The 113,321-nt window shown below is 51.1% G+C and carries 112 protein-coding genes, 1 pseudogene, 1 CRISPR repeat array and 1 riboswitch (2 of these 115 running past the window's edge); of the genes and pseudogenes, 69 read left to right on the top strand and 44 right to left on the bottom strand.

Annotated features, from left to right (window positions below):
* Together amaB and IEX02_RS07395 are read left to right on the top strand one after the other, a co-directional pair.
* A protein-coding gene (gene amaB, locus IEX02_RS07400; RefSeq protein WP_229702136.1) for an L-piperidine-6-carboxylate dehydrogenase crosses the window boundary here: on the top strand, nt 1-59 show its final stretch. It extends 1,477 nt beyond the left edge of the window; 59 of the gene's 1,536 nt are visible here — the last part of the coding sequence; its start codon lies off the left edge, out of view; the stop codon is at nt 57-59.
* Between the two features lie 271 nt (nt 60-330).
* Nucleotides 331-1,587, top strand: a complete 1,257-nt coding sequence (locus tag IEX02_RS07395; protein WP_188692555.1) for a hypothetical protein — start codon at nt 331-333, stop codon at nt 1,585-1,587.
* Between the two features lie 80 nt (nt 1,588-1,667).
* Here IEX02_RS07395 and IEX02_RS07390 read toward each other — a convergent pair whose 3' ends face one another.
* Nucleotides 1,668-3,050: a hypothetical protein gene (locus IEX02_RS07390; protein ID WP_188692552.1), complete on the bottom strand. Its 1,383-nt coding sequence runs from the start codon at nt 3,048-3,050 to the stop codon at nt 1,668-1,670.
* A gap of 286 nt (nt 3,051-3,336) precedes the next feature.
* On the opposite strand from IEX02_RS07390, the gene IEX02_RS07385 reads away from it, so the two are divergent.
* Together IEX02_RS07385 and IEX02_RS07380 are read left to right on the top strand one after the other, a co-directional pair.
* Entirely contained in the window at nt 3,337-4,098 is a 762-nt protein-coding gene (locus tag IEX02_RS07385; protein WP_188692549.1) for a hypothetical protein, read from the top strand.
* A gap of 228 nt (nt 4,099-4,326) precedes the next feature.
* The gene (locus tag IEX02_RS07380; protein WP_188692546.1) at nt 4,327-4,842 is read left to right on the top strand and encodes a hypothetical protein; all 516 of its coding nucleotides are present in this window, start codon (nt 4,327-4,329) and stop codon (nt 4,840-4,842) included.
* A gap of 689 nt (nt 4,843-5,531) precedes the next feature.
* Here the strand turns inward: IEX02_RS07380 and IEX02_RS07375 are convergent.
* Nucleotides 5,532-6,821, bottom strand: coding sequence for an NAD(P)/FAD-dependent oxidoreductase (locus tag IEX02_RS07375; protein ID WP_188692544.1), 1,290 nt, complete (start codon nt 6,819-6,821; stop codon nt 5,532-5,534).
* Between the two features lie 357 nt (nt 6,822-7,178).
* Here IEX02_RS07375 and IEX02_RS07370 point away from each other — a divergent pair, with 357 nt between their 5' ends.
* The 3 genes from IEX02_RS07370 (at nt 7,179) to IEX02_RS07360 (ending at nt 10,398) form a co-directional block, all read left to right on the top strand.
* Nucleotides 7,179-8,963, top strand: coding sequence for an alkaline phosphatase D family protein (locus IEX02_RS07370; protein ID WP_229702135.1), 1,785 nt, complete (start codon nt 7,179-7,181; stop codon nt 8,961-8,963).
* 497 nt (nt 8,964-9,460) lie between these two features.
* Complete coding sequence (locus tag IEX02_RS07365) at nt 9,461-10,096, top strand: thioesterase domain-containing protein (protein WP_188692541.1); 636 nt, start codon at nt 9,461-9,463, stop codon at nt 10,094-10,096.
* The gene (locus tag IEX02_RS07360) at nt 10,096-10,398 is read left to right on the top strand and encodes a hypothetical protein (RefSeq protein WP_188692538.1); all 303 of its coding nucleotides are present in this window, start codon (nt 10,096-10,098) and stop codon (nt 10,396-10,398) included. Before IEX02_RS07365 ends, IEX02_RS07360 begins: the two co-directional genes overlap by 1 nt.
* A 241-nt stretch (nt 10,399-10,639) precedes the next feature.
* Here the strand turns inward: IEX02_RS07360 and secD are convergent, their stop codons facing one another.
* The 3 genes from secD to IEX02_RS07345 form a co-directional block, all read right to left on the bottom strand.
* Entirely contained in the window at nt 10,640-13,147 is a 2,508-nt protein-coding gene (gene secD / locus IEX02_RS07355) for a protein translocase subunit SecD (RefSeq protein WP_188692535.1), read from the bottom strand.
* A 75-nt stretch (nt 13,148-13,222) separates the two neighbouring features.
* Nucleotides 13,223-13,591, bottom strand: a complete 369-nt coding sequence (locus IEX02_RS07350) for a hypothetical protein (RefSeq protein ID WP_188692532.1) — start codon at nt 13,589-13,591, stop codon at nt 13,223-13,225.
* 207 nt (nt 13,592-13,798) lie between these two features.
* A complete protein-coding gene (locus tag IEX02_RS07345) occupies nt 13,799-14,329 on the bottom strand; it encodes a PEP-CTERM sorting domain-containing protein (RefSeq protein ID WP_188692529.1) in 531 nt (176 codons plus the stop codon).
* 371 nt (nt 14,330-14,700) lie between these two features.
* Between IEX02_RS07345 and IEX02_RS07340 the strand changes: the two genes are divergently transcribed.
* Entirely contained in the window at nt 14,701-14,883 is a 183-nt protein-coding gene (locus IEX02_RS07340) for a hypothetical protein (RefSeq protein WP_188692526.1), read from the top strand.
* A gap of 209 nt (nt 14,884-15,092) precedes the next feature.
* Here IEX02_RS07340 and efpL read toward each other — a convergent pair whose 3' ends face one another.
* The 11 genes from efpL to thiC all read right to left on the bottom strand — a co-directional run bounded on the left by efpL (nt 15,093) and on the right by thiC (nt 23,639).
* Nucleotides 15,093-15,665, bottom strand: coding sequence for an elongation factor P-like protein EfpL (gene efpL, locus IEX02_RS07335; protein WP_188692524.1), 573 nt, complete (start codon nt 15,663-15,665; stop codon nt 15,093-15,095).
* A 114-nt stretch (nt 15,666-15,779) separates the two neighbouring features.
* Nucleotides 15,780-16,238: an energy transducer TonB gene (locus IEX02_RS07330; RefSeq protein WP_188692521.1), complete on the bottom strand. Its 459-nt coding sequence runs from the start codon at nt 16,236-16,238 to the stop codon at nt 15,780-15,782.
* A 199-nt stretch (nt 16,239-16,437) separates the two neighbouring features.
* On the bottom strand, nt 16,438-16,806 hold the full coding sequence (locus IEX02_RS07325) for a hypothetical protein (protein WP_188692518.1): 369 nt from the start codon (nt 16,804-16,806) through the stop codon (nt 16,438-16,440).
* Nucleotides 16,787-17,137, bottom strand: a complete 351-nt coding sequence (locus tag IEX02_RS07320; protein WP_188692486.1) for a VOC family protein — start codon at nt 17,135-17,137, stop codon at nt 16,787-16,789. The genes IEX02_RS07325 and IEX02_RS07320 overlap by 20 nt, the downstream gene beginning before the upstream one ends.
* A gap of 16 nt (nt 17,138-17,153) precedes the next feature.
* Nucleotides 17,154-17,327 carry a hypothetical protein gene (locus IEX02_RS07315; RefSeq protein ID WP_188692483.1) on the bottom strand — a complete coding sequence of 58 codons (174 nt, stop codon included), beginning with the start codon at nt 17,325-17,327 and terminating at the stop codon, nt 17,154-17,156.
* A 71-nt stretch (nt 17,328-17,398) separates the two neighbouring features.
* Nucleotides 17,399-18,517 carry a 2-iminoacetate synthase ThiH gene (gene thiH, locus IEX02_RS07310; RefSeq protein WP_188692480.1) on the bottom strand — a complete coding sequence of 373 codons (1,119 nt, stop codon included), beginning with the start codon at nt 18,515-18,517 and terminating at the stop codon, nt 17,399-17,401.
* The gene (locus IEX02_RS07305; protein WP_188692477.1) at nt 18,514-19,281 is read right to left on the bottom strand and encodes a thiazole synthase; all 768 of its coding nucleotides are present in this window, start codon (nt 19,279-19,281) and stop codon (nt 18,514-18,516) included. Before IEX02_RS07305 ends, thiH begins: the two co-directional genes overlap by 4 nt.
* A gap of 1 nt (nt 19,282) precedes the next feature.
* Nucleotides 19,283-19,483, bottom strand: coding sequence for a sulfur carrier protein ThiS (gene thiS / locus IEX02_RS07300; RefSeq protein ID WP_188692472.1), 201 nt, complete (start codon nt 19,481-19,483; stop codon nt 19,283-19,285).
* Entirely contained in the window at nt 19,474-20,229 is a 756-nt protein-coding gene (locus IEX02_RS07295; protein WP_188692471.1) for a HesA/MoeB/ThiF family protein, read from the bottom strand. Before IEX02_RS07295 ends, thiS begins: the two co-directional genes overlap by 10 nt.
* A complete protein-coding gene (gene thiE / locus IEX02_RS07290) occupies nt 20,222-21,700 on the bottom strand; it encodes a thiamine phosphate synthase (protein WP_188692468.1) in 1,479 nt (492 codons plus the stop codon). The genes IEX02_RS07295 and thiE overlap by 8 nt, the downstream gene beginning before the upstream one ends.
* Before the next feature lies 1 nt (nt 21,701).
* Nucleotides 21,702-23,639, bottom strand: a complete 1,938-nt coding sequence (gene thiC / locus IEX02_RS07285) for a phosphomethylpyrimidine synthase ThiC (RefSeq protein ID WP_188692467.1) — start codon at nt 23,637-23,639, stop codon at nt 21,702-21,704.
* Between the two features lie 110 nt (nt 23,640-23,749).
* Nucleotides 23,750-23,863: riboswitch (TPP riboswitch) on the bottom strand.
* Nucleotides 23,864-24,015: 152 nt separating this feature from the next.
* Here thiC and IEX02_RS07280 point away from each other — a divergent pair.
* Complete coding sequence (locus IEX02_RS07280; protein ID WP_188692464.1) at nt 24,016-24,504, top strand: hypothetical protein; 489 nt, start codon at nt 24,016-24,018, stop codon at nt 24,502-24,504.
* A gap of 171 nt (nt 24,505-24,675) precedes the next feature.
* Here the strand turns inward: IEX02_RS07280 and IEX02_RS07275 are convergent, their stop codons facing one another.
* From IEX02_RS07275 to IEX02_RS07265, 3 genes are all read right to left on the bottom strand, one after another.
* Nucleotides 24,676-25,203 (bottom strand): YbhB/YbcL family Raf kinase inhibitor-like protein, encoded by a 528-nt coding sequence (locus tag IEX02_RS07275; RefSeq protein ID WP_188692461.1) that lies wholly within the window; start codon nt 25,201-25,203, stop codon nt 24,676-24,678.
* 93 nt (nt 25,204-25,296) lie between these two features.
* Nucleotides 25,297-25,608, bottom strand: coding sequence for a hypothetical protein (locus IEX02_RS07270; RefSeq protein WP_188692458.1), 312 nt, complete (start codon nt 25,606-25,608; stop codon nt 25,297-25,299).
* A gap of 401 nt (nt 25,609-26,009) precedes the next feature.
* Nucleotides 26,010-27,260, bottom strand: a complete 1,251-nt coding sequence (locus tag IEX02_RS07265) for a Zn-dependent hydrolase (RefSeq protein WP_229702133.1) — start codon at nt 27,258-27,260, stop codon at nt 26,010-26,012.
* Between the two features lie 104 nt (nt 27,261-27,364).
* Between IEX02_RS07265 and IEX02_RS07260 the strand changes: the two genes are divergently transcribed.
* The 5 genes from IEX02_RS07260 (at nt 27,365) to asnB (ending at nt 32,507) form a co-directional block, all read left to right on the top strand.
* Nucleotides 27,365-27,793 carry a hypothetical protein gene (locus tag IEX02_RS07260; protein WP_188692455.1) on the top strand — a complete coding sequence of 143 codons (429 nt, stop codon included), beginning with the start codon at nt 27,365-27,367 and terminating at the stop codon, nt 27,791-27,793.
* Nucleotides 27,786-29,216, top strand: a complete 1,431-nt coding sequence (locus IEX02_RS07255; RefSeq protein ID WP_188692453.1) for a sodium:solute symporter family transporter — start codon at nt 27,786-27,788, stop codon at nt 29,214-29,216. Before IEX02_RS07260 ends, IEX02_RS07255 begins: the two co-directional genes overlap by 8 nt.
* Nucleotides 29,203-29,325 carry a hypothetical protein gene (locus IEX02_RS20465; RefSeq protein ID WP_268237399.1) on the top strand — a complete coding sequence of 41 codons (123 nt, stop codon included), beginning with the start codon at nt 29,203-29,205 and terminating at the stop codon, nt 29,323-29,325. The genes IEX02_RS07255 and IEX02_RS20465 overlap by 14 nt, the downstream gene beginning before the upstream one ends.
* Nucleotides 29,319-30,392: an aspartate/ornithine carbamoyltransferase family protein gene (locus IEX02_RS07250; RefSeq protein ID WP_188692451.1), complete on the top strand. Its 1,074-nt coding sequence runs from the start codon at nt 29,319-29,321 to the stop codon at nt 30,390-30,392. Before IEX02_RS20465 ends, IEX02_RS07250 begins: the two co-directional genes overlap by 7 nt.
* 105 nt (nt 30,393-30,497) lie before the next feature.
* Nucleotides 30,498-32,507 (top strand): asparagine synthase (glutamine-hydrolyzing), encoded by a 2,010-nt coding sequence (gene asnB, locus IEX02_RS07245; RefSeq protein ID WP_188692446.1) that lies wholly within the window; start codon nt 30,498-30,500, stop codon nt 32,505-32,507.
* A gap of 50 nt (nt 32,508-32,557) precedes the next feature.
* Here asnB and hemW read toward each other — a convergent pair whose 3' ends face one another.
* Together hemW and rdgB are read right to left on the bottom strand one after the other, a co-directional pair.
* Complete coding sequence (hemW, locus tag IEX02_RS07240; protein WP_188694047.1) at nt 32,558-33,700, bottom strand: radical SAM family heme chaperone HemW; 1,143 nt, start codon at nt 33,698-33,700, stop codon at nt 32,558-32,560.
* 7 nt (nt 33,701-33,707) lie between these two features.
* Nucleotides 33,708-34,310, bottom strand: coding sequence for an RdgB/HAM1 family non-canonical purine NTP pyrophosphatase (rdgB, locus tag IEX02_RS07235; RefSeq protein ID WP_188692443.1), 603 nt, complete (start codon nt 34,308-34,310; stop codon nt 33,708-33,710).
* A gap of 89 nt (nt 34,311-34,399) precedes the next feature.
* Here rdgB and IEX02_RS07230 point away from each other — a divergent pair, with 89 nt between their 5' ends.
* Together IEX02_RS07230 and IEX02_RS07225 are read left to right on the top strand one after the other, a co-directional pair.
* On the top strand, nt 34,400-35,470 hold the full coding sequence (locus IEX02_RS07230) for an energy transducer TonB (RefSeq protein WP_188692441.1): 1,071 nt from the start codon (nt 34,400-34,402) through the stop codon (nt 35,468-35,470).
* 21 nt (nt 35,471-35,491) lie between these two features.
* Nucleotides 35,492-36,388, top strand: coding sequence for a histone deacetylase family protein (locus IEX02_RS07225; protein ID WP_188692439.1), 897 nt, complete (start codon nt 35,492-35,494; stop codon nt 36,386-36,388).
* A 21-nt stretch (nt 36,389-36,409) separates the two neighbouring features.
* Here the strand turns inward: IEX02_RS07225 and srmB are convergent, their stop codons facing one another.
* The 3 genes from srmB to IEX02_RS07210 form a co-directional block, all read right to left on the bottom strand.
* Nucleotides 36,410-37,627: an ATP-dependent RNA helicase SrmB gene (srmB, locus tag IEX02_RS07220; RefSeq protein ID WP_188694045.1), complete on the bottom strand. Its 1,218-nt coding sequence runs from the start codon at nt 37,625-37,627 to the stop codon at nt 36,410-36,412.
* 74 nt (nt 37,628-37,701) lie between these two features.
* On the bottom strand, nt 37,702-38,427 hold the full coding sequence (locus tag IEX02_RS07215) for a sulfite exporter TauE/SafE family protein (RefSeq protein ID WP_188692435.1): 726 nt from the start codon (nt 38,425-38,427) through the stop codon (nt 37,702-37,704).
* Nucleotides 38,424-39,269 carry a LytR/AlgR family response regulator transcription factor gene (locus IEX02_RS07210; RefSeq protein ID WP_188692432.1) on the bottom strand — a complete coding sequence of 282 codons (846 nt, stop codon included), beginning with the start codon at nt 39,267-39,269 and terminating at the stop codon, nt 38,424-38,426. Before IEX02_RS07210 ends, IEX02_RS07215 begins: the two co-directional genes overlap by 4 nt.
* Before the next feature lie 132 nt (nt 39,270-39,401).
* Here IEX02_RS07210 and IEX02_RS07205 point away from each other — a divergent pair, with 132 nt between their 5' ends.
* From IEX02_RS07205 to cas2e, 13 genes are all read left to right on the top strand, one after another.
* Nucleotides 39,402-40,613: an acyltransferase family protein gene (locus tag IEX02_RS07205; RefSeq protein ID WP_188692428.1), complete on the top strand. Its 1,212-nt coding sequence runs from the start codon at nt 39,402-39,404 to the stop codon at nt 40,611-40,613.
* Between the two features lie 34 nt (nt 40,614-40,647).
* Nucleotides 40,648-41,823: a winged helix-turn-helix domain-containing protein gene (locus IEX02_RS07200; protein WP_188692425.1), complete on the top strand. Its 1,176-nt coding sequence runs from the start codon at nt 40,648-40,650 to the stop codon at nt 41,821-41,823.
* Between the two features lie 167 nt (nt 41,824-41,990).
* Nucleotides 41,991-42,869 carry a WYL domain-containing protein gene (locus tag IEX02_RS07195; RefSeq protein WP_188692422.1) on the top strand — a complete coding sequence of 293 codons (879 nt, stop codon included), beginning with the start codon at nt 41,991-41,993 and terminating at the stop codon, nt 42,867-42,869.
* Between the two features lie 126 nt (nt 42,870-42,995).
* Nucleotides 42,996-43,307 (top strand): 50S ribosome-binding protein YggL, encoded by a 312-nt coding sequence (locus IEX02_RS07190; RefSeq protein WP_308422491.1) that lies wholly within the window; start codon nt 42,996-42,998, stop codon nt 43,305-43,307.
* A gap of 12 nt (nt 43,308-43,319) precedes the next feature.
* On the top strand, nt 43,320-43,607 hold the full coding sequence (locus IEX02_RS07185) for a hypothetical protein (RefSeq protein ID WP_188692416.1): 288 nt from the start codon (nt 43,320-43,322) through the stop codon (nt 43,605-43,607).
* On the top strand, nt 43,604-46,375 hold the full coding sequence (gene cas3, locus IEX02_RS07180; protein WP_188692413.1) for a CRISPR-associated helicase Cas3': 2,772 nt from the start codon (nt 43,604-43,606) through the stop codon (nt 46,373-46,375). Before IEX02_RS07185 ends, cas3 begins: the two co-directional genes overlap by 4 nt.
* Nucleotides 46,372-47,979 carry a type I-E CRISPR-associated protein Cse1/CasA gene (gene casA / locus IEX02_RS07175; RefSeq protein ID WP_188692411.1) on the top strand — a complete coding sequence of 536 codons (1,608 nt, stop codon included), beginning with the start codon at nt 46,372-46,374 and terminating at the stop codon, nt 47,977-47,979. The genes cas3 and casA overlap by 4 nt, the downstream gene beginning before the upstream one ends.
* Nucleotides 47,976-48,575: a type I-E CRISPR-associated protein Cse2/CasB gene (casB, locus tag IEX02_RS07170; RefSeq protein WP_188692408.1), complete on the top strand. Its 600-nt coding sequence runs from the start codon at nt 47,976-47,978 to the stop codon at nt 48,573-48,575. Before casA ends, casB begins: the two co-directional genes overlap by 4 nt.
* Nucleotides 48,576-48,591: 16 nt before the next feature.
* Complete coding sequence (cas7e, locus tag IEX02_RS07165) at nt 48,592-49,626, top strand: type I-E CRISPR-associated protein Cas7/Cse4/CasC (protein ID WP_188692406.1); 1,035 nt, start codon at nt 48,592-48,594, stop codon at nt 49,624-49,626.
* 10 nt (nt 49,627-49,636) lie between these two features.
* Entirely contained in the window at nt 49,637-50,371 is a 735-nt protein-coding gene (gene cas5e, locus IEX02_RS07160; RefSeq protein WP_188692403.1) for a type I-E CRISPR-associated protein Cas5/CasD, read from the top strand.
* On the top strand, nt 50,372-51,052 hold the full coding sequence (cas6e, locus tag IEX02_RS07155; RefSeq protein ID WP_188692400.1) for a type I-E CRISPR-associated protein Cas6/Cse3/CasE: 681 nt from the start codon (nt 50,372-50,374) through the stop codon (nt 51,050-51,052). It begins immediately after the preceding gene.
* Between the two features lie 24 nt (nt 51,053-51,076).
* Nucleotides 51,077-51,997, top strand: a complete 921-nt coding sequence (cas1e, locus tag IEX02_RS07150; protein WP_188692397.1) for a type I-E CRISPR-associated endonuclease Cas1e — start codon at nt 51,077-51,079, stop codon at nt 51,995-51,997.
* Nucleotides 51,997-52,296, top strand: coding sequence for a type I-E CRISPR-associated endoribonuclease Cas2e (cas2e, locus tag IEX02_RS07145; protein ID WP_188692395.1), 300 nt, complete (start codon nt 51,997-51,999; stop codon nt 52,294-52,296). Before cas1e ends, cas2e begins: the two co-directional genes overlap by 1 nt.
* A gap of 90 nt (nt 52,297-52,386) precedes the next feature.
* Nucleotides 52,387-53,819: a CRISPR direct-repeat array (repeat unit 29 nt; unit sequence GTGTTCCCCGCAGTCGCGGGGCTAAACCG).
* A gap of 495 nt (nt 53,820-54,314) precedes the next feature.
* Here cas2e and IEX02_RS07140 read toward each other — a convergent pair.
* Complete coding sequence (locus IEX02_RS07140) at nt 54,315-54,608, bottom strand: hypothetical protein (protein ID WP_188692392.1); 294 nt, start codon at nt 54,606-54,608, stop codon at nt 54,315-54,317.
* A gap of 120 nt (nt 54,609-54,728) precedes the next feature.
* Nucleotides 54,729-55,286, bottom strand: coding sequence for a dihydrofolate reductase family protein (locus IEX02_RS07135; RefSeq protein WP_188692389.1), 558 nt, complete (start codon nt 55,284-55,286; stop codon nt 54,729-54,731).
* A 177-nt stretch (nt 55,287-55,463) separates the two neighbouring features.
* Here IEX02_RS07135 and IEX02_RS07130 point away from each other — a divergent pair, with 177 nt between their 5' ends.
* Together IEX02_RS07130 and IEX02_RS07125 are read left to right on the top strand one after the other, a co-directional pair.
* On the top strand, nt 55,464-55,799 hold the full coding sequence (locus IEX02_RS07130) for a hypothetical protein (RefSeq protein ID WP_229702132.1): 336 nt from the start codon (nt 55,464-55,466) through the stop codon (nt 55,797-55,799).
* A 49-nt stretch (nt 55,800-55,848) separates the two neighbouring features.
* Complete coding sequence (locus tag IEX02_RS07125) at nt 55,849-56,067, top strand: DUF6500 family protein (RefSeq protein ID WP_188692387.1); 219 nt, start codon at nt 55,849-55,851, stop codon at nt 56,065-56,067.
* A 27-nt stretch (nt 56,068-56,094) separates the two neighbouring features.
* Here the strand turns inward: IEX02_RS07125 and IEX02_RS07120 are convergent, their stop codons facing one another.
* Nucleotides 56,095-56,994 carry a dienelactone hydrolase family protein gene (locus IEX02_RS07120; RefSeq protein WP_188692384.1) on the bottom strand — a complete coding sequence of 300 codons (900 nt, stop codon included), beginning with the start codon at nt 56,992-56,994 and terminating at the stop codon, nt 56,095-56,097.
* 152 nt (nt 56,995-57,146) lie between these two features.
* Between IEX02_RS07120 and yghU the strand changes: the two genes are divergently transcribed.
* Nucleotides 57,147-57,989, top strand: coding sequence for a glutathione-dependent disulfide-bond oxidoreductase (gene yghU / locus IEX02_RS07115; protein ID WP_188692381.1), 843 nt, complete (start codon nt 57,147-57,149; stop codon nt 57,987-57,989).
* A gap of 273 nt (nt 57,990-58,262) precedes the next feature.
* Here yghU and IEX02_RS07110 read toward each other — a convergent pair whose 3' ends face one another.
* From IEX02_RS07110 to IEX02_RS07100, 3 genes are all read right to left on the bottom strand, one after another.
* The gene (locus tag IEX02_RS07110) at nt 58,263-58,742 is read right to left on the bottom strand and encodes a hypothetical protein (protein WP_188692378.1); all 480 of its coding nucleotides are present in this window, start codon (nt 58,740-58,742) and stop codon (nt 58,263-58,265) included.
* Nucleotide 58,743: 1 nt separating this feature from the next.
* Nucleotides 58,744-59,274, bottom strand: coding sequence for a TIGR02594 family protein (locus tag IEX02_RS07105; protein WP_188692374.1), 531 nt, complete (start codon nt 59,272-59,274; stop codon nt 58,744-58,746).
* A gap of 286 nt (nt 59,275-59,560) precedes the next feature.
* Nucleotides 59,561-60,799 carry a multifunctional CCA addition/repair protein gene (locus IEX02_RS07100; protein WP_188692372.1) on the bottom strand — a complete coding sequence of 413 codons (1,239 nt, stop codon included), beginning with the start codon at nt 60,797-60,799 and terminating at the stop codon, nt 59,561-59,563.
* Nucleotides 60,800-60,958: 159 nt separating this feature from the next.
* Here IEX02_RS07100 and IEX02_RS07095 point away from each other — a divergent pair, with 159 nt between their 5' ends.
* The 7 genes from IEX02_RS07095 to IEX02_RS07065 all read left to right on the top strand — a co-directional run bounded on the left by IEX02_RS07095 (nt 60,959) and on the right by IEX02_RS07065 (nt 65,765).
* On the top strand, nt 60,959-61,963 hold the full coding sequence (locus IEX02_RS07095; protein ID WP_229702131.1) for a hypothetical protein: 1,005 nt from the start codon (nt 60,959-60,961) through the stop codon (nt 61,961-61,963).
* A gap of 24 nt (nt 61,964-61,987) precedes the next feature.
* Nucleotides 61,988-62,347 carry a hypothetical protein gene (locus IEX02_RS07090; protein WP_188692369.1) on the top strand — a complete coding sequence of 120 codons (360 nt, stop codon included), beginning with the start codon at nt 61,988-61,990 and terminating at the stop codon, nt 62,345-62,347.
* A 54-nt stretch (nt 62,348-62,401) separates the two neighbouring features.
* Nucleotides 62,402-62,614, top strand: coding sequence for a hypothetical protein (locus tag IEX02_RS07085; RefSeq protein ID WP_188692366.1), 213 nt, complete (start codon nt 62,402-62,404; stop codon nt 62,612-62,614).
* Nucleotides 62,615-62,870: 256 nt separating this feature from the next.
* Nucleotides 62,871-63,230 carry a hypothetical protein gene (locus IEX02_RS07080; RefSeq protein ID WP_188692363.1) on the top strand — a complete coding sequence of 120 codons (360 nt, stop codon included), beginning with the start codon at nt 62,871-62,873 and terminating at the stop codon, nt 63,228-63,230.
* A gap of 171 nt (nt 63,231-63,401) precedes the next feature.
* Nucleotides 63,402-64,313 carry an ExeA family protein gene (locus tag IEX02_RS07075; protein WP_188692361.1) on the top strand — a complete coding sequence of 304 codons (912 nt, stop codon included), beginning with the start codon at nt 63,402-63,404 and terminating at the stop codon, nt 64,311-64,313.
* The gene (locus tag IEX02_RS07070) at nt 64,306-65,298 is read left to right on the top strand and encodes a general secretion pathway protein GspB (protein ID WP_188692357.1); all 993 of its coding nucleotides are present in this window, start codon (nt 64,306-64,308) and stop codon (nt 65,296-65,298) included. Before IEX02_RS07075 ends, IEX02_RS07070 begins: the two co-directional genes overlap by 8 nt.
* Before the next feature lie 62 nt (nt 65,299-65,360).
* Complete coding sequence (locus IEX02_RS07065) at nt 65,361-65,765, top strand: GFA family protein (RefSeq protein WP_188692354.1); 405 nt, start codon at nt 65,361-65,363, stop codon at nt 65,763-65,765.
* 19 nt (nt 65,766-65,784) lie between these two features.
* Here IEX02_RS07065 and IEX02_RS07060 read toward each other — a convergent pair whose 3' ends face one another.
* The 5 genes from IEX02_RS07060 to leuA form a co-directional block, all read right to left on the bottom strand.
* Nucleotides 65,785-66,996, bottom strand: coding sequence for an HD-GYP domain-containing protein (locus tag IEX02_RS07060; RefSeq protein WP_188692352.1), 1,212 nt, complete (start codon nt 66,994-66,996; stop codon nt 65,785-65,787).
* A 226-nt stretch (nt 66,997-67,222) separates the two neighbouring features.
* A complete protein-coding gene (leuD, locus tag IEX02_RS07055) occupies nt 67,223-67,822 on the bottom strand; it encodes a 3-isopropylmalate dehydratase small subunit (protein ID WP_188692349.1) in 600 nt (199 codons plus the stop codon).
* Complete coding sequence (leuC, locus tag IEX02_RS07050; RefSeq protein ID WP_188692346.1) at nt 67,819-69,219, bottom strand: 3-isopropylmalate dehydratase large subunit; 1,401 nt, start codon at nt 69,217-69,219, stop codon at nt 67,819-67,821. The genes leuD and leuC overlap by 4 nt, the downstream gene beginning before the upstream one ends.
* Nucleotides 69,219-70,316, bottom strand: coding sequence for a 3-isopropylmalate dehydrogenase (gene leuB, locus IEX02_RS07045; RefSeq protein ID WP_188692343.1), 1,098 nt, complete (start codon nt 70,314-70,316; stop codon nt 69,219-69,221). Before leuB ends, leuC begins: the two co-directional genes overlap by 1 nt.
* Nucleotides 70,317-71,870, bottom strand: coding sequence for a 2-isopropylmalate synthase (gene leuA / locus IEX02_RS07040; RefSeq protein ID WP_188692341.1), 1,554 nt, complete (start codon nt 71,868-71,870; stop codon nt 70,317-70,319).
* A gap of 517 nt (nt 71,871-72,387) precedes the next feature.
* On the opposite strand from leuA, the gene flhA reads away from it, so the two are divergent.
* From flhA to IEX02_RS06980, 12 genes are all read left to right on the top strand, one after another.
* Entirely contained in the window at nt 72,388-74,487 is a 2,100-nt protein-coding gene (gene flhA / locus IEX02_RS07035; RefSeq protein WP_188692338.1) for a flagellar biosynthesis protein FlhA, read from the top strand.
* A 19-nt stretch (nt 74,488-74,506) separates the two neighbouring features.
* Nucleotides 74,507-75,811 carry a flagellar biosynthesis GTPase FlhF gene (gene flhF, locus IEX02_RS07030; RefSeq protein ID WP_188692335.1) on the top strand — a complete coding sequence of 435 codons (1,305 nt, stop codon included), beginning with the start codon at nt 74,507-74,509 and terminating at the stop codon, nt 75,809-75,811.
* The gene (locus tag IEX02_RS07025; protein ID WP_188692333.1) at nt 75,808-76,680 is read left to right on the top strand and encodes a MinD/ParA family protein; all 873 of its coding nucleotides are present in this window, start codon (nt 75,808-75,810) and stop codon (nt 76,678-76,680) included. The genes flhF and IEX02_RS07025 overlap by 4 nt, the downstream gene beginning before the upstream one ends.
* On the top strand, nt 76,677-77,402 hold the full coding sequence (locus IEX02_RS07020) for an RNA polymerase sigma factor FliA (protein ID WP_188692330.1): 726 nt from the start codon (nt 76,677-76,679) through the stop codon (nt 77,400-77,402). The genes IEX02_RS07025 and IEX02_RS07020 overlap by 4 nt, the downstream gene beginning before the upstream one ends.
* Nucleotides 77,403-77,448: 46 nt before the next feature.
* On the top strand, nt 77,449-77,832 hold the full coding sequence (cheY, locus tag IEX02_RS07015; RefSeq protein ID WP_188692327.1) for a chemotaxis response regulator CheY: 384 nt from the start codon (nt 77,449-77,451) through the stop codon (nt 77,830-77,832).
* A 35-nt stretch (nt 77,833-77,867) separates the two neighbouring features.
* Nucleotides 77,868-78,614: a protein phosphatase CheZ gene (locus IEX02_RS07010; protein ID WP_188692325.1), complete on the top strand. Its 747-nt coding sequence runs from the start codon at nt 77,868-77,870 to the stop codon at nt 78,612-78,614.
* A 13-nt stretch (nt 78,615-78,627) separates the two neighbouring features.
* Nucleotides 78,628-80,802 carry a chemotaxis protein CheA gene (locus IEX02_RS07005; RefSeq protein ID WP_188692323.1) on the top strand — a complete coding sequence of 725 codons (2,175 nt, stop codon included), beginning with the start codon at nt 78,628-78,630 and terminating at the stop codon, nt 80,800-80,802.
* The gene (locus tag IEX02_RS07000; protein ID WP_188692320.1) at nt 80,802-81,908 is read left to right on the top strand and encodes a protein-glutamate methylesterase/protein-glutamine glutaminase; all 1,107 of its coding nucleotides are present in this window, start codon (nt 80,802-80,804) and stop codon (nt 81,906-81,908) included. Before IEX02_RS07005 ends, IEX02_RS07000 begins: the two co-directional genes overlap by 1 nt.
* 35 nt (nt 81,909-81,943) lie before the next feature.
* The gene (locus IEX02_RS06995) at nt 81,944-82,723 is read left to right on the top strand and encodes a ParA family protein (RefSeq protein ID WP_188692317.1); all 780 of its coding nucleotides are present in this window, start codon (nt 81,944-81,946) and stop codon (nt 82,721-82,723) included.
* The gene (locus IEX02_RS06990) at nt 82,720-83,388 is read left to right on the top strand and encodes a chemotaxis protein CheW (RefSeq protein ID WP_188692315.1); all 669 of its coding nucleotides are present in this window, start codon (nt 82,720-82,722) and stop codon (nt 83,386-83,388) included. Before IEX02_RS06995 ends, IEX02_RS06990 begins: the two co-directional genes overlap by 4 nt.
* 23 nt (nt 83,389-83,411) lie before the next feature.
* Nucleotides 83,412-83,900 carry a chemotaxis protein CheW gene (locus tag IEX02_RS06985; protein WP_188692313.1) on the top strand — a complete coding sequence of 163 codons (489 nt, stop codon included), beginning with the start codon at nt 83,412-83,414 and terminating at the stop codon, nt 83,898-83,900.
* A 63-nt stretch (nt 83,901-83,963) separates the two neighbouring features.
* Complete coding sequence (locus IEX02_RS06980) at nt 83,964-84,395, top strand: DUF2802 domain-containing protein (protein WP_188692310.1); 432 nt, start codon at nt 83,964-83,966, stop codon at nt 84,393-84,395.
* 101 nt (nt 84,396-84,496) lie between these two features.
* Here the strand turns inward: IEX02_RS06980 and IEX02_RS06975 are convergent, their stop codons facing one another.
* Both IEX02_RS06975 and IEX02_RS06970 read right to left on the bottom strand, forming a co-directional pair.
* Entirely contained in the window at nt 84,497-84,808 is a 312-nt protein-coding gene (locus IEX02_RS06975) for an EscU/YscU/HrcU family type III secretion system export apparatus switch protein (protein ID WP_188692307.1), read from the bottom strand.
* A 3-nt stretch (nt 84,809-84,811) separates the two neighbouring features.
* A complete protein-coding gene (locus IEX02_RS06970) occupies nt 84,812-86,962 on the bottom strand; it encodes a flagellar hook-length control protein FliK (RefSeq protein WP_188692305.1) in 2,151 nt (716 codons plus the stop codon).
* A 158-nt stretch (nt 86,963-87,120) separates the two neighbouring features.
* Between IEX02_RS06970 and ccmA the strand changes: the two genes are divergently transcribed.
* The 12 genes from ccmA to IEX02_RS06910 all read left to right on the top strand — a co-directional run bounded on the left by ccmA (nt 87,121) and on the right by IEX02_RS06910 (nt 97,482).
* Nucleotides 87,121-87,774, top strand: a complete 654-nt coding sequence (gene ccmA / locus IEX02_RS06965; RefSeq protein ID WP_308422482.1) for a cytochrome c biogenesis heme-transporting ATPase CcmA — start codon at nt 87,121-87,123, stop codon at nt 87,772-87,774.
* Nucleotides 87,774-88,439, top strand: coding sequence for a heme exporter protein CcmB (ccmB, locus tag IEX02_RS06960; RefSeq protein ID WP_188694037.1), 666 nt, complete (start codon nt 87,774-87,776; stop codon nt 88,437-88,439). The genes ccmA and ccmB overlap by 1 nt, the downstream gene beginning before the upstream one ends.
* 23 nt (nt 88,440-88,462) lie before the next feature.
* Nucleotides 88,463-89,209 carry a heme ABC transporter permease gene (locus tag IEX02_RS06955; RefSeq protein WP_188692300.1) on the top strand — a complete coding sequence of 249 codons (747 nt, stop codon included), beginning with the start codon at nt 88,463-88,465 and terminating at the stop codon, nt 89,207-89,209.
* Nucleotide 89,210: 1 nt separating this feature from the next.
* Nucleotides 89,211-89,441, top strand: coding sequence for a heme exporter protein CcmD (gene ccmD / locus IEX02_RS06950; protein WP_188692296.1), 231 nt, complete (start codon nt 89,211-89,213; stop codon nt 89,439-89,441).
* Entirely contained in the window at nt 89,441-89,917 is a 477-nt protein-coding gene (ccmE, locus tag IEX02_RS06945; protein WP_188692293.1) for a cytochrome c maturation protein CcmE, read from the top strand. Before ccmD ends, ccmE begins: the two co-directional genes overlap by 1 nt.
* Before the next feature lie 3 nt (nt 89,918-89,920).
* Nucleotides 89,921-91,900, top strand: a complete 1,980-nt coding sequence (locus IEX02_RS06940; RefSeq protein ID WP_188692291.1) for a heme lyase CcmF/NrfE family subunit — start codon at nt 89,921-89,923, stop codon at nt 91,898-91,900.
* A complete protein-coding gene (locus IEX02_RS06935) occupies nt 91,897-92,466 on the top strand; it encodes a DsbE family thiol:disulfide interchange protein (RefSeq protein ID WP_188692288.1) in 570 nt (189 codons plus the stop codon). The genes IEX02_RS06940 and IEX02_RS06935 overlap by 4 nt, the downstream gene beginning before the upstream one ends.
* Nucleotides 92,463-92,921 (top strand): cytochrome c-type biogenesis protein, encoded by a 459-nt coding sequence (locus IEX02_RS06930; protein ID WP_188692286.1) that lies wholly within the window; start codon nt 92,463-92,465, stop codon nt 92,919-92,921. Before IEX02_RS06935 ends, IEX02_RS06930 begins: the two co-directional genes overlap by 4 nt.
* Nucleotides 92,922-92,923: 2 nt before the next feature.
* Nucleotides 92,924-94,135 (top strand): c-type cytochrome biogenesis protein CcmI, encoded by a 1,212-nt coding sequence (ccmI, locus tag IEX02_RS06925; RefSeq protein WP_229702173.1) that lies wholly within the window; start codon nt 92,924-92,926, stop codon nt 94,133-94,135.
* A gap of 5 nt (nt 94,136-94,140) precedes the next feature.
* Entirely contained in the window at nt 94,141-94,941 is an 801-nt protein-coding gene (locus IEX02_RS06920) for an MlaA family lipoprotein (RefSeq protein ID WP_188694034.1), read from the top strand.
* Between the two features lie 228 nt (nt 94,942-95,169).
* Nucleotides 95,170-96,459: a Vi polysaccharide biosynthesis UDP-N-acetylglucosamine C-6 dehydrogenase TviB gene (gene tviB, locus IEX02_RS06915; protein ID WP_188692281.1), complete on the top strand. Its 1,290-nt coding sequence runs from the start codon at nt 95,170-95,172 to the stop codon at nt 96,457-96,459.
* A 3-nt stretch (nt 96,460-96,462) separates the two neighbouring features.
* Complete coding sequence (locus tag IEX02_RS06910; RefSeq protein ID WP_188692279.1) at nt 96,463-97,482, top strand: SDR family oxidoreductase; 1,020 nt, start codon at nt 96,463-96,465, stop codon at nt 97,480-97,482.
* 50 nt (nt 97,483-97,532) lie between these two features.
* Here the strand turns inward: IEX02_RS06910 and IEX02_RS06905 are convergent, their stop codons facing one another.
* Nucleotides 97,533-98,267 carry a L,D-transpeptidase family protein gene (locus tag IEX02_RS06905; RefSeq protein WP_188692277.1) on the bottom strand — a complete coding sequence of 245 codons (735 nt, stop codon included), beginning with the start codon at nt 98,265-98,267 and terminating at the stop codon, nt 97,533-97,535.
* A gap of 129 nt (nt 98,268-98,396) precedes the next feature.
* Between IEX02_RS06905 and alr the strand changes: the two genes are divergently transcribed.
* Nucleotides 98,397-99,479, top strand: coding sequence for an alanine racemase (gene alr, locus IEX02_RS06900; RefSeq protein WP_188692274.1), 1,083 nt, complete (start codon nt 98,397-98,399; stop codon nt 99,477-99,479).
* Here the strand turns inward: alr and IEX02_RS06895 are convergent.
* Nucleotides 99,476-100,849, bottom strand: a complete 1,374-nt coding sequence (locus tag IEX02_RS06895) for an MATE family efflux transporter (protein WP_188692271.1) — start codon at nt 100,847-100,849, stop codon at nt 99,476-99,478. The two genes, alr and IEX02_RS06895, sit on opposite strands and share 4 nt — an antisense overlap.
* 260 nt (nt 100,850-101,109) lie before the next feature.
* On the opposite strand from IEX02_RS06895, the gene IEX02_RS06890 reads away from it, so the two are divergent.
* The 3 genes from IEX02_RS06890 (at nt 101,110) to IEX02_RS06880 (ending at nt 102,898) form a co-directional block, all read left to right on the top strand.
* Nucleotides 101,110-101,766, top strand: coding sequence for an epoxyqueuosine reductase QueH (locus IEX02_RS06890; protein ID WP_188692268.1), 657 nt, complete (start codon nt 101,110-101,112; stop codon nt 101,764-101,766).
* Between the two features lie 33 nt (nt 101,767-101,799).
* Nucleotides 101,800-102,159 (top strand): hypothetical protein, encoded by a 360-nt coding sequence (locus IEX02_RS06885; RefSeq protein ID WP_188692265.1) that lies wholly within the window; start codon nt 101,800-101,802, stop codon nt 102,157-102,159.
* A 196-nt stretch (nt 102,160-102,355) separates the two neighbouring features.
* A complete protein-coding gene (locus IEX02_RS06880; RefSeq protein WP_188692262.1) occupies nt 102,356-102,898 on the top strand; it encodes a CIA30 family protein in 543 nt (180 codons plus the stop codon).
* A gap of 75 nt (nt 102,899-102,973) precedes the next feature.
* Here the strand turns inward: IEX02_RS06880 and IEX02_RS06875 are convergent, their stop codons facing one another.
* From IEX02_RS06875 to IEX02_RS06860, 4 genes and pseudogenes are all read right to left on the bottom strand, one after another.
* A complete protein-coding gene (locus IEX02_RS06875) occupies nt 102,974-104,425 on the bottom strand; it encodes a DUF3300 domain-containing protein (RefSeq protein ID WP_188692259.1) in 1,452 nt (483 codons plus the stop codon).
* 190 nt (nt 104,426-104,615) lie between these two features.
* A complete protein-coding gene (locus IEX02_RS06870) occupies nt 104,616-106,028 on the bottom strand; it encodes an efflux transporter outer membrane subunit (RefSeq protein ID WP_188692256.1) in 1,413 nt (470 codons plus the stop codon).
* On the bottom strand, nt 106,021-109,194 hold the full coding sequence (locus IEX02_RS06865; RefSeq protein ID WP_188692253.1) for an efflux RND transporter permease subunit: 3,174 nt from the start codon (nt 109,192-109,194) through the stop codon (nt 106,021-106,023). The genes IEX02_RS06870 and IEX02_RS06865 overlap by 8 nt, the downstream gene beginning before the upstream one ends.
* A 1-nt stretch (nt 109,195) precedes the next feature.
* Nucleotides 109,196-110,437, bottom strand: a pseudogene (locus IEX02_RS06860) (efflux RND transporter periplasmic adaptor subunit).
* A gap of 134 nt (nt 110,438-110,571) precedes the next feature.
* Here IEX02_RS06860 and IEX02_RS06855 point away from each other — a divergent pair.
* Both IEX02_RS06855 and IEX02_RS20345 read left to right on the top strand, forming a co-directional pair.
* Nucleotides 110,572-111,585 carry a LysR family transcriptional regulator gene (locus tag IEX02_RS06855; RefSeq protein WP_188692250.1) on the top strand — a complete coding sequence of 338 codons (1,014 nt, stop codon included), beginning with the start codon at nt 110,572-110,574 and terminating at the stop codon, nt 111,583-111,585.
* Nucleotides 111,586-111,737: 152 nt separating this feature from the next.
* Nucleotides 111,738-112,556 carry a hypothetical protein gene (locus tag IEX02_RS20345; protein WP_229702129.1) on the top strand — a complete coding sequence of 273 codons (819 nt, stop codon included), beginning with the start codon at nt 111,738-111,740 and terminating at the stop codon, nt 112,554-112,556.
* Here IEX02_RS20345 and IEX02_RS06845 read toward each other — a convergent pair.
* Nucleotides 112,528-113,321: the 3' portion of a sensor domain-containing diguanylate cyclase gene (locus IEX02_RS06845; protein ID WP_188692247.1), read on the bottom strand. The gene runs 118 nt beyond the window's last position; only the last 794 of its 912 coding nucleotides appear in the window; the start codon falls outside the window, past its right edge — the gene reads right to left on this strand; its stop codon occupies nt 112,528-112,530. The two genes, IEX02_RS20345 and IEX02_RS06845, sit on opposite strands and share 29 nt — an antisense overlap.

Below are 113,321 nucleotides of genomic sequence, written 5' to 3'. Positions count from 1 at the left end.
ATACCATCAACTACTCCACTGCGCTGCCGTTGGCACAGGGGATTAAGTTCGACTTGTAATAAGTTGAATGGTTAAGTTGGAAGCCGGGCACTGCCCGGCTTTTTGTTTTATTGGCCAAAAATAGGGTTCAGTGGTGGGGGGATTTTAAGGGGGAAAGCGTCCATGCCTTCGTGGTGAAATATTGGCAGTTGAATGTCCAGTAGATGGCACCTCTGCACTCCACTACTTTAGCTATGCAGTAACAAGATATGTCTATTCTTAATCGTCAGTTGAACTGTTCTCGCAGATACCTTTACACTCCAAAAATACTATAAAAATCAAGTGGGTTGGGTGAAATTAATCAATAGCCTCAAACTTCATATTTATGCCGTGCTCACTTTAGTGGCCGGTGATAGTTTAGCAACGCAACACATTATCTTGGCGGAGGATAGCAAGGCCGAAGATTATTTTGGCTACAGTGCGGATATCGATGGCACAACGCTGCTGGTGGGCGCCCATAAAGTGGATGTCGATGGTGTCGAAGATGCCGGGGTCGCGTATGTCTATGTGTTAGGTGCCAAAGGTTGGCACCAACAAGCCAAACTCATTGCTGATCCTATTTTCTCTGATGACACACTGGGCGGCAAAGTGGCATTGAAAAACAATGTGGCTATGCTCGGTGTGATGGGAAGGGATGACAAAGGCAAAGACTCGGGCGCGGTTGTCTCTTTTGAACGCGCAGCCAATACCTGGACACAGAAGCAGATTTTTACCGCACCTGATGCCATGCCTGGGGATGCGTTTGGCCAGAGTGTTGCGCTTACTGATAACTACCTCGTTATTGGTGCCCCGCGTAACAACGTCCTGGGTGTGGACTCCGGCGCGGCGTATATTTACCAGCGGGAAGGCGGCAAATGGCGCTATCAAACCAAAATCACCGCCAGTGATGGCGCAGCAGGGGATTTGTTTGGCATCAGTGTGGCCATAGACGGCAATACCATTCTGGTGGGCGCGGACTTACATGATGAAAAAGCCGAAAACGCCGGGGCCGTGTACGTTTATGTTGTGCAAAATAATCAGTGGCAACAACAAGCTAAGCTGGTGGCCTCTGATGGGGGGAAAACCGATATTTTTGGCGTCAGGGTCGCGATTTCAGGCGACACGGCATTGGTCTCTGCAAGACGAGACGATATTGAAGAGTTAGGGATAGATGCCGGCTCAGCCTATCTCTTTGTGCGAGAGGGGGATGCCTGGATGCAAGAGGTTAAATTGATCTCCCCAGACGGCGCGGCAGACGACAGATTTGGCCGCGGTGTGGCGTTAACTGGCGATACTGCCATCATCAGTGCCATGAATCATGATGCCAATGGTACCGATACGGGCGCATTGTACGTATATAAAAAAGGCCCTGAAGGCTGGCGTTATACCAGCAAGGTTGTTGCTGAAAATGCTAAGCCTGGCGACCAATTTGGCTGGAATGTTGCCCTTTCAAAGGACATTGCCGTAATTGCTACCCCCCACCATGATGCTAATGGTCAGCAGTCCGGCGCGGTCTATGTACAAGACTTAAATGATGATATTGCGATCAATACGCAAAATACTCACTGAAGACAGGTGGAACTATCAGACAATACTACGCCATAGGGCACCTGTTGGGCTTAACGCAAAATAGCGTCTATTGCCCAACATCAATCAAATTTTTTCGCCCACTTCGCATATTCCTTTGATTTCAAAAAATCTTCAAAGATTAGCTGGCCCTTCATATCTGCCGGTGTCAGCGGGATCTTGTCCTTGTTGTTATCGAGCAACGTTACAAAGGCCCTGAAGTCCTTGCTGGTTAATGTCAGCACCATATCAATTTGCAATGCTTCTAAGCCATATTCATCAAGTAACAGTTTGCGAAACTGACTGACCTGTTTTTTGTTTCCCAGCAGTGAATGCACTGTTGTTAAGAAGACCGCGCTATCCTGGCTTTTGTATTCGTTGTAATACTGCTTGGCATACACTAAGGCTTGCTCGTAATCTTTGGCGCCAATGAGTATTTCCACTAAACCCGAGTAGGTTCTTTCATTGGGGGCGTTTTCTAGCCGTATTTGAGCGTATCGTACAGCGGATTTGTAATCACCTGTCCTTGCGTAAGATTTGACCTGATGGCGAATAATAGCTTCTGTCAGACCAAAATGATTTTCGACTACAGACAATGCCTGGCTCATCTTCTGGTATTGGTCTTCCTCCCAATACCAGGGCAAGAGGCGTAATGCGCTGTAAATACTCTTTCCATAGACTTGTTCAACTACCTTGGCGGTATTCTTGTAGTGATGCTGTTGAATGGCAAAATTAGCCGCACCTACTCTGGGTTTATCAATCTCAAGTTGTGCCAGGAGTTTATATTTAAGCCCAAGCATAAGTGGCGATACTCTGACCCTGGGAGACAACATATCGAAGCCAGCCATGACTTCTTTCCACTCCTCGCGGTCACGGTGTTCCCAAATACTTTGGAAAATCGCCCAATCCTGATCGGATAGCTCTGCCGAAGATATAAATCGTTGCAGCAATGCCTTACTGGGATGTCTGGAAAAATACAAATCGTAGGCTATCCAGGTTGAATAGCTGAGGGCGTCGTTTGCATATATAACATCAACCACGCGAGGGGCATCTTTATCTTGCGATAATTCAAGTAAGTAGAAATTACCAATAGGTTTACGGTCCCCACCCGTTCTATCCTCTACGACAAATGCCGGTCCCTTAACATTACCCAAGGTAGCGTTGCCCAAGGCTCTATAATTAATATCGTATTGGGTCGCCTTTTTTACCTCAACGGCGATACCGGGATATTGCTCAAACCATTGAGAAAAATGATTCGCGACTTTTTGTCGATTTTCTGGGTCGTCGGTGACTAGCATGGCGACTTTTGCACTTAAGGCGGGCAGGTCTACTTTGTCCTTGGGCACGCCCCAGGCCGTATAATTTAGAAAATCCACTAAGCCTTCAGCGGATTTATCATTGGCAAAGGCTGTGTGGGGCAACAGAACCAGAACAAATAAAAGCGCGCGGCCAATTGAAGGGGGCATACTTAAACTCCGTTAATACGATCAATTTCCATTGATTCGACGGTAATGCAAAATATCATCCTAAAGTACAAGGGCGTTAAATTCCATCGCCTGTGTATTGCACTGCGGCCTTGAATTCGTGCTTAACGCTATATTTCGCTGCAGGCGGCTTTTCTTGTGAATATGACTCTGTTGCGGTTTGTGGGACATTAACAAGCCTGATAGGCTTAACTGGCTGTTGCTGCATTTATCTGTCTTGATGGCTGCATCAACAACCCTGTTAACGCCATTTTGCTGTGACCATTCTATGAGCGCTTATCAATCAGACACAATCAAGTTTCGAGACCGTTGGTACAGGTTAACTGACGGTGGCGCGTTTTCCCCCAGAGAGCATGGAATTGGCCCCTACGACACAGATAGCTATACCCCTTTGGGCTATAGCGCGTCCTTTGGCGTTATCGACAAGCATCTGTATTTACTAAGCCTGTATACCAATCACGATGCTGATGATTTTCTTCTGTTACAACAGGCGCAAGCTGATCAAGCGCCAGGCTCACCATTGTCTCCTGAATGGGATGAGCCCCTGGACGGACTGTTAAGCCCCAATCGGCGTACTCAGCCCCCTGCACTGAATGGCGTTCAGGCTAGCCCGATGTCTGATCGTTTTTGGTTTTACGCTGAGGTAAACCTGCCTCTCAACTATAGCGGTACGCTGATTATTGACAGTATGCCGCTGATAACCGGCGATGAAAGCGAGCACGCTATACGCGAAGCAATTAAGGATATTGTTGAAAGCGGCAGCCATATCACCCGTTGGACGTTGCAGTTTGCAAAGGGAAAGCTAATTGCCGAAACAGCCCATGAACCTGATGAGCAATTAGCTGAGCTGATTGAGTGCTACGGTGCGCAGAATTCCTTAGAACCTTATGCGCCCGCCCCGTTATCGCTAGAAAATAAGTCGGGCGTGAATATGGATTTTTCACCAGCAGCCCCTTCGACAGAATTTGCCGTTAAAGGTGAAGCATTGTTTGAAGATTTTGATATTGAACCGCCCCCAAAAAAGCAATAGATGGGGTTTGTTAAACCTAGGATCTGCTTGCTGTAGATCGTCATTCTAGTTCCTTGAGCTTTGGTAAGTTACTGAATTTATTGGATAGCTGGGTTTAAGGTGGAAGATCGCAGTGCTAGACTGTCATGAACCGGATGATTATTTGTTACGTCTGACACGAGGTGTATTGTGCTTGTTCGATTACTTTTCGTTTTTTTCGTAAGCTGCCTGTTGTTGCCAGCCAGGGGGATGGCCGATCCAACAATCGAACGGCAATTGCTGAGTTTTAGCTACCCGGGGAATTGTACTCAAGTCCCCGAGGTACCCGCTTACGACGATAGAAATATCGACTGGGATGCGTATGAAGTTAAAGAGACTGCGTGGCGTACTTGCTTAATCAATGCCAAAGGAACGGATGCTCGCGCCTTGAAAGCACTTTTTATGCAAATAGGCGGAGATCTAACCCAAAGTCCTATTAACCGCAAACTTTATCCCAAATATCCGCGCAACTGTCAGTGCGAGCCGTTGATGGATCAACTGCTAGGGCAGTTATCTGTTCGTGAGCAACAGCGATTTGCCCGTTTTACGCAGTATATCGCAGAGCACGAAGAACGTAATCGCAGAATTGAACAGCATAATAAAGATGTTGCTAAAGCGAATCAGCGTCATCTGGAGCGCCAGTTGCGACTGGAGCAAAAACGAGAGCGGCAAGCAACCTATGAGGCGATTTGGCGTGGGATGCAAAACGCTGGCAACCTGAACTGAATGGCTCTGGTTTCCTATGAATCGTGCACTTACATTAGTGATGCGTCCCATTGTGAGTGCCTTGCTGTTGGCTCTTCTATACAATTTTGGGCATATCGCAGCAGAAGCTTTAGGTAGGAATTAACGCGGTGGAACCGCATGGGGAATTAGCCTCATATACATGACCTTTATATTTGCTGTTATCTGCTTTATCCAAGTACTGTTGCTTTCGTACAGCAGGATGCGAAAAGGGGCGGTTTATATATTTACAAGCTTATTCTTCCTGCTGCTATGTATGATGTTTTTTATGTCATCGACTCACCCATATCGTTTTGCATACTATCAAATTTGCGCGTTAGTGATTTTGGCGGGCCCTTTAATAGCTCTGGGAATAATAGAGTGGAAGTGCAAATTAAAGGGATGATTGGAGTGGATAAAGGATTAGCTATTTTATCAAGATACACTCAACGCGGTGAGCGCAGCTTTCTTTTGCTGATTAGCTAACGGCGTTCCACGGCAACTTGAAACTCAGCATGTCTTTATAAATTGAATACTATTCCCCTCTAAGAAAACCAAAGCCAGGAAGAAAGGCTTGTCATTCCTAGCCTTTCTTCCAGGTCTCTATGTACTTCCTGGTGAGATATTGGCATTGAATGCTGCTATCTTTTCGCCACTCGCAGCTCGTTGAGTCTCAGCAGTAAGCGGCGGTACTAATGCAGTTTAAGCTTAGGCCGCACCGCGCGGTTAATTTTCTCTACCAATATCATCAGCATACCTTTAAGCCAGCCGTGAATAGCCACCTGGTGCATACGGTACAAACTGATATACACAAAGCGGGCAATGCGGCCTTCAATAAACAGGCTGTTGCCGGTGAGGTTACCCATCAGGTTGCCCACAGTGCTGTAACGACTTAAGTTCACCAGCGACCCATGGTCTTTATAGTGGTAAGCCTTCATGGCTTTACCGGCACGGCGGCGCAGAATATTAGCGGCGATAAGCGAGGCCATCTGGTGCGCCGATTGTGCCCGTGGCGGCACCCAACTGCCGTCTTCCTGCTGACAACCGCAGCAATCTCCCAGTACAAACACATCATCCACGCCCTTGGCCTGTAGCTCGGGGGTGACCAGAATCTGCTGCATTCTATTTAACTCAAAAATATCTAATTGCTTGATAAAGTCTGGGGCTTTAACTCCAGCCGCCCACACCATCAAATCGGCGCGAATGGTTTTATCCTCGGCGGTAAAAAAGCCGTTTTCCACCGCAGCAGCAACCTTGGTGTTTTCCAACACTTCAACCCCAAGTTTGACCAGTTCGGTGCGTACTGCATTGGAAATGCGTTTAGGTAAGGCGGGCAATATACTGGGCCCGGCTTCAATTAAACTGATGCGTAGCCGATGGGCGTTAATCTGCGCCAGGCCATAACGCTGGGCCAGCGCCGCCACATGATATAGCTCGGCAGACAGCTCCACGCCGGTAGCACCGCCGCCAACAATGGCGATATTCAGATACTCTCTGGCATCGGCTTGGTTAACCCGCACAAAGGCATTGATCAGTGAGCGATGAAATTTATCCGCCTGTTTGGGGGAGTCGAGAAAATAGCAGTGCTCAGCCACACCCGGTGTGCCAAAGTCGTTAGATACGCTACCAATAGCCATAATCAGGGTGTCATAAGCCAGCTCGCGCTCTGGCACCACCACACGGCCTTCTTCATCGAACATGGCGGCCAGGCGCACACTTTTGCTCTGGGCATTTAGCCCAATCATTTCACCGTGCTGAAACTGGTAATAATGCTTTGCCCCATGGGCACTATAAGCCACGCCGTCGGTGCTGGTGTCCAACGAACCGCTGGCCACTTCGTGCAGTAACGGCTTCCAGATATGGCTGGTGTTTTTATCCACCAGAATAATCTGCGCCTGCTTTTTCTTGCCCAGTTTATGCCCAAGCTGGGTTGCCAGTTCTAAGCCTCCGGCACCTCCTCCGACAATAAGGATGGTTTCCATAAATGCACTCCAAAGTTAGGGATCTGTTTATCTTTGCCATCGGAGAGCTGATTAGCTGGGGCTTTATGCCGGGCTGATACTGGGTAACTGATGGGCTGCTGGCCAAAGGCAAAGATAAACCGTCTCGCGGGTGGCGAGAACCTGATGTGTCCGGTGAGTGGACGGGCAGGGGGAGGTGTGTCGTGCATAGCCATATAATAGGGGCGAGCAGGGGGAAAACCCATGGCTTGCCACCTATAAATGAAAAAAATATGTAACTAAATTTTGGTAAAAACCTCGGGCTTACGCCGTTACTTTCAAAAGACTGTCATAAAGCTTGGTTACCCTGCGCGCAGATTTTCGACTGGAATTTGCATAATGAAGTTGACCCGCAGAAGTTTCCTGAAAGCCTCAGCAGCCGGATTTGGCGCGGCAGTATTGTCTTATGGGCTGACAGGCTGTGGCAGCAGTTCAGACAGTAGCAGCAACAAGGTGGATGTTTCTTTTGATTATGGTGTAGCCAGTGGTGACCCACTGCACAATGCCGTGGTGATTTGGACCCGCGTTACCCCAAAACTGGCCGCCGCCGACTCGGTACAAGTACGCTGGGAAGTGGCGCTGGATAAAGCCTTTAAGGAGCTGGTACATGACGGTATGGTGCAGGTGGGAAGCGACACCGACTTTACCCTGAAGGTCGACTTACAAAATTTGGAAGCCGGTACCCGTTATTACTATCGTTTTGCCTCCAACGAGCGTTTATCGCCGGTTGGTACTACCCGTACCTTGCCTGAGGGGGAGCTGGATCAGGTAAAACTGGCGGTGATGTCCTGCTCTAACTACCCGGCCGGTTACTTCCATGCCTATACCGAGGTGGCCAAGCGTGACGATCTGGATGCGGTGCTGCACCTTGGTGATTACATTTATGAATACGGCGCTGGCGGCTATGCCAGTGACGATGCTCAGGCACTGGGCCGCAGTTTTCCAGCCGACAACAATAGCGAACTATTAACCCTAAGCGATTATCGTAAACGCTATGCGCTATATCGCACCGACAAAGAACTACAGGCGCTGCACCAAGCCGCGCCCTTTATTACGGTGTGGGATGACCATGAAGTAAGTAACGACACCTGGCGGGATGGTGCACAGAACCACAATGAGGGGGAAGGGCACTTTGACGATCGAAAACTGGCGGCGTTAAAAGCCTATTTTGAATGGATGCCGATTCGCGGCCAGGACAGCAGCCAGCCAATTTATCGTAAATTCGAGTTTGGCGACCTGGTCAGCCTGTATATGTTAGATACCCGAGTACTGGCCCGCGACAAACAGCTAAGCTATGCGGACTTTGACCTGACCAGTCAGGCCGGACAGGGCGCATTTATGGCGGCGCTGACCGATGCGAATCGCAGCCTTTTGGGTGGCAAGCAGCTTAACTGGCTAACCGACAATATGGCGTTATCTGCCGCCACCTGGCAGGTATTGGGCCAGCAAGTGCTGATGACCAAAATGTGGCTACCGGCTGAAATTATGCTGATCTTAGGCAGCGTAGAAGCCACCTTGGCTGCCGGTGGCGATGTGTCGGCGATATTGGCAGAGGCGAATGTGCTGTTTGCTGAGCTGGCGCAAATCAAAGGCCGCGTGCTGGCCGGCGACCCTAGTGTAACCGCGGCTGAGCGGGCCAGAGTGGAAACCACTATCCCTTATAATCTGGATGCCTGGGACGGTTATGCCTACGAGCGTGAAGCCTTATTAGGTGCCGCCCGTGCCATGCAAAAGAACCTGGTGGTGCTGGCTGGTGATACCCATAACGGCTGGGCCGGTAACCTGATAACCGCCGCCAATAATCCGCTGGCGGCTAATAGCCATGCCGGGGTGGAATTTGCTACCTCGTCGGTATCTTCACCAGGTATGGAGGAGTATCTGAGCCTGGATACCAGCAATCCACAGGCCATAGCGCAGACCGAGCAGGTGATTGGGCTGTTGATTGATCATTTGCACTATACCAACCTGACCGATCGCGGCTTTTTAACCCTGACCTTCAGTCGTAACTATGTGGATGCCCAGTGGCACTATGTCAGCAGCGTCAAACAGCGCGACTACCTGATGTTGGAAAACCGCCGCCATACTATGCGGGTTTGGGCAGGGGCTAATCGCCTGGATGCCTAGCCGCTCATTGGCGGGTAATCACAAGCGGAAGCTGTTCAATGCTTCCGCTGTTCCTGGATATTGATATTTACCACAAAGAACAAACACGAAGGGATACTTTTTGTATCTCTTTGTGGATCCATTGACCTTCAACATCAACGACAGAGTTTAGGGAGCTAAAACACGACCTTTATTAAACGTTGTGCTAACTAAGACTTTGCTTACTTGGAGCGCCAGTATGGATTTGGTTCATGTTTTGGCCGAAAAGTAATCATTCCTATGGATAGCCAGCATCCTTGCTAGTCAGTGCTTTAAGGTCTATAAACAAGCGATTGGAAAATAAGCGAAAATAGGGAACATAATGTCAAAAGGATTGACTGTTTTTCTGGGGGCGCCGGTATGAACGGCGACTACCAAAAGGATATGAAGATTGCTTTGCAACAAGTTGGGGTACGTAATGTTGAAATTGGAAATTACTCCGCTGGCTTCGCGGCTTCGATAAAAGTGTACCAAAAGATTTGGATACTTTAGGTGATGCTTCGGCGGTGGTTTTCTTTAATCAGGCCAGTGACGATCCAATTGCTCTGCAATTAGTTAATACTAACGAGTGCAAAGTTGAAGGGAGAACAAGTGCATTTGGTTTAGTGTTACATCAATATTCTGGAACAAACTCACAAGGGAGCCAGTGTGCCAAATATGTGCTTCGCTACGAGTTGTCTACCCAGAGCAAACTTCAATTTACTTTGCAGCAGTTGGAAATTTGTCAAGCGCCACCTAGAGCGGGACCATTCAATTTAATTGGTTACTCATGGGGCGCTGTGATTGCTGCCAGAACAGCACTTCATTATGCTAGCTTGGGAGTGAAAATCGATTATTTAGCTTTGATAGGTGCGCCGATAAATCAAAGCTTGCTGCACGCGCTTAGAATCAATCATTCAATCAAAAAAATGATTATTGTTGACCTTCAGGAACACGGCGACCCTATTTATGCAGGTATAAGCGATATTGAACTGATTCAAGCGGTACCAACATTGGCCTCTCAAATGGGGGATGGTAAAGGGGACGGACATTTTTACTATGCAGTCGAGAACGGGGAAGGGCAAGTACGCCGAAAGTTGCTTGCAGAAAAACTCTATCGAGAAGGACTGCGTTGATGAGAGTTTTACGAAGTCTGATAGTTGTTGAGTTGCTAGCCTGCATTTATCTGTATTTGGTTAAGAGTCTGGGTATTGAGTGGGCTGATGAATCTGTTTTTACCACATGGGTATTTATTCTAGCTTACCCAATGGTGTATGGAATATTAGTACCGTTCCTCATTTTACTGGTGGCGAATATTTATCGATTGGTTAGCAAGAAGCACCTGCAAGCTATAGGGTGGATAATCTTTGATACCGTGCTGGTGACAGCCAATTTTGCTGTGTTTCAGGGCTATTATGCACAGATCACCCAGATGTAACCTTGTGATCATAAGTAAAGAGTCGATTTTCACCACGAACCGCACAAAAAACACGAAACCGGCTTTGGCCGAAACTAGGTGGCCTCTCGCAATGACGCGGAGGCACAGAGAGAAGCCAGCAAAGTGGCAGCACCCTCAACCACTCTGTGTTCTCTGTGCCTCAGTGGTTATTGATTTTTACGCAGATAGATTGTCACCAAAGAGGCGTCTCAGCGAGAGCCTTTTAGACGTAAACCTTAACCTAAGGTAAGTGCGCCAGTTCCTGCTGGATTTCCTCCGCGGTTGGTCGTAGTTGGGGCTTGCCTTTGGCGGCGCGGCGTTTACTTAATATCGACAGAATCGGCGTGGCGATAAAGATGGTGGAGGAGGTGCCTATCACCACCGCAAACAGCATGGGCAGGGCAAAGCTGTTTACTGCATCACCACCGGCGATACCCATGGGCAGCAGTGCCAAAAAAGTGGTCACCGAGGTATACAAGGTACGGGTTAAGGTGGAGGTCACCGCCCGGTTCATCAGACTATCAATATCTGCTTCGGGTTCGCGCCTAAATAGCTCCCTTACCCGGTCAAATACTACCACTTTGTCGTTTATTGAATACCCCAGCAAGGCCAGCAATGCGGCCACGGCGGTGAGGTTAAATTCAATGCCGGTAAGGGCAAAAAAGCCGATGGTTTTGGTCAGATCCAAGCCGATAGTGGCTAATGCGGCCACGGCAAAATGCGCTTCAAAGCGCAGCCACAAGTACATCAGCATACCGCCGCCAGCAATCAGCAAAGCCAGAATCGACAAATCAGCAAACTCGCCGCTGACCTTGGGGCCTACCACATCTACCTTGGGAAAGCTGGCGTCGGCATTAGCTGCAACAATAGTGGCCTTTAATTGCTCAACAACCTTGGGCGCCGGGCTGTCACCGCCACTGTTGGCAGCGCGCAGCAAAAACTCATGCTCGGCGCCGTATTCCTGAATGGCTACCTCGCCCAAGCCCTGGCGTTCAATGGCGGAGCGAAGATCGTCCACAGCCATACCCGGTGCATGCACTTCCATCATAATGCCGCCGGTAAAATCTACCCCATAGTGCAGACCGGGCTTAAAGAACAGGCCGATAGACAACAGTGTCAGCGCCACAGAGACACACAGCGCCGGTACTTTGCCGCGTAAGAAGTTCACTTCTTTTTTCGGCATCCAGCGGCTGATATCCAAGCCGCCAATAGGCATGGGTTGACGCTCCTTGCCTTTGACCCGCCACTGCATTAACAGACGGGTCAGGGATACCGAGGTAAATAGCGAGGTCAACAGGCCCAAAGCGATGGTTACCGCAAAGCCCTTGACCGGGCCGCTGCCGAACATAAACAGCAGGCTAACGGCAATGAGCGTGGTGAAGTTAGAATCGATAATAGTGGCAAAGGCTTTATCAAAGCCTGCTTTTAACGCCATGCCAGCGGGCCTGCCGTTACGGGTTTCTTCCTTAATGCGTTCGTTAATCAGAATATTGGCATCTACTGCCATCCCTATGGTCAATATCAGACCGGCAATACCCGGTAAGGTTAAGGTGGCACCAAATAAGCTTAGTAAACCGAATACCAAACCAATATTGACACTCAGCCCCACACAGGCAATCAGGCCCCAGCCCCCGTAGGCCGCCAGCATATACACCAGTACCAGCGCCGCACCGATTATGCCGGTGGTTACGCCCATTTGGATGGCGTCGCTGCCTAAATCCGGCCCCACAGTGCGTTCTTCCACCACAGTGAGCGGCACAGGCAGGGCTCCGGTTCGTAGCATCAATGCCACATCGTGGGCCTCTGCCATAGTAAAGCTGCCACTGATTTCACCGCGCCCGCCAGGAATGGCGCTGCGGATAACAGGTGCAGTAACCACTTCATCGTCAAGCACTATGGCCAGCACCCGGCCAATATTGCTTTTGGTCATATCGCCAAACAGCTTGGCACCCTGGCTGTCGAGTTTGAAGTTGACTACCGGCTGGCCACTTTCCTGACTAAAGGCGGCCTGGGCATCAACAATATGCGTGCCTTCCAGCGCGACGCGAGTTTCCAGAAAATAAGGCATGCCCTGGCGGTCTTTTACCATTAACGCACCGCTGGGCGACGGCTGCTGCCAGTGAAAACTCATCTGCGCTGTGGTGCCAAGCAAGGCTTTGATTTGTTGTGGATCGCTCACCCCAGGCATCTGCACTAGGATGGCGTCTTTACCCTGGCGGGTAATGCTGGGTTCGGTTAAGCCGGTTTCGTTCAAGCGTTTACGCACCACATCCAGGCTGCGGTCAATGGCGTCTTTCAACAGCGCCTTTTGGAAAGCCTCGCTGAGCTGCATCACCACTTTATTGCCTTGTAATTCAAGGCTGATACTGCTGCGGCCATTGCTGAGCAGATTGAGGCTGGCCGCCTGTTTGGCCACTTGAGGCCATTGGCTGACATCCTTAAGCACAAAGCTGCGCTGCTGCAGTTGGCTGTTGTCACCACGGCTGTAGCGAATATGCTGCTCCCGAAGAAAGCTCAGTAGCTGGTCACTGGCGTCATCCAATTGTTGTTTAAATAAGGCCTGGGTATCGGCTTCCAAAAGCAGGTGCGAGCCGCCTTGTAGGTCCAATCCTAAGGACAGGGTATTGTGGCTGTACCAATCGGGTAATTTGTTGGCTACCGAGGTTGGCAGCAGGTTAGGCGCGGCGCTTAGCAGGCCGAGCAGCATAATAAGCACGTACCCAAAGGCACGCATAGAAAATACGTTCATAAGTAATCCTGAAAACACAAAATGCACAAGCAGCCGCACTGCAAACAGGCGGCTGGTTAATAAGGCTGTGAAGAATTACTGAACGGGCGGCGCTCTGGCCTGAGGAAGTCCGTAGCAGCTATGGGCAGAGAAATCGCCGGCGATTGCCGGTGCATCAAGGCCTTGATGGCCAAAGCTTTTAACGCGGCAAGCAGTTAGCCCATGATCTAGGTCGTTGCCACTGTCATGACGCTCTTTTTGTATTGCCGATGATTTGCTGGAGCGCAGCGTGACCGTAGCCCATTGGGTAGAGGGCTGAATCTGAGTCGAGTCATGCTGAACTAACTGCGCCCGGGCAGTCGGCGTAGAACCGACCGATACACCCAGCACAACAATAGCCATAAGCATCGCTGAAAACAGCGAGGTCATGCGGCTGGTTATTGTGTGGTTAGGGTCGTGGCGCATCAGAACTCCGATAAATCAGGCGCTACTATACAGGAGCAGAAGGTAAAAAGCGGGTGAATTTTCGGCGTTGTTGATTTGGCATGCTTTTGTTAATACAAAAAAGCAGGTAGATGTGAATTCAAACCCTTGTCTGCCTACATCCCTAACGCGAGCGCCGTATAAACAAAAACGACTCCCAGGGGAGTCGTTATATGTCTCAAGCAAATTTTATCCTAGACGCTTTCTTTTGCTATTAACCGCTACGCCAAGCAAACCAAAGCAGATTAAGGCGAGTGAGGCGGGCTCAGGTACGGCTGCAGCGGCAGAGGTTATTCTGGCATTCGACACAAAATTTACAGGGTTGTTCGCTGTGCCAGCATACCGAAAATAGCCAGTAGCGCTGTCTGATTGCAAGGAAGACAGGGATATAGACCAGAGAGACCAGTCGCCAAAAATGCCTGAGCCGGTAAACAATTGAGCTTGGACTCCATCGCCAACTTGGTCTGCACCCAGGAATAATAAATCACCATCTACAGTAAACATGTCGGTTCCGCCGGTGATAAAGCTCTTTGTCACCGAAAATCCAGCGGCAGTAGAGTTAAAGTGGCTGAGGCTGGTGTCAAGGTTGGTAAAAGAGAAGCTCCCAGAGTAAATGCCGACTTCGAAGTTCCAGGTGCCACTGATAATGGCTGCCCGCGCACTGCTCACACTTACCAGTGTAAGTACCATGACTAACATTAGTTTGCGTAAAGTTTTCATTACTATCTGTCCTTATTTTTTCAAAAACCTCCAAGGTAAATTGTGTGTAAATGGTAAAATTGCACATAAAACAATTGTTTATAATTTTTGACGTATTCGTTTGAACCTTAGTTTTATAGGCTGAAGCAGAGATTTAGTTGGGAAACATTTGTGAATGCAAACTGGGTCTGTTTATTTACTTTGCGTGAGGCCTTTTACTCACAGCTGGGCAGGTTGATCGCAACAACTAATGTATCTTTGGCCGTGACTTTTTGTGCTAGTGGAGAGCAATTTCACTACATTTACATAGAACGATAAACCTGATGCTTGCTCAAAAAATGTACTTGGTATAGGTTTGATTAGGATGCAATTGTTTTAATAAGAGGAATTTTATGAAGATGCTGCATAAATGGATTATTCTGGCTGGGTTACTAATAGCTGCCCTCATTTCTTATGGCTACGGTTTTTCTCAGGGTGTAGCTATCTTTGTTGTATTAGGTGTGGCTTTGGAACTTGCTTTTTGGTTTGGTGTTTTTGGTGAAAAACAACAATGCAATGAACATTCGCACAATTAATCGTCTGCTAATGCTGTGAATATAATTAGCAGCCTCCCAAACTGACGTAGCGGGCAGTTCTCCTACCAGTAAATGACCTTTTCTACAGCTCGAAGAATAGATGGTCAGCATCACTCTTCGTGCCATTGGTGGTGAAAGTATTGAAATACCGCAGTGCTATATGCAAAAAGCCCGGCAACGCCGGGCTTCTTCGTATTAGGCAACAAAGCTTATCGATCCGCGCGCCCTTGAAACTTGCGCTCTTCAATATTTACACGGATCCAATCACCGGTGGCGACATATTCGGGGACTTGTACCACCAGGCCGGTGGAGCACTTGGCTGGTTTGGTGCGCGAGGTGGCTGAGGCACCTTTAATGGAAGGGTCGGTTTCTACGACTTCCAATTCCACGCTAATAGGCAGGTCCAGTGCAACGGGCACGTCGCTGACGATCAATACCTGAATACCGTCGGTTTCTTCATTGATAAACAGAATCTCTTCGGCAATGGCATCTTTGTTCAGGTTGTAAGGGGTGTAGTCTTCCTTATCCAGGAACACATACTCGTCACCGTCAATATAAGAAAACATGGCCTGACGACGCACCAGATCAGCCAGTTGTAGCATATCGGAATCTTTAAAGGTTTCGTCAAATTTGGCACCACTGACCACATCGTACATACGCATACGGTAGATGCTGCCGCCTGCACGGCCCTGGGGCACAGAACGTTCGATATCACGAACGATACAGGTTTTGTTGTTATAAACGATGGTGGCGTTCTTTTTGATTTCACTTGCTTTTGGCATTGCTATGTCCTGAGTGCAAACTGGGCCAATAAAGACGGTATTTTAATCCATCTATAGGCGGCTGAATATGGAATATTGCCAGTGTGAGCATGGGAATGCTGGCACCTAGTTGGGCTAAAAGCGCCTGTTATGCTGATAACCGCAGTTTTCCTCGGCCTCGGCGAGGTTTTTAGCGCCCTCAACCATAAAGTCCAGTTGAGTCTGAGTAAAAACCGGCTGACGTTGGCTATTGTTAGCGCCAGGGCCCCAGCGCCACTGACTCAAGGCTTGGGCGGCTTTTTGATCAAATACCCCTGGTGGATAGGATGCTACTACTTTATAACCTTCTGGTTGCCCCTGCGTATTAATGCCGAATGCCAATTTAACACAGCCTGACAGACCGTCTTTGGCGGCAGAAACTGGATAACTAGGGTAAGTATGCTTACTTATCTGCCAATAAGGGCTTTCCGGCTTAAGGCTTTGTTCGGCGGTCAGATCCAGGTAGGGTAGGCCATTATCCTGTTCTGGTGCCAGCTCCGTGGTGGATTGGCAGGCGCTTAAGCCCATCAACGCACATAAAAGGACTGCTCTCATTCTTTGTCTCCCTGACAATGGCGAACTGCGACTAAGGTTTTCTAAGCACTGACATTACCAGTTGAGCATACAATACACAATTTGCTTGATAGGCATTATGATGTGGTTTTGATTGCGCTTGTGCGCAATGTATCAAGGGCATGTCCGCGCCATCAGTTTATGTTTTACCTGGGCATACAAGCGGGGCGCTTTTGTTGTCTTAGTGTGTAGCGACAGTCTGCTCGCACATGGCTTTGCTGGCCGGTTCGCAGCCTTCCAGACACATAATCTTGCCTTGGTCGTTACGTTCGGCGCCGCCACCCTGAGTGGTTGAACACCAGGTCTGCATATTCTGATCAATACGACACTGTCCCTTGCCGCACAGCACTTCCCCCATGCGGTCGCGAATGGCTTCACCGTCTTTAAAAGCTGAGCAAAATACCTGGCCGGATGAATCCCGAGCACAACTGCCTTTGCCACAGATCACATCGCCTTCGGCATCCTTTAAGCAGTCGGCCTGTACGCCGCTAGCCATGAGCCCTAAGGCCAGGAACAGTGGCACTGCTACCTTATTCAGACCAGACCGCATATTCATTCTCGCTCGGATCGATAAAGTGAAAACGCCGGCCACCGGGAAAGGTGAAGATGGGTTGACTAATTCTGCCGCCAGCTTGCTCGACGGCATTTTGGGTCGCGATAAGATCCTGACTGTATAACACCATCAAAAGACTGCCGCTGGCCACAGACATAGAGGCATCAGCCCGGTAAAAGCCGCCGTCCATACCGCCGTTGGTAAAGCAGCTGTAGTCGGGCCCATAGTCAACAAACTGCCAGCCAAACACGGCTTTAAAAAAGGCGCGGGTGGCTTCGAGATCTTTGGCGGGTAACTCCAGATAATTGATTTTATGATGTTCCTTCACCTTGTTCCCCTATGCGTTATTCGCTGCGCAGTATGGCGGCTATTTCTTCTTCCATCACTCTGGCGGCTTGCTGCCTGGCAATGGATAAGAAGGGTGAACCTGCTTCCCATACTTGTTCGATCACTTCATGATTGCGTTTGAACTTTTGCTCGGTATCTTGCAAGGCAATGATCATCTGTTCTTTAGTCATGGCGTTTCCTGAAGGTGTAGTGCAGTTTTTCAGAAATTCTCTAAAGGTTTAGCATACATCCAAGCATCATTTTATAAAATCTTAGAATAGCCTTTTTCCCAATCCTTCCAAACCGGTTGCATACCGGCATTTTGTACTGCTACTGCGACGTCCTGTGGCGCTCTGCTATCGTCAATCTCAAATTGCTCAAGAGCTTGGTTGGCCTGGGCGTAGCCGCCGGGTTGGGTGCTGGAGCCGGCGCTTAAACTGGTGATACCTATGGGGAAAAGTTTGTCACGAAATTGTGCCGACTCGCGGGTGGAAAGACTGAGTTCCACCTCGCCGTCCAGTAACCGATAAGCGCAGATCAGTTGTACCAACTGACGGTCACTCATTTGGGTTTTATCCACCAGGCCGCCGGAGCAGGGTCTGAGGCGAGGAAAGGACAGCGAATAGCGGCTGCGCCAGTAGGTCTTTTGCAGGTATTTCAAATGCAGGGCGGCGAAAAAACTGTCGGTGCGCCAGTCATCCAAGCCAATCAGTACCCCCAATCCCATCTTATCTATCCCGGCCCGGCCCAAGCGCTCCGGGGTGTCCAGGCGCCAGTCAAAGTCCATCTTTTTGCCTTTCAGATGATGCTTGGCATAAGTGCGCCGCCGGTAGGTTTCCTGATAAACCAGCACGGCATCCAGACCCAGTTGGCATAGTTCGCGGTATTCGGCTTCGGCCAGCGGCTGCACCTCCATGGTCAGGTAGCTGAAATGGCGCTTGATAATTGGCAGGGCCTGGCGAAAATAGTCCATGCCCACTTTAGTTTCATGCTCGCCTGTGACCAGCAGCAAAGAATCAAACCCCATGGCTTTGATGGCCAGACACTCGGCTTCGATTTCGTCCAGGCTGAGGGTTTTGCGTTTGAGCTTATTGCTCATGGAAAACCCGCAGTAGGTGCAGTCGTTGGCACACAGATTCGACAAGTACAAGGGAATGTAAAATTGCAGCGTATTGCCAAAGCGCTGGCGGGTCAGACGATAAGACTGCTGCGCCATTTCTTCCAAAAAGGCGTCGCCAGCCGGTGAAATCAAGGCCATAAAGTCCTGTAAATCCCGCTTGGATTTGCTCAGGGCACGGCGCACATCCGCTTCGGTGCAGGCATTAATTTGCAGGGTAACGTCATCAAAGTCCCAGTTTTCAAGCAAGGCGGCAAAGCTCATAAGTGCTCCAGAAAACCGGTCAGGGGGCTGGATGCCTCGGCATTTTTTTGCACGCTGCCAAGGCCAGCTTCAAAGGCGGTGCGCCCGGCACTCACTGCTTGTTTGAAAGCCCGCCCCATGGCTACAGGGTTAGGGGAGACGGCAATGGCGGTATTAACCAGCACCGCATCCACGCCCATTTCCATGGCCTGAGCAGCATGACTGGGGGCGCCGATACCGGCATCGACAATCACCGACACCTGGCTTTGCTCAACAATGATGTCGAGAAAGTCTTTGCTTAGCAGGCCGCGGTTAGAGCCAATCGGTGCTCCCAGGGGCATAACCGCAGCGCAGCCAACTTCCTGCAAACGCATACATAACACCGGATCGGCGCCGCAATAGGGCAGCACAATAAAGCCTTCTTTGACCAGTTGTTCGGCTGCTTTAAGGGTTTCGATAGGATCCGGTAGCAGGTAGCGCTGATCCGGGTGGATTTCCAGCTTAAGCCAGTTTGTGCCCAGGGCTTCGCGGGCCAGGCGGGCGGCAAAAACGGCTTCTTCGGCGGTTTTGGCCCCTGAGGTATTAGGTAATAAGCGTACCCCCAGCTCTTGCAGGGGGGCGAGAATATCGTCTTTGTTTTGCACCAGATCCAGCCGTTTCAGGGCCAGGGTGACCAGTTCGGTGCCGCTGGCAGATAGCGCTGCCTGCATGCTTTGCCCGCTGGCAAACTTGCCGGTACCGGTAATCAAACGGGAAGAAAATTGCGTATTGGCAATAGTGAGCATATTAACCTCCGGCCACCACTTTAAATAAGGTTATGCGATCAGCATCCTGTAGCCGGGTTTGTGACCACTGACTTTTGCTAACCACCTGGGCATTGACCGCCACCGCCACGCCAAGGGCAGGCTGTTTAAGAGCCTCTAATAACTCACTGACCGTCAGCCCTTGGGCAAATTGCTGCGGCGTATCGTTGATAATCAGTTGCATGGCTGGTCTCCACATACAGGACAATGGGGGTCTTTGTTCAGCCCCAGGCTTTGCCATTGGTGCACTTTGGCATCAAAGAGTTTTAACTGGCCAAAGGGCACGTTTCCGGCGCCGGTTAGGTATTTAATCGCTTCTAATGCCTGCATCAGGCCGACAATGCCCACCACCGGGCCAACAACACCGCTATTGGCACAGTTCATCGGCGGGCTCTGCTCTGGATGATAAAGACAGCGATAGCAGCCGTGCGACTGCGCCGGTTCAAGGGCCAGAAACTGGCCTTCAAAACGAATGGCCGCACCTACCAACAGTGGCACGCCAGCCTGATAACAGGCCGCGTTAATAGCCTGGCGGCTGGCCATATTGTCGGTGCAATCCAATACCAGTTGGCAATGGCTTATCTGAACTGCCAGGTTGCTTGCATCCAGGTTTTGTTCAAAAGCTTCAATATCGATATGTGGATTGATGCAAGCCAGACGGCGCTTGGCTTGCTCTGCCTTGTTGTAACCAATACTAAAACTGTCGAATAGGGGTTGGCGATGCAGGTTGGTAACATCCACTTTATCGCCATCTGCCAGCAGCAGTTTTCCCACCCCGGCACCGGCCAGATAATGGGCGGCAACACTGCCAAGCCCGCCCAGGCCGATGATCAGCACTTTGGCTTGCTTAAGCCTTTGCTGACCGGCTTCTTCAATGTCTTCCAACATTAAATGCCGGCTGTAGCGCATAAAATCCTGATCGTTAAGCATTTTGCCACCTTGCCAGTAAATCTCTGACCACCTGTTCGGGGTTGCTGGCCTCGGTAATGGCCGTCACCATCGCAATGCTACCTACGCCGGTGCTGGCTACAGCCTCAACCCGCTCCAGGCTTATCCCGCCTATCGCCACGCTCGGCGTGCCGTTTACCAAATCTACATAGTGGCGCAAACGTGTCAGTCCTTGAGGTTTGGATGGCATATCTTTGGTGCGGGTGGGAAAAATATGGCCCAAGGCGATATAGGATGGTTTCAGGGCTCGTGCGCGCTGAATTTCTGCATAGCCATGGGTGGAAATACCCAGCCGCAAACCTGCCTGATAAATAGCTGCAAGGTCAGCCTGCTGTAGGTCTTCCTGACCCAAATGCACACCATAGGCACCAAGCTTGATGGCCAGTTGCCAGTGATCATTGATAAACAATCGGGCATTGGCTTGTTTGCCAAGGGCTACGGCTTGGGCGATTTGTTCTTCAAGCTCAGGTGTAAGCGCCTGCTTGATGCGAAGCTGCAGGGTGCGTACCCCCCAGCCAAGCAGCTTTTCTACCCATGCAAGACTATCAACCACCGGGTACAGGCCAAGGCTTTGGCTGTCCACCGGGGTAAAGCCACTGTGCTGCCAGGGGGTATCAGCTAGCAGACTGAAGGCCGGGAAATCCTCTGCCCGCACCGGCCAGCCCAAATGAGCGACCGGCCCTGGTCCCTGGCCAAGCGGTACGGCACCTTTCAGACCCTGATTGATATAGGCTTTGGCAATGCATATGGCATCGTCCATAGGGTAATCCAGACAAAGGACGGTGGCGATGGCACTGGCAAAAGTGCAGCCGGTGCCGTGGCCGTGGGGCGTATCGACACGTGAGCTGGTAAAACGCCATTGTTTGGTCGGGCTTAGGTACCAGTCCTGGCACTCCTCACCCGTCCAGTGCAGATGCCCGCCTTTGACCAATACCGCGCCTGCACCTTGTTTCAGCAGCACATTGGCCGCCACCGCCAGGCTGGTAGCGTCTGTTGGCTCGATGCCGGTCAGCAGGGCCAGCTCATTGGCATTGGGGGTAATCAGGTCAAGCAGCCTTAGCAGTGGTGCACAGTCCGCTAGTTGCAGGGCCGCCAACTGCGAGCCACAACTGGCCCTTGCCACCGGATCCCAGATAATCAGCGGGGCCTTGGGCTGCTGCTTCATCCAGTGCAGAAACTCGGCCAGAGCCGCTATTTGACTGGCATCGCCGAGCATGCCGATTTTCACCGCGCCGGGCCATAAGTCTGATGCCAGTGCATTTAGCTGATTGCTCAGCACCTCCAATGGCACGGCTTGTACTTGCGTTACCGCCACCGAGTTTTGTGCGGTAATGGCACTTACCACAGTGCAGCCGTGGCCACCCAAGGCCTGCACTGTGAGTAAATCGGCCTGCACCCCAGCGCCGCCACCGGAGTCAGAGCCTCCGATGCACCAAATTATTGGCTTTGCCATATCAGACACTCGCTTTGGATTTGGCCGGGTGGTAAAGCTCACTGCCACTTTGCTTAAAGGCTTCAGACATTTGCTGCATACCCAGTTGCATGCTTTCCTGCTCGCCGTTAAGGCCGGTCAGTTTAATCGCGGCCTGCTCCTGGGCCGCGGCATAGTCACGCACTTCCTGGGTGATCTTCATGGAGCAGAATTTGGGCCCGCACATTGAACAGAAATGGGCGACTTTACCTGACTCCTGCGGCAAGGTTTCATCGTGGTAGGCGCGGGCGGTTTCAGGATCCAGCGCCAGGTTAAACTGGTCTTCCCAGCGAAACTCAAAACGCGCCTTGGACATGGCATTGTCGCGAATTTGCGCGCCGGGGTGGCCCTTGGCCAAGTCTGCCGCATGAGCCGCAATCTTGTAGGTGATCAAACCCTGTTTCACGTCTTCCTTATTGGGCAAGCCCAGGTGTTCTTTAGGCGTGACGTAGCAAAGCATGGCACAGCCAAACCAGCCAATCATGGCCGCACCAATGCCCGAGGTGAAATGGTCGTAGCCGGGGGCGATATCTGTGGTCAGGGGGCCCAGAGTATAAAACGGCGCTTCATGGCAATGCTCAAGCTGCTCGGTCATATTCTCTTTGATAAGCTGCATGGGCACATGGCCGGGGCCTTCTATCATCACCTGCACATCATATTCCCAGGCGATTTTGGTTAACTCGCCTAAGGTGCGCAGCTCGGCAAATTGGGCTTCGTCGTTAGCGTCATACACCGAGCCTGGACGCAGGCCGTCGCCTAATGACAAGGACACATCATAAGCCGCGCACAGCTCACAAATCTCACGGAAATGGGTGTAGAGGAAGTTCTCCTGGTGATGGCTTAAACACCATTTGGCCATAATCGAGCCGCCGCGCGACACAATACCGGTCAGGCGTTTGGCGGTCATGGGTACATAGCGAAGCAGCACACCGGCGTGGATAGTAAAGTAATCCACCCCTTGCTCTGCCTGCTCTAGCAGGGTGTCGCGAAATACCTCCCAGGTCAGGTTTTCGGCAATGCCATTAACCTTTTCCAGCGCCTGATAAATTGGCACAGTGCCGATAGGCACCGGGCTGTTACGCAAAATCCATTCGCGGGTTTCGTGAATATTACGGCCGGTGGACAAGTCCATCACCGTATCGGCGCCCCAACGCGTGGACCACACCAGCTTTTCCACTTCTTCTTCAATGGAGGAAGTAACCGCCGAGTTACCGATATTAGCGTTTACTTTAACCAGAAAATTACGGCCGATAATCATCGGCTCAGATTCCGGGTGATTGATATTGGCTGGGATAATGGCGCGGCCTTCGGCCACCTCACGGCGGACAAATTCCGCAGTGATATTGTCAGGCAGGTTGGCGCCAAAATGCTCGCCTTTATGCTGGCGGTTCAGCAGTTCACTTTTGACCCGCTCGCGGCCCATGTTTTCACGTATGGCGATGTATTCCATTTCAGGGGTGATCACCCCGGCGCGGGCGTAATGCAATTGGGTAACACATTTGCCGGGCTTGGCGCGACGTGACTGGTGCTTGAGTTCAAAGCGCAGGTCATCCAGGCTGATATCGGCGGCGCGGGCCTTGGCATAGCTTGATGAGCTTTGCGCCAGGGTTTCGGTGTCTTCACGCTCCAGGATCCAGTTTTGTCTCACATGCTGAAGGCCTTGGCGCACATCAATGGGGGCATCCACATCGCCGTAAGGGCCGGAGGCATCGTATACGGGGACGGCTTCGTTGGGTTCGTACACCGGCTGCTCTTTGCTGCCGCCCACTAAGGTATCGGCTAATTGAATTTCGCGCATGGCGACGCGCAGGTCGGCACGGCTGCCTTGCAGGTAAATTCGCTTGGAGTTGGGGTAGTGCTGGCCCTGCAACTGGTCTAAAAATTCCTGGGCCTGGTTACGTAATTCGCGTCTGGTTGACATAGCATTCTCGCTTATTCAGATGGCTGAAATGCTTGTCAGGAGTGTTGCAAAGAATAACGCCGGTTGGATCTTTCCCCCTGATTGACTGGGGATAAGGCGGCCTGAAGCCCGGGCGTTACGCTCTTGTTCCCTTCGCAGGTATTAGCCTGATCAGGTTCAACGGATCCCGCATTTGCGGTCTCAGCTCGCCCGGTAAACCGGACTGAGCACTCCGACAAGATATAAACTGTTGTCAGTATAAGGTCAGAAAATCCTTAATTGCAACAGGGGGATATGCTGGTGGCTATCAGATTGTAGCGGGCTGCTATAACAATTTTGCTGATAGTTATGGCTTAGTCTAGGCTGGACTCGCAGACAAATTTCAAGGAGGAGACTAATGTCAGCCACATCATTTCAGCCACAATGGCGGGCTAAGCCATTAAGCACAGTATTACTCTTTATGTGCTTTTCTTGCAGCGCCACAGATATTACGGATTCTGCGCATGTGGCAGGAATGGAACTGCAATTAGCCAGTGCTAAGGACAAGTGTGAGTTGCGTGTTCTGCAAGATGCTGAACTCAAGATTTTGTCTCTTAAGCCTGAGCCTCCGTGTTTCTTTCTACGTCGCGGCGCAGATGAACCGCAGCGCTTTAGCTATCCCAAGGTCAATATCGATTATGTGCTTTTGGTCGCGGGCAGCGCATTGAACGAGCGACAGAGAACACTGTGGAATCTGCCTGAAGATATGCAATGCGGCAGTATGCGACAAGGTGTATTGGTTAAGGCGGGACAAATTGAAATCACGCCCTCAGTTATCAAGGACAGCGTGGCTTGTAAAAATACCGGGGCTGACGAAAAAGATTTCTGGGCCTTCGCCCACCTATAATCAAGGGAATGTTTCGTTCCTTCAATGCCGCTGTCGGCGCTACCCTTGATAGACGCATTTGTATCCTGCTAACCCATCAAGGTGGCGCCTACGCTTTGCTGGGCTTAAGCCCAACCCCTTAATGGGGCGGGCTTACACAGCATCTCTTTACACTCAGACTCGCCAGTTGCCTCAGCGCACGTAAGTGGCAGTTAAGGTTGCCTTCGCCAGAGCTTTACTATTCAGGGTATAGCCGACGATGGCCGGGGAAATATCCAGCGGAAAATCGAGCTTTTCATCCGGCAGAGCCCAGATGGTGAACTGGTATCTGTGCATACCATGCCCAACAGGCGGGCAGGCACCACCAAAACCGGGCTGACCGTAATCGGTGCGGGTTTCCAGCACCTTATCCAATTTGCCGGATGCACCGCGTGGCAGGCTGTGCGTATCGGCAGGAATATTCAGTGCCAGCCAATGCCACCAACCGCTGCCGGTCGGTGCATCGGGATCGTAGACAGTAATGGCAAAACTTTTGGTCCCAGCCGGTGCATCTTTCCAGGCCAGGGCCGGTGATTGATTGTCACCGTCGCATCCAAAGCCTGAATATTCAAAGGTTTTGGCCATACGTTGGCCTTCTTGAATATCCTCACTGGTGATTTCCAACGCAAAGAGCGGCATCGACAACAGCAAGGAAATGGCGAGAGATGCAGTTTTGTACATAAGTCATCCTTGTGGAACATGGAACTGGGCATTAAACCATAGAGCTTAAAGCGGCCCAATGCCACGTCAATCTGTTGTTAACTGACGGGCCATTCAATAGGATGGGGTGGTATTGCAATGTCTTTTATATGACAGGTGTGTGCCCAGCCAAATCCCATAGCCATAAAGACAGGCCGCCACGGACCATACCAGAGCGATGAGGGGAATTTCTGTACTATGAATATCCAGTATGGCGAGCAGTAATGCGATAAAAATAGAAAAGGAAATCAGGCCCCACTTGACCAACCCTTCAAACAGAATAAAGCGTAACGCGCCCTTATCTCTGATGTTTTGCCACTGGCGAACTTCTTCAAAATCCCAGTAATGATACTTGGAATTATATTTAATAAAGAGATCTTTCAACACTGCTTACTTTCCTTAGAAAAAACTCTTCCGTATTTATTATTGTATTAGCAATAGAACCCTGATTAGCGATGTCATGATTCGCGCCGCAGGGCCATCTGTACACTTAGTAGACTGCGAGTTAAATCAGCCTTCTGTATATTTTTCAGGCAAATCCTAGCCGAGCAAGCTTACCTAAATCAACGTTAATTATTTATTTTTTATGACACCGATTACAGCTCTAAAATATTCCTATATTTCATGGGTATAGAAAATAAAACCATAGTCTTAGTTTTCTATTTTTATGGCTCTCTGCTTGTTTTATTTCTTCAGTGATTACTGGTTTTAACGGCTAAGTTGAGCTGGAAGGTATAAATTGATAGGTATTCTCAAAAATACGCTCTTCAGCCCATTAATGCGGGTGATTATTTTTTGCCCGAGGCAAAAGCCATTGCCGTTTGTAGTAATAGATTGGCGCCGGTATGTACATCTTGCCAATGGGTCCATTCATCGGGCGCGTGACTAATGCCTCCCACGCTAGGCACAAAAATCATTCCGGTTGGGGTGATTTTGGCCATATATTGAGCGTCATGCCCAGCCCCACTCGGCATTACCTGATACGCCAGCCCCATATGGTCGGCCTGATGGCAGAAAGCCTGAATAACCTCATTCGACATGGCTTGCGGCTCCAGCCAACTCATCTGTTCAAATTCAAACATCAGATTATGTTTGCGGGCGATGCTGGACAGTACCCGACGGCAAGCATCCGCCAGGTTGCGCATGGTTTGTGGGTCGGTGTCGCGCCCCACCAAGGTGAACTCAGCCTCGCCGGGTACGGTGTGGGCGTAGCCGGGTTTGAGTTCTACCCGGCCTACGGTTAAGCGGCTTTTATCAGACCCTTCCTCGTTAATAATGCGTGGGATTTCATGGGCAAAATCGGCCAGTCCCATAAACGCGTCACTGCGCATATCCATGGGGGCTGTGCCAGCATGGTTGGCTTTGCCAATTAGTCTGACCAGCCATTTATAAACGCCGGAGATGGCTTCCACTACACCTATTGGTTTGCCTATTCGTTCTAGCACCGGACCTTGTTCGATATGCAGCTCCAGAAAGGCTCGAAAATGTGTTGGGTCAACCCGGGCATTAAGCGCCTCGACAGCATTCAGGCCACAACTGGCCATCTCGTCTTTAAGATAGATATGGCTGGCATCATGGGCGGTTTCAAGCCAATCTGGGGTAAGCTCGCCTGTGATGGCCTGTACCCCCATCATGCCACCAAAACGTCCTTCTTCTTCGGCAAAAGCATAGACTTCCAGTGGGTATTGATAAGTCTGGCCGCTATCGCGCAGCACTCGCATACATTCCAGGCCGGCCAGCACGCCTAAGGTGCCATCGAACATCCCCCCTGCAGGTACCGAGTCGATATGTGAGCCGATAGCGATCACGGGCTTGTCACAATTTGCCTGCATACTGCCTATAACATTCCCTGCGCTGTCCATATGGGCAGAAAATCCTTCGTCTTCAAACTTTTTGATTAACCACTGTCTGGCCTGCATATCTGCCGGGGTAAAGCCGAGCCGAAATATACCTTTTGACTCAAGGTCGTATCCAATATGGGAAAGCTCAAGTAGATCGTTCTGAAGTCTGCTCAGGTTGGTCTGCATCTTGTGACTCATGGACTGTCCTTATGGCTGTGTGTATTTCAGGCGATATTGGGTATTTTGTTTCGTGTACTAATAAATGTTAGCATGCCCTTTAATGAATAAGCAGAGGGGACGTCATGAGGGCGATCCGTACGCTTCTCCTGGGATTGTTGGCATTGGTGTGCACACCGGTTATCGCTACACAGTCTCTGGAATCCAGGGAAGGTTACTTTGTACTGGAATTTAGTGACTACAGTGCCAGCTATGACAGCTTGGAGGTGGTGCGTTTGGTGGAAGGTGAGCCAGATGCACAAAGTCTTCAGCAATTTAATGTCAGTGGTCAACGCCAGGCGACCCTGTCAGGGTTTGCCAATGGCCAATATCGGGTGCGACTGCTGGATAGCAGTGGCAGCGAGCCACCCGTCAAGTTAGCCAGGGTGTCGGTTAAGCACCGTTCCTTGTATCAGGCGCTGGCCTTGTTTGTGGTGGGACTGGCGGCATTTTCTATGCTGGTCGGGATATTAATGGGGTTTGTACGCAAGGAACGAGACAACCAGTATGCTTGAAGCCCAGCTAGATTCAGGTTTGGCGCTGGCTATCCTGATAGGCTTTGGCCTGTTGTGGGTGGCCTTTGGTTGGTATCTGGGACGCAACAACCGCAGTATTGATGACTATGCGCTGGCTGGGCGCAATGTGGGTTTTGCCTTTGCCACGGCAACGGCCATGGCGACTTGGATCACCAGTAACACCACACTGGTGGCACCACAACTGGCCTATCAGTTTGGTGTCTGGGGCATGATTGGCTACAGCATGGCCGCCCTTGGCTTGATTCTGTTTGCGCCCATGGCGGCGCGGATTAAATCCTTAATGCCACACGGCTTTACCAGCGGCGACTTTATTCGCACTCGCTTTGGCCCTAACGCCTGGGCCGTGTTTATGCTTATCTCGCTATTTTACGCTATGGGCTGGCTGGTTAGTCTGGGCATGGCGGGAGGCATTTTACTCTCCTCACTGAGTGATCTGGATTATCACACCGGCATGACCGCCATTTTGCTTATCTGCGTGGTGTATACCTTGCTCGGTGGATTAAAGGCGGTCATCGCTACGGACTTTGTGCAGTCTATTCTTATTCTGGTTGGCGTGGTGGTTATCGCCTGGTTTTGTATCGACAAGGTCGGTATCAGCCAAATCCATCAAAATGTCACTAATTTTCAGCCAGAGCTCCTCAATCTGGCTTTCCCCGCCGCAATTATGTTTTTGTTTAACAACATCTTTTTCGGCATCGGTGAAATCTTCCATTCCAATGTTTGGTGGTCCAGGGCCTTTGCCTTTAAGGGTGGGGTGGGCAAGAAAGCCTTTTTGACCGGTGGTTTGCTTTGGCTACCTATTCCTATTGTAACTGGCTTTGTAGCCCTGGCGGCATTGTCACTGAATATCTTGCCGCCGAGCGCCGACATGGTGGGGCCGCTGGTGGCTGCCAAGTTACTGGGAGGCATTGGTGCGGTGTTTGTATTTGTGGTGGTGTTCTCGGCGCTGGCGTCCAGTATGGACAGCTTGTTGGCGGCCACCTCAGATCTGATTACCCAAGATGGGTATAAACGTCTGATGAATCCCAAGGCTGACAGTGATCGCTTGTTAAAGGTCAACAAACGCATTGTCATTGGTCTTGGGGCCCTGACCTGGCTGTTATGTCTGCCCAAGGTGGCGACCCTGGGCGCGCTGTTAAATTTCACCGGCGCTTTTGTGGCCTCCGCCATCTGGCCGATTCTATTTGGTCTGTATCATCCGGCGTTGACTGGCCGCTTTGCTACGGCCGCCATGAGTCTGGGCATTTTGTGCGGCCTGACTTTGTATTTTGTGATTGGCTTTTATGTGGCGGCCATCAGTGCGGCGTTGGTGTCGTTGCTGATTTGTCTGGCTGGGGTGTACTGGGCCCCAGGCCATTTTGACTGGCGCGCCTTCAAGGAGGCTGAGCATGTATCTGAGTGAAACATTTCTAAGCTTGCTGGTATGGGTAGCCCTGATTGGCAGTGCCCTGGCACCGGTGATTTTATTATTGCTTTATCAGCGCGATCTCAAGGATAAGAACCTATGGTAGATCCTAAACTGGAACAGGTTGTTCAGTTTGAGCGCCGTCGCCCCGATGTTCAGGGCGACGCGCATCCGAAAAAACTGCTGCGTGCCATCATTGAAGATGGGGATCATCTGGCTAAACTTGCCAGTCAGCATATTTACTCGTCGGATCAATTTGACCGACCTACGCTGCTACAACTGTTTCGCTTGGCTGCCAAATATGAAGCCAATCCTGACAGATTCAGCAGTTCGCTGAATGGGCAGATCCTGATCTCTGCCTTCTATGAGCCCAGTACCCGTACCCGCTTGTCATTTGAAAGCGCCTGGCATCGTCTGGGCGGCGACATTATGTCTATTACCGACCGCTCTACTACCGGTATTGCCAAGGGTGAGTCGTTAATGGATGTGGCCGAGATGTTTAACAACTACGGCGATTGTGTGGTGCTGCGTGATTCTCAGGAGTCGTCGGTGCGGGAAATGATGGAAGCACTGCGCATTCCCATTATTAATGCCGGTAACGGTACCGATGAGCACCCCACCCAGGCACTGGCGGACTTATACACCATTTTTAAGTGGCGGCCAGATTTACTCACCGACACCCCAGGAGCGCCGTTAAATCTCTGTTTGGTTGGCTTTCCGGCCAAGATGCGCACGGTGCGCAGCCTGCTTAAGCTGCTATGTTATTTCCCGGAAGTGTTCTCCACTGTGACTGTGGTCAATGACAAGAGCTGTAGCGATATGTTCGCCCCTGGTCAGCTTGAGCAGCTAGAGCAGTTTGGCTTAACAGTTAATACCTCGGATGATCTCGAACAGGTGCTGCCAGACGCCGATGTGGTGTATATCAATGCCATTTCCTGGGAAGGGGATTCTTTTAAGCAGTATGGCAAAAAGTACCATCTGGATGCGTCCTCGCCGCTTAAAGAAGACGCCATTATCCTGCACCCCTTGGCGAGGGGCGAAGAGCTCAGCACCGACCTGGATGGTACGCACCACAATTGGTATTTCTCGCAGGCCAGAGGTGCGGTGTTTTTGCGTATGGCCTTGCTGACCTGTTTGGTGAAGCGGGCCGAGCGGGTGTTGGATGTTATCTAGTTGACCCGGACCTGCGGCTTTCTGCCAGCGGTCCTGAGTCGCTACGCAAAAGCGTGGTTTTGCTTCGCTCGTTTTTCCAAGCCCGAAACTAAGTAAGGAGTATATATGTGTGGAATAGCAGGCATTTTTGCTGCCCGGCCCGAACAGGAAGTGGACTCGCAGGTGTTGGTCAATATGGCCGCCATTATGCACCACCGCGGACCGGACAATTATGGCTATTGCAACCCGGCCGGTGTTGGCATGGGAATGAGTCATGCCAGGCTGTCCATTATTGATTTAAATGAAAACCGCGGTCGCCAACCTTTCTTCTTGCATGGCGGCCAGATTATCTTTGCCCACAATGGCGAGTTCTACGATTATCAGCGCTTGCGTGGCGAGTTGACCGCCGAGGGCGAGCACTTCGAGAGTAAAAGCGACTCTGAGATTGTGCCACATCTCTATCTGCGTCTGGGGATGGAAAAAACCTTAACACACTTGCGTGGTGAGTTCGCTTTTGCCCTGTTTGATGAGCAGCAAGATTGCTTATATCTGGTGCGGGATCGTTTTGGGATCAAACCCTTGTACTGGACCGAAGTGAACGGCCAGATTGTGTTTGGCTCCGAAGTCAAAACCGTGCTGGCCCATCCAGAGGTTAAACCGCAAATTGATAGCCAGGGCCTGTTCCACCAATTAATTCAGGTCATGGTACCCGGCACCACGGCGTTTAAAGGCGTGAACCAGGTTGAACCCGGGCATATGCTGAAAATTCAGCGCCGCGATGGCCAGTTTGAGATTGAAACCTGCAAATACTGGGATATGGACTTTCCCATTCCTGAAAACCGCCCACGGTTGGATGATGAAAGCTATATCCAGGGCGTACGTCGTCATTTACTCGACGCGGTGCAACTGCGTTTAAATGCCGATGTGCCGGTGGGCTGTTATTTATCCGGCGGTATCGACTCCTGCTCTATTTTAGGATTGGCGTCGGCGGTGAGCCAGAGCCCTATTCGCGCCTTTACGATCAGTTTTGATAACGACGAATATGACGAGGCCAGCATCGCCACAGAAATGGCCCATGCCACCGGTGCTGAGCAGGATATTCTCAAGCTTAATGCGGATCTGCTGTACGACAACTTTGCCCGCACTATCTGGCATACCGAGCGCACCATTTACAACACCCTGGCGGTCGCCAAGCTGATGATGAGCCAGCATGTACGACATGTGGACTACAAAGTGGTGCTGACCGGCGAAGGCTCGGATGAATTGTTTGCCGGCTATCCGGCATTTCGCAAAGATATGTTTCTGCATGGTATGGAAGGGCTGGACAAGCAGCAGGCCGAAGAATGGCAACGTACTTTGATGGAGTCCAACAAGTTGTTTCAGGGCGCCATGTTGCCCAAAGATGAGTATGTATCGGACAGCATTAATGCCAAGGTGGGCTTTACCCCAAGCTGCCTGCAACCCTGGCTGGGCTGCTCCGATTTGGCCAGGCAACTCTTGCACCCGGCCATTCGTGACGAGTTAAGCGGTTATGAGCCTGGTGAGGCGATTGCCGAGCGCTTGGATGACAACTATCTGCAGGGCAGACACCCGCTGGATAAGGCCCAATATGTATGGATAAAAACCATGCTGGAAGGTCAGATCCTAACCTGGGGCGGCGACAGGGTGGATATGGCTAACTCCATGGAAGCCAGGCCAGCCTTTTTAGATCATCATCTTGCCGAGTATGCCGCCACTATTCCACCCGAGCTTAGGATCCGTGGCAGCAAGGAAAAGTACGTATTGCGCGAGGCCATGAAAGGCTTATTGCCTACCGTACTGTATGAGCGTCAGAAGTTCGCCTTTATGGCGCCGCCGGCCCACACCGACGATAAAAAGTGGCAAAAACTCAAAGGCCTGTTTGCTCGCTATGCGTCGCCAGCACAACTGCAAGAGGCTGGATTAATTGATGCAGACTTTGTTGCTGAGCTGATGTCCCGTCAGGAGAGTTCGGCCACCGATGCGGCAGACAAAGTACAGATTGATGCGGTACTTAACCATGTGCTGGGTGTGATGCTGCTGCATCATCATTTTATTCAGCAGGATGTCAGCCAATTGGCTTACGACCGGGCTCAGCAGCTCGGTTGGGTGGTTTAACTTATTGAATAAAGCCCGCCTGTTAAGCAGGCGGGCTTTGGCGCTTTGATTTAAACCAGCATTTCCAGCAGGCTGTTCAGATAGCGGCGGCCTTTCTCCGTGACCTGCCAGCTTTGCTGGGTTTGGGTGATAAGTCCCATCTCGGTAGCTCGTGCTAACTTATCGGCAATACCGTATTGATGCAGGGCCAGACCGGTGAAGCGGCTGTATTCCTCAATAGGGCAGGGCTCTACCAGACGCAGACGGTTCATCAGAAATTCAAAGGGACGGTCTTCGTCCAGCACCTGATGTTGCTGATCCAGATAGGCTTTTGACAGATCCATATAGCCTTTGGGGTGTTTCACCTTCACCGTGCGAGTGATAGTACCGGCCTGACTGTCGGTGATCTTGCCGTGCGCGCCGCAGCCGATGCCTAGATAATCACCAAAGCGCCAATAGTTAAGATTGTGCTGGCACTGATGGCCTGGCTGACTGTAGCCGGAGATTTCATATTGCGAATAACCGGCGGCTTGGAGCAGGGCATGGCCCTGCTGCTGGATGTCCCACAGCACATCGTCATCGGGCAATACCGGCGGCTTGGAAGCAAACTGGGTATTGGGCTCTATGGTCAGTTGATACCATGACAAATGTGGGGGCTGCTGGGCTATGGCTTGTTTAAGATCGGCCAGGGCATCCGCCAGGCTCTGATCCGGTAAACCGTGCATTAAGTCCAGGTTAAAGCTGCGTAGTCCCGCCTGGTGGGCATAACCCGCGGCATTTTGCGCTTGGCGGCTGTCATGAATACGCCCCAGGGCCTGAAGTTTGTCGGCCTGAAAACTCTGCACGCCGATAGAAATACGGTTAACACCGGCCTGACGAAAACCAATAAATTTTTCGCTTTCTACCGTGCCAGGGTTGGCTTCAAGAGTAATTTCCGCCTCGCTTTGCAGGTTAACCCTGGCTTGCACGCCGCTGAGTATCCGTTGAATTCCCTCGGCGCTAAACAGGCTGGGGGTACCGCCACCAAAGAAAATACTGGTAACCGGCCTGTCGCCTACTTGTTTGGCATCCTCGGCCAGATCATCAAGCAGATGACTGATATATTCCGCTTCCGGCAGATGCTGTTTTTGCCCGTGGCTGTTGAAGTCACAATACGGGCATTTCTGTACGCACCAGGGAATATGGATGTACAGCGACAGCGGCGGGGCTTGCAGGCTGAATTCAGACAAGGGCAGCTTCCAGTTGGGGGAGTAACTGTTTAAGCGCCTGGGCACGATGGCTTAACTGGTTTTTAACCTCAGCGGGCAGTTCCGCGCTGGTACAACCTTGCTCGGGAACCCAAAATACCGGGTCATAGCCAAAACCACCTGAGCCTGCGGGCGCGCGGGTAATGCTACCCTGCCACTGCCCCTGACAAATAATCGGGGTTGGGTCTTCGCCGTGGCGCAGCCACACCAGCACACAAATAAAGCGTGCGGTGCGTTTATCATCACTGACATCCTGCATGGCCTGCAGCAGCTTTTGCAGGTTGGCGGTATCGCCAGCGCCTTGTCCGGCGTAGCGGGCCGAATAGATACCCGGTGCACCGCCTAAGGCGTCTACGGCTAAACCCGAATCGTCGGCGATGGCCGGTAAGCCGGTAATACGTGCGGCATGACGGGCCTTGAGAATGGCGTTTTCAACAAAACTTAAGCCGGTTTCATCGGCATCTTCTACACCAAATTCGCTTTGCACACGAATATCCACATTCAGGGGCGAGAGCATCTTCGCCAGTTCTTTTACCTTGCCCGGATTGCCGGTGGCCATTACCCACGTTTGTTGCATTGATTTATTTCGATTCGCTGGAAAGCCCTTAGTTTATCAGACTACAATCCAGGTTCAGGAATAGATCGAATATTAAAAGGATTTTAATTATGCGTTTTGCCGCTTGTCTTTTGTTTTTGCCGCTATTGACCCAAGCCCACGCCCAGCCTCAGGATGTTGCTCAGCAGCTTCGTGAGGTGGTGGAAGCTATGCCACTGGAGCGTGTGCACCCCAAATACCCCCCTGATCAAGCTCGCAGCGGTCGTGAAGGCTGGGTGGAAATGAGTTACGTGATTGAACCCGACGGCACGGTCAGTAACGCCATCATTGAAGACTCATCCGGTAATAAAGGCTTGGAGCGCAGTGCCATTAAAGCCATTGAGCAATGGGTCTACAGGCCAGCCACCGAAAATGGTCAGCCGGTACAGCAGTGTGAATCCCGGGTACGCTTCTCTTTTCGACTGGCCAATGGCGCTGACGGTGTCACCCGTAAATTCAGACGCCAAATCAAAGAGGGCTTGAGCTTGCTGGAAGCAGGTAAGCTCGATGAGGTGCAGAGCATGTTGGTTGATATGGAGCAGCAGGAACAATGGAACCTGCTGGAAGATGCCTGGTACAACATGCTGAAGGCCAGTTACCATGAAAGGGAAAGTCAGCCTCTTAAGCAATATCAAGCTTTGCATCGGGCGTTATCCGGTACAGAGGATACCTTGCCGAAAAACATGCAAAAGGGCCTGTTGCAGAAAAAATTACAGCTTGAGATTCAGCTTAACCGCTATGCCGACAGCAAGAATAGCTTTGAGCGACTACAAGAACTGGACAAAGAAGGTAAGGCCACGGCTTTGTTTGCCCCTTATATGGAAAAAGTTGAGATGCGTATTGCCGGTGCTGAGATTATTGGGCTGGATGGCCGGATCTCAGAAGACAAGCCCTGGCGCCACAAACTTGCTCGCCCGGCGTTTTCCATAACTCAGGTTAATGGGCAGTTGGACAAACTGGATGTTCGTTGTAAGCTGCGCCGCATTACCTTTAGCATCGAGCCTGACACTGTGTGGCAGGTACCGGCCAAATGGGGTCAATGCCATGTCTATGTCTATGGTGAAGAAGGCGCTGTCTTTACCTTACTTGAGCTACCCGACGAACTGCCCAGCGACTGGGCGGTGCATGCTCCGGCAGCTTGAGAAAGCAGCAGGGGGATACCTGTGATCCCCCTGGTTTTTCATCCTATTTATAGCCAATTGAACCTGCCGGTTCGCCACCGTTTCCCTATTGAAAAATACCAGTCTATCCGTGATGCCCTGCAGAACATGGGCGTGCCTGATAGCTGGTTTTTTACTCCCCAGCCCTTGGATGTCAAAGCCTTGGAGCCGGTGTTTTGCGCCGAGTACCTACAGCAATTGCAATCCGGCACCTTAGCGCCGCAAGCCATGCGCCGTATCGGCTTTCCCTGGTCAGCGCAACTGGTGCGCCGCACACTTACCGCCAGTGGTGGTACAGTGCTCACCGCCAGACTTGCCCTTGAGCATGGCAAGGCCATCAACCTGACCGGCGGCTACCATCATGCCTTTGCCGACTTTGGCTCTGGCTTTTGTATGATTAACGATTTATATCTGGCAGCGCTGGAAATGCTCTCAAACCCCGGCATAGATAAAGTGCTGATAGTGGACTGTGATGTGCATCAGGGCGACGGCACCGCTAAGCTGGCGGAGCAGGATGAGCAGATTATTACCTTGTCACTGCATGGTGAGAAAAACTTTCCCCATCGCAAACAAGTCTCAGATATGGATTTTCCTTTGCCAAAGGGCACAGAAGATGCGGCCTATTTAGAGGTGCTGGACAGTGCTTTGATGCTGGCGCTGAATATCCACCGGCCCGATGCGGTGATATACGATGCTGGGGTGGATGTGCATATTAATGATGACTTGGGCCATCTGCATATCAGCACCGACGGGGTGTTTCAGCGCGACTGTTTAGTGTTTAACATTTGCCAGCAACTCGGACTGCCAGTAGCCGCGGTGATTGGCGGCGGCTATCAGCGGGATATGGCGGCCCTGACCGAAGTGCATTTACAGCTGTTTCGGGCCGCAGGGGTATATTGAGGGAGCGTATAAGCTCCCGGGTTATTTCTTCTTTTTGACTTTTTTCTTGGCTGCGCTTTTCTTACCTGGCGCTTTTTTCTTTTTCGCCGGTAACTTAGGTGCTTTGTGTTTAGGTTTTAATTCCTCAATCACGCGGCGTTTCAGCGCTTCGCCGGTATAGCGTTCTACTTTAGGCACCATGGCAATATCATGGGCTTCCACCAATGAAATAGCGGTGCCTTTTTTACCGGCACGGCCGGTACGGCCAATACGGTGCAGGTAGATATCTGCGGTACGCGGCATATCGTAGTTGATGACATGACTGACATCGGGCACGTCGATACCGCGGGCGGCTACGTCGGTGGCGATCAGCAGCTTCACTTCACCGGCTTTAAACCTGGCAATGGCCAGATTACGCTTGTCCTGTGGCATTTCACCTTGCAGATAACAGTTGGCAATGCCTTCTGAGTCCAGCTTGCCGCGCAGTTCCATTAAACGGTCGCGGGTTTTCACAAACACAATGGCGGTTTGCACCTGGTTTTGCAGGATATGACGCAGCAGGGCAAATTTATGCGCTGCATCGTCACACAAGTGGATCCACTGCAGGATCTTACCTTGTTCGCTGCGGGTAGCGCTGGCCTGTACTTCAATGGGGTCGTTGAGAATGTCACGGGCAAAACGGGCCACGCCGCCGCCTTCCAGGGTGGCGGAGAACAGATAGGTTTGCTTGCGCCAGCGTGCCTCGGCGGCAATCTGGTTAACTATGCCGCCAAAGCCCATGTCCAGCATGCGGTCGGCTTCATCAAGAATAAAGATCTCGATTTCACGGCAGTCAAAGCTTTCTTTCTCAATGTGTTCGAACAGACGGCCTGGGGTGGCAACCAGAATATCCAGATTCTGCTCAAGCAGATCCTTGTCGGTACCATAGTTGATGCCGCCGGTGATCACGCCGCAGTTAAATCGGGTGAACTGGCTGAGCGCTTTGGCTTGCTCAAATACCTGCAGGGCCAACTCGCGGGTTGGGGTGAGGATCAAAACACGGCAAGCACCGGGATCGCGGCGTGGATTATCCAGTAAAAATTGTAGGGCCGGCAGCAAAAAGGCAGCGGTTTTACCTGTGCCGGTTGGTGCCGAGGCGAGGATATCGCGCATTTCCATCGCGGCCGGAATGACTTGTTGCTGGATCCCAGTGGGCTTTTTAAAACCCATTTCTTTACAAGCACTTACCAGCGCATCATCTAAATCCAACTCGTCAAACATCACCCGCCCCCTAATGGCCTTCATCAATCAGCCGGCGATTATAAGGTATGCCAGCGCCAATCCCTATCTTTTCGTTACCACAACATAGCCAGGGCGCAGAGGATCAGCATCAGGCACACCCCTTGCTTAAACTGTCGCTCATCCACTTTGTGATGCAACTTGTTCCCTATATAGATGGCCAGGTAAAGCACCGGGACATAGGCCAGAATGGTTAAGGCCACCGGCTGTATTTTGCCCTGCATGAGCATCACTACACTGTACAGGCTGTTCAGACAGAACCACACATACAACAACAGGGTGCGAAACTGGCCTTTGTTAAGCTCGCGGCTGCTGATGGCATACACCAGCAGCGGCCCACCAGAACCATACAGGCCCTGGCAGATACCGGCCAGAAAGGTCCAGCTTTGTTGCCACCAGGTGGGGCGGGGTTTTACCGGCAACTGATGATAGAGCTTGTACCATTCCCTAGCCGAGAACCACAGCACCAGAATGGCAAATCCACGTTTCAGCCAAACTCCCGGCAATTGTTCCAGCAATAAAATGCCCAGACCAAGACCGAGGATCATAATGGGCAAAATGCCTTGTAGCAGCAGCTTGGCATCCAGTTCACGGCGAAGCTTCCAAGCCATAGCGCCAGTGGCAAAGATATTCAGCGGTACTAAAACCGGCAGTAGCTCAGGTATGGCAAACATCAGACTGCCGATGGATACCGCGATTACCATACTGCCAAAGCCAATCATGGCCTGTACGGTAAAGCCCAGCCAAATGGCCAGGCCCAGCCATAGGTAATCAATGCTCATGATAAGGCGGCCTTAAAGCTGTCTTTGTAGCGGCGCGACAAGTTAAGTGTATGGCCGGATTTCAGCTGTATTTCGCCGTCGCCACTGCTTTGATAGCTGATGCTGTCTACTGCATTATGATTTACCGCATAGCTGCGATGAATACGGCTGAAGCCTTTTGCTTGCAGGCGCTCGCTAAGCTCACCTAAGGTAGCGCGCAGCGGATAGATGCGCCCCTGGCTGTGCAAATTCACGTAGTTGCCGGAGGATTCCAGATAGTCGATATCGGCCACCTTAACCAGAAACTCCCGGTCCAGTTTGCGCACCAGAAAATGTTCGGGCGCCTGGCTATGGCTGTCTTCCTGTTCATCCACCGGGCGGGCTTCGCCCTTCAGGCGGCTATAAACAAAGTGATAAAGCTGGTACATCAAAAACCAGAACAGATAGCCCCAGGCGTCTTTGCGGTATTCGTAGAAAAACTCTCTAAGCCAGGGCGCAAACTGGTAGTTACCGCCGCTAAAGTAATAAATCACTTCGCGAAATCCCACCATCAGCCCCACATGCAAAAGCGCAAACACAATAGTCGCCAAAAAGTGCAGCAGCAATTGCCGGCCAGGGGAGGATAAGCGCGGAGGAACGCGGGCAAACCAGGCAAAAAGTAATGGCGCAATCAAAAAGAAGGCCAGGGCACTGGTGTATTCCCAGGCGAAGGGTTCCCACAGAGCAATATGCGGTGTGCCGCCACGGCTGTGTTCCATCCATACCGAGGTGGCATTAATGCTGTTATTGATAAACAGGTAAGTGCCCAGGAGTAGCGCCACATATAAACGTGGATGGCGGTCAAACCGTTCAAACCAGCTCACTGAAAATAACTCCAAATTTCATCCCAGCATTCCACCGCTTGTCCCCAGGCCGCGTCAATTCAGCCTTTGCCTGTACTGGGCTGGTGATGCCGTCGCCATCATAAGGGCCTGACTTTACCTTAAGGGCTCACTATGACTCAAATAACAAATTCGCGCCGCTATGATATCGACTGGCTGCGCACCCTGGCGTTCGGCATTTTGATTTTTTATCACCTGGGCATGTACTACGTGTATGACTGGTGCTGGCATATTAAAAGTGAGCACCAAGCCCAATTTGTCTGGCTGCAGGATTTGATGATCCTGACCGGCCCCTGGCGTATGTCGCTACTGTTTTTTATCAGTGGTATTGCCCTGGCGCTGGTGGCTGACAAATACAGTCAGGGCAGTCTGGTCAGGCTGCGCAGTGCCCGGCTGTTTATTCCGCTGCTATTCGGCATGTTCGTCATTGTTGCGCCGCAAACCTATTTTGAGGCGCAGGATCAAGAGCTGATCCAACCCGGCTATTGGACCTTCTGGGTCGATTACATCAACCCCTGGACATCACTGCTGGTGGAGCATCACAGTATTATGGGCCTGCTAACCTGGAATCATCTGTGGTTTTTGCCCTACTTGTGGCTCTACAGCCTGTTGGTGATTGGGTTTATGCCTTGGCTAAACAGGCTGGGGGCAAGTAACTGGCTGAGTAATGTAAAAGGTCGCTGGGTGTTATTCACGGTGATAAGCGTACAGATCTGCGCCTGGTATTTCCTCAAGAAGGCATTCCCCAGCACCCATGATCTGGTGCAGGATTTGTACAACCATGCCAAGTATCTGCCGGTGTTTATCGGCGGTTATTTGCTTGCCCGTCAAGGCAAGTGGTGGCAGCAGGTCATCGCCTGGCGACATGTATTTTTAGTTGTGGCGGTGCTGGGCTATGTGTTTTTGCTTCTGGACAGGCACGGTGCCTTTGCCCCTCTGGCCGCCCAGTTTGATACCAATATTGCGATTAAGCTATTTTATGGCGTGATTGGTGCCACAGGTTACTGGGCGTGGATCCTGGCTTGTGTGGGGCTGGCCGGTCATTATCTAAATCTGCCCAGCAAACTGCTAAGCTACACGGATAAAGCCATCTTGCCCTGGTATATGCTGCATCAAACCCTGATTATTGTGGCGGCCGCCAACCTAAAGGCCTTGCAGTTATCCCCTGGGTTTGAAGCCCTGGTTATTTTGCTGCTAACACTTGCTGGCTGCTATCTGGGCTATGAGATTATCCGCCGCGTGCCTTTGCTGCGCTGGCTTTGCGGGTTGAAAAACCAGCCTGCTCAAACGAAAACGGCACTTGCCCCGCAGACGCCCATAGCTTAAAAAAGGTTGTCTGTTATCACCATTAGGCGAGCTGGTGGATATCCATCCCAATCAACTTAAGCAACTGGCCTTGCATCGCCAAGGCCTCACCCACACCAACGGCTGGCAAAGCGAGCAGGGGACCCTGGAGGCTATTTGCCAGCTTGGTTATGTGCAAATCGATTCCATTAATGTGGTGGAGCGCGCTCATCACCATAGCTTGTGGGCCAGGGTGGCAGATTATCAGCCAAGGCATCTGGAAAAGCTCTTACAAGACAGGCAGATCTTTGAGTACTGGTCACATGCGGCGGCGTTTTTACCCATGCAGGATTATCGTTTTGGTCTGTGGCGGATGCGCCGCATTGCCCAAGGGGAAAAGCATTGGTTTGAGCGGGACGATAAGATTATTCAGGAAGTACTGGCGCGAATTCGTATCGACGGACCGCTAAGCGCCGCTGAGTTTGAGCACAGCGGCAGCGCCAATGGCTGGTGGAACTGGAAACCGGCCAAACGCGCACTGGAGCAACTGTATATGGAAGGTGAGCTAATGGTCACCGAGCGGCGTAACTTCCAGAAGGTCTACGACCTCGCCGAGCGCATCCTACCAGGGGATGCCGACACCCGCCTGCCCAGCGATGAAGAGTTCGCCGACTATCTGATTTCCAGCTACCTGCACGCCCATGGCTTTGGCAGCGCCAAACAAATGGGCTATCTGCGTAAAGGCCCCATCCAAAAACTGCTGCAACAGCGGTTAGTCAGCATGCAGGAAGATGGCCGCATCACCGCCTTTAATCTGGCTGGGCAGCGCTATTTTGCCGACCCACAAGACCTGGCCAACCTGCCTGTGCGGCCCGAATCCCAGGCGCGACTTTTGCTGCTATCGCCTTTTGATAACCTGGTGATCCAGCGCGAGCGCCTAAAAGCCCTGTTTGCTTTTGATTACCAGATTGAATGCTATGTACCTAAAGAAAAACGCCAGTACGGCTATTTCTGCCTGCCGATGCTGTGGAAGCAACAGTTTGTCGGGCGAATGGACGTCAAAGCCGAGCGCAAAAGCGCAGTGCTACAGGTTGTACAGCTCAGCCTGGAGCCCGATTTTGCGCTGGATGATGAATTTATCCAGGCCCTACGCAAGGCCTTACAAGGCTACGCCGCATTTAATGGCTGCAAGAGCTTTAAGGTACTGGCGGTGAATCGACGGGGAGTGTTGCGGTTGGTGAATAAGCGGTAGGGCAGCGCTTTAATCAATATTACTGGCACTGGCGTGCAAAATAGCTCAAGGACCGAGCATTTAGTATTTGATAAAAAAGGAAAAAGTAGATAGAACTGGCCTTGGCAGGTTGGACGTAAATGCCAAGATCTGTCGGTGCGAATAATAATAATTGCAGGATGCGGCTGATGTACCCGACCTTAGTGCCTTCTACATACTTAGAATCACATCTATGGTTTATTGAATTACTAGCCTGGTGGCAGGGCAGGGTTAACGCTACGGATTTGTCGCGGCATTTTGCTATCAGCCGCACCCAGGCCAACAAGTATATGCAGCGCTATCGCGCGCTGTTTCCAGATAATCTCGATTATTGCCAAACTACCAAAGGTTTTGTGCCCCAACCCGATTTTAGCCTGCGTTGTATCAGCGGTGATGTTAGTGAGTATTTGGACTGGTTGGATAAACAGGGCTCCACAGTTTGTAACTCCTCTGCACACAGCAGCCATCAGTTCAATCATCAACCGATTACCCACACCAGCCTGACTTTGCCAAAACGCCAAGTGTCGCCGCTGATTATGCGCGCACTGGTTAGCGCTATTCGCACCCGGCAAAGGCTGGAGATTGGCTATGTCTCACTAAGTACGCCGGATGATCAAGGCCGGGTGATCCAGCCCCACACTTTTGTTAAAACCGGCTTGCGCTGGCATTTACGTGCTTATTGCGAGAAGTCTTCAGTATTTAAAGACTTTGTACTGAGTCGCTTTCGTGGGGAACCCGAATTATCCGGCCCTGCCAGGCAGGATCCCGCAGAGGATCTTGGCTGGCACACACATATTACCCTCACTTTGCAGCCCGACCCAAGGTTAAGCGCCGCCCAGCGGCAGATCATTGAACATGACTACCAGATGCAAAATGGTGAGCTGAAGTTACCGGTGCGAGCAGCCTTGGCTCAGTACCTGTTGCAAGAGTTACAGGTCAGCACCAAGTTTCTGGCCGGCAGCGGCGAAGCCCAACAACTGGTGTTAGTGAACCGGGATGAAGTTAAACCCTGGCTGTTTGACAGCTAAGACCTGTCAACAAAGTTGCCTGGTTTTATTTCAGGGATTGTTGGTTTGTGAGGAATGGCTACATTGAGCTTCCAGGCAATGAAATTCAACGAGCAAAACCATGATGAAAGCACGATATGACAATAAATCCCGCCGCCTCAGAAAAAGCTGTATCTGGGGGAGTTTACTGTGCTGGGTATGGATGTGGATTGCAGCCTGGACCTGGCAGGGGAAGATGAAGATATGTGGATTGATGCCTTCTTAGATTGGTTGGAAAGTCAGCACCTTTACTTTGGCGGCGCTGGACAAGTTAGCGGATATATCTGCGCTAACGGACGTTACGACAGTGTCACTCAAGTTCAGCGGCAATTGCTACATGACTGGCTAAGCGCACAAAGGTACATAAAGAACGTTGTACTCTCGCCTTTAAACAACGCCTGGTATGCCGACCAAGCATGATGGAGTTAGCTTGTGAGTATTGAGCATAACAATCAGTTTTTACATCAAGTTAAGCCCCGCCAATGCCCAAGCTGCGGTGCAAAAACCATCGCCGACTATGTTTATGGCCTGGCGGACGATCAGAAAACACAGAAAGCACACCAAGAAGGAAAAATCGTACTGGGCGGCTGCGATATGGGCCACATCTGCGCTGGTGAACCCTACCGGGCCTGGCAGTGTATGGGGTGCGGGGTGGATTTTTATTCTATGCAACAGATCAGCATAACAATTGCTCTGCAGAGCGAAAGGAATCTCAGATGATTAGCGCGGATATAAAATCCCATTCAGACAGTATCTATCGATACTGGGGCAAAGCAAACGCCTCGGCAGAGGATGTGCCTCAGTATCATCTGTTACCTTATCATTGCCTTGATGTAGCGGCGGTGGGCCATCGTCTGTTGTCCCAGCAAAGTCGGCTTGCTCAGGATATTGCTGAATTTTTGCAGATTGATACAGACCAACTAAGACAAATGTTTGTCTTTGCTCTGTTGCTGCATGACTTAGGTAAATTTGCTGCAGCCTTTCAGGGGCTAAAGCAATTTCCTGATTCCCCACTGATCAGTTACGAGAATTGTCCCCCATACGATGCCAAAAATGCCCGGCACGATATGCTCGGTGCGGTGTTGCTATTTCAACTATTCGAACGGCGTTTGTTGGATTTGGAGCAAGACCTAGCACTTGCTGATGATGACGACAGTGAAGATTTTTTGTTTTTGCTGTTGGATATATCAATGGGGCATCACGGTAAGCCCATCCAGAGAAGTACCGACAAAGTTGAGCAAAAACGCTTTTTCCAGTCTTACTGCCGGGAAAAGGACTTGTTAGCCGCGGCCGATTTTATCAAACAGGTCTATTGCCTTATTCCAGTTAATTGGCCTACTGAATTACTCTATCAAAGGGATTGGTTAGATAGATTTAAACAGATAAGTTGGCAATTGGCTGGAATGGCGGTGTTATCGGACTGGCTGGGCTCGGATAGCAGTATTTTTAATTATCAAGATTCCCCTGAATCACTAGCCGATTATTGGATTTCGGCGTTATCAAGAGCCGAACAGGCTGTGGCTAAAACAGAGTTGTTCAAACCGTTAGCCATTAATGGGTTTGACTCGGTAGCACAGCAGTTTGGCTTTAGCCCGTCACCATTGCAACGTTGGGCCGAGTTAGTGGTGATAGATGGTCCAGGGCAATTATTTATTCTGGAAGATGTCACTGGAGCAGGGAAAACCGAAGCTGCACTGGCCTTGACCCATCGGATGATGGCGCTGGGGCATGCCGATGGCTTCTATTTTGGTTTACCTACTATGGCTACGTCCAACGCCATGTATAAACGGGTGGCTAACCACTACAGAAAAATGTACCGCAAAGAAGGAGCCGCAGCTCCTAGCCTGGTGTTGGCGCATGGTGCCAACAAGATGGATGAAGAATATCAGGCCAGTATCGGTGAGCCTGAATTGGTGCCGTACCATTTGGACGATAACTATGCCAGGGAAGATGAATCCACCAGTAGTTTCTGTAATCAATGGCTGGCAGATTCACGAAAAAAGGCACTGTTGGCCCCGGTTGGTGTGGGGACTATCGATCAAGCCCTATTGGCGATTTTACCCAGAAAACATCAGGTTTTACGACTGCTGGGGCTGCATCGCAAAGTCTTGATCTTTGATGAAGTGCACAGTGCCGACAGTTATATGCTGGAACTTCTAGACGATCTGTTGCAAATGCACCTGCGCCAGGGCGGTAGTGCGATTTTATTAAGTGCCACTCTATCTACCATGCAGCGCAGTAAATTATGCCAAAGCTGGCAACAGGCCGCGCATATTGCCCAGCCGCAAATTCCACAGAATTTTAATTTTCCGCTGACCACGCATGTCAGTGCGAACGGTTATTTCAATGAAACTGAAATGAATAGTCGTCCAGAGGTCAGCCGGGAACTGGCTGTCGAATTTGTACATAGCGAAGCTGATTGTGTAGACCTGCTGGTTAACGCCGCGCAAGAAAATCAATGTGTGGTTTGGGTGCGCAATTCGGTGAAAGACGCGCTACGTGCCTATGAGGCAGTGGTTGAACAATTGGGAACTGAGGAAAATGTACTGTTGTTTCATAGCCGCTTTGTTCTAGGCGATAGAAAGCGTATTGAAGACAAAGTGCTGGCAATTTTCGGCAAAGCCTCAATGGCGAAAGATAGGGCAGGAAAGATCCTAATTTGTACCCAGGTTTTTCAGGAAAGCCTGGACGCTGATGCCGATCTGATGATCAGCGATCTTTGCCCTATTGATGATTTGATTCAGCGAGCCGGTCGGCTGCATCGCCATACCCGTAATGCGCAGCGTCAATATCAGGCCGGTATTACCGAGCACCGACCCGCTCCCCTGCTATTAGTCCATTGCCCCGAGTGGCAGGATGAACCCAAGGTGGATTGGTTATCCCGCCAGTTTAGGGACACTGAGGCTGTTTACCGCTCACCCGGAAAGCTTTGGCTGGGCTTAAGAATTCTTAGAGAACTGGGGGCGATTCGTATGCCCTTACAAGCACGACAGCTAATCGAAGCGGTTTACGGTGAAAATGCCCGTGAGCAGATCCCGGATAGTCTCACCGATAAACATTTACTGGCAGTGAGTAAAGACAGGCAAATGCAAGGTGCTGCCAACCAGCAAAAAATACAATGGGAGCTGGGCTATAACCAAGCCAGTGCCATTCATTGGTTTGACGACAGTATTGAAATTAGTACGCGTTTTAGTGATTTGGAGTATGTAGAGGTGTTGGTCTTGCGATCAACCAATGCCGGTAGCCTGGAACCACTGATTGGTGACACCAAATATCCGGTTGCCTTAAGCACTGTAAAGCTGGAAAAGCGCAAAACAGCTGATTGCTTAGCCATCATCCCTGAACACTTGGAAGCGCAGGTTAGAGCACTAAGCGAGAGATTTCCGGCAATCAAGTTTTTGCAATGTTGGTTACCGGAATTGGATAGCAATTTCAGTTATTGTTCTCAGAAAGGAGTGGTGAAAATGCAAAATGAGGAGGTGCAATGAATTTACTTATCGATCCTTGGCTGCCCTTTAAAACAAAGGATGGACAGGTGGTTACTCTACCCATCAGCCACCTTTCCAATTCAGATATTGTGGATTTTGCTTTGCCCAGGGCTGATTTTCAGGGGGCGGCCTATCAGTTTGCTATTGGCTTGCTGCAAACACTGTTGGCCCCGGAAGATAAGAAGGCGTGGCGACAACTCTGGCAAGAGCCTCCTAACCAGGATGTGCTGCAGCAACGATTTAATCAAGCGGCTCATGCCTTCCAGTTGTTTTATCCCGATAGCCAGCAAGGGCCGATGTTTATGCAGGATTTTGAGCACTTGAATGCGGCTCCTGTATCAGTCTCGTCTCTGCTGATTGAAGCGCCGGGAGGCAATACCCTGAAACTCAATACCGATCACTTTATCAAACGGAGCATTGGCGAATGCCTGTCGCCTGCCATGGCGGCGATGGCGCTTTTCACTTTGCAGATCAATGCACCTTCCGGCGGTCAGGGCCATCGAACCGGACTACGGGGCGGAGGGCCGTTAACCACGTTAGTATTACCGGAAGAGGATAATAGCAGTCTGTGGCAGAAACTTTGGCTGAATGTTTTAAGCCGGAATCTGTTTAACTACCCTCAAGCGGATTTGCACAGTGCGACGGTATTTCCCTGGTTGGCTAAAACCCGAACCAGCGAAAAGAAAGGCTCTGAAATCTACATGCAGGACAAGGATGTGCATCCACTACAGATGTATTGGGCCATGCCCAGGCGGATTCGACTGCAAGTGGAGCCTAAGCCTGCAATATGCCAGTTGTCGGGACAGCAGGCTGACTTTAGTGTGAGCCAGTATGTGACGCAAAATTTTGGTGCTAACTATGCTGGCACCTGGTCTCATCCTCTTACCCCTTATCGCTTTAATCCGAAAAAGCCGGAAGAGGAACATTTTTCGGTAAAAGGTCAACCGGGGGGAATCGGTTATCGCCAGTGGCATACGTTGAATCTTGATGTAAAGGAAGATGGCTATATACGGGCTAAAGTCATCGATTCTTTTGAGCATAACCACGGTCGCAGAGACAATCAGCATTACCGCCTTTGGGCCTTCGGCTTTGATATGGACAATATGAAAGCCAGAGGTTGGTACTCGGTACAATTCCCTTTGTACGAGATTGAAGAGCCTGCTAAAGAAGCTTTCCTTGTCTATGTGAAAGATTTTGTCGAGTTGGCCTCGCAGGCCAATTCGATGCTCAGAAGTCAGATAAAATCTGCTTGGTTTGAGCGCCCAGCAGAAGCCAAAGGTGATGTCAGTCAATTTGAGAAACAATTCTGGCAAAACACCGAAGCCGTATTTTTTCAATCGGTTAGTGCAGTGCTTGATGATTTGCAGTCTGGGGCGGGTCAGGTATCTGCCGATACTGCAAGGTTTTGGCTAACACACATTCAGCGGCAAACCCTGGATTTGTTTGACCAGGTCGTTATATCCACTCTGCAAGCAGACCGTAGCACCAAACGAAAAATCCAAGCGCGAATGTTGCTGGCCGGATGGCTGTATAAAGGCAAAACCGCGCAGACATTTAAAAGTACCTATCACATCCCAGATTCAACCAAGGAGCAGGCCGCATGAGTGAGCAACCCGTTTATGCCCGTCATTCTCTCTTGCAACAGCAGGAAATCAGACTGGCGCTACTCAACTGGTGGGAGGCAATGGTCTTATCTCCAGAACAACTGAAAAAGCACAAGCGCAAGGCTGCACCGAGTAAAAGAAGGGCCGAGCTGCGCCGTTGTGATTCTCCGGCTTCGGTTTTGCTTACCGATGGTTTTAGATCTTTGTGGCATGCATTACCAGAGGAAGTTCAGGCTGATGCCGCCGACCATCGGGTGATGGCCTGGGCTTGTATTGTCGGTGTTTTGGCTTATGTCGAAACCCAGACAGAAAAGCCTTTTGCCGCCAGTCTCGGTGAAGTTAAAGAGGGAACGGACAAAGCCAGGGTCAGTGAAATGCGCTTTCAGGCGCTGCAACAAGCGAAAACTGAGAATGAATTTTTTACCAGACTGCATCGTTTGATCAAGCAAATAGATAGGAAGGTCAACGTCCTGTCTTTGGCCGATGACATTCTTAGCTGGTTTGATGAACGCTATTACCGGCGTGCTGAAATGTCTAGCAATAACCTGGCAGTGCGCTGGGCACTGGCATATTACAAAGCGTCCCAATCTCATTAGTCAATAAGGAAATATCATGAGCAAATTTATTCAATTGCATCTGCTAACTTCTTATCCGCCCTCCAATCTGAACCGGGATGATTTGGGCAGGCCCAAAACCGCCCGTATGGGCGGCTCTGAGCGACTGCGTGTCAGTTCGCAAAGTTTGAAGCGGAATTGGCGTGTTTCTGACTTATTTGAGTCTGCCATGGCAGGTTCTATTGGTACCCGTACTAAAAAGCTGGGAGTTGTCGCGGCGCAGCAACTGCAAGCCAAGGGGGTTGAGAAGAAAAACGCTGACGAGTGGGCGGCAAGTATTGCCAAGCAATTCGGCAAGCTGAAAAAAGACTCGTTGGAAATTGAACAACTGGCACACGTTAGTCCGGCTGAACAACAGGGTGTTGATCAGTTGGTGGCGTTGCTGGCGTCAGAGAATAGGGCACCGCAAGAGGAAGAATTGAAATTACTGCGTGCCGACAATAGTGCAGTCGATATCGCGCTGTTTGGACGCATGTTGGCTTCCAGCCCGGAGTTTAATGTCGAAGCTGCCTGCCAGGTTGCCCATGCCATCAGTGTGCATAGCGTGGCAGTCGAGGATGACTATTTTACCGCTGTAGATGATTTGAATGTGGCTGAAGACGAAACCGGTGCCGGGCATATTGGTGAAGCGGGTTTTGCCGCCGCGCTGTTTTACAGCTATCTGTGTATCGATAAAGAGCAATTAGTTGAAAACCTGGCCGGTAATGTGGAGTTGGCCAATTGTGCTATTGCTGCACTAGCTGAAGCCGCGATGAAAGTCTCCCCAAAAGGAAAGCAAAACAGTTTCGCTTCTCGTGCTTACGCCTCATACGTGCTGGCGGAAAAAGGTGATCAACAGCCCCGTTCGTTATCTGTGGCATTTTTACAACCCGTGTATGACGAAGACCAGGCAGGCCAAGCTATTTCTAAATTAGAAAAGCAGGTTGATAACTTTGACAAGGTATACGGTGCCTGTGCCGATGCTCGTCAGCATATCAATGCGGTGACGGGTGAGGGTAGTTTTGATGAGCTGATTCGCTTTATAGCCGATTAAGGTGGCGGTTATGGAATATTTGGTTTTCAGGCTTTACGGGCCGATGGCTAGTTGGGGAGAGCCTGCCGTTGGCAGTGACCGACCTAGCGCATTGCGGCCAACTCGCTCCGCGCTACTGGGGCTGGTCGCAGCAGCGTTAGGTATTAAACGTGAAGAGCAGGCGCAGCACGACAAATTGAACGCCAGCCTGCGATTTGCTATCAAGCAAATTTCTGCCGGGGTTCTGCTGCGTGACTTTCATACTGCCCAAGTACCTTCCCAAGACCGAAAGTCGGTACTTCGGACTCGCAAAGACGAGTTAAAAGGGGACAAACTAAATACTGTTTTGTCGAGCAGGGATTTTCGCAGTGACGGACTGTGGATTGTAGCCATTGAAGTGACTGATAACAGTAAGTGGGATATACAACAAATCCAACAAGCCTTACTGAAGCCCAAGTTTACCCTCTATCTCGGTCGGAAATCTTGCCCATTGGCAGCCCCGCTTTCGCCTCAACTGACATCAACAGATGATCTGCAGACGGCGTTGGACATCGCATTCGAGCCTTTGCTGGGCAGTATTGATGAAGACAGGATGTGGCTCCCTAAATCGGAGCGTGCGGCTTACTACTGGCAGGAAGGCATGGTGTCTGGTTCACTCCGTGGTGTAAGTAGCAATAAAGTGTGGGATGAGCCGGTGCACCGAGGAAGATGGCAATTTACCAGCCGTGTTGAACACAGTGCTAGCATGCAAAGGGAGAAACCTTAGATGTTTTTATCTAAAGTTAGTTTGAACAACAGTGCATTGGCGAAAAAAGAGTTGGTGAAATTGGTCGACAAAGGAGCCTACGCTAGTCACCAGTTATTATGGAAGCTATTTGCCGACCCGACTGCCACAGAACGGCCGTTTATATTTAGAGAAGAACAATGCCATGGGGCACCGATATTCTATGTGCTGTCTCACATTCCCCCCATACATCGGCCTGAGATCTTTACTCAGCAGGTAAAGCCTTTTACGCCCAAACTGGAACCTGGTAGTCGTTTAGCTTTTCAACTTCGCGCCAATCCCACTATCAACATCAAAGATGGTAGTAAAAATGGCAAGACCCATGATGTATTGATGCATGCCAAACGTCAGTTACCTGAAAACAAAGATAAGGATATTCAACATGTTAAGAAGGTACAGGAATCTGCCGCCAAGCAATGGCTGATGGACGAAGAACGACTGAATGCGATAGGGGTTGCAATGGAGCTGGAGCCGGATGTGGTGAGTTATCAGCAACACTGCACATACAAGCGTGATACCAGGGCACCTATAAGATTCTCGACCGTTGATTATCAAGGAGTAATAAAAGTAATGGAGCCAGAGTTGTTTATTGGCAAGCTATCAGCAGGGATTGGCAGGGCCAAAGCCTTTGGCTGTGGTCTGATGCTTATCAGGCGAGTTTAACCCTGTAGTTTTTGGAGACAAGGAATGTCCTTTATCCCCTTAAAGCCAGTACCCATCAAAGACCGTGTTTCTATGGTGTTTGTTTACTATGGTCGCATTGATGTGCGCGACGGTGCCTTTGTGGTGATCGACGAGGTCAATGGTGAGCGTAAGCATATTCCTGTGGGCTCGGTAACCTGCATTATGTTGGAGCCTGGTACGCGGGTATCTCATGCCGCGATCAAACTGGCGGCGCAAGTGGGGACTTTGCTGGTGTGGGTTGGGGAGGCAGGGGTGCGGTTGTATGCTGCCGGTCAGCCCGGCGGTGCGCGCAGCGATAAACTGCTATATCAGGCCAAGTTGGCGTTGGATGAAGAGCTGCGCCTAAAAGTGGTTCGCAAGATGTTTGAGCTGCGTTTTGGCGAACCGGCACCAGCCCGCCGTTCGGTCGATCAGTTACGGGGTATTGAAGGCAGCCGGGTCCGGGCTACTTACTCGCTGCTGGCCAAACAATACGGTATCAACTGGGAGGGCCGTCGTTACGATCCCAAGGATTGGGCGAAAGGTGATGTGATCAACCAATGTATCAGCGCTGCTACCTCCTGCCTATATGGCGTGACCGAAGCCGCCATTTTAGCTGCTGGTTATGCTCCTGCAATTGGCTTTATCCATACCGGCAAGCCTTTGTCCTTTGTTTATGATATTGCCGATATCGTTAAGTTTGACTCTGTGGTGCCAAAAGCCTTTGAAATAGCCAAGCGCAATCCCAAACAACCTGACCGGGAAGTTCGCATAGCTTGCCGGGATATTTTTCGCAGCGATAAGTTGCTAGGTAAACTTATCCCACTTATTGAAGATGTATTAGCCGCAGGTGAGATTACTCCCCCTAAACCACCAGAGGATGCCCAGCCGCCAGCAATTCCTGAACCTGAGTCCGTTGGTGATGCAGGCCACAGGAGCAAATAATGGCAATGCTGACCGTTGTAACAGAGAACGTTCCGCCCAGGCTCCGCGGCAGGTTAGCGGTTTGGCTGTTAGAGGTAAGAGCTGGAGTCTATGTCGGCGACGTATCCAGAAAAATTCGAGAAATGATCTGGTATCAAATTACCGAATTAGCCGAACAGGGCAATGTGGTAATGGTCTGGGCCACCAATACCGAATCTGGCTTTGACTTTCAGACGCATGGTGAGAACCGCCGCGTTCCCGTCGATTATGACGGCTTAAGACTGGTGTCGTTTCTACCACCTAAACAAGTCGACAGCTAAGCTCTTTAACAAGCTGGAAATTCAGCCCAAACAGCTGGTAGATTTTCAAAGCATAAAAAAGTGCTTTAAAATCAAATAGCTCCGTTTGGAGTGTTCCCCGCAGTCGCGGGGCTAAACCGACGCGACGAGCGCCGGGAATGGTAAGGGATGCGTGTTCCCCGCAGTCGCGGGGCTAAACCGAAATATAAACTCCTCACGAATAGAATCCCATGCGTGTTCCCCGCAGTCGCGGGGCTAAACCGAGGAATTAGATAAGGCGCTGGACGACAAAAGAGTGTTCCCCGCAGTCGCGGGGCTAAACCGGTTGATGTACTGGCCAAGAACGGTGATATACAGTGTTCCCCGCAGTCGCGGGGCTAAACCGTTGTGCGGATCTTGTGCCATTTGGATCAGTTGGTGTTCCCCGCAGTCGCGGGGCTAAACCGGCGTGTATGTGTTTGATAGCTACTGTTCTAACGTGTTCCCCGCAGTCGCGGGGCTAAACCGGCTTCATTTTCCTGGGCGCTCATTCTCTTGACGTGTTCCCCGCAGTCGCGGGGCTAAACCGCCCTGACTGATGAAATGTTTAAGGGGTGATTAGTGTTCCCCGCAGTCGCGGGGCTAAACCGTCATGACAGTTGATTCCTCTCAAGTCGATTTAGTGTTCCCCGCAGTCGCGGGGCTAAACCGGTTGAAGCCGCGGACAAGATGGATGGCTTAAAGTGTTCCCCGCAGTCGCGGGGCTAAACCGGCGGGACATACGCTTACCCGCGCGAAATCATCGTGTTCCCCGCAGTCGCGGGGCTAAACCGGAGACGCGCAACGATAACCAGAGCCACTCCAAGTGTTCCCCGCAGTCGCGGGGCTAAACCGAAATTGCCGGGCGTCTGGCCGCACTTGCGGAGGTGTTCCCCGCAGTCGCGGGGCTAAACCGTATGTGAAACTCTGCTTGTCAGCGAGTCCACTGTGTTCCCCGCAGTCGCGGGGCTAAACCGGAACCCTACATGATTGAACTATCCAATCAGGCGTGTTCCCCGCAGTCGCGGGGCTAAACCGGTGTCGTTGCTGATATAGGGCTGTTTGCCGTTGTGTTCCCCGCAGTCGCGGGGCTAAACCGCCAACGAGCCAGCACCGTACAACACATGATTAGTGTTCCCCGCAGTCGCGGGGCTAAACCGCATGGCCATTACGCTTTTAAACCCAACGCGGCGTGTTCCCCGCAGTCGCGGGGCTAAACCGATACTAAAGAACAGTTGCGGGAAATCAGCGACGTGTTCCCCGCAGTCGCGGGGCTAAACCGGGCACAGTGAGTCATCAATCGACGTGGTTAAAGTGTTCCCCGCAGTCGCGGGGCTAAACCGCCGCCTTTGGTGGAAAAGCTACCACCCAAAGAGTGTTCCCCGCAGTCGCGGGGCTAAACCGCGGTAAACCAGCACCCCCCGGAGGTACAGCCGGTGTTCCCCGCAGTCGCGGGGCTAAACCGAGACCAGACGGCAACATTGCGGTTGCCATAGGGTGTTCCCCGCAGCCGCGGGGCTTGACCGCCTTGGTCCAGGGTAATTACTCATCGTTTGATGTCTTCCCGACGTTGTGGTGGTCAACTATTTCCAGACACTAGTTTTAAGTCATTCGGCTTTCATTGGTCGCCGTCTCTCCGCGTTAAAAAATAGGTGTTTGGGGCGGCTTTGCCGCCTACGTTAGTGAATACGGCTTCCCGGCGTAGCGGTGAGCTTGCCGCACTGGCGAACAGGACGTTCGCCAGAGGCCGAGAGCTTTGTCAGGGGCGCTGCCTTCGGCCGGTGCGATTAGCGAGCTTGCTGTGGGGCTGGAATCAGAAGCCGTTCTGAGCGTAGGACCTTTTGGCCCCTTTTAGGTCCATCTAAAAGGGGCTGGCTCGCAAGGAGGCGAGTCATACAAAGCATGGAAGCTGATAGATGTAGGTTTTCACATGACCCGTGCCCCGCACAGTGCCTTCGCCGCGCAACTGGCGTTGTTCAACGGCCACTCAGGTAATTTGTACTGAGAAATGCAGTCTTTGCTTAGTCTTTGGGTTCTGGCATTACCTCGGCAAATTTACCGGAGATCTTCTGACCGGCAATCTTATTGGCGTACCAGTAGTAAAACGGGAAACCAATTGCAGCCGTTGCTAAACCGCCCAGTGCGGATAAAAACGGAGCAAAAATGAACCCAAGCATACCTTGAACAGCTTCGCCTGAATTTATACCGCCAAATAGAAATATAAACCCTGGCAAAAAGCCGCTGCCAAATCCTAGTATGGCGGAAACTTTAATGGCTGATTGAAAGTCCAGTTGGCTTCTAAATGTCCGTTTCATTCTATTTCCCTTGGTTGCCTAAAGTCGTTGACCTTTCCTGCATATGCTATTGCATATGGTGCGAAACGCTGCCAGTGAAAGTAAACCTGATTGACCGTTTTATCCAGCTATATGGGATGCTTAGCCATAACTCACCTCATACTGTATTTGCACAAAATCATTGGCGAAGGTGGTCGCGTTGGCATGGCTAAGCATTACTTGCTGAGAGAGTTCACCAAATAACGGAATTCCTTTGCCCAGTAAAACCGGAGCCTGGGTAATAGTTAAATGGCTGATAAGCTGTGCTTGTAAAAATGAGGTAATGGTCGCGCCGCCGTCAATATAGGCATGCTGGTAACCTTCGGCCTGCAACCGTGCTACCAGGGGCAGAATATCTCCGTCATACAGCTCCACTTTGCCCGTCAGGTTCTGTGGCACCTCCTGCAGGCTTTTGCTTAAGGCAATAATTCGCAAGTCACCATAAGGCCATTGCTCAGGAGTCAGGTTAAAACTGGCCAGTTTTTCCATACAGCCGCGGCCCATAATCATGCAGTCCACACTGGCTATAAACTGGTTAAAGCCCATATCTGCCTGCTCGCCTAAGTCCACCTCTTTGCCGGTTTCCAGCCACTCAACGCCACCGTCTAGGGTAGCAATGTAACCGTCTGCACTGGTGGCAATAAATACTGAACATTTCATAGGCACTTCCTGTTGTGGTCTGGGGTGGGGAGTATCAAGGTACAGGCGCGCCGAGGCAAGCTTGGACCTACCTGGATTCTTGTTGGATAAGATAAGCTACACAAAGACTTTAGCCAAAACAGCCAGTACAATTCGCCGCTTAGCCAAGGAATAACGCTTTTAGGATAGGAGACTAAGGTGAATATAAGAATTGCAGCGCTTTTGCTGTTTTTAATGGTGCTAACTGGCTGTAGTAAACCGCTGCCTGAAGACAAGCTGATGTATGCCGGCGAGTGGCAAAGTAGGGAAATGTATTTGCTGATTTTACCTGACGGTACTGTGGCTTATGAGCGGCTTAAAAATGGCGGTACCACCTCGATAAACGGGCCACTAAAAGAATTTAACGGTGATAACTTTGTGGTGGGATTTGGCCCATTTAACTCCAATTTTGAGGTAAGTGAACCGCCGCATTTGGTGGATGGGCAATGGCAGATGGTGGTGGATGGGGTGCGACTCACCCGCAGCCCTGACTAAGCCTATTTGGCTGTTTAGGAACGACGTAGTTAACCAAAAGGATAGGGCCGTGAGAGCCGAGCTAAGAGCGAAAGTTATTGAAGTGTGCGATAAAAAAATCGCCAGTAAGGGCGAGAACGTTGGGCTGTCATTTTATGCGTTTTTTGCCAATAAAAATGACAACCCGGCGCTGCTGATGGAGGCGGCTACCTGGTGGATCCAAACCCATCAACTGGATCACTTCGTTAAGGCCAAAACCATTAAACAGATGGTGGAGCAGGGCCTGTAAGCAGGCCTGCATCTGACGGTGCAAAGTTTACCCAGCGCTTGCCAGGTGCTGATTGAAAAATGCCAGGGTGCGCTGCCAGGCGAGTTCTGCGGCCTCCTTGGCATAACGCGGCGTGGAATCATTATGAAAACCATGCTGCGTGCCGGGGTAAAAGTGCACTTGATGGGCTTTGTTATGTTGATTCAGGGCTTGTTGGTAGGCTGGCCATTGGCTGTTTACCCGCTCGTCATTTTCAGCATACTGGATCAAAAGTGGTGCCTGAATTTTTTTAACCAGCTCCAGCGGTGCCACGGAGCCGTAAAAGGGCACGGCGGCATTGACTAAGTCTGGCAGGGCGGCGGCCATACGATTGGTCATGGCACCACCAAAACAAAAACCGACTACTCCCAGTTTGCCGTTGCCTTGCGTCAGTGTTTTAGCATGGCGGGCGGCGGCAAATAAATCTTCTCGTAACTTGTTAGCATCCAGGCTGCGCTGCATGGCGCGGCCGTCGTCGTCATTGCCGGGATAACCGCCAAGCGGTGCCAAACCATCTGGTGCCAGGGCAATAAAACCGGCCTTGGCAAAGCGCCTGGCCACATCCTTGATATAAGGATTAAGCCCGCGGTTTTCGTGGATAACCAAAACCACAGGGCGCGGTGTTTCCAATGGCTGGGGCAGCACCAGGTAGCCCTTGCCTTCGCCATGGCCGTCAGGGGAGGGGTAGGTGACATAAGTGGCTTTTAAGCCGGGGTCGTTAAAGGAGACCTGTTCGGCCGCGGCATAATCCGGGCTGAGATACTGATACAGAGTTAACGCGGTAATGCCGCCTACCGCCAGGCGGCTTAAGCCTTGCAAAAACGCGCGCCTGTCCATCTGGCCATGGGCATACTGGTCGTAAAGCTGGAACATTTCATCGGTCAGGGCGGGGTGACGGGACTTACTCATACTTATTCCTTTTTAGGTGTCGCTAAGCAGATTCTAGTCGCTCATCGTTATTTTCAACGTTATTGGTCGCATCATGGGTAATACTGCCACTTGAATCTGGTTCTCTTCGAGCGCATCTATACGCAAACGCATTTTCTAACCAAGGACGCCTGATGACCGACAACAATGACTATACCCCACCTAAGGTCTGGACCTGGGACGCCGAAAGCGGCGGTAAATGGGCCAGCATTAACCGCCCCATTGGCGGCGCGACTCATGATAAACCACTGCCGGTAGGCAAACACCCTATGCAGCTTTATTCGCTGGCCACGCCCAACGGCCAGAAGGCGGCCATTATGCTTGAAGAGCTGCTGGCGCTGGGGATCAAAGAGGCTGAGTATGACGCCTGGCTGATAGACATAGGCGAAGGTACGCAGTTTTCCTCCGGCTTTGTTGAGGTAAACCCTAACTCTAAGATCCCGGCCTTGCTGGATACCAGTTCACTGCCGCCTATCCGGGTGTTTGAGTCAGGGGCGATTTTGCAATATCTGGCCGACAAGTTCGGCGTGTTGGTACCAAGCGATGCCAAAGGCAAAGCCGAATGCCGTAACTGGCTATTCTGGCAAATGGGCGCTGCCCCTTATCTTGGCGGTGGCTTTGGCCATTTCTACGCCTATGCGCCGTTTAAAATGGAGTACCCTATTAATCGTTTTACCATGGAGGTAAAGCGCCAACTGGACGTGCTTAACCGGCATCTGGCGGAGCATCAATATATGGCGGGGGATGAATACTCTATTGCCGATATTGCTATCTGGCCTTGGTATGGCGATCTGGTGCTGGGCAATATTTATGACGCCGCCGAGTTTTTGCAGGTGCAGGAATATGAACATGTACAGCGCTGGGCCAAACAAGTTGCCCTGCGCCCAGCGGTACAACGCGGCAGACGGGTGAATCGTACCTGGGGTGAAGAACAAGAGCAGTTAGCCGAGCGCCATAGCGCCGCTGATTTGGACTAAGGCATTGCCCTTCCCGCAAAGGCGCAGGGGCCACATAGTTACAAATACTGTGCGCCTTCGCGTCTCTGCGACAAGCCTTTGTTTGTGCTGTTAACCCCTTCGTGTTTTTCGTGTCCTTCTTGTTTATTTGAGATTTTATTTCTCACCAGGAAGATCAGAAGGACACTAAGAAAACAATGGCTTATAAGCGTTTTTGTTACTGACTGAGGAGTTTTCACAAAGACGCAGGTGAGGCAGATAATTAAGCGTGCGGGGCAAAGTCAGCGCTGCTTTTTAATCACAGAGTGCAAAATCGGTCTGCCCCATATCCACACCCTTAGCTGACTTTTGTGCCAGTGCAATTAACTCATCACTTGCTTCAAACATCGCGCCTGTTCCAGGCCAGTAAAAATGCGTATCTAGTCCAAGATCGCTTGCGCGGCACAAGGTGAGAAGGACTGGTTCGTCAGGAATAATGGCATCTTCACCTTCTTCTACTGCCATGGCAAAGCGCAATCTATCTGTCAGACTGCCCCTGATGTGGTTAATTACCCTTGCACTATAGATATGCCACAACATATCTGAGTCATCATTGGCTGGTTTGATACTGACATCGGTAATTTTAACTACAGCGCTAAAGGGCGTTTGCTGCACACTTTTCAGTAAAAATCGTTGCTGCTCGGTGAGCGAGGTGGTGGACATGGGCGGCTGCGCCATGCTGCAGGACGTTTGGCTCAACAATAAGGCTGTGAAAAGTACTAGGGCTATTTTCATTTTAAGCTTCACTTCCTGCGGCTGCCGCAATTTGTGTATATATTGGTAAACTGACGTGGCTGGCATCAAACTCTTTGGGTACTACAAAGGTATCCCACACATCGAGCTTATAGCGAGCAATATTGACACTATTGCTTTGATTGCCACCCAGCATAAATAGTGCTTTATCATCTGCACTTTTACCTACAACAAAAGCAACGTGCCCTCCGCCTTTTCTACTTTTAATACCGATGGCACCGTACACGGGCTTGGCTATCTGTTTGCCAAAATTTTCCCACGACTTAGCTCTATAAGCTTCGCTGACGGGGGTGTAGCCACTTTCTTTCATTACCCAGGCAACGAAGGAGCCACACCAGGCATTAGCGCCCCCTGAGTCGTCCTTTCCCCAAAATTTGGATGCGTTAAAGTAGTCGAGAATTCTCGGGTTTGCCTTTTCACCTGGAACTTCCTTTTGGCCTATTTCAGCTAAGGCTGTTTTCATCCATGGCACAGTATTAGCTAACACTGAACTGGCAGCTTGTTTGTCTGTCATGGCTATGCCCCTTTCACTGTTTCAATGCATCAGTTAGTGAAGCAGGATGGCCAATAAATCGCCAGGTTTGACCGTTTAATATTTTGCTCTATATCCTCTTTATGCGTCAGTGGTGGAGAAGGGGAATGGGGGAGTAGTCTCTTCGTACTTTTCGTGTCCTTCTTATTTATTTGAGATTTTATTTCTCACCAGGAATATCGGAAGGACACTAAGACTGCGGTAATCAATGGCAGCAAGAGAGGGCCTGCTTCTGTGCTTTGATGGCTTTGGCTAAGATAGCTTCCACTTAGGGATGTTGCGCCTGCCACTGTGCTTTTACACCGGCTATGGCGTTGGTGCGCTCTTTGTCCAGCGCGTCTTTAATGGCCTTGCCCTGAACGCCCTGGGCAATGATTTGCTGTACGTCTACCGCTGACGCGGCATGAAACGCAGCGCGGTAGTAGTCGGCCTGCGGATAAGGCCGCTGTTCAAAATGCAATCGGCCTCTGGCGTCAGCCTCGCAGGCCAGCAAAAATTGCTCAAACCTGGCTGGTTTGCGCCAGGCATCACAGTGATTTAAGACCCTAAGTAAGGTATCGGGTCTAAGTTCAAAGGCTTTGTGTAGATGGGTATGAAACTCGCCTACTAACAGTGCCAGCTCCCGGCAATCGTTAGGCACTTTCAGGCGCTCGCTTAAGCGCTTGATGGCAGCCAGGCCCAACTTTTCATGGCCGTGATGGGACGGCCACTTATCCGCAGGTGTCAGGGCTTTGCCCAGATCATGTACCAGGGCGGCGTAACGCACGGCTAGATCCTGGCTGAGTGTGGCGGCCATGCTCAGCACCATCATGCAATGTACGCCGGTATCGATTTCCGGGTGCCATTTCTCTGGTGCTGGCACGCCCCACAGCGCATCAAGCTCGGCAAACCAATGTTTCAGGGCGCCGCAACTGCGCAAGGTTTCAAAATAAACCTCGGGGTTGTTTTCCAATAAAGCGCGACTGGTTTCTTTCCAGACTCGCTCTGTGGTTAAGGCCTTAAGCTCACCTGAGGCGTTGATATTGCTCATCAGGGCCTGCGTTTCGGCAGCAATAGCAAAACCCAAATGCTGGTAACGGGCGGCAAAGCGGGCCACTCGTAAGACCCGCAGCGGGTCTTCTACAAAAGCAGCTGATACATGGCGCAGCACTTTATTGTGCAAGTCCTGCTGGCCACCATAGGGGTCGGTAATATTACCTTGCTCGTCCATGGCCATGGCATTAACGGTCAGATCGCGGCGCAGCAGATCTTCTTCCAACGTCACGCTGGGATCGGCAATACAATCAAAGCCGGTATAACCCACACCGGTTTTTCGCTCGGTGCGGGCCAGGGCGTATTCATCACCGCTTTTGGGGTGCAAAAACACCGGGAAGTCGTTGCCCACTTGTTTATAGCCAAGCGCCAGCATTTGGGTAGGGGTAGCCCCCACTACTACGTAATCACGCTCGGTGATAGGGCGGCCAAGCAAAGTGTCGCGGACAGCGCCGCCTACCAGGTAAATCTTCATGGGCTAAGGGGTTCCAAAATACAGCATTGGCTGGGCACATCAACATGCCATCGGGCCTTCTATGCTGCCATTATGCCAAAGCAAACCAAGAGCAGCCAGTTGGCCTGTGATTCACTGAATCCCCGTCTATACTCAGTTTTCAAACAAGGATAGGTAAGGATGCAAGCAATGGAATCGGCACAGGTAATCCCACAAGGCTACGGCGTTCATGTTGTACAACGCCTAATCCCCATCGTTGCGTTAGCTCAGCAGTTGTATAGCAATCCATCAAGCCAGACGATTGAGCACTTTATTTTTGTGAACAGTCATATTCAAAATGGCGTAGCGAAACCTGGCCAGGTGGTGCTGATTTCGCCTGCAGAAACTATGGCATGCACCGCGGCAGAGCAGGCGTTTCTGATTTATGCCGGGCAGATCGATGAAAAACTTAAAGAGCTAAGTTTTGCAGAGCAGGAACTGCTGGCGAAGCGATATGATTTGTTGAGGAATGTTGCTAAGTACAATGGACTCATGTTGGGAATGGCAAACAATTCCTGGAATGCGCAGGTAAAAAATGTAGAAGCCATTCTCAAGGAGATTGACCAAGCTTACGTACAAACATACAACAGCCAAGGCAATCTGCGAAATCAGCGCTTCTTTACTCGTCGGCAACAGCTCTTTTCTAAACTGGATGGTGCGCTAAGTCGCTTTGGTCAACCTGATTTAGGCGGCAATCTCGTATCCGGTGATATACGCAGAAACCTGGGCCTTAGTAGCAAAAGCATAGTCTACCAATGGGATAAGCTGGGCGGCCCGGCAAAAAGTATTCCCGGCTTTGCCGAAAACTACAAAACCACCGCCAATATGGCCAAAAACCTCAAGCGCCTTGGTTATGTGGGGATAATGCTGACCGGTGTGGAAGCGTATGCCAATATTCGTAAAGCTTGCCTGGTGGGGGATGAGCAGCAATGTACTAAGTCTACTTATGTAGAGACGGGTAAGGGGATTGGCGCTGTTGCTGGGGGGATTGGAGGAGGCTTTATTGCTAGTTACGGAGTCTGTACTTTAGTTTTTAGTTTGCCTAGCGGAGGAACCAGCGTATTTTGGTGTTCAATTGTGGCTGGAGGGCTAGGAGGATATGCTGGCGGAAAGTTTAGAGAGAAAAAATGGAAGGTATATTGCTAATAAGCTTTGTAGAGTTTTGGAAGCATGATCACTATAACAGCGTACATCACCCTCATACTTTCCTTAGTGGGAGCTGCAATGTTGTTTGCATGCTTTATTCCTTTTCTGCTTTTTTTGAAAGGTAAGCCCATGCAAGAGGTGGAAGATGTGTTGGAGGATGGGCGTCGCTTTTTCTCATTAAACTTAATTACGGCGGGCCATGGCGCCTTGCATTATGCCAGCTTGTTTATGTTTGACTGGTTAGCGAAACGCTACAATGTGCTGGAAAAAAGGAATCAGGTGCCTCAACATATTCAGTTCTGGTTCAAGCTGTATTATTGGATGTTTATGACTGGTGGTTGCTTGTTTTTCGGAGCTGGACTACTGATTCATTTCACTGAATGAACTCATTAAGATACTCTTTAAAATCATCCTGGCTCACAGGAGTTGACCAGAACAATGATTGAGCATCACATTCTTCTTGTATGGATTGCTATTGTTGGAATGGTTTTATTCTTCTTTGCAGTAGTCCCTATGCTTTTTTTTCTGAAAGGTAATCCGATGAAAAATGTGGAGGATGTACTTGAGGGGGGCAGACGTTTTTATTCTCTAAATATCTTAATGGCAGGGCACGGTGCTTTGCACTATGGCAGTCTCTTCTTATTTGATTGACTGGCACGTCGTTATAAGGTGCTTGAAAAGCGTGAAGATGTGCCTGTCAGGGGACGCTGGTGGTTTAAGTTGTACTTTGTGCTATTTATGACGTCTGCGATATTGTTTCTGGGGCCCGGCACCTGGTTTTTCCTGAAAGATTAGGCTCTTATTAATTTGCTACACAAATGTTTTGTACCCAAGTACAGCTGGCGAAGTAGCAGCCTGTAAAGTGCCATGCTAGCACTTTAACCCATATTTCATGCAAGGATCGCAGATGGGCGCTGAACCGGATGGCATCGTACTATTTTTAGCTATGGCGGGGGCTTTATTGGGTGCCTTTGTGGTATTTCCGATGCTGCTTTATCTAAAGGGCAAGCCGATGCAAGAAGTCGAAGATGTACTTGAAGATGGCCGGTATTTCTTTTCCGGCGTAACCATGTTTGCAGGACACGGTGCACTGCATTACGCCAGTATTTTTCTGTTTGAATGGTATGCCAGACGTTACAAAATGCTGAAAAAACGCAAGTTGGTGCGTTCAAGCTTAGTTAGATGGTTCAAAGTCTACTATATCCTCTTCATGTTAACGGTGTCGCTAATGTTTGTGCCAAGCATTTGGATCTATCTGGCAGAGTAAACCGTTGGGTTGTGAGAGACATGTATTTAGCATCACGTGACGGGTTCCTCTTGTAACCTGAAGCTTTTGTAACAATAGCTATTCAATAAACTTTGCCCCTTTGACTTGCCTACGCTGAATAGTTACCTTAGTTGCCGCCCTTATTACAGCCTGCTTGGCAGACGGTTTTGCATGTATCTGAACTACTTTGGATTAGCGGACAATCCTTTTTCCATCGCGCCCAACCCGGACTATTTGTATATGAGTCCCCGCCATAAGGAAGCGCTTGCTCACCTGACCTTTGGTCTGCGTGAAAGCGGCGGCTTTGTGATGCTGACCGGTGAAGTGGGTACCGGTAAAACCACGGTATCCCGCAAGCTAATGCAGCAGTTACCGGAAAACACCCAGGTGGCGATGATTTTAAATCCTACCTTGTCGGCACTGGAACTGCTGGCGACCATTTGTGATGAGCTGGGTATTGCCTATGAAGAGGGGCAAGCCAGTCTGAAGAGCTTTACGGATAAAATTCTGGCGCATCTGGCGGCTAATCATCAAAAGGGTATCAATACCGTTCTGATTATTGATGAGGCCCAGCATTTGTTACCCGAAGTGCTGGAACAGTTACGGCTGTTAACCAATCTGGAAACTAACAGAGAAAAGCTGCTTAAAGTGGTGCTGATTGGCCAGCCTGAGCTGCAACAACTGCTTAAGCGCAACGAACTGCGCCAATTAGCCCAGCGTATTACTGCCCGTTACCATTTGCTGCCGCTTAGCGGTAACGAGGTTAAGGCCTATATTGCCCACCGTCTGCAAGTGGCCGGTGGTGATGTCAGTATCTTTGCTGCTACTGCCTTGCAGGCGGTGTATCAGATTAGCGGTGGCATACCGCGGGTGATTAATCTGTTGTGTGACCGGGCGTTAACCTTGTCTTTTACCAAACAGCATCCTGTGGTGCGTCGTTATATTTTTCTGGCGGCTGCCTCTCAGATCCTGGGAGACGATGTGGTACGTCAGCGTCAAGGTAAACAATGGACGCTGATCCTGGCGGGTTTACTGGCCACAGGGCTAATTCTGGGCTACTGGATTGGGAGTCTCCATGCTTAAGCGTGTCACAGTAGAAGAACTGCAACCCGGCATGGTGATTGTGCAAATTACCGCACAAAACGGTCCGGTACGTATTCGTAAAGCCGGCCTGGTCAGTAGCCAGGAGATGGTGCAGGGGCTCAAGGAAATGGGCGTGCAGGAGCTGGAGATAGATGCGGCGCAAACCGTTGAGCTGGAGTCGGCTTATCCGACGAAAACCGCCAGCTCACCCACTAAAACCTTGCTGATGCAAGGCGCGCAGCAGGCTAATGTCGATCATAAACTGTCAGAGCAGTTTAACCGTAGTTTGTTTTTACCTTCGGTGCAGTCATTGCCGGGGCGCTGGCATTATTACGGGCGTAAAACTTTGCTGGCCGCACTGATGCTGTTCGGAGGATTGGGGTTAGGCTATACCGCGGCGGTTATGCCCTGGCAGCAATTGTTTGTCAGTCAGGATGCACCACAGGCTGTGCAGGTGAATCAGGTACAACCCGAACCAGTGTTGTCTCCACCTGGCGCTGAGCCTGATAAGACTCAGGCTGAAGATGCAAGTAAGGCAACGGAGCCGGTGGCATCAAACTCGTCTGCCCAAGTAGAAGCGCATGAAGTAGAACCTGAACCTGTGCCGGTGGAAGTGGTGAACCGGGAAGCTGAAGTGCCTTTAGATAGTGTGTCGCCTGAACTGCTTAAGCGATTCCGTCAGGCTGTATCCGAACTGGATGATAGCACTGAGGAGTATCAGCCTTCAGGCGCTTCCAATGCCAGCCAAACACTGCGGGTTGACCAGCTTCCGGCCTGGGTTTTAGCTGACCTACCCTCAATGAGCTTCTCTACCCATCTATATGCTTCGGTACCTGCTGAGCGACGGGTCAGAGTAAATGGTATGGAGCTTGGTGAGGGGGATTGGATCCAGGACAATTTACGTATAGTGAGAATCGAACCGCAGAAGGTGATTCTGACCTTTAAAGGACAGGAATTCAGCTTGCCAGCGCTGGGAGACTGGTAAAAGCAGGCGCAATTACCTGTCTGAACCCAGCATTCAGGCCGGTCAGCAGAAAGGAAAAACAAATGACAAAAAAGGGTTCATGTTTATGTGGTGCTGTGCATTTTCAAATTGATGGGGACTTTGAACAGTTCTTTTTATGCCATTGTCAGCATTGTCAGAAAGATACAGGGTCTGCCCATGCGGCCAATCTTTTCTCTAATACCGCGACCCTTAAATGGCAAAAAGGGGAGGCGTTGGTTAAGACGTTTTGTCTGCCGGGAACACGCCATCAACGGGCATTTTGCACCAATTGTGGCTCGGCGTTGCCTTACCTGTTAAGCGAGTTCTCAATGTTGGTGGTACCGGCAGGTAGCCTGGATGATAAGGTAGAGATTAAGCCCAACGCGCACTTGTTTATGGCAAGCCGGGCCAATTGGGATGATGAACTGGAAAAGGTTCACAAGCTGGATGGTTTGCCCGGTAACTGAGCCTTGGCTCAAGCCGGTCTTACACCTGCTTGAGCAACACATCCTTGAAGAATTTGGTGAGGTTTATCTTAAATTCTTCCGGTCTGACGCTGGTTTCAATTTCATCCCCGACTTTGCTCAGGTCGAGGCGCTTGATCTCGTTATACATATTGGTGCGTACCGAGTAAAAGCTCATCACCACCGGGCATAAGGGATCCTGCTTATTCGCTCTGACCACAATCGCCAGTTTACCGCTTTTTAGCTTGACCAATGAGCCCACAGGATGCACACCCACACAGCGGATAAACTGTTGTACTAAGGATTGATCCAGCAGGCCCTGGCTGGAAGACAGCAAGCGTTTGAGTGCCTGAGTAGGAGGTAACCCTTTGCGCCAGGGGCGGTCTGAGGTCATGGCATCATAGCTGTCTACAATGGCTGCCATACGGGCATATACCGATAAGTAGTCGCCGCCTTTTCCGCGTGGGTAGCCGGAGCCGTCCATACGTTCGTGGTGGTTGGCGATCACATCCCGTACAACGTCCAAGTCCATTTCGGATTGTTCCAGCAGCTCCAGACCGAAGTCGACATGGCCTTCAACAATCTGGGTTTCACCCTGATCCAAGCGACCGGATTTACTCAAAATGTCTTCTGGAATAGTGGCCATCCCCACATCCATCAATAATCCAGCCAAACCCAGTTCGTCGATAAGTTCTTTATCAAAACCCAAATGGCGGGCAAATACTGCCATTAAAATCGAGCAATTGAGTGAATGCTCTAACAGGTACTGGTCACGTTCTTTTATCAGGGTCAAACAGCACAGCGCATCGGGGTTATCGAATACCGAGTCAATAATATCGGCGCTGGTACCCATCAGCTCTGTGATTGAAACCTTGCCGCCTTTGCGCACTTTTTTGAAAAACTGGGACTGAACCGACTTGGCCTGTTCATAGAGTTTATGTGATGCATTAAGTGCTTCCCCTTCTGTTTGCTGGGGTTTAGCGGCTGCGGCCTGGCTGTCGTCATCTGCGCTGTTGTCGTCGTCCATCGGACTATCCATGGTCAACTCTTGGTGTAGGATGCTGCGGGATAGATCGATTTCCACTTCCAAAATACCGCGTGCCTTGAGCTTTTCAATAAGCCCCTGCTCTTTAACCAGTCCCTGGGTTTTGATTTTCAGCTGTGCGGTCTGACGGGTAACCCGGTTAACAAACATTCCGGGTCTGACTTCATCGATAGAGAACAGTTTTAGCATGGCGGGTGATTTTATAACGGCAAGGAACAGCCAAGAATATTGACCAGAACCACCTAAGGATCAAGGAAAAACAAACGGAATCGGCGTATTTGCTCAGAAGATGAGCTTAATGGCAAAAGGCGTTAGTGAGGACAGGCAGGCGAAGGTAAATCAGTGCAGTGAGAAAGCTGTATTGGGGCGGCTAAGGAAAAGAAGTGTCGGCATGCCGACACTTCCGTGCTGAATACTAGCGCCAGGCTGGAATAGCCTGCTCGTAGGTATCAATGCTCTTGGCCAGTTCAAGGGTTTCACCAATAGCATCCAAACCTTTTACCAGCTTGTACTTATGGTGCTCCTTGATGTCAAAGTCGAAGCTCTGATTGGCTACACGAACTTGCTGAGCAGGTAAATCAACCTCAATTTGTACCTCTGGGTCAGCCTCAACCGCGGCAAACAGGGCATCCATCTGCTCATTGTTCAGGGCAATAGGCAAAAGTTGATTGTTCATGCAGTTGCCGTAAAAAATGTCGGCAAAGCTAGTGGCAATTACCACCTTGAAACCGTAATCGGTAAGCGACCAGGGGGCATGCTCACGGCTGGAGCCGCAGCCAAAGTTCTCTCTGGCCAGCAGAATTTCACTGCCTTGGTGCTCAGGCCTGTTGAGCTCAAACTCCGGATTGGGCACTTTCTCTTCCAGATCCAGATAACGCCAGTCGTGGAATAGGTGCTTGCCATAGCCTGCGCGGGTCACCGCGGTTAAGAACTGCTTAGGGATAATCTGGTCAGTATCCACATTGGCGCGATTCAGTGGCGCCGCTTTGGCGCGAAGTTGTGTGATACCTGTCATTTATCCAACTCCCTTACGTCAACAAAACGGCCTGCCAATGCGGCGGCGGCGGCCATGGCCGGGCTTACCAGGTGGGTGCGGGCACCACGGCCCTGACGGCCTTCAAAATTACGGTTACTGGTGGAGGCGCAGCGGTCGCCGGCTTGCAACAGATCATCGTTCATGCCCAGGCACATAGAGCAGCCAGGCAAACGCCACTCAAAACCGGCGTCCAGAAACACCTTATCCAGTTGCTCGGCCTCGGCTTGTTGTTTTACCGCGTAGGAGCCGGGAACCACAATGGCATTAACGCCCTGAGCAACCTTGCCAGTGCGGGCAATCTTGGCGGCGGCGCGCAAATCTTCAATGCGGCTGTTGGTGCAAGAACCAATAAACACATGGCTGATGGCCACATCCGACAGTTTCTGGCCGGCTTCCAGACCCATATAGTTAAGGGCTTTTTCTGCCGAGGTGCGCTCTACCGCATCAATGAAACTGGCTGGCGCTGGAATTGGCTCATCCACGGCCACCACTTGACCTGGGTTGGTTCCCCAAGTGACCTGAGGCTTAATCTCTTCGGCGGTTAAGGTCACAACAGTATCGAAGGGAGCATCCGCATCGGATTTTAGCGTTTGCCAGCAGGCCATGGCTTCATCCCAGTCAGCCCCTTTGGGCGCGCGCTCTTTATCTTTGAGATAATCGAAGGTGACTTGATCAGGGGCAATTAAACCTGCTTTGGCACCGGCTTCGATACTCATATTACAGATGGTCATGCGCTCTTCCATCGACAGCGCTTCGATGGCACTGCCAGCGTATTCCAGTACATAGCCCGTGGCACCGGCGTGACCAATCTTGCCGATAATGGCCAGAATAATATCCTTGGCGGTGACGCCGATAGGCAGTGTGCCATTGACTTCCACCTTCATGGTCTTGGCCTTACCCTGCTTCAGAGTTTGGGTGGCAAATACGTGTTCCACCTCGGATGTGCCGATACCAAAGGCCAAGGCACCAAATGCGCCGTGGGTAGCGGTGTGTGAGTCACCACATACCACTGTCATGCCGGGTAAAATCAAACCCAGTTCAGGGCCGATAACATGGATGATACCTTGCTTTTGGTGACCCACCGGGAAGAGTTCCACGCCAAATTTTTCGCAGTTGTCCATTAGGGTGCGAAGCTGCAACTGGTTGGCTGGGCCGCAGGCATCCAGTGCCAGAGAGCGGGTGGAAATACTGTGATCCATCGTGGCGAAAGTGCGCTGTGGGCAGCGTAACTTGCGGCCTTTTTCCTCCAAACCGGCAAAAGCCTGGGGAGAGGTGACTTCGTGGATCAGGTGACGGTCGATATAAATCAGGTTGTCGGTACCTGCCTGGGCCACTAAATGCATGTCCCAGATTTTGTCGTATAAGGTCTTACCCATCAGGCCAGCTCCTCCAATTTGGCAGCAATGTAATCGCCTACCTGTGCCGTGGTTTTGGCTTCATTTTTGCGCTCTGCACTTAACAGCTCGGCGGTTACATAACCGTCGTTCAGTGCTTGCTGTACGGCTTTCTCAATGGCCTCGGCAGCACTATTTTCGCCCAGGCTGTAACGCAGCAGCATGGCTGCCGACAGGATCTGTGCGATAGGGTTGGCAATGCCTTTACCTGCAATATCCGGCGCACTACCGCCTGCTGGCTCATACATACCAAAACCTTCAGCGTTGATACTGGCGGAGGGCAGTAGGCCCATGGAACCAGTGATCATGGCGCACTCGTCGCTGATAATGTCACCGAACAGGTTAGAACACAGCATGACATCAAACTGATTGGGGTAGCGCAGCAGCTGCATGGTGGCGTTGTCGATATAGATATGCTCCAGTTCCACATCGGCATAATCTTTGGCCACTTCCTCGGTAATTTCACGCCATAAACGGCTGCATACCAGTACGTTGGCTTTATCTACTGAGGTCACTTTTTTACCGCGCAGGCGCGCCGCTTCAAAGGCTATTTTGGCAATGCGGCGGATTTCACGGCGTGAATAACGCATGGTGTCAAAGGCGTACTCTTCTTCACCTTCACCGGCCATGCCCTTGGGCTGACCAAAGTAAATGCCACTGGTTAGTTCACGTACCACCATCACATCAAAACCGCTGGCAGCGATATCCGCACGCAGGGGGGACAGGGCTTCCAGGCCCGGATAGATTTTGGCCGGACGCAGGTTGCTGAACAAATCAAAATGGCTGCGCAGTTTTAACAGCGCGGCACGCTCTGGACGCTGATCCAGTGGCAAGCTGTCCCACTTGGGGCCGCCAATGGAACCGAACAAAATGGCATCTGCTTGCTCACACCCTTTGAGCGTATCTTCGGGCAGGGCATGGCCGTGTTTATCAATGGCGGCGCCGCCCACATCAAACTGGTTCAATGTCAGATTAAGGTCGAATTTGCGCTGGATGACGGCCAGCACTTTTTCTGCTTCACGCATGACTTCCGGGCCGATACCGTCACCGGGCAGTAAAGCTATGGAATACGAGTTCATCTACACCCCTGCTATTTTCTGTTGTTTCTTTTCATCTATCTGGTCTGCCAGACAGGTGTTATTCAGTACATAAATCAATGCTTTAACCCCGGCTTCGACGATATCGGTGGCCAGGCCAATACCGTTGAATCGACGACCGCGGTATTCTGCTACCACGCTGACTTGTGCCAGGGCATCGGCCCCTTCACCTTTGGAGTCCAGCTTAAAGTCGACAATTTCTACTTCGTTATTGCCGGTGACCTGAATAATGGCATTAAATGCAGCATCTACCGGGCCATTGCCGGTGGCCGAGGCGGTGCCTTCCTGATCGCCCATGCGCATCTTAACGGTAGCGCTGGGGATCATACCCTTACCGGCGTTAGCATGCAGGTACAGCAACTCGTAGTTGGCTTGCTGCTGCTTTTGCTGGTCGAAGAACACCAGGGCTTCCAGGTCGTAATCGAAAACCTGGCCCTTTTTATCGGCCAGTTTCAAAAACGCCTGATACAAGGTATCCAGATCATAATCTTCGTCTTTGTAACCCAGTTCATGCATGCGATGCTTGATCACATGACGGCCTGAGCGACTGGTCAGGTTCAGGTTGTTTTTATTAATGCCGACACTCTCTGGTGTCATGATTTCATAGGTATTCTGCGCTTTCAGGATACCGTCCTGGTGTATGCCGGAGGAGTGACTGAAGGCGTTAGCGCCGACGATGGCCTTGTTGCTCTGCACCGGCATATTACACATTTGGCTGACCAGCTTGGAGGTACGGAAAATTTCCTGGCTGTTGATACCGGTTTGCACGCCCAGCATGGCTTCGCGGGTTTTCAGGATCATGGCCACTTCTTCCAGCGAGCAGTTACCGGCCCGCTCGCCAATGCCGTTGATGGTACATTCAATCTGACGGGCACCATATTGTACGGCGGCAATGGAGTTCGCCACGGCCAGGCCTAAATCGTTGTGGCAATGCACCGAGATAGTGGCTTTGTCGATGTTGGGCACGCGGTTAAACAGGGTTTGGATAATGGCACCGAACTCACTGGGAATGGTGTAACCCACAGTATCCGGGATGTTGACTGTAGTGGCACCGGCGTTGATGGCGTTTTCCACCATGCGGCACAGGTAATCGATGTTGGTGCGGCCGGCGTCTTCACAGGAGAACTCTACATCGTCGGTATAGCGTCTGGCGTGTTTGATAGCGGCCACAGCCATGTCCAATACTTCATCCTGAGACTTGCGCAGCTTGGAGCCTACGTGAATATCCGAGGTGGCGATAAAGGTATGGATACGAAATTGATCGGCCACCTTCAGGGCCTCACCACAGGCATCAATATCTTTCATCACCGCCCGGGACAGACCGCAAACGGTGGCATTCTTAATTTCTCGGGCGATGGTTTGTACCGATTTGAAATCGCCGGGGGAGGAGACCGGGAAGCCAGCTTCGATAATATCCACGCCCAGACGTTCGAGGGCCAGGGCAATCTGCAGCTTTTCTTTTACGCTCAGACTGGCCGGAAGGGCCTGCTCGCCGTCTCTTAACGTGGTATCGAATATCTTGACTCTATCTGTCATGGTCTTTCCTCTTGTTGGTTGACCCGCCACACTGACACTGGTTTTTTACTTGGTACGAAAAGTGAAAAACCCGTGCGGTGCACGGGTTTTTCTAAAATTTTGCCTGTCTCTCGGCTACAACCTACCCGTGCAATCTTGCTGCCATTAGGAGGAGTAGAGAGAGGAACTTTTGCATTTGTTCTGGCCTGTGTTTCAAACAGGTCTATTAGTATCGTTTTAAGGCTTGTGCGTCAACCGTAAGCGGTAAATTAATTCGCCATTTGCCCGGTTTATTTGGCATAAGCATATGCAATTGAGCATGAATTGCTCTTGGTTGAAATAAACATCCTAATTTTTGCTAATTTTCTGGTTGGCCAGTCTTGTGCTGAGAAATATCACGCTTGCTAACTCCTAACTCCTAACTCCTAACTCCTAACTCCTAACTCCTAACTCCTAACTCCTAACTCCTAACTCCTAACTCAAGTCTGGCGCGCTTATTGCAAAACCCGTTCAGCCGTCAAAATTCTGTTGTAAGCGAATGGAACTGAGCACATACCTGAATCGATTCGATAAGAATAGCGTTAAGCAAATTACCTCGGGCCTTGGCGCCCCTGTCATTCTGCTGGCCATTATGGGCATGGTTATCCTGCCTATGCCGGCGTTTTTGCTGGATATTCTGTTCAGCTTTAATATTGCCTTGTCGCTGGTGGTCATCTTGGTTGCGGTGTTTACCAAGCGGCCCATTGAGTTTGGTGCTTTTCCTTTGGTGCTCCTGATTGCCACGGTTTTGCGTCTGGCGTTGAACGTAGCCTCTACCCGTGTGGTATTACTGGAAGGGCATGAGGGAGGCGACGCCGCTGGTAAAGTGATTCAGGCCTTTGGTGAAGTAGTTATCGGTGGCAACTTTGCCGTGGGTATCGTGGTGTTTGCCATCCTGATGATCATCAACTTTAAGGTGGTCACCGCCGGTGCGGGACGTATTTCAGAAGTGAGTGCCCGTTTTACCCTGGATGCCATGCCGGGTAAGCAGATGGCCATTGATGCGGATTTGAACGCCGGTTATATCGATTCGGATGAAGCGCGCCGCCGCCGTCAGGAAGTCACCACTGAAGCCGACTTTTACGGTTCAATGGATGGTGCGTCCAAGTTTGTGAAGGGCGATGCCATCGCCGGTTTGTTTATCATGCTGATTAATATTGTCGGTGGGCTCTTCATCGGCATGATTCAGCATGATCTCAGTTTCGGTAATGCCATAGAGATCTATACCATTCTGACTATAGGTGACGGCCTGGTAGCGCAGATTCCGTCACTGCTGTTGTCTGTGGCAACCGCCATTATTGTGACTCGTGAAAATGACTCCCAAGACATGGGTGGCGAAGTTAAAAAGCAGCTGGGTAACCGACGCGCGTTGTACATTACCACCGGCATTTTGTTTGTTATGGGCATAGTGCCAGGTATGCCGCATCTGGCGTTTTTGGGTTTCGCGGCGTTGATTGGTGGCTATGCTTACTATGATTGGTGGCGCGAACAAAAAGAGCAGGAACAACCGGCCGCCGGTGAGTTGGTGCCTGAGCAGGCCCGTGCACCAGCCGAAGCCAAAGAACTGGGTTGGGACGATGTGCAACATGTAGACACTATCGGTCTGGAAGTTGGCTACCGCCTGATTCCGCTGGTGGATAAAACCCAAGGCGGCGAATTACTGGCGCGTATTAAAGGCGTGCGTAAAAAGCTCTCCCAGGAACTGGGTTTCCTGATCCCGCCTGTGCATATTCGTGACAACCTGGATTTGAATCCTAATACCTACACTATTGCTATGCTGGGCGTGACTATTGGTGAAGCGGATATCAGCCACGATCAGGAACTGGCCATCAACCCCGGCCAGGTGTTTGGCAAGTTGGAAGGAAAACCCACCAAAGACCCTGCATTTGGTTTGGATGCGGTATGGATTAAACCCTCGCAACGTGAACATGCACAGACCCTGGGCTACACAGTGGTGGACGCCGCCACCGTAGTGGCAACTCACTTAAGCCAGCTGCTCAGCAATAACGCCTACCAATTGCTTGGCTATGAAGAAGTGCAGCAACTGCTGGATATGCTGGCCAAGCAGAACCCTAAACTGGTGGAAGGGCTGGTACCGGATATCCTGCCGATGAGCACTGTGGTGAAAGTGCTGCAAACTTTATTGTATGAAGGCGTACCTATTCGTGACTTGCGCAGTATTGTGCAAACCCTCTGCGAATACGGACCTAAGAGTCAAGATCCCGACGTGCTGGTGTCTGCCGTGCGCATTGCCCTTAAGCGCCTGATCGCCCAGGAAATCAATGGTAGCAACAAAGAAATCCCGGTTATTACTTTGGCGCCAGAATTGGAACAGATGTTGCATCAGTCGCTACAAGCCGGTGGCGGTGACGGTGCCGGTATTGAACCGGGCTTGGCGGAGCGATTGCAGCAATCCTTAGCGGAGGCTGCCCAGCAACAGGAACTAGCGGGCGAACCTGCGGTACTGTTGACCTCTGGCATGCTAAGGCCGGTTCTGTCCAGATTCCTTAAGCATGCCATCGCCGGATTGCATGTAGTGTCTTATCAGGAAATTCCTGATGACAAGCAGATTAAAATTGTCAGCGCCGTAGGCCAGTAAGCTGACATAGGGGGTAAATGTGAAGATTAGACGTTTCTATGGAAAAGATATGCGTGATGCCTTAGCTCAGGTTAAAGAAGAGCTAGGCGGAGATGCGGTAATCATGTCTAACAAAAAAGTGGCAGATGGCATTGAAATTGTTGCCGCTTACGATCGCGAACCGGTTCGCAAAGCGGCTCCCCCTAAACCCGATACCAATGTGATGAGCAAACCTAAGGTGGCTGCAACTCAAGGGCAGAAAACCCCGAGCCTTAGTGAGATCATTGGCGATTCTGGCCCTGACAGCCTCAAGGCTCTGTTGGAAAAACAAAGCCAGCAGCCTCAGCAGCCGGCGCCTGCTTCGGTAGCAGAAACGGTGTCTGTCAGCCCCAAAGAACCCCCCGCAGTGCGTCAGGACGAGGCTGAACTGAACGATATCCGTCAAGAATTGAAGTCCTTGCGCAATGTGCTGGAATTTCAGGTTGCTGGTCTTATTAAGCAGGAAAGGCAGCAAGCCAGACCGCTACATGGCTACCTTATCGACAAACTGGTGCGTATGGGGATTACTCCTTCGTTGGCCGAACAGGTTGTGTCTTATGCCCCCGCTCAATGTGAAGAAAGGGATGCCTGGGTATTTTTGCTTAAGCTGTTGGCCAACCGTTTACATACCACCCAGAATGATATTCTGGGCAAAGGTGGCGTAGTGGCTTTGATGGGCCCCACAGGTACAGGAAAAACCACCACTATTGCCAAACTGGCTGCCCAATATGCCCAGCGTCACGGTGCCAATCAGGTTGCGTTGATTACCATCGACAGTTATCGCATTGCGGCTTATGAGCAGTTAGCCACTTACGGCAAAATTATCGGCTGTACCGTTAAGAAAGCCGCCAGTGCTGAGGAATTGTCCGATTTACTTCATCAGTTCCGCAACAAGGGCCTGGTATTGATTGATACTGCCGGTTTTAGTCAAAGAGACACCAGATTAATCAAACAGTTAGATACTTTAACGCAATCATCTTATGCTAATATCAAACACTACCTGGTATTGGCCGCAAATGCGCAGCATAGGGTAATGGAGCATCAGTTGGCCACTTACCAACAGATTTCTTTGCAAGGTTGTATTTTCACTAAACTAGATGAGTGTTACAGTCTCGGCGAAGCCATTAGCCTGGCCTTGGAGCACCGTTTACCCGTCGGTTATTTGACGGATGGACAGAAAGTACCCGAGGACATTAAAGTGGCCGATGCCAAGTACATAATTTCTTGTGCAGCCAGATTGTTTAAGCAGTATGCTTTAACACCCACAAGAACTCAGCAGGTTGTAAACTCAGCAGTATCATTATGATTGAGGATCAAGCGAGTAGCTTAAGACGAATGAACCAGCCCAATCTCATTAAAGTTATCGCCGTTACCGGTGGCAAAGGCGGAGTGGGGAAAACCAACATTACGCTGAATACGGCCATCTCTATGGCTAAGCAAGGTAAGCGAGTGTTGGTATTGGATGCCGACCTGGGGTTGGCCAACGTCGATGTTATGTTGGGCCTGCGGGTCGAGAAGAATCTATCCCACGTGTTGTCAGGCGAATGCCTGCTTGAAGAAGTATTAGTTGAGGGCCCGTATGGCGTGAAAATTGCGCCGGCGACATCGGGCTCTCAATCCATGACCGAATTGACCCCCACGGAGCATGCCGGGCTTATTCGCGCGTTTAGCGAATTGCGCAGCAAAATTGACGTACTAATCGTTGATACCGCCGCAGGTATCTCGGATATGGTATTGAGTTTTTCCAGAGCGGCCCAGGACATTATGGTGGTAGTGTGTGACGAACCTACGTCACTGACCGATGCCTATGCCCTGATCAAAATCTTGAACCGCGACCACGGTGTGTTTCGCTTTAAGATAGTTGCCAATATGGTGCGCAACGTCCGTGAAGGTCAAGAACTCTTTGCTAAACTGTCGAAAGTGACTAACCGCTTCCTGGACGTAGCCTTGGAGCTGGTGGCCACCATTCCGTTTGATGAGAATATTCGTAAAGCGGTTCGTCGCCAGAAATCTATAGTGGAAGCCTACCCAAGCTCTCCGGCTGCGGTAGCGATTTCTAATCTGGCTAGCCAGGCCTTACGTTGGCCGATACCCACTCAACCGGGCGGGCATTTAGAGTTTTTCCTGGAACAGTTGATCAATCAGAATTCCGCGGTCCATAGAGATAAAGTGTGAACAATAAAGCAGCCGCCTATCAGCAATTCGACAGTAAAACGAAGCTGGTTGAGCAACATGCCTCGTTGGTAAAACGTATTGCGCATCATTTGATGGCTCGTCTGCCTGCCAGTGTGCTAGTCGATGATTTGATTCAGGCAGGTATGATTGGACTGTTGGAAGCGGCCAAGAACTTTGACGGTTCAAAAGGTGCCAGTTTTGAGACCTTTGCCGGTATTCGTATACGTGGTGCGATGCTGGATGAAATCCGCAAAGGTGATTGGACCCCACGCTCAGTACACAAGAACAGTCGTGCCATTGCTGAAGCCATTCAAGCGGTGGAACGAGAAACCGGTGGCGATGCCCGGGATGCCGATGTTGCAGCCAAACTTCAGGTCAGTCTTGATGACTATCATCAGATGCTTAACGAAGTGAATGCCGGGCGTTTGGTGGGTATCGAAGACCTTGGGGTGACTGAGGATGTCATCAGCACCGAGCAGACGCGCGGAACAGACGCGCCCTTTGACGATTTGTTACAGGGATCGTTTCAAAAAGCGCTGGCCCATGCTATTACTACCTTGCCTGAGCGCGAAGCCATTGTGCTATCACTCTATTATGACGAAGAGCTTAACCTGAGGGAGATCGGCGAAGTCCTTGAAGTCAGTGAGTCTCGGGTTAGTCAGATCCATAGCCAAGCCATGTTGAGACTCAGAACTCGCATGCAAAGCTGGCAAATGGAATAAAATTTAATAAGAATAACAGTTGGTTGAATCCTCACTGGAGGCAGTTTTGGATAAAAACATGAAAATTCTCGTGGTCGACGATTTCTCGACTATGAGACGCATTATCAAGAACTTACTGAAAGATCTCGGCTTTACTAATATCCAGGAAGCTGATGACGGCAGTACTGCATTGCCTATGCTGCAACAGGGGGATTTTGATTTTGTCATCACTGACTGGAACATGCCGGGCATGCAGGGTATTGACCTGCTCCGCGCAATCCGTGCCGATGACAACCTCAAGCACACCCCTGTGTTGATGGTAACGGCGGAAGCCAAGAAAGAGCAGATCGTAGCGGCGGCGCAGGCCGGAGTTAACGGCTATGTTGTGAAGCCTTTCACTGCAGCCACGCTAAAAGAGAAACTCGAAAAGATATTTGAGCGCCTTGGGTAGTCCCTGGCGGATCCTAGAGCATAAGGAACGCCTTAATGACGATTACCGAGCAAGCTCCCATTTCGCTTGAGGATGCGCGCCAACTGGTGGCATTGCTTGAGCAGGGAGACAATCAAGGAGCAGCACAGTTACTGGAATCCATCACCATGGCGGATTCCATGGAATTGTTTGCTGAGGTGGGTAAGTTAACCCGCCAGCTACATGACTCTTTGAATAATTTCCAATTGGATGCACGTATTGCCGACCTGGCGCAGGAAGATATTCCTGATGCCCAGAGTCGTCTCAACTATGTCATCGAAACCACCGAAGAGGCAGCTAACCGCACTATGGATGCGGTGGAAAACAGTATGCCTATTGCCGAACGCCTGAATGCCCGGATTAATGAAATTCTGCCCGAGTGGAAGAAGTTGATGACCCGGCAGCTGCAATTGGGTGAGTTTAAGGCGCTTTGCCATGATATGGACAAGTTTCTTGACGAAGCCAGTGGCGATTCAGCCAAACTCAATGAACTGCTTACCGAAGTGCTGATGGCCCAGGGTTATCAGGACCTGACTGGTCAGGTTATTCGCAAAGTTATTGATCTGGTTAAAGAAGTCGAAGATAGCTTAGTGCATATGCTTACCGTGTTTGGTGAACCTGAAGTGGATGAGGAAACCAAACAAGCCCAAAAAGAGGCCAACAAAGAAATGGCCGAGGGGCCAATCATTGATGCGGCAAGCCGGGACGATGTGGTAACTGGTCAGGATGACGTTGATGATCTACTTTCAAGCTTAGGGTTTTAAGGGGAATTGATGCATGGCCTTTGACGTTGATGAGGATATCCTGCAGGACTTCCTGGTTGAAGCGGGAGAAATTCTCGAACTGCTGCAAGAACAGTTGGTCGATCTGGAAAATAATCCCGAAGACGCAGATCTGCTGAATGCCATTTTCCGTGGTTTCCATACCGTCAAAGGTGGTGCCGGGTTCTTGTCACTGACAGAACTGGTTGACGCCTGCCATGGTGCCGAGAACGTGTTTGACGTGCTGCGCACCGGTAAACGTCAGGTAACTGCTGAGCTAATGGATGTGATTCTACAAGCGCTGGACAGCATTAATGAAATGTTTGCCAACGTCAAAGCCCGTGAACCGCTGGAACCTGCGGCGCCCGAGGTGCTTGAAGCCCTGCATCGTTTAAGTAAGCCTGAATCTGAAGATGAGGTGGCCAGTGCGCCTGTTGCGCCTGAACCTGACCCTATTCCTGAGCCTGAGATCATTAGTGATGCGTCAACCGAGGGCAGCATTGATGATATTACTGAGGACGAATTTGAAGCCCTGCTCGATGAGCTTCACGGACCTGGCAGTGGCCCGTCTGCAACTAAAGCTGAGCCAGCGGCAGACTTAACCGAGGGTGATGAAGACATCACCGATGACGAATTTGAAGCCTTGCTTGATCAACTACACGGCGAAGGTAAGTTCAGTTCTCCCAGCGAAGCGCCTGCCCCCTCTGCTGCGCCGGCAAGCGCTCAGGATGACAGCGACGATATCACTGATGACGAATTTGAAGCCTTGCTGGACCAATTACACGGTTCCGGTAAAGGCCCTGGTGCTGCGCCACCCGCAGCGCCAAAGGCAGAAGCACCTAAGCCCAAAGCCGAACCCAAGGCCGCCGCAGCCCCTGTAGCTAAAGCGGCGCCGGCTAAACCCGCGGCTAAGCCATCTGAAGATGATGAGGACGACAAAACCGCTGGAACCGCACTGCGTGCAGGGGATAAAAAGGCGGCCGCTGCTCCCCCCGCAGAGACCACGGTGCGGGTGGATACCAAGCGCCTCGACCAGATTATGAATATGGTCGGTGAATTGGTATTAGTGCGTAATCGCTTGTTGAGTTTGGGTGTGAATCTCAATAATGAGGACATGTCCAAGGCGATTGCCAACCTGGATGTGGTGACCGGTGACCTGCAAGGTGCGGTGATGAAAACCCGCATGCAGCCTATCAAAAAGGTATTCGGTCGATTCCCGCGGGTAGTAAGAGATCTGGCCCGCAGCCTGAAAAAAGAAATTAACCTGAATTTGGTGGGTGAAGACACCGACCTGGATAAAAACCTGGTTGAAGCCTTGGCCGATCCTTTGGTGCACTTGGTCAGAAACTCCGTTGACCATGGTATTGAGATGCCCGATGAGCGGGAAGCATCAGGCAAGAAACGCACTGGTACAGTGACCTTGTCTGCCTCTCAGGAAGGCGATCATATTCTGCTAACCATCGAAGATGATGGTAAGGGCATGGATCCCGACAAACTTAAAGACATTGCGATTAGTCGCGGTGTGCTGGATGCCGACGCGGCAGCCCGGATGTCAAACGAAGATGCCTTTAATCTGATTTTTGCCCCAGGCTTCTCTACCAAAACCGAGATCTCGGATATTTCCGGTCGCGGCGTAGGTATGGATGTGGTGAAAACCAAGATCAATCAGTTAAATGGTACCGTGCATATTCACTCCGAAAAAGGGGTGGGTACCCGATTAGAAATCAAGGTACCGCTGACCCTGGCTATTTTGCCTACCCTGATGGTTATTGTTGGTGAGCAGACCTTTGCGCTGCCGCTGGCGGCTGTTAGCGAAATTATCAATGTGGATATGAGCAAAACCAACACCGTCGATGGTCAGCTCACCATGATTGTCCGTTCCAAAGCGATTCCACTGTTCTACCTGAAAGAATGGCTGCATCGCAGTAAAGGGAAGGTTGATATCGAGCGCAGTAAAGGCCATGTGGTGGTGGTACAAATTGGTACCCAGCAGGTGGGCTTTGTGGTGGATGCCTTGATCGGTCAGGAAGAAGTGGTGATTAAGCCGTTAGATGCCTTGTTACAAGGTACGCCTGGTATGGCGGGAGCGACTATCACCAGTGATGGCGGTATTGCCCTGATTCTAGACATTCCCAGCCTGCTTAAGCGTTATGCCAAAAAGGCCTTAAAGACAAGAAAAGCAATTAACTGATGCAATACAAGGTTCTGGTTGTCGACGATTCGACATTCTTTCGTAGACGGGTTTCAGATTTCCTCAACCAGGATCCGGGCCTGACGGTGGTAGGCGAGGCCAAAAATGGCCAGGAAGCCATTGAAATGGCCGCTAAACTGCAACCTGATGTGATCACTATGGATGTGGAAATGCCGGTGATGGATGGTATTAGTGCGGTAAAGCGTATTATGGCCAGCACCCCAACACCGATTTTGATGTTTTCCTCGTTAACCAAAGACGGTGCTCAGGCAACCTTAGATGCGTTGGATGCAGGGGCGCTGGATTTTCTGCCCAAGAAATTTGAGGATATCGCCAAAGAGCGTCAGGAAGCCATTAGCTTGCTTCAGCAGCGGGTTAAAGCCCTGGCCAGACGTCGGGCTTTTTCTCGTCCCAGTTTGCTGCGGACAACGCCAAGCCCGCGTCCCAGCCTGCGCGATACGCGTGCGCCAGAAGTAAAACCAGCCGTCAGCGTTGACGCGACTCGACCTCCTAAGGCCAGTGGTAAGCGCTATTCCGCCTTGGCTATTGGTGCTTCGACTGGCGGCCCTGTGGCGCTGCAAACTATTCTGACGAAATTACCAGCGAATTTTCCTTATCCCATCTTCCTGGTTCAGCATATGCCAGGCACTTTCACCACGGCCTTTGCGGGACGAATGAATAATCTGTGTCAAATTAAGGTGAAGGAAGCCGAAAATGGCGATCTGATTGAGCCAGGCTGTGCCTACCTGGCACCCGGCGGTAAACAGATGCTGGTAGATGGGACCAGCCGTTCATGCCGCATCCGTATTGTGGATGATTCCGGGCTGGAAAATATTACTTATAAGCCCAGCGTTGATCTTAGTTTCGCCTCTCTTGGGCGGATTTATGGTGGTGATTTGCTGGCCGTGGTGTTGACCGGTATGGGCGCTGATGGTCGCGAAGGTTGTCGTTCACTGAAACAGCGGGGCGCCACCATCTGGGCACAGGATGAGAAAACCTGTGTTGTCTATGGCATGCCGCAAGCCGTAACTGCGGCCGGACTCTCATCAGCCAGTTTGGCGCTTGGCGATGTCGCTTCCCATATTTTAGCCGAAATGCCTGCCTGAAACGGGCAGGCCTGCGCACCTTGAAGGGTTGAGTTGTGATTGTCTGGACAGTGGCAAACCAAAAAGGCGGTGTAGGCAAAACCACTACCACGGTGACGCTCGGCTCGCTGTTAGCCCTGAAGGGCAAAAGGGTGTTGCTGGTAGATACCGACCCGCATGCGTCCTTGAGTTATTACTTTGGGGTCGACTCCGAGGAAATGTCGTCCAGTCTCTACGATGTCTTTCTCGCCCACCAGAACCTTACCGCTGACAGCGTGTTGGACAGCTTGTGTCCGACTAAATTTGATTCCCTGTTTATTTTGCCTGCCACCATGGCACTGGCCACACTGGATCGCAGTATGGGAAATCAGGGCGGCATGGGGTTGATTATCAAAAAGGCCCTGGCCCTGGTGGAGCATGAGTTTGATTATGCGATTATGGATTGTCCGCCGGTGTTGGGGGTGCTGATGGTCAATGCCCTGGCCGCGTGCCAGCGGATACTGATACCGGTACAAACCGAGTTTTTGGCTCTCAAAGGCCTGGACAGGATGATGCATACGCTGGAGATCATGAAAAAATCCCAGCCCCGTGAATACACCTACACTATCATTCCAACCATGTACGACAAGCGCACGAATGCCGCACTGGAAGCTTACAAGAAATTGCGTGAGACTTATGGCAATCTGGTTTGGAACGGCGTGATTCCGGTGGATACCCGTTTTCGAGATGCCAGCCAGGCACAAAGTCCGTTACCGGTTTTCCAGCCGCGAAGTCGGGGTGTGTATGCGTATAACAGCTTACTGAATTTTCTTTTAAGTCAGGAAATGAGTGAATGAGCAAAGGTCAGTTTGCCAATGAAAAGGTAATGGAAGATTACCTGTCTGCGCTGCTGACCGAAGAGGTAGTCATAGAGCAGGCGCAGCGCCAGACAGTGGCGAAGTTGCTTAAAGAAGCTCAGCCACTGATTCAGGAACCTGAAGTGGTACCTGACGTACAGGCGCAGCCGGAAACCGAACCTGTGGTTGCTCAAGTGCAGGAGCCTGAATATCGACAAGGGGCCTTCCAGGCCTTATTGTTCGAAGTGGCGGGTTTGACCCTGGCGGTGCCGCTGACCGAGTTGGGAGGCATACATCAATTCGATAAGGCCTCGCCGCTCATCGGTAAGCCGGATTGGTTTAAAGGGGTGATGCTGCACCGGCACGAAAAGCTTAAGGTGGTGGATACCGCACGTTGGGTGATGCCAGAAAAATACTCAGAAACACTGGCAGAAGCCTTAAATTATCAATATCTTATTATGTTAGGAACCAGTGGTTGGGGGCTTTGCTGCGAATCATTGGTAGATACGGTCAGCTTGCATCAGGATGATGTGAAATGGCGCGAAAATCAGGGCAAGCGTCCCTGGTTAGCTGGGCTGGTCAAGGAGAAAATGTGTGCCCTGATCGATGTTGGTGCATTGATCGAACTGTTTGAACAGGGCCTGGGCAGTAAAGATACAGATTAATCCGCTAGTCGGGAGCGAAGCACATGAGTGATGACAGAAACAATAACGCAGCCATGGACAATGACGAAGTCCTGCAGTGGGTGACCTTCAGATTAGGGGAGGAAACCTATGGCATCAACGTGATGCAAGTGCAAGAAGTACTGCGTTATAGCGAGATTGCTCCGGTACCGGGAGCCCCGGATTACGTATTGGGGATTATTAACCTGCGCGGAAACGTGGTTACGGTCATTGATACCCGTGCCAGATTTGGTCTGGAAGCCAATGATGTGACAGATAATACCCGCATTGTGATTATCGAGTCTGAGCAGCAGGTGGTGGGAATTTTGGTGGATAGCGTGGCTGAGGTGGTATATCTCAAGTCATCCGAAATTGACAGTGCGCCGAATGTGGGTACCGAAGAGAGCGCTAAGTTTATTCAAGGCGTCAGTAACCGAGATGGCGAGTTGTTGATCCTGGTGGATCTGAATAAGTTGCTGACCGACGAAGAATGGGATGAAATCAGTAGTCTGTAACGGCTAACGAGGTAACTAAACACCCGCTTAGCCGGGTGTTTTTGTATCCGACTAAGGAAACGTATGGCTTGGATGGGAATTGGGTTTGGATTGGTGCTGCTATTCGGCGTGATGCTGGTAGTGGTGTTGCTGCGTCAGCAAGCTGCACTCAATTCTGGCCGTACTGAGTCCGGACAACAAACCTCTGAAATCAGCGCGTTACGGCAAGAATGCCAAGCACTGGAGGCCCAGTTGCATGAATTACGTGCCAGTAGTATAGGTATGGGGCAGCGCATCAAACAGTTGGAAAGTCGTCAAAATGAGTTTGATAACAGTTTGGGGCAAATTCAGGAACAGCAGCAGGCGCTGGCTGAAATGGATCCCGATACCAAGCTCTACAACCGGGCGGTAAAACTATTGCAACAAGGCGCGTCGGTGGACGAATTGATGCACGAATGCGAGTTACCCCGGGCCGAAGCCGAGTTGTTGTTTAGTATTCATGGTAAACAGAGTTAGGAAAATATTTGTTATACCAGAGTGCTAAGTTAATACTTGTTTGCCTCACGCCTCACGCCTCACGCCTCACGCCTCACGCCTCACGCCTCACGCCTCACGCCTCACGCCTTATCATCTACCTTGCCATGCATATTGTTCCAGCTATTGGGAAATTTACCCTGCAGCACATAAGAAAAGGCAATTAGCTCCGCGATGACAATATACAGCTCACGTGGGATTTCCTGACCCAGGTCCAGGCTATTCAGAAAACCGGCCAACTGTTCGTCTTCATGCACTAGCACGCCATGCTCTCTGGCCAGGGCAATAATCTCTTCGGCTAACTCGCCAAATCCCTTGGCAACGATTTTGGGGGCCTGCTGCGGGTTGTCGGCCTGATATTGTATGCCCACTGCACTTTTAGGTTTATCTGTCATGCCTTAAGCCTTTGTCTCAAATACCTGGTAGGGACGTTGCTGCAGGTGTTCAGGGATCTTACCCAACTGGCAATGGCTATGGTTAACCTGAATACCCAGTGCGGTCAGACGCTTCTTCAAATGCGGGATAAATTCAATTACCTGATCCCTGAGTGTTGGATTGGCCGCATAAAAGTCCAATTCCACCTCGGTTTGATAGAGCCTGGCTTTGGCCAGTAAACCACCTTGGTCACCAATATCCAGTTTCATGGTTAAATGCCACTGACGGTCTGCACTTTGCTGAGGTTTATTTTTCTTACTTGGCGGCGGTTCGCGACGCACCAGCAATTCGATATCTCGCCGGGCCTCTCCCTGACCTATGGGCAGATTATAGTAAAAGCTGTCCTGGCCCTGAATTTGCGCCTCTGCGCCTCGTATCTTGCTGTGACTATGTCCACCCAGCAGACGTCCAAGGGTATTGAGCAGTTGGTGCCGCTGCTCCAGTTGCGCCAGATCTGCCAAGTTTCGTTGATTCAGTGGTGGGGCGCCTGCACTGGGCCGCACGTTGTCCAGTAGGCTAGTTAAACCTTCCAGTAATTTTTGTCCCTGATTTGTCTGTAGCTTAGTGGTTTGATTTGCCAGCCGGGAAGCCAGGGTAACCTGCAGCAGCGTCACTAATGCTCCCACCAACCCTTGATTGTTGTTCGTACTGACCAACTGTAATGGCGTTAGGCTTAAGGCCGGGGTAGTGAGTATGGCGCGCAGGGCACCGACATCCTGCTCGGCCCCTTGGGGCAGGCTTTGTTTTATATGCTGGTTAAGTTGGTTCAGCAATTTGCTGCTGTCGGTTGCCACTGACCTATTATCGGTCAGTGCAGTGTCAATTTGATGTAACAGCCGGGTGGGGGAGTCCTGTTGGCTCAAAAGTCGACGGCCCAGTTCCTGCAGTGTCTGATACAAGGGGCTTTGCGGCTCCACTTTACTCGCTGCCAACTGGGTTTTACTCAAGGGAGCTGGGGCTTGCTGCTCTGTCACCGACATGGGGCCAGCTTGGCTACTTTGCAGTACAACTTGCTGCCCTGGCGGATTATGTCCTTCCACTTTCAATGACGTGGCAGCTTGTGCGGCCTGAAAAGGCGGCGCCGTGGGTAAGGTTTTCGCGCTATCCCCAACCGGCGCCGGTGTACCGGCATGGGCTTTTTGAGCTGACTCAAGGCTGCCTGAAGCCGCGTTGGGTTGCAGGTTGGTTATTGTCTGTTGAAGAACTTGCTTACCTAGCACCAAAGTGGCGAGCGGTGGTTGGGTGGTTAACAGCAGCTGTGCCTGGGCGTTCGCTGGCCAATGGAGTCTGGCCGACTGCACTTGTTCTCCTTGCACTCCTTGCAATAGGGGCAACAGAGATTTTTGTTGGGCTGCGGGTAACTGGCTGACCCATTGCTTAAGCTGTGCGACATCCACAATTTGCGCTTTACTCAAGGGAATTATCTGACGGAATAACTCACTGCCTTGACGGGCAACAGGCCATTCAGTGGTTACTGTTTTAAGTGGCGGTGGTTCAGCGCCTGGACGGGAAGGCGATGAGTGTGCGTTCGTTGTCTTAAGCTCCGTTTTTAGCTCTTGTCCCAACAGCTTAACTGTCCATTGGCCTTGTTGGCGTTGATAACTTACCTCCACCTGTTGACCGGGACGAATCTCTGGCAGAGGTGAGCTAAGTGCCAGCCTGACGGATTGTCCTTGAACATCCAGTAACAGCGCTGCTGTGTGCTGATTGAGTACCCGCGCGGTAAAGGTCAGGTTGTCCGCCAGACCAGGCTGGTTTTTGATGATAGCGGGCAACAAGCTATCCAGTGCTGCGTTATGCAGGGGAATAGACTGCTGACGTGCAGTGTTTGTGGCGGTTTCCAACGGAGGGTAAAACAGCAAACGTCCGCCCGCTTTGTTGTCGGTAAGTAACTGATATAACTGACCGTTCTGTAGCTTGCCCTTAAGCTCACTGGCAGCAATCACCACCTGACGATTTGCCAGGCTCAGCATCAACTGATTACCAGGTAGCAGTTTTACCTCGACCTGATTTAATTGTTGAATCATTTTGTCAGGCAGCGTTACCCCTGCCTGCTGGAGCTGTCGCATGGCATTGAGTAAGGCGGATTGAGGGGATAATTGCAGATCTGACATAGGCTCTTATCGACAGACATTGCGGTTAGCTGAATGTCAGGTGTCTTATTTAATGGAATTTTTGATGATCTCGATCAGTATATCAAGGGCCGCGAAAACATCCCCAACTGTGCAGGTCTATGCTATTATCCGCCGGTTTTTGTGCTGTGCATTTCGTTATGAATTGCCAACCACCTAATAGGCTAAGTTTGTCCTTACTATCGGTTAACAATTTATCCTGTATAAAGCGCGATCGCATTTTGTTTGAGGAATTAGGCTTTGCCATGCAGCCGGGGGAACTGCTGCATGTGCAGGGACCCAATGGCGCAGGCAAAACCAGTTTATTGCGCTTGCTGGTAGGGCTGTCGCTACCGGATAGTGGCACCATTTTATGGCGCGGAGAGGATGTTCGTCGTACGTCTGGCCTGTATCAAAGCGAATTATGTTATTTCGGCCATAAACTGGGCGTGAATCTGGCGTTAAGCGCCATAGATAACCTGCGGTTCTGGTGTCGTATGCAAGGACTGCCGGCCGGTCAGGATCTTTATCCGCTGCTTGAAATCTTAGGTCTGGTGGGACTGGAAGAACTGCCCGCCGGGCAATTGTCTGCCGGCCAACAGCGCCGCATTGCCCTGGCCCGATTTTGGCTCAAGTCCTGCCCGTTATGGGTATTGGATGAACCTTTTACCGCACTGGATCGCCAGGCGGTTAAATTACTCAAGTCCCGACTGGCCGCACATCTGCAAAACCAGGGGATTATCATTATGACCTCCCACCAAAGCCTGGATTTTCCTATGCCGGTGCGTGAGCTGCATCTGGAGTATCGCTTATGATGGCGCGACTAACCGGATTGTTGGGCCGGGAGATGACGCTGGCTTACCGGCAAAAATCAGAGTTGATCCAACCACTGATTTTCTTTGTATTGGTGATCAGTTTATTTCCTCTTGGTGTGGGGCCAGGTCCACAAATGTTGCAGAAGATCGCGCCAGGGGTCATATGGGTGGCCGTGTTGTTGTCATCGTTGCTGGGGATGGAAAGATTGTTCCGTGATGATTTCAGCGATGGCTGGCTGGAACAGATGATGTTAAGCGGTCTGCCGCTGTATGCGGTGGTGTTGGTTAAAGTGACCGCGCACTGGCTGACCTGCGTGTTGCCCCTGCTGCTGATTTCGCCCTTGCTGGCCCTGTTTTTGAACCTGACCCCTGCTATGTATGTGGCGCTGCTGTGCAGCCTGCTGATTGGCACACCGCTCCTCAGCCTGGTTGGTGCGACCGGTGTGGCGTTGACGCTGGGGTTACAGCGGGGGGGCGTGCTGTTGTCGCTGTTACTGTTGCCGCTGTTCATCCCATTATTGATTTTCGCCACCTCGGCGGTGGATGCGGCGTCTATGCAACTCCCCTATAATGGCCAGCTAGCCATTATAGGGGCATTGCTGTTACTGGCATTGGCGCTGACACCGATAGCCACCGCGCATGCTTTGAAGATCAGTCAGAATTAAAAAACTATTAGGTGCAACTGACTATGTGGAAATGGTTACATCCATACGCTAAAACCGAACGGGCATTTGCCTTATGCAGCAAGCTACTGCCATGGTGCTGGGGCGGAGCTGCGCTGGGGCTGACGATAGGTTTGATTTGGGGCCTGGCATTTGCGCCGGCTGATTATCAGCAGGGTGATTCATTCCGGATCATTTATCTGCATGTGCCCAGCGCAATTTTGTCGATGGGCGCCTACAGCGGCATGGCTATTGCCGCCTTCATTGGGCTGGTGTGGCAAATCCGCAGTGCCGATATGGCGGTAGCGGCTATTGCGCCAGTGGGCGCGGTGGTGACTTTTGTTGCCCTGTTTACTGGTGCCGCTTGGGGCAAGCCCATGTGGGGAACCTGGTGGGTATGGGATGCCAGGTTAACGTCTGAACTTATCCTGCTGTTTCTGTACCTTGGCGTGATGGCGCTCTATCAATCTTTTGAAGACAAACAGCAAGGTGCCAAAGCCGCCGGTATTCTTGCCCTGGTCGGGGTGGTTAATCTTCCCATAATTCATTACTCGGTAGAGTGGTGGAATACCCTGCATCAAGGGGCCACTATCACAAAATTTGGTAAACCCTCTATTGCACCTGAAATGCTTTGGCCGTTGCTGATAAGTATTGTCGGTCTGGGTCTGCTGGTGGCAGCATTGAGCCTTTATCGTCTGCAAAGTGAGATGATTCGCCGGGAAATGCATCGTCCCTGGGTACAGGCAATGTATACGCAGCAAGAGGGGCAATAATATGCACTTTGACAGTTGGTCAGCCTTCTGGGCTATGGGTGGATATGGCTTTTATGTATGGCTGGCCTTTGGTGTCAGCGGGGTGGCATTAGTGCTGTTAATAGTTCAAAGCGTGCGTGCGCGTCGTCATTTGCAAAAGAGCTGGCAAACAGAACAAGCCAGAAAGCAGCGTATTGCTGCCAGCCGTGCCCGCCAGCAATCGAATTCTAAACTTGCTGAAGAGGTGGATTGATGAATCCAAGACGTAAACAACGGCTGATGGCCTTTAGCGCGGTGATCCTAGTGGTCGGTGGCGCAATCGGGCTGATGCTGTATGCATTGGGGCAGAATATTGACTTGTTCTATACCCCCACCGAACTGGTTGAAGGTAAAGATGGGGTTAAGCCTCAGGTAGGGCAGCGTTTGCGGATCGGCGGCATGGTCGTGCCGGGATCGGTGAAAAGAGTTGACGACAGCCTGGCCGTCAGCTTTGACCTTATGGATACCGGTCCTATTGTGACAGTCAGCTATCAGGGGATCCTGCCCGATTTGTTCCGTGAAGGACAGGGTATTGTCGCCACCGGCACCTTAACCGCAGCAAATCACATCGAAGCCGAAGAAGTGCTGGCCAAACATGATGAAGAATATATGCCACCTGAACTGGCCGAGGCCATGAAGGGGATTAAGCACGTTAAACCATCTGAAGCCGGATACGGAAACAAGGGGTAATAAATGCTGGCAGAATTAGGTCACTTTTCTCTGGTTCTGGCGCTGCTGATGGCCATTTTATTGGCCATCTATCCAATGTGGGGGGCGCAGCGCGGTCAGGTGTTAATGATGCAAACGGCCAAGCCGCTGACCGTGGGGTTATTTCTGTTTACCCTGTTTGCCTACTTATGCCTAACACAGAGTTTTCTCGACAATGACTTCTCTATCGCTTACGTAGCGCACAACTCCAACAGTTTGTTGCCCTGGTATTATCAGATTACCGCAGTGTGGGGAGGCCATGAAGGGTCGTTTCTGCTGTGGGTATTGATTTTTGCCGCCTGGGCGGTAGCTGTGGCCATGTTCAGTGGTGGTATTCCGCAGGATATTCTGGCCCGGGTGTTAGCCATTATGGGCATGGTGGGCGTGGGGTTTTATTTGTATATCCTGCTGGCCTCCAACCCTTTTGAACGGTTGTTACCTTTCTATCCGGTTGACGGGCGCGACCTGAATCCGCTGTTACAAGACTTCGGCATGATTATCCATCCGCCTCTGCTGTATATGGGGTATGTGGGATTTGCTGTGGTGTTCGCTTTTGCTATTGCCGCCTTGGTGGCTGGTCGTTTGGACTCTACTTGGGCTCGTTGGTCCAGGCCCTGGACCCTGGCCGCCTGGGTGTTTCTGACCTTAGGTATTGCACTCGGTAGCTGGTGGGCATACAAGGAACTTGGCTGGGGCGGCTGGTGGTTCTGGGATCCGGTTGAAAACGCGTCCTTTATGCCTTGGTTAGTGGGCACCGCCCTGCTGCATTCACTGGCGGTTACCGAAAAACGCAAAGCCTTTAAATCCTGGACGGTGTTGTTGGCCATTGCCGCCTTTTCATTGAGCTTGCTGGGAACCTTCCTGGTGCGTTCCGGTGTGTTGGTTTCTGTCCACTCCTTCGCCTCAGATCCCACCCGTGGTTTGTTTATTCTGGGCCTGTTGGTCTTGGTGATTGGGGCGTCGTTACTGTTGTATGCACTGCGTGCGCCACAGCTACGCAGTGTCGGGCGTCATGAGTTGCTATCCAGAGAAACCATGCTGATAGGCAATAATATACTGCTGTGCAGCGCTACCTTGGTGGTGCTGATGGGCACCTTGCTACCCTTGGTACACAAGGAATTGGGATTAGGCTCTATCAGTATTGGTGCGCCGTTTTTTGACGAAATGTTTGTGTACCTGATTGTGCCTTTTGTGCTGCTGATGGTGATGGGGCCACTGAGCCGTTGGAAAAATCAACCGGTCGCGGCCCTGCGTAACCAAATGCTGGCTGGATTGGGACTGAGTGTGGTGGCCGTGGTGCTACTGAATATGGGGCGCGACGGTTTGTCCTATATGGCTGTGCTTGGTATGGCCCTGTCGGTGTGGATTGCCATTGCTACTGTGCAGGAAATTCGTCAGCGTTTGTCAGCGTCTAAGCAAGGACTGGCTGGCTTGACGTCTCTGACACCCAGTCACTGGGGGATGGTGATGGGGCACCTGGGCTTTGCCGCTATGATCATGGGAATCGCCATGGTAACCAGTTACAGCGTCGAACGAGATGTGCGAATGACCCCGGGAGACAGTATTGAACTGCAGGGCTATGAGTTCCGTTTCCTGGGCGTGGAAGCCCTTCAGGGGCCAAACTATTCGGGTCATGTGGCGAAGTTGGATGTGTATGAAGACGGCCGTAAGGTCAGTCATCTGGAAGCGCAAAAACGCTTTTACACTGTACAGCGCAATATTATGACCGAAGCGGCAGTCGATCCTGGTTTTACCCGCGATCTCTATGTGGCGCTGGGTGAGCAGCTCAACAACGGAGACTGGGCGCTGCGGGTGTATGTCAAACCCTATATCCGTTGGATATGGGGAGGCGCCGCTCTGATGGCGATTGGCGGGTTGCTGTCCATGAGTGATAAGCGCTATCGAATGGCCAAGCTGGCTAAGGTGCGAGAGCACAAGGTGTCAGCTGCAGGAGAAGCAGCATGAAGCGAGTCGGTTTGTTTTTACTGCCGCTAGGGCTGTTCTTATTTATCGTGGTTTTTTTACTGCAGGGGCTATTTTCAGATCCACGGGAAATAGAATCCAGTTTGCTTGAACAACCTGTACCTGAGTTTCGCCTGCCGGATGTGATGGATGCGTCCATCGAGTATGGCCCTGAGGTCTTCGAAGGCGAACTCACCCTGCTCAATGTCTGGGGTACCTGGTGTGTGACTTGTGCCATTGAACTGCCGTTTTTAACCGAGCTTCGCCAACAGGGCGTGCGTATCGTCGGTCTGTATTACGAGCAGAATATGGATCCTGATTTTGGCGGTAAGAGTCTGCCTCAGATCCGAGCGGATATTGATAGAACCCTGTCGCAACTGGGTAATCCTTATGTGTTTAACATTTTCGATGAATCACGGGATACGTCCATGGACTTTGGGGTAACCGGGGCGCCGGAAACTTTCTTGATCGATCGCCAGGGCAAAGTGCGTTTGCACCATGTTGGCGACTTGAATGAGCGGGTTTGGCAAGCCAAATTTCTGCCTCTTTATCAGGAGTTGAGCCAATGATCAGATTACTTTGGGTGATGACACTGCTGCTTCCGCTTTACGCATCGGCATTTGAAGAGGTGTATGGGTTTAACAACGAGCAGCAACGTCAGCTGTTTAAAGAACTGACCGAAGAACTGCGCTGCCCTAAGTGCCAGAATCAGAATATTGCCGACTCTGATGCGCTGGTGGCGCAGGATTTGAAGCGCAAGGTCTATCAGTTGGTGTTAGAAGGTAAAGACAAAACCCAAGTCATCGACTACATGAGAGTCAGGTACGGTGATTTTGTTTACTACCAGCCACCAATTAATTTTGCCACGCTGTTTTTATGGTTAGTGCCTGTTGTGTTCATCATCGGCTCTGTTGGTATGGTGGTCTGGCGGCGTCGAAACGCGGCCACAGAATTGGATACCGCGCTCATCGCCAAGGCTGAGAAGCTGTTAAACAATGATAAAACGCAGGAGAACAACCCTTGACGATGTTTTGGATTGCTGTTGCGGTCATGGCTGTATTGGCCGCATTCTTGGTGGGGTGGCCCTGGTTAGGAAAACGATTTAACTCGACGGTAGATGTACAAGGCTTGAATGTGGCGTTAACCCGCCAGCGTCTTGATGAAATGCGCCGTGAAGTGTCAGAAGGGCTTATCGAAGCAAAAGACCTGGCTACGGCTGAGCAAGAACTGAAGCTGGCGTTGGCGGTAGAGCAGCAAGGTCAGCATCTTAGCGGTTCTGCATCAGGTAGTCAGTGGGTGCTTATTATCGGTTTAGTGTTAGCGGTGATTGTCAGCGCAGTCAGCTACTGGAAGGCGAATGAAATTCAGTCTTTGCAGGATTGGCAGACGGCAAATTCACAGTTGGCTGAACTGGGACGACGGGTTGTGGTGGAAGCCGATCCTAGCGTAACAGTAGAAGAGCTGCAGCGTTTTGCGCTGGCCTTGCGCACTAAATTGAATGCTGAGCCCAACGCCCCTGAGGGATGGCTACTGCTTGGGCGTTTGTATGCCAGCCTGAGCCGCTTAGACAGTGCCATTGAAGCCTACGAGAAATCTCTTAGCCTGGAACCAGAGCGAGGGGGCACCTTGCTGAGTTTGAGTCAGGCCCTGGTCATGGTGGGTAGTGACGAGAGTTTGCAAAGAGCGAAACAAATTTTGACAAAACTTCAGTTGCGAGAGCCGGATAATCAGAGCAGTCTTGGCCTGCTGGCCATTACCGCTTCGCAGCTGGGCGACAAACCATTGGCGATTAAAAGTTGGAAAGCCCTTGGTGCCATGTTGCCTGCCGATGATCCCATGCAGGTGTCTATTCAGCAGCGTATTGATGAGCTTTCTGAGGGGGCAGGCACACGTTTGTTAGTGCAGGTTTCCATCAGCGATGCATTGCAAGGTCAATTGCCCGAGCAGGGCTATCTGATTGTATTTGCCCGCAGCAGCGACGGCAGCATGAAAATGCCAGCCGCTGTGATCAGACAGCCGCTGGCTTCGCTGCCAGTCGAAATAGAGTTGTCTGATACTAACGCCATGTTGCCCAACTACAATTTATCCAGTCTCACGCAAGCGCAGGTGGTGGCGCGTATTTCCCTGGACGCGAATGTTGAAACTGCACCCGGTGAGCTGCAGGGGGAAATTCAGTTGAATGTGGAAAACGGCACCCTTATGCGCGCTGAGATACTGATTGATAAGGAACTGAATTAATGAGAATGAGCAAGTGCCGTTTGGGCTTGTGTTTATTGCTTCCCGCTTTATTTTTGGGCGGCTGTGCCAGTCAGGGAACTGCGGAACAGGCCGCTGCCGCGCAAACCAACGGCGTGGAACAAAATAACGACGTAAAAGGGGATCCGCGCGATCCGCTGGAATCCTTTAACCGGGCGATGTGGACCTTTAACTGGGACTATCTGGACACTTATGTGGCACGTCCCGTGGCCGTAGTGTATCGCGATTATATGCCGGGTTTTGCCCGTACCGGTCTACTCAATGCGGCCATTAACCTGGAAGAACCCGCCAACTCGGTGAATAACTTGTTGCAAGGCAAGGTTGGGGATTCCATGGTCAGCCTGGGACGTTTCCTGCTCAACTCCACCATTGGTTTGCTGGGGACTATTGATGTCGCTGGTGAGATAGGTATGGAGCGTAAGAGTGAAGAGTTCGGTGAAGTGCTGGGCGTATGGGGCGTGAGTAATGGTGCTTATGTCATGTTGCCGGTTTACGGGGCTAACGATGTGCGCGGTGGTGTCGGCGATTTGGTGGACTCTGCTTATTGGCCGATGGACACCTTGAACTTACCTCTGAGTCTGTTCCGTTGGGGCATTGACGCGGTGGAAACCCGTATCAAGCTGATGGATCAGGAACAGTTGCTGGATGGCGCGGTAGACCCTTACGCCTTGGTTAAGGATATCTATTTCCAGAATACCGAATTTAAGGTCAAAGACGGTAAGGTAGAGCAGAGCAAGGAAGATAAGCAGCTCGACGACGATATTGACGCTTACTTAGACCAGCTTTAGTCATTGGGGCTCGGCTTTAACACTGATGCCGGGCCTACACTAAGGTGCTTTTCTGTTATCAGGGCGATATGTGGAGATTTTTCCGGGTATGGCCCTCATTTCTTCTTTAACCCTCTGTTTATTTTATTCTTCAGTGACAAAAAATTGGCTAATGCCGTTGACTTACCACTCAGATCCATCACCATAGCCAAAATCAAAAAAAATTGATGGGATTTGAGGGATTAGTCAATGGAAAAGCAGTTGCTCAATGGTCAGGATGTGAGCCTGGCTGTTATCGGTTTAGGTTATGTGGGATTGCCGCTGGCGGCTGAGTTTGGCAAAAAGAGACCGGTTATTGGTTTTGATATCAATGCCAAACGCATCAAAGAGCTGCAAGACGGGGTGGATTTTACCCTGGAAGTCAGTAAGGAAGAGCTGGCTGAGGCTGCCCAACTGAGCTTTAGCTGTGATTTGGAAGACCTGCGTCGCGCCAATGTGTTTATCGTGACCGTGCCTACCCCCATTGATGCTTTCAAACGTCCCGATTTAACCCCGCTTATCCGTGCCAGTGAGACTATTGGTAAGGTACTTAAGCAAGGGGATATCGTTATCTATGAATCGACAGTTTATCCCGGCGCGACCGAAGAAGACTGTGTCCCTGTACTGGAGCGTATTTCCGGTCTGAAATTTAACCAGGACTTTTTTGCCGGCTACAGCCCGGAGCGCATCAATCCTGGCGACAAAGAGCATCGCGTTTCCACTATCAAGAAAGTAACTTCGGGCTCCACGCCAGAGGTAGGTGAATTAGTGGATGGTATTTATCGCGAGATTATTACCGCCGGCACGCATTTGGCCAGCTCCATCAAGGTGGCGGAAGCGGCCAAAGTCATTGAGAACACCCAGCGTGACGTTAATATTGCCCTGATTAATGAACTGGCCATTATCTTTAACCGCTTGGGCATTGATACCCTTGAAGTGCTGGAAGCGGCGGGTACTAAATGGAACTTCTTGCCATTCCGTCCCGGCTTGGTAGGGGGGCACTGTATCGGCGTTGACCCTTACTACCTTACTCATAAAGCGCAGGCTATTGGCTATCATCCCGAAATGATTTTGGCCGGTCGTCGTCTGAACGATGGCATGGGACAGTACGTGGTGTCTGAGCTGGTTAAAGCCATGATTCAAAAAGGTATCCAGGTACAAGGCGCTAAAGTACTGCTGTTGGGCCTGACCTTTAAAGAAAACTGCCCGGATCTGCGTAACACCCGGGTGGTTGATATTATCGACGAGCTTAAAGAATACGGTGTGGCAGTGGATATTCACGACCCATGGGCATCCCCTGAAGAGGCGATGCATGAGTATGGCTTGGAGCTGACTGAGCAGCCGGCGAGTGGCGACTATGATGCGGTTATCTTAGCGGTAGCCCATAAAGAGTTCAGAGACTGGGGCAGTGAAAAGCTGGCATCTTTGTGTAAGGGCAACCGTGTCATTTACGATCTGAAATATGCGCTGGATAAATCACTGACGGACATGAGGCTGTAAAGAATGGATAGATTTTCCCGCTTACTGACTGAACTCAAACATAGCCCGCAGACTTGGTTGGTCACCGGGGTTGCCGGATTTATTGGTTCAAACCTGCTGGAGGCTTTGCTTAAGGCTGGGCAGAACGTTGTGGGGCTGGATAATTTCGCCACAGGTCATCAACGTAACCTGGACGAGGTGCGCAATCTGGTGGGAGAGGAGCGCTGGCAACAGTTTCGTTTCATCGAAGGGGATATCCGTGACAAGGCCACCTGCGTTGAGGCCGTCAAAGGTGTCGATAGGGTATTACATCAGGCTGCGCTGGGCTCTGTACCGCGCTCGTTAAATGATCCTATTACCAGCAACGAAGTCAATATCAGTGGTTTTCTGAATATGATGGTGGCGGCTAAAGAGGAAGGGGTCAAAGCCTTTGTTTATGCTGCGTCCAGCTCAACTTACGGCGACCACCCAGCCCTGCCAAAAGTAGAAGAGAATATTGGTAAGCCTTTATCTCCTTATGCCGTGACCAAGTATGTTAATGAGCTATATGCCGATGTCTTTGCCCGCGCTTACGGTTTTAAATCGGTGGGACTGCGCTATTTCAACGTGTTCGGACGCCGTCAGGACCCCGATGGTGCCTATGCAGCTGTGATCCCTAAATGGACCGCTGCCATGAAACTGGGCGAAGATGTAATGGTGAACGGCGATGGCGAAACCAGTCGCGATTTTTGCTATATCGATAACGTGATCCAGGCGAACTTGCTGGCCGCCACGACCGAGCTGGATAACAGCGAAGTATTTAATGTGGCGGTAGGGGACCGCACTACCTTGAACCAGCTATTCCAGGCAATAAAAGATGCGCTGGATGAGCAAGGCGTGCGTTATGCCAAACAACCGGTATACCGTGATTTTCGCCCAGGTGATGTACGTCATTCTCAGGCCGATATCAGCAAGGCCGAAAACCTGCTGGGTTACGCGCCTCAATACCGTATTTTTGAAGGTATCAGTCTGACTATGCCTTGGTATGTGGAAAACGTTGGCTAATCAACTGCGAAGGACAGGCTGACGCTCAGTCAGCCTGTGTATATTGCTTCTTAAGGGAGTACCCACTCGCTACGACGTTTTTGATACTCATCTTGTGGCAAGAGCAGCAAGGCCGGGTGTTTGTCTTCCTCCAGCCAGCTCAGCAGTTTATCCATGGCACCTTCCGGCATTGCCGTGCAGCCCGCCGTCGGTTTATCTTCAGCTCGCCATAAATGCATAAATATGCAACTGCCTGCGCCGGAGATATTGCCCCCATTGTGTTCCACCACTATGCCTTTTTTATAAAGATCGTCGCCATTGTGCAGGTCGCGACGCATACCTTCTGATGAGCCCTCAACGGCCTTTTCCCCGACGGTCTGCGTGTCTACTATTTGGTTATAGTAAGGCGAGCCGTTGACATCCATGCAATAGTGACTGGACTGCATTTGTTGATAGGGCAGATGCAGATTGTTCAGGGCCTGATAACCAAAGGCTGTGGTCAGACGAAACACACCGGCCGGCGCTTTGCCGTCGCCTTCCTGTTTTTGTTGCCCTTCTTGCTCAGGATGCAGGCCAATGCCCCAGGCCATGCCGGTTCGACCAATAGTAACCGGGGTGTTGATATCGACCTGTTGCCACTGACCATCCTGGCGTTGGTAGACTTGCATTTGTCCTTGAATGGCCTGCCAGTCTTGGGTGGTGACCACTACCAGTTGCTCAACATCATTTGGTACTTGCCAGTCAGCCAGGACGAAATTGCTTGCTAGCAAGGCAGTTAAGGGGAGAAGTTTCTTATAGTGTTTCATGTTACTCTGCCCATTCGCTTAGAGAGGTATGTTCGATAATAGAACAACTCCCCTTGTGAATAAAATATTTAATTTGTATTCATTTTTGATAAATTAATATTCCATTAGCCACTTTCATGTAGAAACTCAATGCACCACCGTCCGACTCAGGCCAAAATTAATTTATCGGCAATCCTCAGTAATTACCAACAGGCAGTAAAGCTCGCGCCAAAAGCGCAGCAACTGGCGGTGATAAAAGCGGATGCGTATGGCCATGGTGCGGTTGATGTGGCTGCCTATCTGGAGCCTCATGTGCCGGCATTTGCGGTGGCTTTTATTGATGAAGCCCTGAGCTTGCGAGCGGCTGGTATCGACAAACCTATTGTGATCCTGGAAGGACTAAGTGGGGAAGAAGAGCTGCGCTTAGCGGCACAGTATAACTTCTGGCCCCTGCTGCACAGCAATGAGCAATTGATAGCCTTAACGGCTTTATCTCCCGTTCCAGACCTGCACTGCTGGCTAAAAGTGGATACCGGTATGCACAGGCTTGGGTTAACGCCGGTGGAAGCGCAGAGTTGGGTTGATAAGCTGACCCGGCTGATGCAGCGCAAACCCGTTCTGGCCAGCCACTTCTCTTGTGCCGAAGAGCCGGACTCACCCATTAGCATGCATCAAATGCAACAACTGTTTGCTCTGGCGGCGCATCTGGACTGTGAAGTTAGTTTGGCCAACAGTGCCGCGCTAACCACATTGCCTCAGTCGGCGGTAGGTTGGAACCGACCAGGCATTATGTTGTACGGCAGCTCGCCTATCGCCGGTAAGTCAGCCGCCGAACTGGGATTGCAGGTAGCGATGACAGTGACTAGTCAGATTATGGCCATACGGGACGTTTTACCTGGTGAAACGGTGGGATATAACTGCCGTTGGCAGGCCGACACGCCAAGTCGTATCGCGACGCTGCCAATAGGCTATGCCGATGGTTATCCACGTTTGATCAACAGCGCCAGTGAGGTGTTTTTACATGGTCAGCGCGCTAAGGTAGTGGGTACCGTATCCATGGATATGCTGACGATTGACGTAACGCATATCCCTCAGGTTCAAGCCGGTGATGAAGTGGAATTATGGGGAGAAAATATTCCAGTCAATGAAGTGGCGGCCCATGCCAATACCATAGGCTATGAGCTGCTTACCCGGGTAACCCAGCGGATGCAGAGAATCTATCTGCGGGATTAAGCCGCTGCTGTCGCGTCCACCGGACTGGTTGTTTTAACTATCAGGCGCGTTCGGGCAGTTTTGTTGAGTAACCACAGACAAAGTAGAGCCTGAATAAAGACACTGGTAACGGATAGATACCAAACCTGTTCAATGGCTAAGTGGCCCCAGTTGACTATTACCAACAGGGGCAGCCCAAATAGACTGAGTCTGACAAAACTGGCCAGCAAGGCGGGCAGGGTATAACCCAGTGCCTGAAACATACCGGAGCAGGTAGCTACCACGCCGGTTGGTACAAAATTCCAACAAGTGATGGCAATAAAGCCCGAGGCATAGGCAAGTACCTCCACATCACTGGTAAAGGGGGAGAAGAGCCAGTGGGGTCCCCAAAGGCACAGTATGCTTAGAAGCAGCATCAGGGTGCTGGTGAGTAGCACCGTCCAGTAGAAAGTCTGTTTAACTCTTTGCTGTTGACCTGCCCCGAAGTTCTGCCCGGCAATGGCCGGTGCTGCCATGGCAATGGCTAAGGCCGGCAATATCAACGCCTGTACTATTCTTACACCCAAGCCAAATCCGGCCTGAGCATCGGTGCCAAAGCCCTGGATAGCCCAGTACACCATGGCCATAAAAGCAAAGGTAATCAGATACTCACCCCCTGAGGGTAAGCCGATTTTTAGCAGATCCCGCCACAGACCTGTATCTGCTTTCCACAATGACCGGTCGACACTGACGTAGCGTTCCAGTTTACTGAAATACCAGTACAGCATGGCCAAGGCAGCCAGAACCGATACACTGCTGGCCAATCCAGCACCGGCAATACCCAGTGCCAGGCCGGTTCCCCAGCCACTTATCAGAACCGGGGAGAGGGCAATATTCAGCCCCAAAGAGGACAATTGCACCAACATAGTGGGCTTAACAATACCGGTACCTCTGAGCGCGGCGCCTATCGCCGTGATAGGAAACTGTATCGCCAAGCAAGGCATAAAAAACAACAGGTAGGTAAACGCCGCATCAATGGCGGCCGGGTCATCACTGACCAAGCGCAGGTAGGGCTTGGCAAGGGCATAGCCCAGTAATAATACGGCGAGAAAGCAAAACCCGGAGAGCATAAGTGATTGATTGAAAACCAGGTTTGCCTGGCTTTGCTGTTTGCGGCCAACGGCATGCGCAATCAAGGTGGCGGTACCAACGTTGAGCACCTGAGTCAGGGCTAATACGATAAACATAAAGTTGCCAGCCATAGACAAACCGGCGATAGCCGCGTCGCCCAGTGCCCCGATAAAATACAGATCCACCAGAAAATACATAGTTTGGACCAGCATACCCACTGCAATTGGCACTGACAGCGTCAGCAGATGTTTGGGAATACTATGTTGGGTGAGATCTTTCACGCTCTTCCTAGATGCGGTGTGTGGTGAGAGGCTGACATTATCACTAATAGGCGGGCGCTGACTAACAAATGTAAGCTGCTCAACAGGTATCGGATGTCTGAGCCTGGGAGATAAAAGCAAAAAAATGGCGCTTTAATTGATATCAAACTTAACAAAACCTTGTGTTGGTTATAAGGTGTGCGCCTGCTGTATCCAACACATGGACTGATGACCGAGCGCAGCCAGTGTTGGTAAAGGAAATTATCAGGGAGGAGATGTGTATGACTGAACTTAAACGGACGCCGTTACCATTGCCCGATGGTTTTGATCCCAAAAAAGAGCGTTTATTACTTCACTCCTGCTGTGCCCCTTGTTCAGGGGAGGTCATGGAAGCCATTCATGCCAGTGGCGTTGAGTACGCGGTTTTTTTCTATAACCCAAATATCCATCCGGCCAAGGAATACGAGATCCGCAAGGAAGAAAATATCCGCTTTGCCGAAAAGCATAACGTGCCTTTTATTGATGCCGATTATGACACCGATAACTGGTTTGCCCGCGCTAAAGGCATGGAGTTTGAACCTGAGCGCGGCATTCGCTGTACTATGTGCTTTGATATGCGCTTTGAACGCACCGCGCTTTATGCTCATGAACATAATTACAGCATGATCAGCAGCTCGCTGGGTATTTCCCGTTGGAAGGATATGCAGCAGATTAATGATTGTGGTCATCGCGCGGCAGCCCATTACAGCGGCCTCACATATTGGGATTACAACTGGCGCAAGCTTGGCGGCAGTCAGCGTATGATCGAAATCAGCAAGCGTGAACAGTTTTATCAGCAAGAATATTGCGGCTGTGTTTACTCGCTACGTGATACTAACCGTCACCGCCGCGAGCAGGGGCGTGAACGGATTCAAATTGGCGTTCAATATTATGGTTAACAGGCTGCGTTTCTTTAACATCAAGGAGGATTGATGAATCAATTTATTCAAAAAACATTTGCGGGTATGGATAAGCAGGTTTATCTGCGCCATTTGCTATTCGGCTCACTTTTTCTGATTTTGCCCTTCTATGCCATGCTAAATTCGGACAACCCGGTGAGGGCTGATCAAATCGCCTTTTTTGTGGTGAATACGCTTTTGTATCCTTATTCCAGATTCGTCTACGAAAGCCTGATTGATTACATTCTGGGTAAAAACGTCTTCTTTGTTAATGCCTTACTGATGCTTATCGTTAAGTTGTTCACCATGTTGATATGCTGGGGGCTGGCGCTCTTTATTGCGCCTGTTGGACTGGCTTACTTGTACTACATCAATAGCCGGGAAAATGCCTGAGTTTCAACCGGCTTTAGTTCTGCGACCTTTCTATATTGACGCTTTGTCAGTGAGGTTGTTTAAGTGCTATGAGCGCTTGAAGTTGGACTTTTTTTTAAGTTAAAACAAAGCATTCAAGGATGCTGATTATTTAATTGGAATCATTGGATAGCGGCAAGTAAGCGACCAAAGCCGACCAAAAATAAGGAAATGACCTATGAAGCTCAAAGTACTAGTAGCAGTATTGTTAACCAGCGTTTATGCGCACGGCGAACTCAACCCGGCCGATTGGCGCTATGCTACCGACCCTCATGGCAGTACGGCCAGCTATAGTCCTCCCTTAGTCAAACAAGATGAAGTCGCGATTTCCTTTGTTCGCGTTCCCCGTGTCGACGCGCAGAATAATTCTTGGGTGGAGTTGATTTACGACCTACCCAATCAATCGCTACAGGGCGTAGACAGCCTTAAGCTTACCTATCAAAGCGATAAACCGCTGGTGATTAAGCTTTCTCAAAAGGAATACGGCGGGGACGGGGACAAAAGTTACGCTCATTATCAAACATTGTTGCCTAGTACCCCAGATTGGCAAACCCTTAGCGTTAAGCTCGAAGACTTCAGCAGACCAGATTGGACACCCGCTTGGTCAGCAGACAAAGGCATTGTTAAAGACAGTGTTTCCGCTCTTTACTTTGTGCCAGATCTTACCGATGAAGAGGGCGGCGAAGCGTGGATAAAAATAAAAGCCGTTGAGCTGCAGTAAATCGGTCTGCCCTGAGGCGTGCTGTCTGAAAGTGAGCGCCGGGCGACAGCGGATCCCGGCGCCCGGTTCGGGCTGTTAATCCCGTTGATTATGTCGTTCGCGGCCGTTGTGTTTCACTGACTCTCGGCTACGGCTCTGTTTGACCCGTTCGCGATGGCTGGATTGCCTGCGTTCCGCCTTGGCCCGATTTTGTTGCTGATTTATTTGGCGAGCCGGCTTACTTTGTTGCTGGTAGCTGTGCCTGCGGGTTTCGGTCGATGCGCTAAAGCCATTGGCGTTTCTGGTTTGGGTGCGATAAGTGTTTTTATCCCTACGCTGTTCAGGGGCGCGTTGGTGCCGCAGACTTTTTTCCTGGCTACGCACTACAGGCTCTGTGCGCAGTGGTTTGTGCTCGACAGCCGAGGCGGGGTTGTGAGCCCGAGGCGAGCTGCGGTCTACTTGTCGTCTGGCTTTGTCTATATCTCTTTTTGGGGCCAGACCTTGATGTGAGCGGCTGACTAGTGGCTTATCTGTGTGGCGAATGATCTCTTTGCGCGGCTTTGTCTGACGCAGGTGCTGGACGTCCCTGTTATGGGTGCGTCGCTCAACAGATTTGAGCCTCGGCGCATGTTTTACCCGGTTGACATGCACAGTGCCACCAGCAAGACCACTTTCGCGGTTGTACGTCACTTGTCTGTAGGCACGTGGCTTGTGATAGCGCACCCCGCGTCTGTGGTGGATATTATGGTGCCAGCGTTTGGCATCGTAGCGGTACCAATAATGGCTGGGGTAATTGTAGTGGCGGCTGCGGTAATAGTCGTAGTTCACCACAATATGGCTGTTGTGCCAGTGAAAGGCACTGAAATAGAAAGTAGGGCGCACCCATACACTATGTCCCCAATCAATGCCGACAGATAATCCGCTCGATGGCCAATACACAGGTGGGCGATGCCACCACCAGTCACCATACACAGAGCGGCTGTCATAGTAAGGCACATAAACCACTTCGCGTTTGACCGTTTCGATACGTATGACTTCTGGCTCTTCTTCCACCACCACATGCTCATTACTGGACAGGTTACCCTCACTGTAAGCCTGGCGGCGCAGATGCTGGATACGTGCTAATACCTGCTCTTCGTCAGCCAGATTGGCTTCACCGAGATCCTGGGTCCAGTCTAGATCCTCGCTCATGCGGCGCAATAAATCCGAAAAAGGCAACAGCGCCTTGATGCTGGGATCCCAATCTTTGCTTTCACTGGCTTTGAGCACGTCTTCGGCATCCAGGTCGGCGTTTTTCTCCCGCCAGCGTGCGGCTTCCACCACTTCCAAGGGATAGCTGGCGGCTATCAAAATATGTGACAGCAAGGTATCCGGATAAAGCGCGACGGGGGCTAACAAGGCATCCAGCTCTTCCACATCCAGTGCTTCTTCTTCCTCGACTACTGTGACTTCCTGTGCCGAAACGCTGTTAATGGAAACCAGGGAAAATCCCAGCAACAGCAATGCCAGCAGCCGTAAATGTGCTTTCCAGTAAGGTAGGGTAAGCATGGTGTGCCTCCTTTAGTAAACCTGTCTGCTTAAATATGTGCAGAAGCTCAACCTATTTTAGGGTTATAGGCCCCATGCCCTTAACCTTAACTGAATCAGGCTTAAACTTAGGCGGTGAGGTAAAAATGAGGCAGCCCGGCGTTTGGCTTGGAGGGACGGTTGCCACCGGGTGCCTCAAAAGGGGAAAGGGTTAGTGACTGGCCAGTAGCTCAGGTTGGGCTAAGCTGCCGCCAAAGGCGGTGTATACCCCGGTTAGCGCACTAAAGGTTCGGTGTTGGGCCTGAACCAGGTTGTCACGGGCGGCCAGTAAGGTGCGCTGGCTGTCCAAAAGATCCAGCAGTTCAATGGCGCCGGCGTCATACTGCCACTGCGCCAGTTGCAGGGCTTGCTGACTGGCATCGACCTGGGCTTCTAACAAATGACTTTGCTGCTGACTGTGACTGTAATCCGTCAGGGCTGATTGTGCGTCTGCCACGGCGCTCAACCAGTTGTGCTGAAGGTTGGCCAGCGCTGCCCGCTGTCTGGCATTTGCCACATCAATTTGCGCTTCCACTGAGGACAAATCCAAGACAGGCAAGCTCAGGCTGGGGGCCAGGCTCCAAGCCCGGGTCTGGCTGTCAAAGTGAGTACCGCCTAAGGATAGAAAGCCCAGAAAGCCATTCACCGACAACTCTGGATAGCGAGCTGCCGTTGCAACGCCGATACGCGCCGTGGCAGCGGCCAATTGGCGCTCAGCTTGTTTTACATCCGGACGCGCCTGTAACAGTCTGTCGGGCTGGTTAATGGCTACGGGGTGTGAAAGCCTTGGTAAGGCTCTGTCCTGCCATTGCCAATCGGGCAGTTGTTGGCTGCCGCCCGCCAGGGCAAGCAGGGCATTACGGCTGCGAAGACGCTGCGCCTCCAGCATGGGAATGTTGGCTTCCACTCCTTTTAACTGCGCATCCATTCGCAACAAATCCAGTTGCGAGGCATAGCCGGAGTCTAGCCTGGCCTGAATAATGACGCGGGTTTTTGTCAGGCTGTGCAGGTTTTGTTTGGCAACCTCAATGCGACTACTCAGGGCCTGACTCGTGGCATATTGGTTGGCTACCTCGGCCAGCAAACTGACACGAACATCCTGCCAGGCTTGCTCGCTGGCCTGAGCATCCGCCTCGGCCGCTTCGGTTGCGCGGCGCAGTTTGCCAAACAAATCCAGTGTCCAATTCAGGTTCACGCCTAAACGGGCAGAACGGCTGTGTATTCGCGCATCGCCCATACCTGGCACTCGCTGGTTTTGCGCCTGATGAAGCGCCTGTATATCGCCGTGCGGCAGAATATCATTACTGATATCCATAAATTGCGCATACGCGGCATCTACATTGGCCCTTGCCACAGCCAGGGACGGATTGTTTTGCAGGGTCGCTTCAATCAGCTGATTAAGTTGAGGGTCATCAAACTGGCGCCACCAAAGTGGCTCCTGACTCCCCCCTGAAGGCACAGCGGCAGTCAGGTTGGTTAGTTCGTTGGCCTTTAACTCAGGGGCCTGGTAATCCGGCCCAACTGCACAAGCGCTGAGCACTGCCACAGTCAAAGCGGCCAATGGTATTTGGATAAATTTAGTCATGGGCCAGAGCTCCCTGCATGGCATCATGCTGGGCTTGTTTTTTCGCCTTGCGTTTTCTCAACAAGTGATAGAACACCGGGGTCAGAATCAAGCCAAATATGGTTACCCCAATCATGCCGGAGAATACTGCCACACCCATGGCCTGGCGCATTTCTGCACCGGCACCGGATGACAATACCATAGGCACCACCCCCATAATAAAGGCGATGGACGTCATCAGAATGGGGCGCAGACGCAGGCGGCTGGCTTCCTTGATGGCATCCAGAGTGCTCAGACCTTTGTCCTCCAGTTCTTTGGCAAACTCGACAATCAATATAGCGTTTTTGGTCGCCAGCCCTACCAGCACAATAAAGCCTATCTGAGTGAAGATGTTGTTATCACCCCCGTAGATGATGACCCCGGTCATGGCCGACAGCAGCGTCATAGGTACAATCAGAATGATCGCCAGCGGTAATGTCAGGCTTTCATACTGAGCCGCCAGCACCAGGAATACTAACAGCACCACGAGCGGAAAGACCAACATGGCGGTATTACCAGCAAGGATCTGCTGATAGGTCAGTTCGGTCCATTCATAGCTCATGCCCAGTGGCAGCGTTTCGTTCAGGATGCGCTCAATGGCCGCCTTAGCCTGGCCTGAACTGTAGCCTGGTGCGGGAGCACCATTAACTTCGGCAGTTGGGTAGGCGTTGTAGTGCATGACCCGATCCGGCCCGGCGCTATGCTGGGCGTTTAAAAATGAGCCCAGCGGGATCATATGGCCGTCCTGATTACGCACCTTGAGTTGGCTTATTTGTTCAGGCTCCTGACGGAAGCGCTCGTCGGCCTGCACATTAACCTGATAAGTTCGACCAAATTGGTTGAAGTCGTTGACGTAAACCGATCCCAGATAGGCTTGCATGGTCTGGAACAGGCTATTCATATCCACACCCTGGCTCATGGCCTTGGTGCGATCCAAGTTAATATCCAGTTGCGGTACGTTAACCTGGAAGCTGGTAAAGTTACCTGTTAGCTCGGGGGCGGCCCAGGCTTTGCCTATGACTTCCTGAGTGATCCGGTACAGCTCTTCATAACCCAGACTGGCTCTATCCTGAATTTGCAACCTGAAGCCGCCAATCGTACCCAGCCCCTGTACTGGTGGCGGGGGGAAGATAGCAATAAAGGCACCCTGAATAGCACCAAACTGCTGATTTAATTGAGCAGCAATGGCACCGGCAGAAAGTTCAGGGCTGGTCCGCTCGTCAAAAGGTTTCAGTGCAGCAAAGACAATGCCGCTGCTGGGACTGTTGGTAAAGCCGTTAATATTCAGGCCTGGAAAGGCCACCGCATTCGCCACACCAGGGTGTTTAAGCATAATGTCTGACATTTCACGAATCACTGCTTCGGTTCTGTCCAGCGAAGCTGCATCGGGGAGCTGGGCAAAAGAAACCAGATACATTTTGTCCTGTCCCGGTACATACCCTGTTGGGGTGCTCGAGAACTGCTGATAGGTCAGTGCCATCAGGCCAGCGTATAACACCAGAATAATGCCACTCATACGCACCAGTTTGCTTACGCCTTGGGTGTAACTTTTAGCGCCGCGTTCAAATAAACGGTTGAATGGGTTAAACAACCAGCTACCAAAGGCCTTATCCATCCCCCTGGTCAGCCAATCTTTAGGGGCATTGTGGCTTTTCAGTAGTAGCGCCGACAGCGCTGGACTTAAGGTCAGCGAGTTAAAAGCCGAAATAACGGTTGAGATGGTGATGGTTAGCGCAAATTGCTTGTAAAACTGACCGGTCAGCCCGGACATAAAGGCGGTAGGAATAAACACCGCGGCCAGTACCAGGGTAGTGGCCACAATAGGCCCAGTTACCTCACGCATGGCTTGTTTGGTGGCTTCAACCGGGCTTAGCCCATCCTGAATGTTGCGCTCAACGTTTTCCACTACGACTATGGCGTCATCCACCACAATGCCTATGGCAAGTACCAGACCAAACAGCGACAGCGCATTTAAGGAAAAACCCATCAGATGCATAATGGCAAAGGTGCCCACCAGTGAGATAGGTACGGCCACCAGAGGAATAATGGACGCACGCCAGGTTTGCAAAAATAGCACTACCACTAACACTACCAACAAGACGGCCTCTAGCAGGGTGTTGATTACGGCTTTAATAGAGCCGCGCACAAAAACGGTGGGGTCATAGACAATCCGGTAGTCCACGCCTTGCGGGAAGGTCTTTTTAAGCTCAGCCATGGTGGCCCGCACATCATCTGAAATCTGGATGGCGTTGGAACCAGGGGCCTGGAACACCCCGATGGCCACTGCCGGCTGGTTGTTCAGTAGCGAGCGCAGGGCGTAGAAACTTGAACCCAGCTCCACCCGGCCTACATCACGAATACGGGATATTTGGCCATCTTCGCCAACCTTAACGATGATATTGGCAAACTCTTCTTCATCTGCCAGACGGCCTTTGACATTGATCAGCAATTGAAAGTCGCTGTCACCGGCTGGCTGTGCGCCAAGGCTGCCTGCTGCGGCCTGCTGGTTCTGTGCGCGAATTGCGGCTACCACATCACCGGGATTAAGGTTCAGGGCGGCGACTTTCTCTGGATCCAGCCACACCCGCATACTGAACTCGCCTGCGCCCCACTGTTGTGTGCTGCCCACGCCTTCGATACGCGCCAGTTCGTCCTTGACGTTTTGGTGGGCATAGTTGGACAGATACAGCATATCGTATCGTTCATCCGGGGAGATCAGGTGCACCACCATGGTCAGATCTGGTGAGGATTTTTCCGTGACTACACCCAGGCGCTGCACTTCCTGTGGTAAGCGCGGTATGGCCCGGTTGACCCGGTTTTGCACTAAGGTTGTGGCATCGTCCGGGTCGGTACCTATGGCAAAGGTGATAGTGAGGGTCATACGTCCATCGGAGGTGGCTGAGGAGGACATATACAGCATATCTTCCACGCCGTTAATCTCTTGCTCCAATGGTGAAGCGACCGTCTCGGCAATCACTTTTGGATTGGCACCAGGGTAATTGGCTGTCACTACCACAGTGGGGGGCACCACTTCCGGGTATTCGGTAATAGGCAGCTTCCAAACCGCCAGGGCACCGGCGATAAAGATCATTAGCGACAGTACACCGGCAAAGATAGGACGCTGGATAAAGAACTGGGAAAAGTTCATCTTAGCCTCCGAACTCGCTGGTCAGACGCGACTGCCAGGCCAGTTGAGTGTCGGGAAAGTGTGCGTCCAGACGCGCTTGCATGGCTTGTAATTGTTCAAGCTTTTGCGTACTGGTCATATTTACCAGCTGCGGGTTAACCTCACTACCGGGGCGTACCCGTTGCAGGCCATTGACGACAATTTTATCGCTGGCGGTTAAGCCGGATTTGATAATGCGCAGACCTTGCAGTTTCTCGCCTAATTCGACGGCCCGGTATTGCACCTGATTGGCGTCATCCAGCACCAATACAAACCTGTTACTAAGGTCTGTGCCTATGGCCTTGTCCTCAATCAAAATACCTTTATAGCTGGCGCTGCCTGTGAGTTTGATACGGGCAAACAAGCCAGGCAAAAACTGGCCTTCATCATTGTTAAAAACGGCGCGGGCACGGATCGTGCCGGTGGCAGGGTTAATCTGATTATCCATAAAGTTCACCACACCGGCATGGGGGTGACCGCTGTCACTGGCTAATCCCATAAACACCGGATGCTCGGTATCCCGGGCACTGGCACGGCTGCCTTCCTTAGCCAGTTTCAGGTAGTGCAGGTACGTCTGTTCATCGGCGTCAAAGTAGGCGTATACCTTGTCGGTGGAGACAATAGTCGTCAGCAGGCTTTGACCGGCATTAACGTAGTTGCCCTTAGTGATTAAGGCGCGGGATACTCGGCCGGAAATGGGGGCCTCTACCCGGGTGTAACCACGATTTAATCGGGCAACATCCAGGGCGGCGGCCACCGAATGAATCCGGGCATTGGCTTGCTGCAGTTGAGCACGGCGATTATCCAGTATCTCCTCTGATATTGCCGATTGTGCAGCCAATTTCTGCGCGCGAGCGTATTCACTCTTTGCCAGCTCGGCCTGGCTCTGGGCTTGTTCAAGCTCACCTTCTAAACGCCTGACTTCGGCTTTAAAAGGCTGATTATCAATAAAGAATAAAGGGTCACCGGCCTTAACCAGAGCCCCCTACTCAAAGGCCACCATGTCGATGTAACCTGATACTCTGGGGCGCAGCTCCACGGTTTGTGGTGCCTCCAGGCGGCCAGTGAACTCGTCCCATTCGGTAATGCGCTGGCTGATAACCGGGGCAACGGATACTTGCGGGGCGTGCATTTGTGGTGCTGTGCTTGGTTCGGATCCGCAGGCGCTGAGCAGGCTGACTGCGCCTGCCAATAAGGCAACTGCGAAAATGTGTTTAGTGGGCATGTGTCTCTCCATAAGCCATTTATTACGCCGGCAAGTATGGGAGCTCATTTGTTATAAAAAAAATTATAATTTTGAATGATACATATCATGAAGTTTGATGTATCATGCAGGGCAAGATGGGATGGGAGCATATAATGCGACATCAAGACCTTAATTTACTGATGATTTTTGACGCCATCATGACGGAAGGCGCCATTACCCGGGCGGCTGACCGACTTGCCATGACTCAACCAGCGGTATCCAATGCCTTGTCCAGAATGCGCAGCGCCTGGAAAGATGAGTTGTTTGTTAAGGATGGACGCGGAATCCAGCCCACGGTGTTTGCTCAAAATCTGTGGAGTCAGATCCGAGATCCGCTTCGGCAACTGGAAGATGCGGTTGATCCCACCTCTTTCGATCCCGCTACCGCCAAGCGCAGCTTTCGTCTGGTGATCTCTGATGTGACGGTCAGCATGGTTTGGGCCTCGCTTCGTCGCTATATCGAGCAGCATGCACCCAATATCAATATTCACGCTATTCCCAATACCATAGTGAATAACGAGAAAGCCCTCAATGATGCTGAGGTGGACATGATTGCGGCAGGCCAGACCGTTGTGTCCAGCGTGATCCGCAGTGAGTACCTGTTTACCCCCCGTTATGTGTGTGCCATGCGCCCAGGCCATCCGTTGGCGGGCGAGGAGTTGAGTCTGGAGGACTTTATCCGGGCGGAGCACCTTTTGGTATCCATGTCGGGAGATACCACGGGAATCACCGATGTGGCGCTGCTGCAATTAGGTATGAAAAGACGGGTTGCCATGTCGGTTAATCATTTTTCCGCGGTGGCACCGCTACTCAAAGAGAGCAATCTGATTTGTGTGGTGCCGTCCATGGCGGTGGAGAAAGAAATCTTTAGTGGTGAGCTTGCGGTGTATGAAACACCTATAGAGTTACCGCCCACACAGTTAGGTATGTTGTGGCACAAGCGACAGGATGGCGATCAGGGATTGATGTGGTTACGTGGCGTCATAGGCGAGTTGTTGCGTAAGCGTGCCAACCAGCATTTTGCCGATCTGGCCCGTTGTTGTCGTAAGGGGTACTGTCCAGACGCCATGGCTAAGATGCTGGCAAACTGTGACAAGAGTAAACTGCTGGATACACATGGTGCCTAGGGACTGTTTTTGCCTTTGATGCGGAGATATTAGCCCCTTCTGGTCACGGGGCGTGCTGATAAGACTAATGGCGGCAGTTGGGCGATGACAGGGCTTGTTGTCTGATTGATGCCTGCCACTATTAGATGATGTTACATCCTATATTGGTTTCTATGCGCTTAATTTGGGTTTTCTGGTTGGTTTTCCTGTCGACGGCACAGGCGCTGGCTGATCAGTCCGCCGGTTATCAGGTCAAAGGTTTGCAGGCCTTCGACAACGAGCAGCAAACCAAGCTCAGGGCATGGTTATCTTATGCCGTCAGTGCTACGCAAAACACCCTGGGGCCCTATCCCTTTGATATGCAATTAGTGCTGCATCCCCGCAAAGCCTCTCAACCTGTGCCTTGGGCAAATACCTGGCGAGAGGGGCCGCAACGGGTGCACTTTTATGTGGACGCCCGTTTTCCTCAGCAACGCTTTATCGACGACTGGACGGCCTACCATGAGCTAAGTCATCTTGCTATTCCGTATCTTGGCAGCTGGAATAGCTGGTTTGCTGAGGGCTTTGCCAGTTTTATGCAATACCAGATTATGGCCGGGGTAAACCTGTTGGATATGAGTCCGGCTGAGGCTTATCAGGGCAAAATCGCGCCACAGGTTCGTTGGTACAACAGCGAATACAGTGCTGCCGCTGTGGCACGCAGGCTAATGAAAAATGGCCGTTATCCGGCCGCCTATTGGGGCAGTGCCTGGTTTTTTGTTGTCGCTGACCGTCAGTTACAGCAGGACTATGGTAAGTCCTTAACCCAGTTAGTGGCGCGTTATCAGCAATGTTGCCGTATGACGGACCATAATCTTGAGCAAGTGCTGAACTCCTGGGATGCCCTGCTGGAGAAGCCCCTATTCGTCCCGCTGTATCAAGAATTTGAAAACACGCCCGCCAAGCAGTTTTTCCAACAGTGGTTTATTGCTGAGGATAGCAGCGGTAACTGAGCATGCCTTTATGCTGTTGGCTAAGTTCGTTCATCTGGCTATCTAAGGCTTTGAGTAAAAAATCCAGATGTTCGGGTGGCTGCTGGCAAACCAAGACCGCCATGCTGGGCGAAACCTGGCTGAACTGGCTGTTCAGTTCATCAACCAGTTGAGCGTGCAGGCGGTCGAGAATGCTTTGGGCAATCTCCATGGGCGCTTCCGGTAGTAACAAGGCAAATTCATCGCCGTCGATTCTGGCTACCGTATCACTGCTGCGGACGCTACCTTGCAGTAATGTGGCAATACGCTGTAGCAGTTGATCGCCGGCAATATGGCCATGGCGTACATTGACTTGTTTGAAATTACCCAGTGCCAAAAATGCCAGGGTAAAGGGACGTTGATAACGACGACAGCGCTCTATTTCATATTCTGTTAATTCGGCGAATGCACGACGATTAGCGCAGTGGGTCAGCGGATCGCTGCGTGCTAATTGTCGTTCACGGCGCAGAGCTTCGGTTAGGGCGTCCTGCATTTGTTTTACCTCGCGCATTTCACGCACAGAACAGATGACCAGCTTGTGCTCTTCCAACTGCAGGGGGCTGAGCATGATATCAACAGGAAAGGTGTGACCATTAAGATGTTGACCGTACAAGGTCATCACCGAGCCCATCATGCGGCGTCTGGGGTAGTGCATGTATTCCTGTAAGTGCCTGGCATGTGCATGGCGGTATTCCTCGGGGATCAGTGCATGAATAGGCTCGTTAAGTAAGGATTCGTGCGGATAGC

Origin of the sequence: Bowmanella pacifica (assembly GCF_014645355.1) — a bacterium.
Classification (GTDB): domain Bacteria; phylum Pseudomonadota; class Gammaproteobacteria; order Enterobacterales; family Alteromonadaceae; genus Bowmanella; species Bowmanella pacifica.
The sequence above is the reverse complement of the archived record's forward strand: the minus strand, read 5'-3'. Positions and strand labels throughout refer to the sequence as shown.

What these genes read in the sequence shown, in the direction of transcription:
- casA (WP_188692411.1), top strand. Translation starts at nt 46,372, where the DNA reads ATGAATTTACTTATCGATCCTTGGCTGCCCTTTAAAACAAAGGATGGA.
- IEX02_RS07255 (WP_188692453.1), top strand. Translation starts at nt 27,786, where the DNA reads ATGCTTGAAGCCCAGCTAGATTCAGGTTTGGCGCTGGCTATCCTGATA.
- ccmE (WP_188692293.1), top strand. Translation starts at nt 89,441, where the DNA reads ATGAATCCAAGACGTAAACAACGGCTGATGGCCTTTAGCGCGGTGATC.
- IEX02_RS07325 (WP_188692518.1), bottom strand. Translation starts at nt 16,806, where the DNA reads ATGCGGTCTGGTCTGAATAAGGTAGCAGTGCCACTGTTCCTGGCCTTA.
- thiS (WP_188692472.1), bottom strand. Translation starts at nt 19,483, where the DNA reads ATGCAACTGATTATCAACGATACGCCGCAGCAATTTGCCCAAGGGCTG.
- alr (WP_188692274.1), top strand. Translation starts at nt 98,397, where the DNA reads ATGCACCACCGTCCGACTCAGGCCAAAATTAATTTATCGGCAATCCTC.
- IEX02_RS06955 (WP_188692300.1), top strand. Translation starts at nt 88,463, where the DNA reads ATGTGGAAATGGTTACATCCATACGCTAAAACCGAACGGGCATTTGCC.
- IEX02_RS07100 (WP_188692372.1), bottom strand. Translation starts at nt 60,799, where the DNA reads ATGAAGATTTACCTGGTAGGCGGCGCTGTCCGCGACACTTTGCTTGGC.
- cas3 (WP_188692413.1), top strand. Translation starts at nt 43,604, where the DNA reads ATGATTAGCGCGGATATAAAATCCCATTCAGACAGTATCTATCGATAC.
- cas7e (WP_188692406.1), top strand. Translation starts at nt 48,592, where the DNA reads ATGAGCAAATTTATTCAATTGCATCTGCTAACTTCTTATCCGCCCTCC.
- IEX02_RS06910 (WP_188692279.1), top strand. Translation starts at nt 96,463, where the DNA reads ATGGATAGATTTTCCCGCTTACTGACTGAACTCAAACATAGCCCGCAG.
- IEX02_RS06980 (WP_188692310.1), top strand. Translation starts at nt 83,964, where the DNA reads ATGGCTTGGATGGGAATTGGGTTTGGATTGGTGCTGCTATTCGGCGTG.
- IEX02_RS07080 (WP_188692363.1), top strand. Translation starts at nt 62,871, where the DNA reads ATGGGCGCTGAACCGGATGGCATCGTACTATTTTTAGCTATGGCGGGG.
- IEX02_RS07075 (WP_188692361.1), top strand. Translation starts at nt 63,402, where the DNA reads ATGTATCTGAACTACTTTGGATTAGCGGACAATCCTTTTTCCATCGCG.
- IEX02_RS07000 (WP_188692320.1), top strand. Translation starts at nt 80,802, where the DNA reads ATGCAATACAAGGTTCTGGTTGTCGACGATTCGACATTCTTTCGTAGA.
- IEX02_RS07350 (WP_188692532.1), bottom strand. Translation starts at nt 13,591, where the DNA reads ATGCGCCACGACCCTAACCACACAATAACCAGCCGCATGACCTCGCTG.
- ccmB (WP_188694037.1), top strand. Translation starts at nt 87,774, where the DNA reads ATGGCGCGACTAACCGGATTGTTGGGCCGGGAGATGACGCTGGCTTAC.
- ccmD (WP_188692296.1), top strand. Translation starts at nt 89,211, where the DNA reads ATGCACTTTGACAGTTGGTCAGCCTTCTGGGCTATGGGTGGATATGGC.
- cas6e (WP_188692400.1), top strand. Translation starts at nt 50,372, where the DNA reads ATGTTTTTATCTAAAGTTAGTTTGAACAACAGTGCATTGGCGAAAAAA.
- rdgB (WP_188692443.1), bottom strand. Translation starts at nt 34,310, where the DNA reads ATGCAACAAACGTGGGTAATGGCCACCGGCAATCCGGGCAAGGTAAAA.
- IEX02_RS07095 (WP_229702131.1), top strand. Translation starts at nt 60,959, where the DNA reads ATGCAAGCAATGGAATCGGCACAGGTAATCCCACAAGGCTACGGCGTT.
- yghU (WP_188692381.1), top strand. Translation starts at nt 57,147, where the DNA reads ATGACCGACAACAATGACTATACCCCACCTAAGGTCTGGACCTGGGAC.
- cas5e (WP_188692403.1), top strand. Translation starts at nt 49,637, where the DNA reads ATGGAATATTTGGTTTTCAGGCTTTACGGGCCGATGGCTAGTTGGGGA.
- leuB (WP_188692343.1), bottom strand. Translation starts at nt 70,316, where the DNA reads ATGAACTCGTATTCCATAGCTTTACTGCCCGGTGACGGTATCGGCCCG.
- IEX02_RS07345 (WP_188692529.1), bottom strand. Translation starts at nt 14,329, where the DNA reads ATGAAAACTTTACGCAAACTAATGTTAGTCATGGTACTTACACTGGTA.
- IEX02_RS07250 (WP_188692451.1), top strand. Translation starts at nt 29,319, where the DNA reads ATGGTAGATCCTAAACTGGAACAGGTTGTTCAGTTTGAGCGCCGTCGC.
- IEX02_RS07070 (WP_188692357.1), top strand. Translation starts at nt 64,306, where the DNA reads ATGCTTAAGCGTGTCACAGTAGAAGAACTGCAACCCGGCATGGTGATT.
- IEX02_RS06990 (WP_188692315.1), top strand. Translation starts at nt 82,720, where the DNA reads ATGAGCAAAGGTCAGTTTGCCAATGAAAAGGTAATGGAAGATTACCTG.
- IEX02_RS07330 (WP_188692521.1), bottom strand. Translation starts at nt 16,238, where the DNA reads ATGAGAGCAGTCCTTTTATGTGCGTTGATGGGCTTAAGCGCCTGCCAA.
- IEX02_RS07085 (WP_188692366.1), top strand. Translation starts at nt 62,402, where the DNA reads ATGATTGAGCATCACATTCTTCTTGTATGGATTGCTATTGTTGGAATG.
- cas1e (WP_188692397.1), top strand. Translation starts at nt 51,077, where the DNA reads ATGTCCTTTATCCCCTTAAAGCCAGTACCCATCAAAGACCGTGTTTCT.
- secD (WP_188692535.1), bottom strand. Translation starts at nt 13,147, where the DNA reads ATGAACGTATTTTCTATGCGTGCCTTTGGGTACGTGCTTATTATGCTG.
- IEX02_RS07370 (WP_229702135.1), top strand. Translation starts at nt 7,179, where the DNA reads ATGAAGTTGACCCGCAGAAGTTTCCTGAAAGCCTCAGCAGCCGGATTT.
- IEX02_RS07120 (WP_188692384.1), bottom strand. Translation starts at nt 56,994, where the DNA reads ATGAGTAAGTCCCGTCACCCCGCCCTGACCGATGAAATGTTCCAGCTT.
- tviB (WP_188692281.1), top strand. Translation starts at nt 95,170, where the DNA reads ATGGAAAAGCAGTTGCTCAATGGTCAGGATGTGAGCCTGGCTGTTATC.
- thiH (WP_188692480.1), bottom strand. Translation starts at nt 18,517, where the DNA reads ATGAGCTTTGCCGCCTTGCTTGAAAACTGGGACTTTGATGACGTTACC.
- IEX02_RS07205 (WP_188692428.1), top strand. Translation starts at nt 39,402, where the DNA reads ATGACTCAAATAACAAATTCGCGCCGCTATGATATCGACTGGCTGCGC.
- IEX02_RS07090 (WP_188692369.1), top strand. Translation starts at nt 61,988, where the DNA reads ATGATCACTATAACAGCGTACATCACCCTCATACTTTCCTTAGTGGGA.
- IEX02_RS06865 (WP_188692253.1), bottom strand. Translation starts at nt 109,194, where the DNA reads ATGAACTTTTCCCAGTTCTTTATCCAGCGTCCTATCTTTGCCGGTGTA.
- IEX02_RS06920 (WP_188694034.1), top strand. Translation starts at nt 94,141, where the DNA reads ATGAGCAAGTGCCGTTTGGGCTTGTGTTTATTGCTTCCCGCTTTATTT.
- IEX02_RS06885 (WP_188692265.1), top strand. Translation starts at nt 101,800, where the DNA reads ATGAATCAATTTATTCAAAAAACATTTGCGGGTATGGATAAGCAGGTT.
- IEX02_RS07195 (WP_188692422.1), top strand. Translation starts at nt 41,991, where the DNA reads ATGTACCCGACCTTAGTGCCTTCTACATACTTAGAATCACATCTATGG.
- efpL (WP_188692524.1), bottom strand. Translation starts at nt 15,665, where the DNA reads ATGCCAAAAGCAAGTGAAATCAAAAAGAACGCCACCATCGTTTATAAC.
- IEX02_RS07295 (WP_188692471.1), bottom strand. Translation starts at nt 20,229, where the DNA reads ATGCTTAACGATCAGGATTTTATGCGCTACAGCCGGCATTTAATGTTG.
- leuD (WP_188692349.1), bottom strand. Translation starts at nt 67,822, where the DNA reads ATGACAGGTATCACACAACTTCGCGCCAAAGCGGCGCCACTGAATCGC.
- flhA (WP_188692338.1), top strand. Translation starts at nt 72,388, where the DNA reads ATGGAACTGAGCACATACCTGAATCGATTCGATAAGAATAGCGTTAAG.
- IEX02_RS20465 (WP_268237399.1), top strand. Translation starts at nt 29,203, where the DNA reads ATGTATCTGAGTGAAACATTTCTAAGCTTGCTGGTATGGGTAGCCCTG.
- IEX02_RS07315 (WP_188692483.1), bottom strand. Translation starts at nt 17,327, where the DNA reads ATGACTAAAGAACAGATGATCATTGCCTTGCAAGATACCGAGCAAAAG.
- IEX02_RS06935 (WP_188692288.1), top strand. Translation starts at nt 91,897, where the DNA reads ATGAAGCGAGTCGGTTTGTTTTTACTGCCGCTAGGGCTGTTCTTATTT.
- IEX02_RS07385 (WP_188692549.1), top strand. Translation starts at nt 3,337, where the DNA reads ATGAGCGCTTATCAATCAGACACAATCAAGTTTCGAGACCGTTGGTAC.
- IEX02_RS07025 (WP_188692333.1), top strand. Translation starts at nt 75,808, where the DNA reads ATGATTGAGGATCAAGCGAGTAGCTTAAGACGAATGAACCAGCCCAAT.
- IEX02_RS07005 (WP_188692323.1), top strand. Translation starts at nt 78,628, where the DNA reads ATGGCCTTTGACGTTGATGAGGATATCCTGCAGGACTTCCTGGTTGAA.
- IEX02_RS07360 (WP_188692538.1), top strand. Translation starts at nt 10,096, where the DNA reads ATGAGAGTTTTACGAAGTCTGATAGTTGTTGAGTTGCTAGCCTGCATT.
- IEX02_RS07305 (WP_188692477.1), bottom strand. Translation starts at nt 19,281, where the DNA reads ATGCTCACTATTGCCAATACGCAATTTTCTTCCCGTTTGATTACCGGT.
- IEX02_RS07135 (WP_188692389.1), bottom strand. Translation starts at nt 55,286, where the DNA reads ATGAAATGTTCAGTATTTATTGCCACCAGTGCAGACGGTTACATTGCT.
- IEX02_RS07275 (WP_188692461.1), bottom strand. Translation starts at nt 25,203, where the DNA reads ATGTACAAAACTGCATCTCTCGCCATTTCCTTGCTGTTGTCGATGCCG.
- IEX02_RS07380 (WP_188692546.1), top strand. Translation starts at nt 4,327, where the DNA reads ATGGCCGATCCAACAATCGAACGGCAATTGCTGAGTTTTAGCTACCCG.
- IEX02_RS07280 (WP_188692464.1), top strand. Translation starts at nt 24,016, where the DNA reads ATGTCAGCCACATCATTTCAGCCACAATGGCGGGCTAAGCCATTAAGC.
- IEX02_RS07065 (WP_188692354.1), top strand. Translation starts at nt 65,361, where the DNA reads ATGACAAAAAAGGGTTCATGTTTATGTGGTGCTGTGCATTTTCAAATT.
- ccmI (WP_229702173.1), top strand. Translation starts at nt 92,924, where the DNA reads ATGTTTTGGATTGCTGTTGCGGTCATGGCTGTATTGGCCGCATTCTTG.
- IEX02_RS07010 (WP_188692325.1), top strand. Translation starts at nt 77,868, where the DNA reads ATGACGATTACCGAGCAAGCTCCCATTTCGCTTGAGGATGCGCGCCAA.
- IEX02_RS20345 (WP_229702129.1), top strand. Translation starts at nt 111,738, where the DNA reads ATGCGCTTAATTTGGGTTTTCTGGTTGGTTTTCCTGTCGACGGCACAG.
- casB (WP_188692408.1), top strand. Translation starts at nt 47,976, where the DNA reads ATGAGTGAGCAACCCGTTTATGCCCGTCATTCTCTCTTGCAACAGCAG.
- IEX02_RS07265 (WP_229702133.1), bottom strand. Translation starts at nt 27,260, where the DNA reads ATGAGTCACAAGATGCAGACCAACCTGAGCAGACTTCAGAACGATCTA.
- IEX02_RS07390 (WP_188692552.1), bottom strand. Translation starts at nt 3,050, where the DNA reads ATGCCCCCTTCAATTGGCCGCGCGCTTTTATTTGTTCTGGTTCTGTTG.
- IEX02_RS06970 (WP_188692305.1), bottom strand. Translation starts at nt 86,962, where the DNA reads ATGTCAGATCTGCAATTATCCCCTCAATCCGCCTTACTCAATGCCATG.
- IEX02_RS07260 (WP_188692455.1), top strand. Translation starts at nt 27,365, where the DNA reads ATGAGGGCGATCCGTACGCTTCTCCTGGGATTGTTGGCATTGGTGTGC.
- IEX02_RS06985 (WP_188692313.1), top strand. Translation starts at nt 83,412, where the DNA reads ATGAGTGATGACAGAAACAATAACGCAGCCATGGACAATGACGAAGTC.
- IEX02_RS06940 (WP_188692291.1), top strand. Translation starts at nt 89,921, where the DNA reads ATGCTGGCAGAATTAGGTCACTTTTCTCTGGTTCTGGCGCTGCTGATG.
- leuC (WP_188692346.1), bottom strand. Translation starts at nt 69,219, where the DNA reads ATGGGTAAGACCTTATACGACAAAATCTGGGACATGCATTTAGTGGCC.
- IEX02_RS07230 (WP_188692441.1), top strand. Translation starts at nt 34,400, where the DNA reads ATGCGTTTTGCCGCTTGTCTTTTGTTTTTGCCGCTATTGACCCAAGCC.
- thiE (WP_188692468.1), bottom strand. Translation starts at nt 21,700, where the DNA reads ATGGCAAAGCCAATAATTTGGTGCATCGGAGGCTCTGACTCCGGTGGC.
- IEX02_RS07375 (WP_188692544.1), bottom strand. Translation starts at nt 6,821, where the DNA reads ATGGAAACCATCCTTATTGTCGGAGGAGGTGCCGGAGGCTTAGAACTG.
- IEX02_RS06880 (WP_188692262.1), top strand. Translation starts at nt 102,356, where the DNA reads ATGAAGCTCAAAGTACTAGTAGCAGTATTGTTAACCAGCGTTTATGCG.
- leuA (WP_188692341.1), bottom strand. Translation starts at nt 71,870, where the DNA reads ATGACAGATAGAGTCAAGATATTCGATACCACGTTAAGAGACGGCGAG.
- IEX02_RS07105 (WP_188692374.1), bottom strand. Translation starts at nt 59,274, where the DNA reads ATGACAGACAAACAAGCTGCCAGTTCAGTGTTAGCTAATACTGTGCCA.
- IEX02_RS06875 (WP_188692259.1), bottom strand. Translation starts at nt 104,425, where the DNA reads ATGCTTACCCTACCTTACTGGAAAGCACATTTACGGCTGCTGGCATTG.
- IEX02_RS06975 (WP_188692307.1), bottom strand. Translation starts at nt 84,808, where the DNA reads ATGACAGATAAACCTAAAAGTGCAGTGGGCATACAATATCAGGCCGAC.
- IEX02_RS07140 (WP_188692392.1), bottom strand. Translation starts at nt 54,608, where the DNA reads ATGAAACGGACATTTAGAAGCCAACTGGACTTTCAATCAGCCATTAAA.
- IEX02_RS06905 (WP_188692277.1), bottom strand. Translation starts at nt 98,267, where the DNA reads ATGAAACACTATAAGAAACTTCTCCCCTTAACTGCCTTGCTAGCAAGC.
- IEX02_RS07060 (WP_188692352.1), bottom strand. Translation starts at nt 66,996, where the DNA reads ATGCTAAAACTGTTCTCTATCGATGAAGTCAGACCCGGAATGTTTGTT.
- ccmA (WP_308422482.1), top strand. Translation starts at nt 87,121, where the DNA reads ATGAATTGCCAACCACCTAATAGGCTAAGTTTGTCCTTACTATCGGTT.
- IEX02_RS06870 (WP_188692256.1), bottom strand. Translation starts at nt 106,028, where the DNA reads ATGACTAAATTTATCCAAATACCATTGGCCGCTTTGACTGTGGCAGTG.
- IEX02_RS06855 (WP_188692250.1), top strand. Translation starts at nt 110,572, where the DNA reads ATGCGACATCAAGACCTTAATTTACTGATGATTTTTGACGCCATCATG.
- cas2e (WP_188692395.1), top strand. Translation starts at nt 51,997, where the DNA reads ATGGCAATGCTGACCGTTGTAACAGAGAACGTTCCGCCCAGGCTCCGC.
- IEX02_RS06930 (WP_188692286.1), top strand. Translation starts at nt 92,463, where the DNA reads ATGATCAGATTACTTTGGGTGATGACACTGCTGCTTCCGCTTTACGCA.
- IEX02_RS06890 (WP_188692268.1), top strand. Translation starts at nt 101,110, where the DNA reads ATGACTGAACTTAAACGGACGCCGTTACCATTGCCCGATGGTTTTGAT.
- asnB (WP_188692446.1), top strand. Translation starts at nt 30,498, where the DNA reads ATGTGTGGAATAGCAGGCATTTTTGCTGCCCGGCCCGAACAGGAAGTG.
- thiC (WP_188692467.1), bottom strand. Translation starts at nt 23,639, where the DNA reads ATGTCAACCAGACGCGAATTACGTAACCAGGCCCAGGAATTTTTAGAC.
- srmB (WP_188694045.1), bottom strand. Translation starts at nt 37,627, where the DNA reads ATGTTTGACGAGTTGGATTTAGATGATGCGCTGGTAAGTGCTTGTAAA.
- IEX02_RS07110 (WP_188692378.1), bottom strand. Translation starts at nt 58,742, where the DNA reads ATGAAAATAGCCCTAGTACTTTTCACAGCCTTATTGTTGAGCCAAACG.
- IEX02_RS07215 (WP_188692435.1), bottom strand. Translation starts at nt 38,427, where the DNA reads ATGAGCATTGATTACCTATGGCTGGGCCTGGCCATTTGGCTGGGCTTT.
- IEX02_RS07340 (WP_188692526.1), top strand. Translation starts at nt 14,701, where the DNA reads ATGAAGATGCTGCATAAATGGATTATTCTGGCTGGGTTACTAATAGCT.